This is a genomic window from Neobacillus cucumis (assembly GCF_016908975.1).
Taxonomy (GTDB): Bacteria; Bacillota; Bacilli; order Bacillales; family Cytobacillaceae; genus Neobacillus; species Neobacillus cucumis.
The window spans coordinates 115343-230685 of sequence record NZ_JAFBEX010000009.1 but is presented as its reverse complement, the minus strand read 5'-3'; the positions used below and the strand labels follow the sequence as shown (position 1 = coordinate 230685).

Here is a 115343-nt window from a genome sequence, read left to right as displayed (position 1 = left end):
GGTGAGGCTCCTATACGAACACAGGCCACTGCCCGGAAACATCGAAAGATGCCAATGGGTTGAACGGAATTGCCGGACTAAGGCTCTTCTTAACGTGGCTAAAGGACGAAGGTTCTTTTACGTCGTATAGTGCCAAAGCTCGGTTGGGGGGATTCGTTTTTTTTGCATTCCTTAATTAAGTGTGCAAAACGATGCCTTTCAGCTGTGCTGAAGGGCATTTTTATTTGTAGAGCTTGGACATTTGCAGTGACAAGTCTTTAGCAAGATGAGTAAACTATAGAGTCATAAAATTGATTCTTGAGAGGGGGGGAGCCATTCTATGAATGGTCGAAGTTCATTTGAACCGGAGCCAGAACCAGCTAGGCTTTTGGCAGTCGGATTTAATAAAAACCATATTAGAGAGTGGCTTCAGCTCCTCTCCTATGGGATAAAGTTGGATCTGACTGCCTGATAACAGGGAGGTAGTTAGAATGTCAAAAAGGTTATTATTTATAAAAAAACCGCAAGGTAAGGAAGCTGCCCAAATTCAGGGCTTTGATATTGAGTTGAATCAGGAAAATACTCGCCGGATTGATCGGCTAGTGGATAGTTATGAGAAGAGTATTCTAACCAACTTAGATGAAGCATACCAAAGAAAAACAAGCTGGTCTGATCGTTTGGCAGATCGAATCGCAGCCTTCGGTGGTAGCTGGAAATTTATTATTTATTTTGCAAGCTTCTTGTTCGTTTGGATATTATGGAACACTTTGTCGTTTACTCGATTCCATTTTGATAAACCGCCATTTATTTTACTGAATCTGTGCCTATCCTTTATAGCAGCATTCCAAGCTCCTGTAATTATGATGAGCCAAAACCGGCAGGCAGCACGGGATAAGCACGAGTCAATTATTGACTTCGCCATTAACTATAAAGCAGAGCAGGAGATTGACGATGTGCAAAAACACCTTCACCGAATGGAAGGAGAACTAATGGAAATTAAGAAGCTTCTACAAGATTCTAAACAATCGAATGAATGAATAAGATAAATGACCCTTAGGGATGGATTATTCTCTAGGGGTCATTTGAGTTTTATCGAACGGGGGAAATAGTTGAACAAAAAGGGTTGGCTCGCATCACTATTTTTGGTTCCCAATTTCCTATGTCTTCTATCTAATTTAAAAATTGGATACCAGAGCAATGAACAATAATCGTTATGGGTTTCCTAAATTATGAATTATATGTTTCTCTGTTTAGATTCACAATATCTTTATGTGAAAATCCAGCTGAAAACTTCTCCATTGCCTTATCCCGTAGGAATGGGGCTTTTTCTTTATTTGCCTTTTTCAATGTTTCCGTTAGTTCCTCTTTTGTTAGTTCTGTGCAGTATGCAGGAGTTCCTGGCTGTTGTCTCCACGAATCACTTAAAGAACCACAATCAACTGCATCGAATCCTAGCTCGTTTACTACGTCCATGATTATTTGTTTTTGTGATAGGTCATTACCAGCAATCGCCATGGCAATGCGACCACTAGTACCTTCGGGGGTTCCTTTATTTTCTAAAGTATAAGCTAATTGATTGTTTAAAGCTTTAATAATAGGTCTACCTAATTGATTTGAAACCCAAACACTTTCAACCATCCCGTTCTCAATTTCTTCAATTCTATTGTCTCTAAAAGGATAATAATTTGAAGTGTCTACAGCGATTACTTCCGCTCCAGCTTTATCTACAATGTTGCGAATGCTTGGCATTACATGAAAAGGGATAGATATTATAAGAACATCAATATTTGTTATTACATCTTCTGCACTCACAGGTGTTCCAGCAATCATTTTTCCTTCTAAATGTTCAATTCCTCTAGCATCTGCAATTTTCACATCATGTCCATTCTTAACTAATTTTTTAGAAATAATTGTCCCTATAGGTCCTGCACCTATAATTCCAAATCTCATTTTTGTTCCTCCTAATATTATTTTGTTTGATTATGATTCAATATCAGCTATAGAATTTTCCAATTGCCTCAAGCGAAATTGTCAACATTCCTCTTTTTGCAAGCATTAAGGTAATTGAGTGTTTTGCTGATGAATAATATAATAAATACATTACTTCTACTTTTAAAGTAGACAATAAAAAATGATATAGTACACTTTTTTGTACTTTATAGAAGAAAAGGGATGTAAGTATGGCTAGAATATGCAAGGATGGATTTGAAAAAGAGTTTATTAAGGAGCAAAGAGACGTTTATGGTATTGCGTATACCCAAAATATGCTTTCAGGACGCTGGAAGTATCTTATTCTTTGGTTTTTAAAAACAAAAGAACGTCGTTATAGTGAAATTAAAGCTTTTTTATGGGACATTTCACAAGGTTCTCTTACAAAACAGTTGAGAGAATTAGAAACGGATGGATTAATTAAACGAGAGGTTTTTCCTGAAGTACCTCCACGTGTAGAATATTCATTGACAACTAAAGGGCGTGAATTTATCCCAATACTTGATTTGATGGAGAATTTCGGCAAAAAATTCGGGGAGAAACCTAAGTGAAATAATAAATGATATTTTTTATTAACTGGGACGATATGGTGAAGTATTGTACTTTGATCCAAGAAGGATTGACGTTTTTTAGGTGAAGTTTTAGTAATAACGGGGAAGGTTAGCATAAGAAGAAAATAAGTACTTTATGTTGAAATTATCCCTTAAATTAAAAAGTTAATTAAAAATATACCCCTCACTAATGAGGGGTATATCTTATTTATCTTGTGCAAGTTCTTTTCTATTGGGAGCAAGTGGTGGCTGTTCTAACCATTTGTTTTCCACCATAATATCGAACCAACTTTTTGTCAATGTTAATGTTTTTAGAATTGTCTTTTCATAAACGACAGCTAGGTCTGTTCGCATGGCTCCTGCTAGACCTGTACCGTAATATACTTGTGCAGTTTGACCCAAGAAACCCATATGATACAACATTAATTTATCTGAAAAAGGAGAGTCCTGTGACGTTGTAACCTCTGATTCCCACGACATTGGAACGGGCAAATTATCCTTGTGCAAAATACTTGCAAGGGCTTGTATGTTATCATCTGCCTTTTTTCCTATTTCCTCAAAAAACTTTCTTATTTCTTCCGATTCAGCGACTTGACTGAACCCGATTGAAAGAGTTTTTGCCATAATGCTTTTTTTAATGTTAAGAGAAATACTGATTATTTCTGTAGCAGATAAAAGTCTCCCTTTTCCAAAGAATCCATCAGTAAAATCTTTGGTGGAAATATATTCAGGGTTCTCTTTAGGATAGAAATAGGGATCTCGTTGGAATTTTCCTTTTTTAAGCAATAACTCAATGGTTAAATCGTACATCCTTTTTGCATCATTATCACATGAATTGTAAAATTCCCGTAGGTCCTTTCTGACAGAAACACTTAAAGCAGTGGTATGACCCAACAAACCATGTATCGTCATTATATGTAAATAATTTAAGCAGAATGTGTCAGAAAACAATCTATCTGCACCCTTATTAAGATCGGACTCGGTAAATCCATACGGAACTGGAAAACCATCTTTCTCCATGAAGTAAACAAGCTGCTTCTTTTGCTTTTCCCATGTTTCAATGGCAATTTCAAAAACATTTTTCACCTCTTCGTCTTCCAAAATAGAAAGCATATACCTATTTACTATCTCGGTCATCGATCCGTTTACATACTCTCCCCATAGTGTTCCTATTTCGGAAGATGTAAGTTTTAAATGATTATTTTCCATTTGTACTCACCTCTTCCATATTTTTTACTGACACAGAAATAGATATGCGTTTACTTGGACTTAAACCTTTTAGATGATTATCTTTACTGGTGTATTTTCTATTGTTGGAGGAGTAATTGCTAAGGTTGTCATTAAGGATAAATAGTCAATTGGAACAAGGGATTGCAGCAGCAATCCTTTATACTAACTGGGAGTTTATTTGAATAAGAACGACCAACTTTTAATTTGATACACAAAAAAAAATTTATTTCCTTTTTGATTGAATATAGTATCATTTTTTTTGAAAGGGGAGTAAATTTTAATGATTTTTGAGCCAATTACAGAAAATTCAATAGAATTAGCATTGGAAATTGTTAATTCAAATTCAACATATAACATTTTGGAAAATGGAAATCCTTTAAGGTCGAAAGAAGAAGTAAGCAGTGAATTTCTTAACACAATAAGTGATAGTTTCTTAATAATAATGGAAAATAAGTACATTGGAATAATTGATTTTCTCAATAATAATCCTAAAGACAACCAGCCGTGGATAGGTTTACTAATGATTAAAGGTGATTTTCATTCTTTAGGATATGGAAAAAAGGCTTATGCTTCTTTTGAGGATAAGTTAAAAAAACAAAAATTTTATAAAGTTCGTATTGGTGTCTTACAAGGAAATTTGATTGCAATAAAGTTTTGGAAATCGTTAGGATTTAAGTTTTATGGTAATAGTAATTGGCGAGGTAAAACTGTTTACTGTTTTGAGAAACAATTATTGTAGCAGCATTGATTGTAGAAAAATTCACTAATCTCAAGGATCAACTAAAACAACCATTAATATGTGTGTCCTAGAGCTGCAGCAGCGGTTTAAATTTTATATGAGTCAGTTCCAATTTGAAGGAGAGATTAGTTGGGACTCGTATTAAGATTGGAGACAACGGACCCATTTTCATTTGTATATCAAAGCTCGAAAGGAAAGGGCACCGTGGCTCCATGGAAGATGTGAGTATTAAAGCAAAGGGAGCCGAGTCGGCAAAGGGGTATCGGGTGGAGAGGAATCACTGAGCTCCCTGCTTTTTGCGCTAGCACTTTTGCAAAATCTCCAAACAACACCTGGATTTATTGTACTTGATGAGTTTGACAGCGCATTGGACGAACATCGGAAAGTAAAAGTGTTTGATTTGTATGAGAGTGAACCAAAAAGGAAGCTCATAATTCTTACACCAAAATCCCCTGAAAAAACGTATTTGGACAGATTTTCGAAAGCATTCGTTGTTCTGCATGATCCAACAATTCCTCAAAGTAGAGTAGTAGGTATAGTCAAATCAATGGTTTAAGAAATAACACCTTATTTTATTAAGTTAAAAATGCTGCAGTCTTTTTGGACTGCAGCATTTTAATCGGATGTTTTTATTTAAAAGGGGGGAGAGTGAGAACCATTTATTAATATGGTACCATTGGTAGGTTTTCGGCGCAGATTAATTTCCTACTTCCGCACCACCATTATTTTGTCAACTTTTTCTTTTCATCTTCATTGTCGGTTATCACATCTTCTGTAAGCTCACGAGCTGAATTTTTAAATTCTCTTAACGTTTGTCCGAAAGCTTTCCCAACCTCAGGCAGCTTTTTTGGACCGAAAATGATTAACGCAAGCCCTAATATTAAAATTAACCCTGGTATTCCTATATTCGAAAACATTGGTATACCTCCTCTAATTATGTTATTAGTCTTATAATGTTCTAAGTATTTATATATTATTTTTTCACTTCGTATATCAAAATTGCTGATAGTTAGATAATCATTTTCAATGGTAATAAGATTTTCGTCCTCATAACGCCACACGATAATCTTATCCAGTAAGAGTGTTTGTTACTTTTTAATTAGCTACTGCAGTTTTAAATACCTTTAAAATTTCATTTGCAGCACGTTCTCCAGATTCTACTGCACCATTTAAATAGCCTTGGAAATCGAGTGAGGTGTGTTCTCCTGCAAAATGACAATTGCCTTCTGGCTCACTTTCAACACCTACAAATTTTGTATATTGTCCGACTCCGTAATAGGCGTATGAACCCAATGTATAAGCATACCCCTTCCAATTATCAACCATTGGGGCTACATTAGGATGTATCTTATTCTTTATCCCCGGCATTTATGGATCAATTTGATTGAGAAATACATTAGCTGCTTTATTCGGGTCTGCCCAATTGGTAAAATTCGCACCGATTTTCCCTCCGGTGAAATTTACAAGAATTCCGTTGTTGCCGGACTGGGCTCTAGATACCTCCCACGTATTTTGGAAGCCTCTGTCTGAAAAAGTCTCCCCATTGCAACCAAAATTTTGCCAATAACGTTCCTTGAATTGGACATGTAATTTAGTATTTGTTCCCATTTGTAATTCCTGAATAGCGATTTGCTTAACAGGCTTGTAGTTTGCTTTTGAATAATCAACACTACGTAATTTGGAAAAAGGAACGGCTATTACTACTTGGTCTGCTATTACCTCAATATAGCCCGAATCCTTCCTGAAGGTTAATGAATATGATTTGTCCGGATTAAGCTTAATGGCGGTCAATGCAGAGTTTAATTGGATCTGGCTTTGAAGTTTCTGTGATAGCAATTGTGCGATTTGGTCATTTCCTCCACGAATGTGGTACTTTTCATTTGACGGACCGAATATTCTCATTTGTCCCTGTCCTGAGAATGCCAGTAAATAGAGAAGACTTAATGCGCTTTGTTCGCTCGATTCGGCGCCGAATTCGATATTGTATGCAACGTCCAATAACTTTCCCAGATTCGAGTTTGCGCCACCCGGGACGTACATATTTATCCAATCAATGATGGACATATGATCGAGTTCCCAGCCTCGTTTTGTGTAGCTATTATAGGTTGTGGGATATCCCGCAGCAACAAAATCTTTATGAAGTTGCTGCCAAATCCCTTTTAAATCGTTCGTTGACTGTTCGAATGTGTATGGACTTTTATTAAAATAACTAAGTATTTCCGTACCGTTTTGTTCTGCCTGGTCAAGGTTATCCAGTTGTAGCCCTAGCTCCTAGGCAAGCTGCCGAACCTGTTTGTGTCCTTGGTCAATCAATTCACCGCCATGCTCTGCAATTTGTCCTTGATCGACATGATTTCTTATCGTCCAGCATCTTCCTCCAAGCCGGTTTGATGCTTCGTATATTTCCGAACTGTATCCAGCTTGCTTGAGACGATATGCACAGGTTAATCCTGCTAAACCACCACCTACAATTGCGATGCGAGAACCAGAACCAGACGACGCCATGGCCGTATGGGTATCAAAATTCCGCACAAAGGATGGTACTGTTGCCGCAGCGGTTAAAACAGCTGCTCCTTTTAGAAATTTCCTGCGACTGTAACCATTGTGTTCAAGGTTTTCTTTCTCAAAAGCTTGAACTGCTTCATTTGCCGCTCTCTTTAACATACGAAAAATAGGAGTATGTGCCATCCCTTTTCTCCTTCCGTATTTCGGAATATTCTCAAAATAATTGTATTAGAAAAGGGACAAGCTATATAGAAGTTTTTTTCATCATTTTTCTACACAAAACTAAAAGATTATACAAAATATTTTTGAACCCAAGATACTTGACGGGTAGCTTTAAAATATAAGGAACTAAATTAAAGAGTCTAAAATATGCAAGTTTTTATTCACCACTTGCGTATTTTTGGCTTTTTTTACATTCATAGAAGATCATGCCTTTACTTAATTGCCAAATACAGAATGCTATTTCTTCTTAAAACAAAAACCTACCATACAACAAAAATGTTATTTAAATTAATATATTTTTATTGTAAAACGATAAATTTTATATTAAAATCAAAATCAGAAAAATAGGTGAGGTGCTTTTTATGGAAAAAGTAACAACGTTGTTTTTAAAAATAGCTGTTATTTTTTTAGGAATCCCAGTTCTTGCTCTGTGCATCTTTTTGGTGCCTGAGATGGCGAATCTTGCAGCAAAATTGCTTCCAGAGTTTGCTTTAATAAAATATCTCGTATTCATCGTTCTTGATGCTTCGGCGATCCCTTTTTACTTTGCTTTGTATCAGGCTTTCAAACTCTTACGCTATATTGACAAAAATAATGCTTTCTCCGATTTATCTGTGAAAGCTTTAAAGAAAATCAAATACTGTGCCATCACCATCAGTATTTTACATGTTCTAGTTTGGCCACTCTTTTATATCTTTGCGGAAGTAGACGACGCACCAGGAGTTATCTTTATCGGATTGGTTGTTCCTTTCGCCTCGATGGTTATCGCAGTCTTTGCGGCTGTTCTCCAAAAACTTTTACAAGAAGCAATTGATATCAAATCAGAAAATGATTTAACGGTCTGAGGTGCATAACAATGGCAATTATTATCAATATTGACGTGATGTTAGCAAAAAGGAAAATGAGCGTAACAGAACTTTCGGAGAAGGTGGGAATCACAATGGCGAACCTTTCTATATTGAAAAATGGAAAGGCCAAAGCGATTCGATTATCCACTTTAGAGGCAATTTGTAAGGCTTTAGAATGTCAGCCTGGAGATATTTTAGAATACAAAAGTGACGAAGATAGTTAAACATTGTGGAGAAACCTTAATATTACAATGATTAGAGGAGGTATAACTATGGACAGTAATAATTTGATTATTGAACATATTGCTAACCCTCATGAGCTGGAGAGAATGTATAGAAAAGACCCGAAAGCTTTTAAAAAGTCATTCTTACACGCATGGGAAGAAAATCCTGATTCTCAAGTTCTTGGCGTTTGGTATGAAAGATTGCATTTCAAGGAGAAGGTAAATACAGAAAAATCTCCTTTCCTTCAAAAAAGTTTCCTATTCATGGGCATTTTAGCCATTCTGGCAGGGATAAGCACCAGGATCATTTTCCATTTTGTCGAACAGAAAGCTATTGCTCCCATTAACCTGGCTTTTGGGATCATTCCCTTTATTGCTGCCTATTTTCTTTACAAAAATACTCCGAAAAAAAGGGTTATTTATTCCCTTGGAGCGTTGTTCCTAATTTCCGGATTCTATCTTAATAGGCTACCATTAAATTATAAAGACAGTACTATCCTTGTTTATTTACACCTTCCCATATTCTTATGGGTATTGCTAGGGCTTGCATTTACAGGAAATGAATACTCAAAAGGCAGCACAAGATTAGCCTATATTAAATTTAATTTAGAATATTGTATTCTCTACGCCAGCATGGCCGTTAGCGGAATGGTGTTAGCAGCATTAACCATGCAGTTATTTCGCTTTATTGGCTTGAATATAGAAGACTTCTATTTTAGTAATGTCGTTTTATTTGGTGCTGCCGCTCTTGCTATTGTGGCTGCATACCTGGTATCAATGAATCTTAAACTTGCTAAGAATATTACACCCTATATAGCTAAAATTTTTAGTCCACTTGTTCTGGTCACATTGTTGGTCTATCTTATAACGGTTATATGGGTTGGAAAAAATCCATTCTTAGACCGCAATTTTCTGATAGCCTTTAACGGAATCCTTCTTGGTGTATTGGCCGTTACCATATTTTCCATTACCGAAAGCGACTCTGACGAGAAAAAGAATATTTCAGATTATATCAATTTTGCCTTAATTGTTCTTGCGCTTATCATTGACAGTGTGGCTTTGTCAGCCATCGTGTTCAGACTTTCTTCTTATGGGATTACGCCTAATAGACTAGCTGTTTTAGGAGTAAACATACTTATTTGGGCAAATCTCATTTGGATTATGCTCTCCTATATGCGTTTTCTACAAAACAAATCCGGACCTTCAACGATCCAAGATGCGGTTACAAAGTATTTGCCGGTCTACGGAATTTGGGCAGCTTTCGTTACATTTACTTTTCCTATCATTTTTAATTAAAAAGCTCTGTTAATATAACAAAAAGCTCATCTTTTATAACGAATAAAATCGTTATAGCCGAAATTATGCAACTTTTTATACAGAGTTGCATAGTTTTGGCTTATTTTCATTTCTATTTAACAAGGTTGGGGATTAACGGCAGTATATCTCATGATATAATTTTCTAAAATCTATAATACACAAGGTGGGCACTCAACAATGTCATGGGAAAAGTGTAAACACGATAATTTTAAAATTGAGGCTGATTTTTCTGCAGATCCTATTTGGTGTACTAAATGTAGCTGGAATTTTGACCTTGATGATTTTTCGTTATCTGAAGGTTTAAAGAAAGAGCTAATAAGATGGGTTTCAGCATTTGAAAAAGTTGTCGATTTAAATGGCGATTGTTTGAAGGATACAGCTTTTTATCAACGTGTAAAAAATCATAATGTCTGGGGAGAAATACTTACTGCAAAAGTTAGAGAAGAATTAGGGGACGACTATCCAATTGTGTTTAAACCATATAAAAAGGCGTGTTTTTATTGAAACGCGCCGTTTGTGGAGGCTAACGCCCCCGTTAGTATAGGTGAATTCATTCACAAATATTAAGTATTGACTAATTATAAAGCATCAAATGATTTAGCTCTACTAATTCTATCTGTAATTAAATAGATAACAATATATATTGGGAATGAATAAAGAACACTCCATTTTATTTCAGTGTAATATCCTAGCCACATAAAAAATGGTTCACCTATAAAAGCAGTTAGTGCAGAAAAAATAATTGCTTTTAAAAAGCGATTTATATGAGGTTTGAATTGGAGGCTGACCATAAGAGATACTGGAATTAAAGAATAATCCCAGGGGAAAAAGGTTGGGATGGTAGGTAATAATCTCCCTGAATAATGCCAGAGACCAAAAACAATTCCTAAAAAATCGAACCAAGTGGCAATAATTAAGCCAAACCCTCCAGCTAAAAGTAATCTTGCCTCACAACCACGTTTCCGAATTAAAACCCATATCAACCAAGGAAGAATAGTTAATGCTAACGCGACCCAAAAGTCTTTATGCCATAATGTATGCTCTTTCCAATAATTTAAATAGTCCCTTTGTACTTGATGAATTTTTTCAAAGTATTCCATAGAATTTTTGAGTTCATCTTTACTTATCAATACTGGCATATTAATTCCCCTACTCTTAAAAAGGTACTTATTTAGGTTAACGTAGAGCAAATTTGTAAAAATTATAAGTATTATGGTAACCGTTAAAGAAATTATGTATGCAATTAGGGGATTTATAATGGAGCCATAGCATCGGGAAAATAATGTAGTTAAATAATATGGGTAAATCTGTTTACAATCTTCCTATATAACAAATACAAACCACATTCCACCCGTTAATATAATAGATTTAAACTTCTTCCTGATATATCTCTAATTTTATCGGCTTTGTAATTTAAAGGTATTTATGCAGGGACGGTGCGTGTGTAAGTCTTGTACACGTATTTTACTAAACCAAACTTTATTATTATTATATTTATTGAGATATTTACAAATAATCGAGAAACTATCAAGAAATATTAAAAGAATTAGAAAAACGAATAGATGAGTTGGAAAAAAAAGTAATGTGGCCCAATCTTCTAAATTTAGAAAAGAAGGATGAATCAAAATGGGAAAAAGCAAAAAATCTAAAGAAGAGCGAAAGAGAGACAGAGATATTGTCGAGCAATATCATCAAAAACTAACCGAAGACTTACTAGAAACGTTATATAAGGACTTTTTGGATTGGAAGAAGGGCAGTCTGCCATATTATGAACTCACCGAAAATATCCATGAGTTTCACAAGAAAAACCAAAAGATTTGGTCCATGTTTAACTTAAACGGTTGGGATGATAATTTCCTAATTTTTCAGGCAAAAAAAGAATTGAATCTATTGGAAGAAAAGGATAAAGAGAAATATGCCATTTGGCTGAATGATTTCGATGGAGATAATTTTAATTCATGACTTAACAGAACACAATTCGATATACAGTGAGGAATCAAATGGCAAAACAGAAGCATAATTCAAAAAATACGCCGAAAAGAAAACGATATAATCAAAAAAATCGGCTTCAAAACGCGAAAAAGTGGATTGAACAATATGATAGAAACAATCTAGCCAAATGTTACAGTAAGTGGTTTGGAGTAGATCTGGTTTGTGCGATTACCGAGCTTGAAATGCTGGGTTATAAATTTGAACAATCATACAAGGATCAGGTGAAGAGAACACTTGAGAGCAGACATAAGCAGAAGGAAAAAAGGAAGCAAGAAAAAGAGCAGGTAAAAGATGAATGGGATAATATGTTCTATTTTGTGGCAGGGTATACCGAAAACGGGTTTCCCTTTGGTATTACGAAAGAGGAAATGGAAGAGGATAAGCAAAATATAACGAAATCAAAAAACTATACTTCTATTATGTTAGATAACGAATTACCATTTTAATATACTAAAAATAATGATCCCACAGATAATAGGATAGATAAATATAGAACTAATACTATTAATGAAAAATAATTGGATGTTGGTAATCATTTCAGTTGTACAGCCTCTACAAACTTATTTAAGATATAGATAGGCTTATTTTTCATAGAATAAGTAAATTTATAAAGGAAGTGGGACCATGAGGAGATATCGGTGGATCAAATGGCGTAAAGTAATCCTCTGGGTCGCAGCTATTGCCATTATTGGTATTGTATTGCTGACAGGCGGACAGCAAGTATCGGGTGTTGCGAGCACCATTTTGAATATTGCCCTGCAGCTGTTTTTAGGTATTTTTGCCATGATTATTCAGTTTGTTGCCCTATTCTGGTTTCTCGCAAGGGGACGAACCTACTGGATATTGCCCGGTGAAACGGGTGCGACTTGGGAGGATTACCGGGGGAACCCTGAAATTGTCGATAATGCTAAGCGAATCGTTACCCTATTAAAAGGTGTTAAAGAATTTAAGGAAATGGGGGGCGAGGCCATTCGCGGCTTATTGCTCTGTGGACCACCAGGGACAGGAAAATCCTACCTTGCGCAGGTAGTTGCGAACGAAGCACAGGTTCCATTTGCTTATGCCTCTGCACCAAGCTTTCAAAATATGTTTTTCGGTGTCGGCAATCTTAAGGTAATGGGACTTTATAAGAAGGCCCGAAAACTAGCAAAGGTTTACGGTGCCTGCATCATCTTTATTGATGAAATTGACGCAATCGGGATGAGCCGCGGGGGAGGTAGCGCTGGAGGTGGATTGGGGGGATTAATGGGCATGGGCGGTTCCGGTCTGCTTAATGAGCTCCTCTTGCAAATGGACCCACCGAACATGGACAACAATTGGTTTGCTAAGTTTCTCCGCTCTGTTGGGCTGCGGAAAAAGAAGGCAGAACGATTGGCCGTTCTGACCATCGGTGCGACCAACCTGCCGGATGTATTGGATCCAGCTTTGCTAAGGCCGGGACGCTTTGACCGGAAACTCTGGGTCGATGCTCCAGATTATGATGGCCGTGTTGACATATTCCAGTATTATCTTGAAAAAGTAACACGTGACCCGGAGCTGACTCCCGAACGTGTGGCGCTCGATACTATTGGCTACAGTCCTGCACAGATCAAACACATTGTGAATGAATCCATTGTCATTGCTCATCAACGGGGGGCATCCGTTACAAATTACGAGGATTTCCGGGCTGCGATGGAAACCTATGAATGGGGACTCAAACAGCCGCTTCGTTCCATGAGCGAGGATGAAAAGCGGAACGTGGCGTACCACGAGGCGGGACATGCGGTGGCTCAGTTCCTTTTGAAGCCGCACGAAAGGCTTTGGAAAGTAACAATCATCCGCAGGGGAGACGCCCTTGGACTTGCTGCCACCAAGCCGACTCATGAGCGGTATAACCGAAGTGATAGTGAGATGTTGGCTGAGATTCAGGTTTGTCTTGCCGCACGTGCGGTAGAAGAGGAGTTTCTTGGGAAGAAACTAAACGGAGTAACCTCCGACCTAACACAGGCCACACAGCTTGCCGGCGCCTATCTTGGGGCTGTCGGGATGGGAGAAGAATTGTTCAGCTGGCTTGCCGTTGGTTCACATGAGGAAGGACTAAAAGCACTTCGTCCCAAAATCAACGAACTATTAAACAATGAAATGAACAAAGTTAAGAAGCTGGTAACGAACCATAGTGAATTTGTCCACGCGATTGCAATGGAGCTGCTGAAGCGGGGAGACCTGACAGGTGAGGAAATAGAGGCAATCTATGTAGAACTCTATGGGGAGAAACGGCCAATAGCTCAGGATGCAGTCATCCAAAGGGAGATGTTCTCTTCCCTTTCAGAAGTAGCATCGGCGAAAGAAATGGTAGATCAAGCAGAATTGGATTCCTGAGCCTTTACCCCATCAAGAAAAGTAACAGTCCCCCAACCGAAATGTTGGGGGACTGTTGTTGTAGAAGATTGAAGGGCGAATTTGTACCTGTTTTCCTAATTACAAAGGGACAAACCAGAGTGGCAACAAAACTTATATTGGATGTTAAATGGATTTTTTATGTCGATTTTTTCCATTCATCATTCCACATTACACGGTCATTATTTGAACAATATCAGAACCACCGCTCGTTAATGATTATTCCTCTTCTCGTAACAGTAGGGCTTCCTTCGCCATAACCGCAAGTTCAATTGTTTCAAGGGTTTTGCAATAATTAGCTAAAATTTCTCCATTCAAACTGACTTCTTCATGAATATATTCCAGAACACGCCAATCCTCAAACCAATCTCCGTTCTTCGCATCTTCATGATGGGTATTATTTGGCCAGGCGTATTTTAAAGGAGGGCTGTACAGCCTTAGTGCACCCTTTCTCAACACGCAATTCTTGACCCGTCGCTTATAAAGGGATCGGGGAAAAGATTCATTTACATCATTAAACAAATCGGGCCAATAATCTTTCCGTGAGCCCGTGTGAGGGTGTTCATGCGCCCATTTCAAGACCCCCGTCAGAATATTTTCACGCTGAAAAAGAAGGGAATAGAGTTTTTTTCCAAATAAAATTCTTTCTTGGAGCGAAGTGAAATACCGTGAGGTGGCGCCTGTAAGTGAAGTTTTCTCCTCTTTTTCCCCTGCACAATAGGGGAAAAGAATGTTATTGAGGCGCAAAAAATCATACATTTTAAAGCTGACCGTACCTGTTACGGTTTTTTTGAAATGATTATTTTGAATCAATCTTTTTTCCAAATAGCTTTGTTCATTTATCACCGTCGCAATCCCCAATGTGTAGCTATCCCTACTGTGCCAAAAATAACGCCATATCGTTTCCATGAAGGTTGAAGTGTGAAAAAAAGGTAAAAGGTGGAACATTTCTTCGTTACTCCTCACACTCAGGTCATAAACCAAAAATTGAGGATACACATCTTGAAAAATCAACCAACTGCCGTGTTCCAAAAAGGAAAAAAAAGCTTTCTGATCTCTTTCAGGCAGAAGTTTTGTCAGCAATTCCCCTTTTAAATCCGTCATGTTCCATCCTACGTTTCGCGATACCATATGTCCGAGAAGGGCCCAATGGATTTCAGGGTGCTGGAGGTAAAACTGAAAATAAGCTTGCGTCCTTGTTACATTGTTTTGGTTAAGTTGCCTCGTCTGTTCTCTTATATAGTGAATACAGTGTTTATCATTTTTTGATAAACAGGGAAGAAGGCCGGAAGATTTCTTTTTCAACTTATTTTTTAATTCTTTTTTTACATCTGAGAAAGAGTCCAGCAAAAACGGCATCATCCTTTATCAAAAGACATTACTTGTGCCTCGGTCATCCCCATCCATGGAATGCATATTCATATTTCTCTCGGAATATGAATACAAAGATGAATATAGGGGGGAGGACGGGGCATATGAGGCATCGGGTATATCAGGAAATGAACAGAATCGCTAATCAGTTAGTCCAGGACCAATCAGAGGACGGGGCCTGGCATTATCCTTTCGAAACCGGGATCGCAATGGACTGTAGTATGATCATCTTATTACGGACATTGGAGATAAATGATGAGGAGTTCATAAAAGAATTGGTGAAGCGGATTGCAGGAAAACAGCAGGAAGATGGATCATGGAAGCTGTTTCATGACGAGGAAAAAGGAAATCTGACATCCACTGTGGAAGCTTATTATGCCCTTCTTTATTCTGGCTACCGGAATCGAAAAGACCCGGAAATCCAGACAGCCAGACGGTTTATTATGGCCAATGGAGGGGCCGCTGAAGTCCATATGTTTTTGAAAATCATGTTGGCCATAACAGGACAATGTGCGTGGCCGCACTTCCCCATTAATATTGAAGTGATGCTTTTACCAGACTCCTTTCCCATCAACCTTTTTGACCTTTCCGTGTACGGAAGAGCGAACATTATCCCTTTTTTGATTCTCGCCAATACGAATTTTCGTAAGAGAACGCCCCGATCGCCCAATCTATCCGATTTGTTTCAAAAAAAAGCTGTTCGTTTTTTTACAGAGGTTCAAGCAGAAGAGGCCCGCTCGGTGACCAAATGGATTAAACAGGGGATTAAGGGTCTGAAATCCCATGTAAATCTTCGCGAATTGTCATTATATCGTGCTGAAAAATATATGCTGGACCGAATCGAACCAGACGGCACCTATTTAAATTATTTCAGCACGACATCTCTCATGATTTATGCCTTACTGGCGAGGGGGTATCCAACCACCCATCCGGTGATTACTCGTGCCGTACAAGGATTAAAAGCGATGACCTGCCGGATTGATGGAGAACTTCACTGCCAGTACACGACGGCATCGGTCTGGAATACGACTTTAATCAATTATGCTCTGCAAGAATCCGGAGTTCCATATACATCCAACACTGTACAAAAGGCAAATGATTACATTCTCGCCCGTCAGCATCTCAAATACGGGGATTGGGTCATTCATGAACCGAACCTGTTACCGGGTGGTTGGGGATTTGCGGACATGAACACGATCCACCCAGATATTGACGATACAACCGTTGCACTGAGGTCAATACGTACTTTGGCCAAAAACCAAGTCGATTGCCGGCAGGCGTGGGATCGTGGAGTAAACTGGCTCATTTCCATGCAAAACAAGGATGGAGGTTGGGCGGCATTCGAAAAGAATGTGGATAAGAAACTGTTGAATTTGTTACCGATAGAGGGTGGAAAAGATTTATTGATTGATCCGTCGACGGTTGATTTAACTGGAAGGACCTTAGAGTTCTTTGGAAACTATACCCATTTGGATCTTCACCATCCCATGGTGAAAAGTGGAATTCGATGGCTGTTGCGGCATCAAAATTCAGATGGTTCCTGGGTGGGGCGATGGGGCGTGTATATTTATGGCACATGGGCGGCTGTAACGGGATTGGTTGCAGTTGGAGTTTCCCCGAATCATCCAGCTATTCAAAAGGCACTATCTTGGTTGCGAAACATTCAGAATCCTGACGGGGGTTGGGGAGAATCTTGTAAAAGTGATATCAAAAATTGTTATGTGCCGTTGGGCGAAAGTACCCGCACACATACCGCTTGGGCCCTTGACACACTCATCTCGGCTGCAACTGGAGTTACGCCTGAAATTGAAAACGGTGTTGCTTTTTTAGTGGATAAAAAGGAAAAGGATTGGACGAGGACCTACCCAAAAGGAAGGGGAATGGCAGGATCCTTTTATCTCAATTATCATTGTTATGAATATGTTTTTCCTTTGCTTTCCCTGTCCCATTATCAAAAATTAGCTGGAGGACAGCTCCTGGATGCTAAGTCACACAAGGATGTTAATTAAGGCTTTGTGTATTCAAAAATCTCTTGCGTGACCTTTGGCATATTTTTATATCCTGTCCCATAAAATGAACAAACCACAACAGACGGTCGTCTTGGGGAAAAGCGAAATCTTGCCAACTAAAAGGGGGTAAGCAATAGATGCTAGGGGCGCTCCACCAATATTTGGATCTTAACCTATTAATTTGGTTGTTTCCCATCATTTTTATTTTCCATGACTTAGAAGAGATCATCACCATTGAATCTTCCATGGCTGCACACAAAGATAAAAATTCGAAAACGAACTTCGTCGAACTAACGTTAAGAATGAGAGAAAAACTAGGTTCGACCGCTGCCCAACTTGCTATTTCGGCTACATGGATTTTACTGATTATCTCATTCACTGCAGTGATGACCGCCCATTTTTCATCTAACGGTGGGGGTTTTCTTTTATTTACAGCCATTCTTAATTTATTTGTGCTGCAGGCATTCATGCATATTGTTCAAACCATTATGTTCAGGGGCTACACCCCTGGCATCATAACGTCAATGTTTCTCCTGATCCCTTACTGCCTCGTTACATATTATTTTTTAGTCGAAGCTGGACAGATGGACTGGCCTTTGCTATTCACGAGTTTACCGGTTAGTTTGATCTTGATCCTGGTTTTCCTAGTTGGTAATCTTTTAGGCCGTTATTTTATACGATAACTGACCCCAATGGAGGTGTTTATATGCCCTTTTCCCCTAGGATTAATGGGCTTGATGACACTAGGAAGCCAGCAACCAGTAAAACCCAATTGATAAATAAGGATTTTTATCATGATATTGATTGGGGAAAGTTAGAAATTGAGCAAGTTTTAGTAAAAGAGAATCTATTGGTTAATGTTCCCTTTCCCGTTATTGAAGGAAAAAATACGGCTTTACCTGTTTGGGATTTAAGCAGATATGCTTTTTTATTAACCGAACAAACACCTGATACTGTTCATCCAAAGCTATGGGAACAAGCAAAATTAAACCTTCCATCAGGATTATATAGAATAACGGATAATATTTATCAGATAAGAGGTTTTGACATAGCAAATATAAGTTTTATTAAGGGAAAAACCGGTTGGATTGTAGTTGATTGTTTAACTAGTAAAGAAACTGCAAAGGCTGCATTACAATTGATGCAGAAATATTTCGGCGATTTCCCAGTAAGCGCCATCATTATTACACATTCTCATGCTGATCATTATGGTGGAATTTACGGCATCCTAGAAACATCTAAAGATAAATCATTAAAGGTTTATGTTCCAAAAAATTTTATGAAATACGTTATTGAAGAAAATATTACCGCAGCTGTCGCAATGAATAGGCGCGGTGTTTTTATGTTCGGGGCACTTTTAACGCACGATGATAAAGGGCACATAGATAATGGAATTGGTAAAGCTTTATCTACTGGGACGGTGACGTTAAGCCGTCATGTTCAAGAAATTTCACAACCTAATCACGTACTCTATGTTGAAAAGATCATTGATGGGGTTTTCTTACAGTTTCAACTAACGCCGGGTACCGAAGCACCTGCAGAAATGAACATTTATGTTCCAAGTGAAAAGTCTTTATGTATTGCAGAAAATTGCTCAGCGACACTTCATAATTTATATACACTAAGAGGCGCACAAGTAAGGGACCCCATTGCATGGGCATCCTATTTACAACAAGCAGTTGATTTATTTGGAGCTGACGTGAGTAGTATCTTTGGAGCACACAATTGGGCACGTTTTGGAAATACAAATTGTCTTCATTACTTAGAAAAACAAAGAGATATGTATCAATATCTAAATGATCAAACCTTACGATTGATTAACCAAGGGTATACATTGGAAGAAGTAGGACGAATGGTACAATTCCCAAAAAGCTTAAGTGACGAATGGTATACCAGTTCATTTTATGGAACCGTAAATCATAATGCAAAGGCAGTCTATCAAAAATACATGGGCTGGTATAATGGAAATCCAGTAGATTTGAATAAATTACTCCCTGAGGACTCAGCAAGGAAATACGTGGAATATATGGGGGGAGAGGTTGCGGTTCTTGAAAAGGCTAAAAGATCTTTTCAAAACGGTGAATATCAATGGGTTGCAGAAGTAACAAAGCAGGTAATTTATTTCAATCCCAACAATATAGAAGCCAAGCTTTTATGTGCAGATGCATTAGAGCAATTAGGTTATATGGCAGAATCCGGTCCCTGGAGAAATGTATATTTAATGGGAGCTCAAGAGTTGCGATTCGGTATAAAACAAATTCCCATTTCAACCATTACAAAAGAGGTATTAGATGCACTGCCACTCCAAAGTATTTTGTATTTATTAAGTATTAGAGTAGATGGGCTTTTAGCTGGGGATTTCGATTATAAAATAAACTTTGTGATTCCTGATCGAAAGGAGGTAGCTTCAACAGAAATAAAGCGCGGAATATTTAGATATCTAAAGGATGAACTTGTAAGTGGTGCTGATGTTTCAGTTACGATGTGGAAAGATGGATTTTACAAATTGGTAACCACCAATCATCAATCCAATGACTCAATCGTTATCATCCAAGGAGACAAAAATAAATGGCAATCATTCTTAGACGTGCTTGATAAAATAGATCCTAACTTCAATATTATGACCCCAAAGGACCACTAAATATCTACTTATTTGAGAAGAGGAATCCTTTTGCTAAATAATTTCCTGATAACTCTCCTTTAGCACTCGGTCTATTTTTAGTTCGTTCCATTACTTTATCTAAATCGGCTTCGTACCAATTATTCAACATTAAGAACAGGCAAAAAAGCATTGGTTTTTTCACCGATGCTTTTCAATTTTGTTTGTAAAATCTGACAAGAAATTTCAAGTTTATGTCATTTGATGTATGAGTTATAATTAGTAGTAAGGCTGACATAATCTTTACACAGTTTTCCAAATTTCTGATTTGAAAAATGTACATAGTGGTAGAAGACCAGCCTAACTTTGGGTTTTACTTATAATGGGGACTATTCAACAAAAATAAACCAAGTAGAGGAGAAGAACACATTGTCTATCGAATTGTTATCAACAAATACATCAGGTTTTTTAAGCGCTTTAATTACGCAGCCCCATTGGGATAAAGTTGAGCTGCAAGAAGAGATTCAAAAGGTTTTGTTACAAATAAGAGAAAATGCGAGTTCACAGGAAGAGTATCTCGAGGCACTCTTAGTAAATGTTACCTTTCAATATGCAAATACAAATACAGCCATCTCTTTTTTAGCACAATGTATTGAAGAAGAACAGTTTTTCTCTCAGGAAAGTTTTCAATCCATTATGGTCAATGTTCCTAGACAATTCCAAGATTCTAATTTTTTAGCAGAAAATATGCCTAAGTTTAAGGAATTAGTTTACAAAGGCTCAAGCATAGAAGAGCAAGTACTCCATGCTGAAATGTTTTTTTTCCATACCAAGCTTGTAAACGACTTGATGGTTGAATTTACAGGAGCATTCCTGCATCCAAATAATAGGGACTTTATGGTGAACTTCTTGGAATATTCTTCTCAAGTAGTCATTGATACTGTTATGCAGAATTGCCAAACCTATTCTAATCTTATTATAGAAGAGCTGAACTCGGTTACATCAACTCAATAGAAATCTGGCTTTGAGGTACGATGTGAATTTTGATGTGATTTTCAGAGAGAAGAAAAAGGGTCGTGAAAACAATTAAATAGTAAACGAAAAGAGTCTATTTGGTTAGACTCTTTTCGTTTGCTATTTTTCTGCCAAGTTCTGTTTTTTCTTATTGAGCTCTAACGGAAAGAGTAGTTAAATCTTTGAATCAGGAGTTTGGATTACCAACACTTTTTCTCTTTTTATACATTACCCGCGATATTTACGGAAATAATAAAAAAAATATGTGATGGGGTTGGAGAATTATGGTAGAACACTTACCCAAATTAACATCTGCTGAAATTTCGATGTTATGGAGTACCTATATAGGTGACACCATGTCTATTTGTGTTCTAAAACATTTTTTACAAACTTGCGAAGATCAGGACGTTAAACCTATTATTAAACTTGCTCTTAGCTATTCCTTAGACCATGTGGCTCAAATATCGGATTTATTTACAAAAGAAGGTATTCCTCTCCCTAATGGATTTGGAGACCAGGATGTTAACTTGCAAGCAAAGAAACTTTTTTCGGATGTAACTTATCTGCGTTACTTGTTTCATATGGGTAGAACGGGATTGAATTCATACAGTTTGGCTAAATCAGTTTCAGCTCGTAAAGATGTCCGTAACTTATTCAAACAGTATTCAAATCAAACTGATACGTTGTATGACCGTAATGCAGAACTGATGCAAGAAAAAGGAATTTTTATCCGAGCTCCTTATATTTCTTATCCTGATAAAGTAGAGTATGTAACAGAGAGAAAATTCCTAGGTGGTTTAGTAGGTCATCGCCGACCGCTCCTTGGAGTGGAAATTGCCCATTTAGGAATTAATATTGAAGTGGCAAATGTGGCGAAAACAATTCTTTTAGGATTTAGCCAAGTCGCTCAGTCCAAAAAACTTAGTGACTACTTTAAAGAAGGATATGACTTGGGAAAGAAAATGGTTGAAGATTTTATGATAAAACTAAAGGAAGACGATAATTCTTATCCCTCTACATGGGATTCTACCATTACAAATAGTACTGAATCACCATTTTCTGATAAATTAATGTTATTTCATACGAATGTACAAAGTGCCATTGGTATTGGAGATTTTGGACTTGCCATTGCAGCATCATTTCGAAAAGATTTAACGGTCAATTATGAAAGTTATATTCTTAGAGTTGGGACCTATGCTGTGGAAGGTGCAAAACTCTTAATTGATCATGGATGGTTTGAAAAACCTCCGCAATCAATTGATAGAGAATCCCTAAGAAATCAAAATAAATAATGATAGGGTAGAATTCACCATAACTTTTTCATGTCTTCAATTCGAATGTGAAGTATTCTTTTTAAACTATTGAGAGCAAGAATTACTGATTAGGCTGTCATTTAGGCAGCTATTCTTATTGCATTGTCTGGATAGTAGAAGAACAGATTACAATTTCTATTCCTCCTTCGAGGGCAGCTTGATTTTGTTCATTATGGAATATATAAGGATAGAGGTCCTTTTTGAATTATACATACTTATAATATTATGATCCAACTCTTTTTATTAATCAAAAGGATTAAACCAAAAAACATGGATGCCTCTGTTAAAAAACCATGTTGATATTAGCCCTCCTGTACAATTGATGTTATAATTAATTCAAATAAAATGAACATATGTACAGAGGTTTCCAGGGTACCAAAGGTTTCCGGAATCTTTTAAAATACGTTTCTACTTTTTCAATTCGTTTTAGGAATCACAATTAGGCATTTTAATTAAACAGAAAAAATGAAAAAAATACCTTTAGCTAATTTAATATCACTATTGTTTAACAATAGTGATATTAAATTTTTTTGTGTATTTTACAAATTCAATTATTACACCAAGAGGAGATGTTTACGTTGGCATCAGTGTCCCAACCAATAATCCAAGAAGAAGAACCCCTTTATAAACGAGCTGTTTTACTTTTTCCGGCACCCATTTTTTAAATGATTTAGTGACCACAGGAATGGTTCCAGCTTTAGTGATACTATATAAACATTTTTTTCATTTAAATTATACTCAGTCTACATTAATAGTTTTAATGTCGTATTTAACATCATCCATTTCACAGCCACTTTTTGGAATATTAGCAGATCGCAAACCAAGAGTTTGGTTATTTTCAGCAGGAGTATTTTGTTCCATTATGGGATTAGCCTTAACTGGTCTTACGCCATCTCTTCCATGGCTTTTACTTTTTATTTCTATTTCCGGACTTGGTTCAGGTGCTTTTCATCCCGAAGCTTCTCGCGGAACTCATCTTGCTGCAGGTTCTAAAAAGGGATTGGCTCAAGCCATTTTTCAAGTAGGCGGTAATTCTGGACAAGCTTTTGGTCCCTTATTGGTTTCCATTTATGTAACACGTTCAGGAATTCATGGACTCCTTTGGCTCATTCCTGTTGCTTTTCTTTCTATTATTTTGACTGGACAAATACTTCCCTGGTTAGGACAAAAATTGCAGTCATCCAATCATAATCGTAAAAAGGAATTAAAGGGGAGCAACCATATAGGTGGAGCAACCATCCTTTCTTGCGTGATCATTTTACGTTCATGGTGCCAAATAGGAGTGGTCATCTTTTTACCTTTTTATTTGCATAACTTATCCATTCAGCAATCGGAAATACTTAGTTTTGTCTTTGTTGGCGCAGGAGCACTTGGTACTTTCTTTGGTGGTATTTGGTCAGACAGAATAGGGATGAAACGTTTATTAGTAACCTCCATGTTGCTAGCTACGCCATTTGCCATCATTTTTCCTTATTTACATGGTGTATTTTCAATTATAGATTTATTACTTTTCGGTTTTTGCGTTCTTTCATCCTTTTCAGTGAGCGTTGTTTTCATGCAACACATGCTACCTGAAAATATCGGATTAGCTTCTGGTCTTTCCATTGGATTCGGTGTGGGAGCTGGAGGAATTGGTTCTGTATTTATGGGGGGGATTTCAGATATTTTTGGGGTTGCTACTGTTTTTATGATTCTTTCCATTCTTCCATTAGTCGGTTCCATGCTAGCTTTCTTTTTGCCTAATGATAGATCGGAAAAAAGGTTAAAAAATACCATTAGCTAATACGCTAGTGGTATTTTTATTATAAAAGAAACTAAATGGACATAAAGCTAAAATCAACACAGTTAACTAACTGAGCCTTATTAGTTGTCCTAGCATCATAATAGGTCCCTAATAACATACAAATAGAAGAGAATCAGTATGTTTCATTTTTGAAAGTAATGGAGGAATGATCTATGTTGATACCTACAATTTTAATACCAGGTATTCAAGGTACCAAACTTCTCAATACAAACACACTGAATTTCGATACGATTTGGTCAATGGTCCAAAGTAAGTATGAAACGATTTACGACCTCCTTTTAAAACAGAACAGCCGTTTTGAGGTCAATCCTAAGTCAATCATCGAACGGGGGGGAGTTGAAGATGTTGCCTATCGCGAAATCGTTCACGTACTTGAACGAAAAACCAAGCAGCCAGTTTATATTTTTGGGTATGATTGGAGGCAATCCTCACTTGATACAGCCAAACGTTTAGCTCATTTTGTTGAATATCTTAAGGAGAAACTATCTGTAAAAAAGTTTAATTTTATCGCCCATAGTATGGGGGGAGTGGTGCTTAGCAGCTATTTGAAGCTCCTTCAAGGAAATTATGATTCCATTGAACATGTCATATTTGCTGTAACTCCTTTTGGAGGTACAATCCACGCGCTAATTTCTTTAACGATGGGTGAGGGTGGAATTGGCTTTCCGATGTTTAATTCTAGTGATGAGTTCCGAAAAATTGCCCGTACGTTCCCTTCCGTTTTTGAGTTGTGTCCTACCTATCAAAAAGCGATCATATTTGAAAATGGGGCTATTTTTGATATTTTTAATCCTGATCATTGGCAATCTAACATCGGCGATGATGACAGGGGGATGTTCTTGAGCCGAATCAATCACATGAAAGCCTTTTGGGACCGTCAAAATCCAGCCATGCTGGATTTAAGGGACCTTCCACTTGAGGTGAGGAAAAAGGTCCTTATTCTATTGGGAATGGGAGTAAAAACTAAGAATAAAGTCATTGTTCAACCGGAAAATCCTGATGGAAGAGTGAAGAATTTTTTTAACTTTGATTCACTAGATTCCGAAGGTGATGGCGATGGGGTTGTTCCCTTTGAAAGTGCCTCTATTTATAAAAATGACATTTTGACACTTGCTATCAAGAAGAAAAGGACTGATATTTCCTTTCACGCACTTTTCTTGAATGATGGAAGAATTCAAACAACCATTACCCGATTTTTATTGAATCAAACTTCCGTACATTCCAATGGCTCACCATGGTGGACAGTCATTGATGACTCAGTCACCCAGATTGCAATTAACTAATAAGCAGGTAGATGTGGAACTCGAAATGATATACTTATCATGCAATAGAATAGAATTTCTCAAGGGTGTTCGGCACATTCCCAAACAGATAGGGGGTAATGCTGAATGACAATAAATGTATCAATCATGTTTGACGATTGGTTTTGAACATTTAATCGTAACGGGAGAGGTTCAAAGACAACTGGACGAATGGGTGAAAACAAAAAATGAAAATTTAGGTGATGGATAGTGGATTCCCCATTTATTTACAATATATCGAATGCTAGTTTTCAATTTATAAGTACACTATGAAAATTTTGCAATGTAAGGAGACATTTTAAGATGACAACTCGCAACAAAATTTTAAAGACTTGTACCAAAGGACATAAATATTATAAAAGTAGCGATTGTCCAACCTGTCCGAGATGTGAGCAAGAACGAAAACCTGAAGATGAATTTCTTGCATTGCTATCAGCACCAGCAAGACGAGCCTTAGAAAACAATGAAATAGTTTCTTTACAGAAGTTATCAACATATAGTGAAACAGAGATTTTGAAATTTCACGGTATGGGTCCAGCTTCTTTACCGAAACTTAGGGCTGCTTTGAAGGAAGAAGGGTTATCTTTTAGAGAGTAAAGAGTTTCAGATTCTGAGATATTAATCAGAACTCTCAACTTTTAGTTTTCATTCTGAAAATTTTGTGATTTAATGAAAACAGAAGAGTGAGAGGATGAATTCAATGTCACAATTTAATAATGTAACAATCAGTACAAAAGCAAACATTTATTTTGATGGAAAAGTAACAAGTAGAACTGTAGTATTTCCAGATGGAACACAAAAAACTTTAGGAATTATGCTTCCAGGAGAATATGAATTTTCAACAACTCTAAAAGAAGAGATGGATATTCAAGCTGGGACACTGGAATATAAAGTAAAAGGACAGGATTGGAAGTCGATTGAACATAATGGTGTATTTTATGTACCTGCAAATGAAAGCTTTTTATTAAAGGTTCATTCTGTTGTAGATTATTGTTGTTCCTACCTTCCCGAAGATAATTGATCTAATATAAATAATAGATGTTAAAATTTTTAAAGTACAACGTAATTACTAATACTATTTTGTGCAAGAGTTAAAGGATAGAGCTGTCACCCGAGGCAGCTTTTTCTTATTTTACTTGAGCACCGTAAAGTTACCTTTCCTCGTCAGGTAACTGCAGGGTTGCTTCGATTCAAAGAGATAAAACATGGATTTCATTTCACCAAAAGAAGCGGTATTAAAGGTGAAAATGTTGCCTAAAATACCATTGCGGCGGGGCGTCGTCATAACTACTTATTCTAAAATACATGAAACGGAGTGGGCGAATGAAAATTCTCATTGCTGGCGGTTCAGGATTTATTGGTCGAATCGTAACCGGTCTTCTTCTGGAAGAAGGTCATGATATCGTGATTCTAACGAGAAAGAAGAAACCATCGGAACGAAATATCAAGTATATCCAGTGGCTGGAAACTGGCATTTCTCCCGAAAATGAAATAAAAAGGGCGGATGTGGTCATAAACCTAGCGGGAGTATCCATTAATGCTGGGCGATGGACACCCAAACATCAGAAACAAATTTATGAAAGCCGGATGATTGGGACGGAAGAGTTAATCAGAATCGTTGCCGCACTGCCTGAAAAGCCTTCTGTTTTTATCAATGCAAGTGCAATTGGCATTTATCCGCCATCACTACAGGCTGTGTATACGGAAAAATCTTTGGAAGTTGCGGATGATTTTCTCGGACGAACCGTGAATGATTGGGAAAAAAAGGCTGCCACTGTAAGTTCATATGGCATACGTACCGTTTTTATGAGATTTGGGGTGGTTTTGGGTAATGAAGGCGGAGCCCTTCCTCTTATGGTCTTGCCATATAAAGTGTTTATGGGTGGTAGAATGGGTTCGGGAAAGCAGTGGGTTTCTTGGGTACACGTTAAAGATGTAGCCCGGGCCCTTCTTTTTGCCATAACAAATGACCATTTAAACGGCCCTGTAAATATTACAGCACCAAATCCCAAACAGATGGGAGAATTCGGCAGGACCATCGGTTCGGTTTTGCATCGTCCTCATTGGCTGCCTGTACCTTCCATGATGATGAAATTGGTGCTAGGGAAGAAGAGTTCACTCGTCCTTGAGGGACAACGTGTGGTACCCGAAGTTTTAATAAGTGAAGGATTTGAATTTGAGTTCCCTACTTTAGAATCTGCGCTAAGCGATTTATTAGTCTGATTAGAATTTGGGATGATTATATTTATCAGCAAGGTTAGTGAAATTTTAAACAATGCAAAAATGTAAGGAAAGATTATAATAGCGTATACTTCAAAATCTTGATAGGAAACTGTATCTTATGAAAAATCAAAAAATAGATGTAACAAAAAGTCCTTACTTTTTAATGCCGATATTACTGCTAATGTGGGGTTCTCTAGCAGCCATTAGTAAACTACTCTTAAACAATCTTGATAGTTATCAAGTGCTGTTTTATATGTATGGAATTGGAGTTGCCGCCTTTTTTATCATAGTTGTTTTCAAAGGAAAATTCAGTGCAATCCTCTCGTGGAAACGATCAGAATTTGCATTTTTATGTTTATGCGGAACACTTTCGTTCCTTTATGACTTTTTTTACTTGAAATCCCTTGAACGTATCCCAGCTGTCGAAGCATCGATGCTTAATTATTTATTTCCTATATTTATTGTTATATTTGCGATTCCTATCCATAAAGAGAAGTTAACGGTGTCCAAGTCCCTTTCAATCGTTATGGGTTTTATGGGTACGCTTCTCCTTGTTACAAAAGGTGATTTAGCAAATGTAACCTTTACGAACTTCACGGGAGATTTATTCGCGATATTGGCTGCCGTTAGTTGGGGACTCTTTACGAACCTAATAAAGAAGAACAAAAAAGACATGTTCCTTAGCACCTTTTTTATTACCTTTACAGCCTTTGTTTTATCTGTTGGATCGATGCTTCTGTCTTCTGAGTTTCTCATTCCTCAAAGGACAGACTTTTTCGGTGTTTCATGGTTGAGTATAAGCAATATTGTATTAGGATTTTTCCTGTATTTCCGGGCGCTGAAATATTCTCCCGCTTCTTTAATTGCAAGCTTTACGTTCTTTACACCTTTTGTTACGCTTGTGTTTATTGTTATATTGCTGGGTGAAAAACTGACCATTTCGGACTATTTTGCAGCATTACTTATCATTTTTAGTGTTCCGATTCAAAAGGTTGGGACTCTTGTTGGTAAGAAAAAGAGTCAACTAATAAACAAAGGTAATAATATTTAAATAATTGCTTTTGCGAGTCTATTCTAGCTAAAAGGGGCGGTTCTCCAGGTTTTTAATTGCCAGGAGAACCGTCTTTTTTTCTGCTTTATCCATTTTTGTCAAAATCTTTCAATTTTATTGACCAATAATCGGTAGCAATCTTAATCAGATCTTTAGCTACCAAACTTAGATAACTGTCTTTTTTGTAACTAGCACAAACATTCCAAACTGGTTTTTGTTTAATTAGAAAATAGGAAACGTTAGAGTTATCCTTTGCATAGCTAATTGGAAAGATGGAGCAACAGATTCCTTCAGCGACCATATGATATAAATTATGACCACTTCTGGTTTCTAAAAGAATATGATGATGGAAGTCTTCCTCGGCAATGAGATTATCATAGATTTCCCGCAGCGTGGACCCTTTCTGCATGATGGCAAAAGAATCATCTTTAAAACAATCCAAGCTAATTTCTGGAAGGGTTTCACCCATTCTTCCTCCCAAATGGGAAAGGGGATGCGCTTTAGGGACGGCTAAAATAATATCTTCTGAACAAATATGAATATACTTGTCATTTGTTTTTTGGAAATCTTGTAAGGTTACAAAACCAATATCAAGATTTCCCAGAGAGATTTCTTGTTGTTGTTGTTTTACCCTCATTTCCAAGGGTTCTATTTTTACATTAGGATATTTTTGTAAAAAATGGGATAAATCGCCGCAAACATTTCAGGTCCACGTTCCGGAGTTAATCCTATTCTTAGTAATCCTTTTTTTATCTCGATTAAATCATTAATTTGGTTATACGTATCTTTTTTAATGCGGACCATTTTTTTTGCATTCTCAATATAAATTTCCCCTGCCCGTGTTAAATGCCAATTGCTTCTGGAGCGGAAGAAAAGTTGTGTTCCCAGTTCTTTCTCTAGTCTTAAAAGTTGTTGGTTTAACGCTGATTGAGTAATAAAAAGTTTTTCGGCAGCTTTCGTGATATTCTTTTCCTCCGCAATTTTAATCATATATTCCAGCTGTTTTAACTCCATTTCCATGTTCTCCCTATTACTATTAATTTTTTTAAGAGAAGTCTAAAATTTAACACTTTTACTTTATATATGAACCAAGCGTACAATGTTTTTAAAGAGAGAACAAGTGTTAAGGAGGTAAAAATGTGGGAAATCGTTATATTAAAATAAATGAAAATGATAACGTTGCAATTACAGTAAATGCCATTTCAGCTGGCACGATGATCATGGAAGGTATTGTCGCTAATCAGGATATTCCTCAAGGACACAAAATTGCCTTATACCCTATTCCAGAAGGCGGCGCGATTGTTCGTTATGGGGTTACCTTAGGCTATGCGAAACAACCTATTGAAAAAGGCGATTGGATTAATGAACATATGTTGGAACTTCCAATTCCTCCATCTTTGGATGAAATGAAGTTTGGAACCAATTTGGTAACAGATTTACCTGAACCACCGGCAAGAACGTTTATGGGTTATCCAAACCCAGACGGAGGATATGGTGGAACAAGAAATATCTTGGGAATTGTGACAACTGTTCAATGTGTAACAGGTGTTTTAAATAACGCGGTAAAGAGAATTAAAAAAGAACTTCTACCAAAATATCCAAATGTAGATGATGTGGTAGCGATCAATCATGCCTATGGATGCGGCGTTGCCATCAATGCCCCTGAAGCCGTAATCCCGATTCGAATGCTGCAAAACATGGTCAAACATCCGAATTTCGGTGGGGAGACGATGATCATCTCTTTGGGATGTGAAAAACTAACATTAGAAATGTTGTTGGATGAAGAATATAACATTCAAGAAAATGTGGTAACGTTTCAAAACGAAATGGGCCATGTTGCGATCATGGAAGCAATTATGAATATGGCAGAAAACAAATTAAAAAAATTGAATAAAAGAGTTCGTGTTGAGCTGCCTCTTTCTCAATTATGTATTGGTTTACAGTGCGGTGGAAGTGATGCTTTCTCAGGTGTAACCGCGAATCCTTCTGCCGGATATGCTGCCGATATGTTAGTCAATGCGGGGGCAACCGTTATGTTTTCTGAAGTAACCGAGGTCCGTGATGGTGTCCATATCATTGCAGAGCGTTGTGTGAACGAAGAGGTTGGGAAAAAACTAGCGGATGAAATGAAATGGTATGATCAATACCTAAATAATGGTCAAGTCGACCGTTCAGCGAATCCGACTCCTGGTAATAAAGAAGGGGGGCTATCCAATATTGTTGAAAAAGCAATGGGTTCGATTGCTAAATCTGGTGCATCTCCAATTGTAGAAGTCCTTTCACCAGGAGAAAGACCAACGAAAAAGGGTATGATTTTTGCAGCCACTCCAGCCAGTGACTTTGTATGTGGCTCGTGCCAGTTATCCAGTGGCATGACGCTCCAAGTTTTTATGACGGGACGAGGAACGCCTTACGGATTAGAAGCAGCCCCAGTGATTAAAGTATGTTCAAGAGATGATATGATAAATATGTGGCAAGATTTGATCGATGTTAATGCAGGACCCATTGCAACAGGTGAAGCAACCATTCAAGAAATTGGAACTCTATTATTCAACGAAATTATTGATGTTGCCAGTGGAAGAAAGCACACTTTTGCAGAACAATACGAAATTTATAATGATTTTACCCTCTTTAATCCAGCACCAATAACCTGATTAAAGGATATATACATTTGTAAAAGGGGAACAACATACGCTGTTCCCCTTTGAAAAGAGGTATTGAAATGGAGAAATTATTTAGAGGCATTAACATCCCAAGTATGATTAAAATCAGACAGCGATTCCCAATAGAAACGATTGCAGATGTACCTGCGGTTGTGAGGATGAACTCGGTAAGGAAGAAATTATTGGAAGAATCAAGGATGGTGCCCGAGTTGCTATTGCTGTGGGCAGTGGAGGAATTGCCAATATGCCTTGCATCGTGAGAGAAATTGTAACGGCGGTCAAAGGCATAGGTGCTTACCCGTTTATTGTGCCAACAATGGGGAGCTATGGCGGAGCTACTGGAGAAGGACAGGCAGAAATACTTACTGAGCTTGGGATATCGGAAGAATTTACAGGAGCACCGATTGTTTCCAGCATGGAAGTTGTTCAGATTGGGGTCTCCAAAAATGGACTACCAGTTAATATCGATAAGAATACCTATACGAAAGCGGATGCTATTATTGTTACAGGTCGCATTAAGCCTCATACATCCTTTAGGGCACCCTATGAAAGCGGCTTGGCCAAAATGATCGCAGTGGGGCTAGGTAAACAAGTAGGTGCTGAAATCATTCATTCCGCTGGTGTAGAAAACATTCCGTTCAGGGTGGAAGAGATTGCAAGAGTGACTTTAGAAAAATCAAAAATCATCTTTGCGGTTGGAATGATCGAGAACGCTTATGATGAAACCTATAAAATTGTTGCCATACCAAGTGAACGGATTATGGATGAGGAACCGGGATTGCTGCAAGAAGCACACAGCCTTATGCCAAGCATCATGTTTGAAAAATGTGATGTTCTTATCGTGGATGAAATGGGGAAAAACATCTCAGGCAGCGGAATGGATCCTAATATTATTAGAAGGAATTACTCAGGTTCCTTAAAATATAATCCACTGGCACAAAGACTAGCTGTTCTGGATCTGACGAAAGAGTCTCATGGCAATGCAAACGGAATCGCTAATGGTGATATTTGCTCAAGAAGACTCTTTGATAAGATATCATTTGAGTCCACTTACCCCAACCCATTAACAAATAGATTGGCACAAAGCGTAAAAATTCCTATGGTTATGGAAAATGATAGCTTGGCGATTAGAGCTGCCATGAAAACTTGTTTTGACGTGGACTATAACCAAATGAAGTTGATCCGGATTAAAAATACGTTGGAGCTTGAACATATGTTCATCTCTGAATGCCTGATGGAAGAAGCAAAGATGAATGCGAATATTGAAATCTTAGGTGAACCAGCATATATGAGTTTTAATGAACATGGTAATCTCTTCTAAATTAAAGTATGAGAATTAATGATTTAAAATCTCTACATATACGCCAAGTAAGAATACGAACACATCAGGAAATGGAGAGAATCGAGGTAGAACCCTCTGACATGAAGACGATTCTTGAAAATCAGGACACGATTGTAAGGAAACTTCAAGAATTCGGTTACCAATATATTACGTTGGATTTAGGTGGTTATCAAAGCGGCAACATGAACAAAGTACATGTTTTCATCGTTCGTTTGTATGGATGAACCTTAAAGATTACTAAAAATGGCTTTGGGGTGTGAATCCAAAACTTTTTTTACCATAACATGATTGAAATTCTTTCGATCAGTTGCTCATACTAAAAAGAATCGCCATTTATTGTGCATTTGCCTAATGGTTTATTTGTCAGACAAATATATAATAGATTTATATAAATTTTCCCCATACAGTTGTACCACCCTGGATCATGTTAAATTCAGAGAATACTAAAATAGGAGAGTTCATTATGATGAATGTCGACAATATTAAAGGAATTATCGTTCCAATCATTACACCAATTGATCAAGAGGAAAATATCGATGAAGCAAAGTTACGTTTTATGGTAGACCATGTGATTGAAGATGGGGTCCATGGGATATTAGCTTTTGGAAGTAATGGTGAATTCTATGCGTTTGATGAGAATGAATTGCAACATGCTTTTGAAATCATCATTGAACAAGTAAAAGGGCGGGTTCCCGTTTACTATGGTATTGGGGTCATTCGAACCAAGCATGCCATTCGTCAAGCTAAAATGGCAGAAGCTTTGGGGGCAGATGGCATTTCAATCCTCCAACCAATGTTTCTAAAGCCAAATTTTGATGAATTATACGATCATTTTAAAGCAGTGTCAGAGGCCGTACCAAACACCGCAGTACTGCTATACAATAACCCAGGTCGAGCCGGCTACAACATTTCCGCTGATTTGGTAGAGAAATTAGGACGAGATGTTGATAATATTGTTGGCATAAAGGATTCAAGTGGAGATTTTACACTGCTAAGTGAATTAGTTCGCCGCACTAGGGATTTTGATTTTAAAGTAATGGCTGGTAAAGATACGCTTGTATTTCCTGGTCTGTGCATTGGCACAGTAGGGAGTGTTTGTTCAACCGCCAATATGTTTGGCCCATTAGTTACCTCTATTTACAACAAATATATGGAGGGCGATCTAGCAGGAGCATTAGAAGCACAATTTACTTTAGATCCAGTTCGACTTGCTCAAGACAAAGCCACCTTCCCTGTCGCCACTAAAGATATGGCTAATTTGATGGGATTAGAGGTTGGGGAATGTGTAAAACCAGTTCAAAGCAGTAAAGGGCAAGTATTAGAGACGCTAAAAAAATCAATGGTTGAAGCAAGGTTCATTAACAACTAATACGAACTAGATAAGATATATGAATATTGTTTCTTAACAAAACAAACGTGGGGTGGATCATTTATGAAAAAAATTGGATTTATCGGTCTAGGAATTATGGGTAAGCCCATGTGCAAAAACTTAATCAAAGCTGGATACCAGTTAATCGTAAGTGATTTTAATAAGGATGCAGCAAAAGAACTTGTACAATTAGGTGCAGAAGTTGAAACAACTCCAAAAGCGATTGCTGAAAAGGCAGATATCGTGATCACGATGCTTCCAAACTCTCCGAACGTAAAAGCTGTTGCTCTAGGAGAAAATGGACTCATTGAAGGTGCACGAGAAGGTTTAATCTTTGTAGATATGAGCTCCATCGCACCTGCTGCTTCCCAAGAAATTTATCGTGCTTTAGTAGAAAAAGGGGTTGAAATGTTAGACGCACCTGTCAGCGGCGGAGAGCCAAAAGCCATTGATGGAACCATTTCGGTTATGATTGGCGGTAACAAAGAAGCATTTGAAGAAGTAAAAGATGTATTAGCAGCGATGGCTGGATCTGTTGTACACGTGGGTGAGCTCGGTGCAGGTAACGTAACAAAGCTAGCCAACCAAGTAATTGTAGCCCTAAACATCGCAGCTGTATCTGAAGCATTTGTTTTAGCACAAAAAGCTGGTGTAAATCCAGAAGCCGTATACCAAGCGATTCGCGGCGGATTAGCGGGTAGCACGGTCCTAGATGCAAAAGCTCCAATGATGCTGGATCGTAACTTCGACCCAGGATTCCGCATCAACTTGCACATGAAAGATTTAACAAATGCACTAGAAACTAGTCATGAATATGGAGCACCAGCACCATTAACAGCTGCTGTTCTTGAAATGATGTATGCCTTAAAGGGAGATGGTCATGAGTTTGATGATCATAGCAGTCTTTTAAAATATTATGAAAAGTTGGCTAATGTTGAAGTAAGTCGATAACTACTTTAGATAAAGGAAAACGCGGGGGAGCACTGATTAATAGGGCTCCTTTTTAATTTCCGATTAGTCTATTACAATTTTGTGAAATAACCAAAAATTGCCAAAAGGATATATAATTAAAGTGATATACTCTAATTATATTCCGCGAAATCTTCTTTGGTAATTCCTACCGAGCACTTCCACTCTTAATTTATTCTATAACAGTAATTAATTAAAAAAGAAGTAATAGTAAAATAATCTTTCCAAATACCTAGTTAAACTTGTTATAATATAATAAAGTTGGAGGTAATGATTTTGAATAATGAATTAAAAGACTCATTACGCTCAGTTCTCAGAGAAGAATTACAACCTATTAATAAACGTCTGGATACAATTAATAAACGTTTGGATACTATTGAACCACGTTTTGTTACAATTGAAACACGTATGAATGTTATTGATCAGGAATTAAAAGAAATTAAAATAGGACAGGAGAAATTTCAAACAAACATGATTGAAAGTCTCGGACAATATACGGATAAAATTGCTGAACACGTTGACGTTAAAACCGAAGTTTTGAATAAATGTGTTTATGCTCTAGAAACAGAGGTCGAACGATTAACTCGACAATAATCATTTGTAATGATTTTATTGAATGACATTTGCGAGTTTAATCGTAAAAATCCTATCTTTTACCCCCAAAAAAATGCATCTACCCATGAATTAGTCAGGAACGTTTGACCGGACATGCTCCTTGCATGTTCGGTCTTTTTTAATCTTATGAACAGCATAATATAAAAAACGAGAGGGAAAACATTAATTAAAAGTTAAGATGGAAATTAAGAAAAACGCAAGAGTGTTTTTGAAAAACTTATTAAAGATTGGTTTAAATTAAAGTGCTATTTTTTATTGATGCTGGTGGTCTCCCATAGAGTTTTTCAAAATCGTTGCACTTAAAATTCTGATCCTTCGGTATAGACAGCAATTAAGACTTTGGCTGTTTCATCTCCAATATTTTTAACGAAGTGAGGGACACTTGCGCACCAGCTGAACGTGTCTCCTTCTTCTATAATATGGGAATCCTCTCCTTGTTCTGCGAGAATCTTCCCCTTGAGAACTAAATGGCATTCTTCCCCTTCATGTGCATTTTTCCCCCCGGTTGAAGCTCCTGGAGGAAATTCCACTAATCGAACGCTTAATCCACCTCTTGTAGCTAAATGCTCGACCTTTAAATTGGACTCCCCAGAAGACGTTACTTGTCGTTCGTTTTTTCGAATTATCGTCATATGTTCGTCTTTTTCTAAAAGAAGATAAGGTAAAGGAACTTTTAAGAAAGCTGCGATGGTTTGTAGGGTACTAATCGATGGAGAAGTGTTATTGTTTTCAACATTGCTGATAAAACCCTTCGATAGGCCCGTTTCCTCACACATTTGCGCAATCGTTATTTTTTTTCTATTTCTAATGGTACGTATCTTAGAACCGATATCCATTCTGTAACACCTCGAAAGTTTTGTAATAGTGAACTTAATTTCATATTAACAAAATAGCCATTGACATGCCATCATTTTTATTGGTATCGTATAGAAGAACAATAATTCATATAAGTAAACTTTTTAAAATCATCATATTTCATTATATAAATTTAAGGAGGTTGTCCTAATGGAAACTGAAATGGTTTATGAACTTCGCCGTCCTAAAACACTTGTTCCTGGGAAAAAGTATCCTGCCTTATTCGTTATGCATGGTATCGGAAGTAACGAACACAACATGCTCTCACTCGTTAATGGTCTGGAGGATTCCTTCTATATCTTTAGTGTAAGAGGACATCTGTCCCAAGGACCTGGATTCGCGTATTTTACAATTCAAGGCTATGGAAAACCACATCGAGAAGTATTCGATGAAGGAATTAACAAATTAGCTGGCTTTATTGATTACGCATCAGCGAACTATCCAATAGACCCAGAGCAAGTATACTTGATGGGCTTTAGCCAAGGGGCGATTGTTTCCATGACATTGGCACTCACCCTTGGAAACAAAATTAAAGGGTTCATAGCTCTCAGTGGTTATATTCCTCAATTTGTGAAGGAAGAATACAAGATTAACCTAGGCAAGCATTTATCAGTTTTTATATCTCATGGAGAATATGATCAGATCCTGCCATATGAATGGGGAAAAGAGAATGTAGATTATTTTACAAAGCTTGGGGTGCCTGTCACTTTTAAAACTTATCCAGAAGGGCACACCGTATCCGAAAAAAATCTTCAAGATTTTCAGGCCTGGATTTTAAATGATTTACAAAGATAAAAAAACGGGAGGATTTAAAATGTTGCCATCCTTATTTATCGCTCATGGTGCACCATTACTTGCAGTTGAGAATAACGACTATACAAATTTTATAAATCAATTGGGTCAAAACCTTCCTTGCCCGAAAGCGGTTGTGTTGTTTTCGGCACATTGGGTAAACGAGGTTCAACAGGTAAGCCGAGTCGATCAATATAGTACGATCTATGACTTTGGCGGGTTTGATCCGGAACTTTATACGATTGAGTATCCCGCTCGTGGGAATCATGAGGTTGCTGACGAAATAGAAGACCTATTCAGTAGTAATGGGATTGCCTTTAAAAATGATACAACTCGCGGTCTGGATCACGGGGCATGGGTAGTTCTTCGTATGATTTATCCGAATGCTGATATTCCGGTTATTTCTATGTCGGTGAATCCAAATCTTACTCCTAGCGAGCAATATAAAATTGGAAAAGCTTTATCAGATTTAAGAGCTAAGGATATATTAATCATCGCCAGTGGAGGGACCGTTCACAACTTAAGAGCCTTAAACTGGGATGACAATGGCGTGGTTGATTCATGGGCACTTGAATTTGATGAATGGTTAGCCAAAAAACTTGAAAAGTGGGATTTAGTATCCTTATATAACTATCATTCACTTGCTCCACATGCGACACATGCGGTACCTCCATATGGGAATGAGCACTTTATTCCACTCTTTTATGCAATGGGTGCAGCAGATAACAATCCAAAAGCAACCTTGCTTCATAGAGAGTTTCGCTATGGAAACCTTAGTCATAGTGTATGGCAATTTGGATAAGGCTGCTAAGGAAGAAGTGCTAATTGGTTCTTGATTTACAGTCAAAAAGGCTTAGAGATGCAAATATCTCTAAGCCTTTTTTTCACTAAGTACCTTTAATTTGTACAAGTTCATTAGTCGCTAAAGCGAGTTTGATCAATAAGCGGAAAAATTTCTCTTAATTAGGAAATAGCACTGAAAATTGCTTAAATAGACGGAAAAATTCCGCTTATTGACTGGAAAAAGCTGAAATTAGCTAATTTTGCTTCGCTTAAACGGAAAAACTCCGCTTATATACCCCGAACCGAGCTCTATTCTGTAGTCTAACCGAAAAATCTCCGCTTATTTTAAATATCACTGGTTACTCAATTAAGATTTTCCAAAATGTTGATAAATCAATAAATTTGGAAATGGTCAAGAACAATTAATATCTAGACAACAAGAGATAAAAGATATTATTAAACACAATCTACGCTAATGACTGAAAATTTAACAACTATAAGAAGAGATCTGAAAGCATTGAAATTTGATGTCAATTCAGATGTAGAGCTTTTATTTAAAGAGACGGCAGAAGTAAAAAGAAAAGTCAATAAATTGGAACAGAAATAATTACAAAACGATTCCCTGAAAAAATAACTGACCTTTTCATTGAAAAAGGTAAAGAAAGCGATAGTAGGATTACTTTTGCAAGTACTGTCCTAAATGTGCTGTCATTTAAATCAAAAAAATAATCCACCCTTGAGTTCGCAGGCTCAGGTGGATTATTCCTTCCTAGCCGATTGCCCTTAGAGGGAACCGTCTATTGCTAGACCGGACATGTAGCTGCATGTCTGGTCTTTTTTAATTTATTCATTAATAGTTTTATTATAACTGATTTTTATACTATACTGAATCCTCACCCCATTGAAATAGGGTGGTTCTAAAGATAGACCTTCTTTGAATGAAGGACGCATGTACTTTTCCATTTCCTTACTAAACAAGTAGATGGTTCTTGTCGTTTAGACTCGTGAGTTTTCCATGCGACATTCGCGAATGAACAGCTCTTCCACGCATAAGAAATACAGTCTTAGACATGGCGGAAACCAGTCGATTTCCAGTCGCCGTTTAGTATTCGCATCCGGCTTTAACCTGCCAAACAAGAGTTAGCTAAAACTCACGTCTTAGCGTTCCTATTCTTCCGTGGGATTCAACACGGCAAAGGTTTGCATTATACAATATTAAAACCCGATACTAGCTATAAACTTTTTATTTAATGATCGAAGAGTATCTTCGGTCTTTTTGTAGTTTTCAAAAAATGATAAATAATCGGTTAAACACTTCTCTCGATTTACTTTATTTTTCGTTTCACTTACGTTTTTAATTAACCAGGCAGAATAACAATCTCTCTGTATTTTTGTCCCGTCTGGGAGCACATGAAACCTTTGAGATAACTTTTTCTTTTGATACTCATTTAAAATATGGCAATATTGACTGGCTTTTACCGTCCATGTATTAACATATTCAATCTTCTTTCCTTGATAAGATAGTTTTGTATTTACGATTCTTAAGAACATACTCGGTGCTTTATATCCAATCCTCTTGCCGAATTTCGTTTTCTGAAGACCCTTATAATTCATCTTTTCGCAAAATACCTTGTTACCCATCTTAAGGATAGTATTAGCTAGTTTATTGTGCATGATTTTCCGAACAGTGGCGATCTTACGGCAGATTTCTTTTAAGTAAAATAATAGTTTCCAATAACGCTTAGAACGTATCCATTTATCTCTGTTCCCTTTTTTTATAGTGCCGTTTTCATGGTACTTATTAGGATTGGTCGCTCTTCTAGATCTATCCATTTTCCTCAGAATAAGTCGTTTTTCTTTATCTAACATATCTAAACTTTCACAAAATTCCTCAATCATCACTTCTTTATTGGACACAGCAGCCACGGTTGAGAAGCCAATATCGATACCGACTTCTCCATCACAAGGTTCTTGCTTTTGTGGAGGGATCCCTTTTAGAATTAACTGCAAATAATAGTTGATTTTTCCTCTAATCGTCTTACGAACTAAACGGCAATAGGCAATTTCGTCTTGAAATGCCTTTTGGATGTATGTATCCTTCAATGGAATATGCACTTTCATTATTAAACCATTCCAATACAAAATTCCGTTTTCATAAGTTAATCCAGCACGATTATTCTTTCCTTCAACCGAATCGAATTGTCCATACTTTTTAAAATGAACCTTTTTACCTTTACCAAAAAGATAGTCAGAAATAGATTTCCAAACTTGAAGGGCAATTTTCTGTACGACATGTGAATCTAAATGAACTTTTTGTTTATGTATTGTATTCTTTGGCTTCTTTTGTTTAAAATGTTTACCCATTGCTTTGACGATTCGCTCAGCCCCGGTTTGAGAGACATCAAATTTTTCCCTGATTTTCCTAAGTGCAATTGACCGTTCTTCGGATTTTTTTTCCCTCAACCAAGATTGATACTCCTCATCTGCTCTCATATGAGTAATATTTTCTAGCATTTTCCCTTTGCAAGCATTGTAGATATGACGAGCAATTTCAAATCTAGTTTCTAATATATGAAGTTGAAATGTCTCTATATGCAAATCGAGTTCCACTATATAACGTGATTTTTTCTCTTTCTCCATTTTAACAACTCCGAACAAATGTTCTATATTATTGATTATATGGATAATTATAGAAATAATCAATCAATAAGACTCAAGATGGCAAAAAAAAAAAGGCATTCATCACCTCATTAAAATAAGGTGCGTTCTGCCTGTGGAATCGTAAAACTTACACTAAACGCTGTCAAAAAGAGATCTTGCTGAATTCTATTAAAAAAGATATATAACCCATTATTCAAAAAGGGTGTGAAAGGCAAGTATAATAATTCCAAATTTAAAGGAATATGAATAAAGTAGATTCTAATGGTAAACGTTTTGATTATTTTTACTGAAGTATAAGGGGAAATCACTATGGTAATCTTAACAGGCTTTCTGCCCAGCTCTTCCGGTTTTAAATTTGGAAACCACTTTCCGCATGTTCCAATGAAAATAAAAGTTTTGGGTCGACAGATTACAATTGGAAATGCATCGTATGGTCTTTGTGGCGGGATGATTTTTGCTGCCGTGGATTACTTTGAGGCAAGAATACCAATCCCGTCCAATCCGATAGCCCCTTCCTCTGGCCCATTGTTCGAATATATCGTGAAACGGCAGATTAAAAGCTTTCATTTGCCATTCGGTCTTATGAGATATATGGTTTTCATGAATCCTGTCTTCTCTGATAAGCAAACAAAGTTAAGAATGATTAAAAAAGAATGGCCCAGGATCAAAAATGATCTTGATAACGGAAAGCTTTCACCCATAGGTCTAGTCCGAGTAAAATCCCTTAATCCTTTTGAGATCAGAAGAAATCATCAAGTTCTTGCGTATGGGTATGACTTGAATGATAACGAACTTTCCATTTATATTTATGATCCTAATTTTCCAAAAGATGATCAAGTAACTTTATCCTTAAATATTGGAAATCCTGAGTCCTTAACAAACGTTTTTCATTCAAAATCATCTGAAACGATTTATAGTTTTTTCAGAACACATTACAAGTTTATAAGTCCATTAGCTATTAACTGATTCTAAACGAATCATTTGCTTTCAAGGTTAACCCCCAAACCATTGAGTAAAGGAGAACTTGGAATAATAGACTTTGAAAATACAAAGTCTAGACTCGATATTAATTAGCATTAAAATTAGAAAGCTAAACACTAAAAGCGTGGATATAAATTGCCACGCTTTTAATTTTTTAAAGGATAATTGGATTTTTATGTTAAAATTTAATTAATGTCCAAATAAATAAAGGAGAAATCAATGATAAATTTAAAAGACGTTATTTCACTTGATTTTGCATATTTAGAGACCTTTACTAAACGAATAGATACGTCCTGGGGTTCCATTTTTTGCAATGAAAATCAACCCAATTATTATACAGCAAATCACGCTCATATTAGTGATACTATTGATAATCCAAAGTTAATCATTGATGAAGTAAAAAATTTTTTTAATTCTAGAAAAATTATACCTAGATTTTATATTTATAATTTAGATGACCAAAAGGAATTGGTAGACCAATTAATATTGGAACATTTCGGATTCGAAGAGCTAATCGGTCCTGTTCAATTGTGGGATCAAAAAGTTTTGAAAAAGGAAAAACGCAAGGAAATCTCTATAGAATTGGTGACAAAAGAGAATTATTCCGAAGCATTAAATATTGAATGCAGTATTACAGAATTCGGAGGTAAAGCAGTTAGGGAAAAGGCTTTTGAGGTAGAATTTAATCATCCTAGCTTTATATATTATTTACTTCGGTGTGATGGTGTTGCCTGTGCAACAGCCTGTATTTTTATCCATGACTATCAGGCACGGATGGAAAGTGTGGCCACTCTAGGGCAATATAGGGGACGAGGATTAATTGGTGAATTGATTCATTATATTCAAGGAGAAGTTGATAAAAAGGGGCTAAAAAACCTTTGGGTGTTTCCGATTAATGAAAAAATAGAGAAAGTCTATCAAAAATATGGATTTAAGACCGTTGCAAAATTAAAAATGGGACACGCCTTTTTAGGGGGAAGGAGCATAAAAGAAATACAGGGAGATAGTTAGGTTTGAATTGGATGGTGAGGGCATATGAAGGAAACAAAAAAGCTGCAAGAGATGGATTTATATAAACCAATTCAGACTTTTTTTGTAAAAGAAGGCTATGAGGTATACGGTGAAGTAAAGGATTGTGATATCGTTGCTGTTAAAGGTGAGGAGTTAATTATCATTGAATTAAAACTTACATTAAGTGTTGATTTGCTCATACAGGCGGCAAAACGACAGCGCATATCAGATCAAGTATATATTGCAATCCCCAAACCAAAGTTTCGTTTAAATTCTAGACGATGGGCAGATAAATGCCATTTAATTAAAAGGCTTGAATTGGGTTTAATTGTCGTTTCGAACCCAACGAAACGAGCGAAGACCGAGGTCCTGTTCCACCCAACACCTTTTAATCGTGGTAAAAGCAGGGGGCAAAGCAGGTTAAAGAGAGATGCTGTTTTGAAGGAAATCAATGGGCGAAGTGCGGATTTTAATGTTGGCGGAAGCAGTAGGGTTAAAATAATGACAGCTTATAAGGAGAATTCCATCCAAATTGCTTGTTACCTAAGCCATTTTGGCCCCTTATCCCCGAAAAAATTAATTCAGTTGGGAACCGGAGACAAAACTTCCTCCATTCTTGTTAAAAACTATTATAGCTGGTTTGAAAGAATCAAAAGAGGTACCTATTGTCTCACTGAGAAGGGACAAGAAGAAATAAAGGAATTTCCTGATCTTTATAATTATTATTTAAATGGAATAAGTAAGCACGAAGTCAATCTAGATTGAATTCTTTGCAGTTCCATTCATATAGATTACAACGGTGAAAAATGATCAGGAGAAATTTTTGAAAAAATATGAAAAGTGTTATCCAAAAAAGGCGGGTTTTAAAAATGAGTAAAATCGTTGTTATCGGAAGCATGAATATGGATATTGTGAATCATGTTGAAAACCATCCAAAACCGGGGGAGACCATCAAGGGATGGGGGACAGCCTATCATCCAGGTGGTAAAGGTGCCAATCAAGCAGTTGCTGCTGCCCGTTCAGGTGGACAAGTGATGATGGCCGGAGCGGTTGGAACTGATACATTTGCCGGAAAACTTGTAAGCTCGCTCCAGAATGAAGGCATCAACACGGATTCTATCTTGGAAAAGGACGTTACATCTGGGATTGCTTTCATAACTGTTGATTCTTCCGGGGAGAATACCATTATTTTATCAGAGGGATCGAACGGGAAATTCATGCCTGAAGATCTGGATCCGATTTTCCGGAGGATGAAAAGTGGCGATATCATTTTGCTTCAAAATGAAATACCTTGGCCTACAACGGAATATGCAATTCGAACAGCACACAGAAAAGGAGTGCGCGTGTTCTTGAATCCTGCTCCAGCAGTTAAAGTGCCAAAGGGACTGTTTCCATTACTTGATATGCTGATTTTAAATGAAACTGAAGTGGAAGCGATCACGGATACACCGGTCAAAGATATCAAACACGCGCGAATAGCAGGAAGCCTACTAAACGAATGGGGGTTAAAAGAGGTAATTATTACGCTCGGAAAAAATGGGTCCCTTTATCGGAATCAGGAGGGATGTGAAATTATTACTCCTTCTTTTTCGGTAAATGCGATTGATACGACCGCAGCTGGTGATACTTTTATTGGTGCTTTTGCTGCAGAAAACGTTTTGGGACATCCTATCCAAGATTGCCTCCAATATGCTACTGCTGCCGCCGCTTTGTCGGTAACAATCCAAGGTGCCCAAAGCTCAATCCCCACACGGGAAAAGATTTTAACATTTTTAAAATCAATGGGAGAGTAGGCAGGAGGGTTATTAGCGGTAGAATCAAAGGAGTATGAAAATATCAAGAACCTTTATTTCGAAGTGAGGGTAGATTATGATGACAAAAAAATATATGACCCTCAAACGAACCTCAACGAGATTATGGGACCAGACATGTTGCATTTTGTCCGGTCCTCATATTTTCCTAAATTCACTAAAACAATTGCATTTGCTCATTCGTATCAATTTGTTTATTTTCCTCAGAAACATAACCCATCGATTTATATCCGTTTAGACGCTTTTCGAACATAGCTTTTAGTGTGGGTACGTGAACATCAACGTAATCATATACTTTAACTTCCTGTTTATCAGCATGTATTCGGTGCAAGCGTCCAACATATTGCTGAAGTGTACCTTTCCATGAAATTGGCATAGCTAAAAACAAAGTATCTAAGCGCGGATCATCAAATCCTTCACCAATGTATTTTCCTATTGCAATAACCAATCGTTCTTCGTTATCTGGAATTTTTGCAAGACGAGTCAATTCATTTCTTTGTTCTTTTTTCGTCATGTTTCCTGATAGGACGATAATATTCTTGGCAAATCTATTAAAAAGGTTTCGAAGATTTTCCAAATGTTCAATTCTCTCCGTTAGAATGATAGGAGAACGTCCTTTATCTAGCTCATTTAATACATCATCAAACAGCAATTGGTTTCGATACTCATTGGTGGAAAGTAACCGATAAATTTCATTAATGTCAGTTGAATCAGATTTTAAATTTGTATAACGTGGTATCAATTTATGGTTAAACGGTCGGATTTTCGCTTGGGATTTAGCATTTGTTTTGTAGCGGATCTGCCCACACTGCATAAAAATAATAGGATGAAGCCCATCCTTTCGAATCGGGGTTGCAGTAAGTCCATAAACATACTTAGCTCGAACTTGTTTTAATACCTTTTCAAAACTAAATGCAGAGATATGATGACATTCGTCCACAATAATTTGCCCATATTGAGTTATAAATGATTTTAATTTACCTTTAAAATTAAGACTTTGAATTGTAGCTACATCTATTTGCCCAGTAATTTTTGATTTACCGCCGCCAATTTGACCAATTCCTTTCTCTGGGACTTGGAGAAAGGTGGATAAACTCTCAATCCATTGCTGAAGTAGTTGAGTACGGTTCACAATAATTAGCGTATTGGTTTTCCTTTTGGCTATGAGGGAGGCGGCAGTAACGGTTTTTCCGAAGCCTGTGGCTGCGACAAGTGTACCATTTTTATGCTTTAATAACTCAGTGAGAGCTTCCTGTTGCTGAGAAGTTAATTGCCCGCTAAAGTTTACTTGAATGTTCTCTCCATCATAGGACTCATCTGCTATGTCTATTTCTATTGAATGTTCTGTTAATAGCTTTTGTAATTCCTCAAAACATCCCCGTGGTAGGATAAGATATTCGGAATCTTCTTCAAAGCTACTGATGGACCGTTGCATCCCATATGTTGACATTCTTTTTGCTTGTGCTTTGTAAAATTCGGGGTTTTTAAATGTTGCAAGTGACATTATTTTCGAAAATATAAATGAAGGAATTCCTTGCTTTTTGATAAATATCCCATTTTTCATATAAACTTTTATTTTCTCTGGAATAGGCATGGGCATTAGATCTTCTTTTACCTGTGTTTGGTTAGGTGTATCTATAACAGATAAAATGTCCAGTTTACTTATTTTCGCAATTGAAGACAGGAATAACCACTGATCAGGATACGGAATAAAGTGCTCATCTACAAACACGCTGTTACCATTATTTTTGGAATGAAGTTGAAGAGGCAAAGCTATTAGGTTACCGAAGCCTCCTCGAGGAAGTGTATCCTGATTCGGAAACATTCGATCAAATGAGTCCATTCCAATTTGATGCCGCTTTTCAAGTGATTTTGTTAAGAGATATGTTCCAAGTTTTCTGGCTAACGCTGCTGGGATTTTCTCAGAAAAGAAGATCCATACATGTGCCCCGTTACCTGATCTAGAACGTTCCACATAGGCAGGAACTTTTGAACACTTACATTCATTAACAAATGCCAAGACGTCTTGTTTCCAATTTTGCTTATCAAAATCCACTGCTATAAAAAAACAAGTTTCATCCTGAAGGAGGGGATAAAGTCCAACTGTTTTTGCTCCACTGAGGTGATTGAAAAGCTCTTGATTAGTTAGAGGTGAAAGTTTCCGATGTACGCATTCCGAACATTTAATCTTCGGTTTTTGACATATTGGTTTTTGCCATTCTAAATCACAGGAAGGTGTGTATCCGCTTCTTCCATCCTTGGACTCCCATCGATTAGCAAACACATCTGAGCGGCCTTTAAATAAACTTTTAAACAGCTGTATTTTTTCTTTCGGCAATGACCGATTGCTTATCTTTTTTTCTTTTTCAAAAAGTTCTATCTTTTCATCCCGCTGATGCATCATATTAGATAACAAGTGTTTTAAATAGTCATTTTCTTTTCTTAAATGCTCCAATTCTTTTAAAAGACGTTCAAATTCCACAATAGATCCCTCGAATTTATTTTATTATACAATTGTACCTTAATTTTTGTTGTATATTCAAAGGTTGGAGAATTTTGGAGGAGAGTATACAAAACAAATTTCAGATTAAGTGAACTTCTAAAAGAAAATGAGTAAAATTCAAATTTAAAAGTGTTTAATGCATTTAATTACAGAAATAAGGAGTTTGAACCTATACGTTTGGCTAGAACTATGGGTGGAAGCATGGGGACGGTTCTTCTGCTTGATCCTCCTTTTTTTTCGAGACAAAATGCATTTATTTAATACCGAATTTTACTTGTTTATCTAGAATTGAATTTTTGATTTAAATAAGAAAGGGAGAACAACTTAACAACTTTACTTGAAAACTACAAGAGAAGCAAGAACACCGATGAGGCACGTTCTGGAAAACGAATCTAAATACAGCGGAAATCAATTTTTAGTGATTATTAGTACAGATTTAGCTACTATGACTTTCTTTCAAAAGTAGGACAAGAGGTGAAACGATTGGTTTTAACACACTCTACTGATTATGAAGTATACCTTTTTCACGAAGGGGAGTTTGTTTAAGTCTACAAAGTATTTGGCGCTCATGTTGAATCACAAAAAGGAATTGGAGAAAGACTTGACGTTTTTTTGCGAAAGCACAGAAATAAGCTTAATCGGAATTGTCAATGGAATAGACGATACTGTATATAATCCAAAAGAAGACCGTGATATTACTGTTTCATAGGATATGGATACGTTTGAGGGTAAAGTAAAAAATAAGCAAGTATTACAGCGCTATTTCGGATTACCAGAAAAGATAAGCACACCCATTATCGCGAGGGTCACACGGTTAACCAATCAAAAAGGCTTAGATTTAGTGCTTCATGTTTTTTGGGACATGATTAGGGAGGATCTTCAATTCATCATTCTAGGTTCAGGTGACTATCATTATGAAAACTTTTTTAAACCAAATGGAAAAAGACTTTCCTGATAAGGCAGGGGTTTATATCGATTTTAGTGAATCATTAGCACATCAAATTTATGCAGGGGCAGATATGTTTTAATGCCTTGTCAATTTAAGCCATGTGGATTAGGGCAACTGATTGCATTACAGTACGGAGCGATACCCATTGTCAGAGAAAGAGGTGGCTTGAACGATACGGTTCAATCATATGATGAGTTTACAGGTAACGGGAATTGTTTCACATTTAAAAATTTCAATGCTCATGATATGCTGCATACAGTTACAAGAGGCATTTCTTTTTTCAGCAAATGAAACTTGGAGCCGCTTAGTACAAAAAGCGATAAGGCAAGATTATAGTTGGTTGTAATCCGCAAAGAAATACAACGATATATTTAGGGAGCTTTGACCTGAATTAGAATGAGTAAGCATGAGAAGGAGGGACCCTTTCTAGCAAAAAAGAAACAGCTTTTTACGCGCATTCAATACCTTTAAATCGGCTGGTAAACCAATATAGAGTGCAGAGTTAACATCTGATGTATGGTGATGACAGAGTATTGATATATAAAGTGGGTACCTTAATAAGGTATCCACTTTTTTAATAGACGATATCAATCCTCCACAAAGATTATTCTTTGATAGTCTTAAGATACTAAAAGGTTTGGCAATAAATGTATTTGCCCCCAAATCTTTGCTATATTTTATATCTTCATCGGTACATTTAGCAGAAAGAATAATCACAGGTGTCTTTTTTATCTTTCTAACTTCTTTAAGTACCTGGTATCCGTCTATTTCAGGCATCAATACATCTAAAATAATTAAGTTATAATCTTCCTTTAATGCACATTCTAATCCAGTTTTCCCGTTATCGACCACATCAACTTGGAACATTTCACGTTGTAAATAGATCCGTAATAAATTACTTATGCGAATTTCGTCTTCAACAATAAGAATTCTAAATTACCCCTTAACCCCCTGAAAACATTTACATATTACTAATTCTACCACATGAATAAGTATTATCCTATACTAGATATCAGATCTAAGAAACTATCAAGGTATTACTATTTTACTTAAAACACTTCAAAATATTAATTACAGTAATATAAAGGTTTGAAGTGTAAATGTAAATTTTTTACATTCAAAACAAAAAGTTTTATAATAATAGGTGAAAGAACTAAGCAAAGAAAAGAGAGGGAGGAATGAACCATGACTACTTTACGTCCATTCAAAAGAAGAGGAAGGATGGGAAGTGATTTATGGGATGTATTTTCAGAATTCTACAATGATAGTTTCTTTGCACCTTTCAAAATCGATACCCATCACTTCCGCACAGATATTAAAGATGTTGGGGACCAATATCTAATTGAGGCTGAATTACCAGGGCTTGAAAAAGAAGACATCCATGTTGAGTATCAAAATAATTATTTGATTATAACAGCAAAAAGGGAATCAGATATGAAAGTTGAGAAGGAAAACTTTATCCGTCAAGAAAGATTTTATGGTAATTTTGCACGACGTTTCTATGTGGAAGATATTAATGAGGATGCCATTGATGCTACATTTAATAACGGTATTCTAACCTTGAAATGTCCAAAAATCCAGATTACCAATTCGGATAAAAAACTAATTGAAATTCATTGAACTTAAGGTTTATAGAAACCTAGAAAAGCCGTAATTCAGAATCTTGATTACGGCTTTTTGTCAAGTTTGGACTCAAATAGAAGTCATACATTCCTTGAGAAGGATGGGATATATAATGTTTATTGTCAAGTTACAGCTCCCCAAGTAATGATGATTGCCACTCCTTTTTTCAATAGTTTATAAGGAAAGGAGCAATCTCTATGATTTTTGTTGGATTAATCATCCTTTTAATAGGTTCTGTTTCGTTTATTTCCCAGGTATATACTTATCAGGAATTTCATGACAAAGACCTAAAGATCACTAGTAAACTTGTTTCATTTTTGGGAATACTAGATATATATCTTTTATCATCTATTGCTATTTTATTAGGTTTTAAACTTACAATTAAAGCATTATTTCAATAAGAGGTTATTCAATGGTCATTGAGAATGTAAAGTATTTAATTTTAAAATGAAATTTGTTAAAAAGTAAACAAAATCTCCATATTCTCAATCTGATTTCTGGAAATAAAGGTATATAATGTAAATGAGGACAAAAATATTTTAGAAGGAGAGGTCTAAAATGTTAACTATTTGTTCAAAAATAGTGGTTCCTTATGATCATTCAGAATCAAGTAAAAAGGCATTAAAAATGGCAATGAATCTGGCAAAGCAGAATGAAGAAATTGAATTGAACGTTGTTATGGTAATCCAACCACAATATCCCTATGGTTTACCATATGCTTATGCTTTTTCTTATGAAGAACGGGTTGAGCTAGGAAAATCCCAATTCGAAACAAGTCAGCACATACTTGATGAGGTTATGGAAGAGCTACAGTTCCTTCCGAATAAAACAAAGACTTTTTTATTGGAAGGAAGTCCTGCTGAGGTTATTGTAGAATTTATCAAGGAAAACGATGTTGATTTTGTAGTAATGGGAAGCAGGGGATTAAATGGAGTAAAGGAAATGTTTTTAGGTAGTGTCAGTCATCATGTTGTACAAAAGGCAACATGCCCAATCTTAATTGTAAAATAAAGGCTTCTAAACAAAATAATAGCCTTTCCACTTGCGATATAATTAATGGGAGATCATAATATGTAATAGCCATCCAGCCGATGGCTATTTTTATTTTAATGAAAGAAATGTATTCCTTTTAATAATATGAAAGTATCTGTTATGATTTTAGATGAAATGATAACTTGTGAATGCCTCAGTTGATTCAACAAGATAACACAATAGAAAGGATGGGGTGTGATGAAAAAATTTACCGGATTCATTATGAGCCTTTTATTGATTGTGATGGCAGGCTGCAGTTCAAATAACTTTGAAATCAAGCTATCGACACCTAAATCGTTTACACCTGGTCAATCAACTCCAATTCAAGTTAAAATTCTGGATCCAGACGGTAAACCAGTAAAAGGTGCGAAGGTTAGTACCAAATTGGATATGCAAGGGATGAGTCATGGGGATATTTCCATGAATATGCAGGAAAAAGGAAATGGTGTGTATGTTGGACAAGCTAACATTGAAATGGAAGGGGATTATATTGCAACCATTAAAGTAGATGACAACGGAGAAAAATGGCTGGGAGAAAAACGTTTTTCAATTGTATCCAACAATTCTCAATAGTCTAGGATATGGGAAGAAATAAAGGTTCATGCTTAATACTAAATAGAAATAATTTTAGAGTTAACCTTGAGTTTGTGTTCGTTTTAATAAGTATAGTATAGTAGAGTTGGTGACACTTGAAATGGAAGGTGGGAAAATGAACCCATGTTAGCGATTCAAGAACAGCAAAATACCACTCGAAAACACCTACTGTCTTTACTTGATGGAATCAGCGATACTCAATTGAACTGGAAACCCAACGAACACACCTGGAGCATTGCGCAAGTTGTGCAGCATATTGCATCTGTGCAAGGCGGCGCAGCGAAAATCATCCAACTAGGACTTGCTCAGGAACCAACCTTTGTACCTAGAGACATTCCTCTTGATGAGATGATTCTAGACCGTTCAAAGAAATTCAATGCGCCGGAACGTTTACATCCTTCAGCAGAACCGAAAACGCTCGAGCAGTTACAAGAAATTTTACATAATAGCCAGGAGCAATTCATCGGTGCGCTCGGCAGCATAGAGGACGAGTCCTTGCTTGATAAAACCGCTCCACCCATGCCTCACCCAGCCTTTGGGCATCTGAGTACAAACCAATGGATTATGGCAGCACCTCTCCACGAACAACGACACATCAAACAAATTGAAGAAATAAAGGAACAGTTGCAGTTAAGTTAATCTCAAGCTATACGTAAGCAAAACCAAACGGGCTTCCCTTATCCAATTTCATCTCCCTATGATTTGGGGGGAAGCCCTTTTTGGGAGAGGGTGTTTCTTTTTTCTCATTTTTTCACCTTAAATAGAGATAAGAAAAATAATTCCTAATATATTATTACTATTAGTCAATATAAAGGGGATGAAAGGGGAGGAATCGAATGACAGTTCACGTTGTACGTACTGGTGAGGATTTGTGGTCTATTTCCAAGCAGTATAACGTTTCTCTTTCTTCAATTGTTCATGCAAACGGATTATCCTCTACCACATCCATTATTCCTGATCTTGCTCTCTATATCCCGGATAATACGCTGCCAGTTCGTGCTTATCGTATAAAAGCTGGCGATTACCCTTGGATATTAGCCCAACAATTTAACTCGAGCCTTTCTTTAATCAATACTGCTAATCCGGATATCGATTTAAATCACCTTCAAATTGGTCAGGTTATAAATATTCCATCATCCATAAAATTAGACATGAGGACCCTTGGTTTTTTAGTTCCTTCGGCAGAGGCCACAACACTTTCTATCATAGAATCGATCGCCAGCCAATTAAGCTATTTAGCGATTGTAAACTATTCTTTCACAAATGAAGGTTTTGCCTATATGGTAACAGACGATTCCACCCTTATTGCTAAATGTAATCAAGTAAACTTAACCCCATTATTGATGATCCGCAACTTTACAAACCAAGGTTTTAGTGCGGAGTTGGCAGGAGGGGTCCTTGGAAACTCAACCTATCGGGGTAATTTAATCGCAAGCATCGTCAATCTAACAACACAAAGAGGCTATAGGGGTGTTAGCCTTGACTTTGAATTTATTCCTCCAGGAAACCGACAAGATTTTAATGTGTTCTTAAGAGAATTAAAGGACCAATTAGGCGAACTCCTATTACATGTCAACGTTCACGCGAAAACAGAAGATTTACCGACAAATCGAATTGTAGGAGCATATGATTATGCGGCAATTGGAAGTACGGCTGATCTGGTGGCGGTAATGACGATTGATTATGGTTATCCTGGCGGTCCTCCTGCTCCGATATCACCAATTGAATGGGTAGAAAAAGTTATTGTCTACGCACTATCTAAACTTAATCCTGAAAAACTGTTAATCGCGATGGCATTGTATGGATATGATAAGGTGGTCAATACGAATGAAACGCAAGGATTATCAGTACTTGCTGCACAAAATCAAGCCATTTTAAATCGAGTTTCTATTCAATATGATGATTCTGCAAAATCACCATGGTATCGTTATATGAGTGGAATAACAGAGCATGTTGTCTGGTTTGAAGACATTCGAAGCTATATCGAAAAATATAAACTGATCGACATTTACCATTTAGTTGGAACAACGTTTTGGCAAATCAGTTTGCCAGCACCCCAGAATTGGGCGTATGTAAGTCAGTATGCATCGATTGTAAAAAATATAGATTGATTTAATTTCCAGTTAAAAGAGGTAAGAAACAAAATTAAAAACCTACTTAATGAAACTTCTGAGCATAAGAAAGAGGGGCGGATCTTTAATCCGGCCCTCTTGTTTGTTATATGGCGAAAAATGAAAGCGCTACCGCAAAATTTATATGTTTACCCTTTTACAAGGTTCAGGTTATAATAAAAATTATTAATTTAGGTTATCGAAATAAATGCAACATAGAAAAAAACTACATATTTAGAAAGGCGATGAACTTTGAATACAACTAGTGGAAAAAAACGAATACAGCTGGCGATACTTTTAGGCTCACTTGGACTTTTAGGACCTTTTACAATCGATACCTATTTGCCATCCTTTCCAACGATTGTAAAAGATTTTCACACTACGGCATCACTTGTACAAATTAGTTTAACCTCCTGTTTATTAGGTCTGGGATTAGGGCAATTAATCATTGGTCCAATGAGTGATGTGAAAGGCCGTAGGCAACCCTTAATCATTTTTATCATTTTGTACTTACTTGCTTCAATCACATGTTCGTTTGCGCCCAATATTTATTTCCTCATCTTTGCACGTTTAGTCCAGGGCTTTGCAGCAGCAGGTGGTCTGGTCATTTCTAGAGCGATTGTCCGAGATCTCTTTAGTGGAAGGGAACTAACCAAGTTCTTTACGATGATGGTGTTAGTAGGGAATCTCGGCCCGATTGTTGCACCAATTGCTGGAGGGGGGATTCTTGCTTTTACCAACTGGCATGGAGTATTTGTGGCTTTGGCATGTGTGGGTGCGATCTTACTCATTACTGTTTCCTTAAAATTAGAAGAAACGCTTCCAAAAGAAAAGCGTGTTCCGAGCAATTTACCACAAATCATGAATAACTTTGGTTCATTATTCAAGGATCGAACATTCATGGGCTACGCACTAACGCAAGGCTTTACGACTGCTGGAATTTTTGCCTATGTATCTGGGGTTCCCTTTGTCTATCAAAATATTTATGGGGTAACACCACAACAATTTAGTTTATTATTTGGAACAAATGGATTAGCGTTAATTATTGGAAGTCAATTGGTAGGTCGCTTAGCAGACCGAGTTTCTGAACAGACTTTCCTAAAGATTGGATTAGGATTGTCTAATTTGGCAGGTGCCTGTATCCTCCTTGCCCTATTTTTACATGCGCCGCTTTTTGCCGTGGCGATCCCGATTTTCTTTTTTATCGCTTCCATCAGTATGATTGGAACCACATCTTTTGCTTTAGCGATTGAAACTCAAGGTCATATTGCAGGAAGTGCTTCTGCATTATTAGGTTTATTGCCATTTGTCCTTGGCTCATTAACAGCTCCACTTGTTGGGATTGCAGGAGCGTACTCAGGAGTTCCGATGGGCGCGATCATCTTTGGCTCAAGTTTTCTGGCGTTCCTTTCCTATTTTGTTTTAGTAAGAAAATCTTCACTCGGGATTCAATTATCAAACGAACAATGCACCATAAAGAAAACAAGTATTTAATATAAAAAAAGGAGAACACATTTCTTTCACAGGGATGTGTTCTCCTTTTATTGATCGATTATTAATCTTAATAAAAACATAAAGGTTAGAAAGTTCCTTTCTATTAGTTTATTAAAGATTAATCCGTATAAACAACACCTTTAAACATTAAATCTACATTTAGATGCGAACTTTGAACCAGATTATTTCGAAATTCTTTGGCTTTTTTAAACGCTTCCATCATCCCTGATGCGAGAATCTTAATTTCTCTCGTTCCTACTGATTCTTTTAGAAGAAAAATATACTCTTTCATTTTATGTCACCCTTCAATGTTGTAATTTTAATATAATTATATACGAGTTTGAAAGCGATTACCACTATAATTTGTGAACGTTTTCAAAACTTTTTCAAATATGTTGTAAAAAGATTGACAATTTTAATTGAAATTCATCTTGTTTAATGAATATAAGGATAAAAATAAGCATGGCGTTATTAACAAAAGATGGAATGGGAATGTATGGAAAATGATTTTTTATTATTATATTAATATATTAAAATGTTTTGTGATTCCAATTGCTAATACACATGAAAAGAAAATATCATTACCAAATCAACATTGTTGATTCAATAACTGTAGCATTTCCTCATAAGTTGCATTTTTATAAAACAATAATAAGATAGAAAAAAGAGGAAGAGCGCCATTGTTATTCTTTTAAAAAAGCTTTTATATATATAACTTTTTATGATAAACTATCTTAGTTAACAATACCAATGTATGTTTATACGACTCTATTTATCATTATAAATTCTTATAACCTTAAGGCTCATACATAAATATAAGACCTTTTAATCAATTGTTATTTTTTGAATTTTTGATTTTTTTCATCAGCATTCTTCATCATTCTAACTAAATTGTCTTTACAACGTTTTTTTGTTAAAACCTAGATTTTTTTCGAAATTCATTAATCGGGAGAATGAAGTTTATATGAAATTTAGAACGAAGCTTTATGGCGGATTAGTCATTGTATTACTTTTTAATATTATTTTTCTAGTCATTTTAATGAAGATCATCAATCAACAGACGGTTACTATGAATTCACTGGTTTCTACTTTAGATGATAGGAAACAGATGGCTTCGACGATTGAGTTTGAAGTAAGTAACATGGGCAGGGAGCTAAGTGAGATAGCATCCATTCCACCAAGTGATGTACTTCCTCAAGTGGTGAACGAATGGGAGCAATCAAGGTTAAATATTCGTTCCTCATTAGATAGACTTGGAAAGATGGATAACCGGAAAGAAACACATGATTTAATTACCAAATTTAATACGATTTACAAAACATATGAAGATGTCGGTAATCAAATTATCATTTTACAAAAAACAGAGAGAAACGCTAATTTCGATAAGCTGCTATGGGGAGATGTAAAGCAAGATCGGGCACGTCTCCAACAGATTACCGATTTGTTATATAACCTGCAGGAACAGGAAATGAAAGATCAACTATTAAGAACAAAGCAAGCCTATAATCTTGAGTTAAACATGATTTATATCGTTGTTACGATTGGTTTTCTCATCGGCCTGATCGCTGCGATTTGGATCATTAGAAGTTTAACTAAAAATTTGCAGCGGGTTACTTCCGTCATGAGCAATGTGACTCTTTATCATGGAGAAAAGTTTCCACGAATTGGTGTAGCTTCTAAAGACGAAATAGGAGCGATCTCTATAGCTTATAATAAAATGGCTCAAACATTGGAAGAAAAAGCGGTGCATGAAAAAGCATTAATCGAAAAAGCAGAGGAGCATGGCTGGCTTAAGTCTAAAGTAGCACAGATTACTTCCATGTATACTTCCGTTGAAGATTTTAAGGCTTTGTCTCATGTGTTTATTCAGAATATCACACCAATGGTGGATGCCCATTATGGCGTCTTTTATCTAAAAGAAGGAGTGGGCGATAATCAACGTCTAGTGAGTATGGCTTCTTATGCCTTTAACCATGATCCGGCAAAGTCTAGAATTTTCCATCTTGGTGAGGGACTGGTTGGTCAATGTGCGACAGAACAGAAACCCATTATGATTTCAGAAGTTCCCGACAATTATGTGAAAATTGCTTCCGGGATTGGTGAAGCAGCTCCCAAAACTATATTTATTCTACCGGCTGAATATGAAGGAGAGGTACTGGCTGTTCTTGAGGTAGCTTCTTTTCAACCATTCAATGACGTTCAACAAGCCCTACTTCAAGAAGTTATGGCCGATATCGGTATAACCATCAATAGTATTGGAAATCGCATGCAGGTCAAAAAATTATTACAAGATTCACAGGCCTTAACAGAAGAGCTGCAAAGCCAATCTGAAGAGCTTCAACAGCAACAAGAGGAACTACGATTAATTAACGAAGAGCTCGAAGTACAATATAAAAATTCGGAGCAGAAAAATGAAGAATTGGAGAAAATCAGTATTGCCCTTGAGGAGAAGGCACAGGAACTGTCTCTTACCTCCCAATATAAATCTGAATTTCTTGCAAATATGTCTCATGAACTTCGAACTCCGCTAAATAGTTTATTAATCCTTGCGCAAATGCTAATGGAAAAAAAATATGAAAATTTAACAGAAAAACAATTGGAGTATATTCAAACAATTTATTCATCTGGACATGATTTGCTGCATTTGATTAATGAAATTTTGGATTTAGCAAAAGTTGAGGCAGGAAAAATTGAGGTTATTAACGGAGAAGTTCCATTCGAAAGAATTACTACCTTTGCAGAAAGATATTTTTCTCCTTTAGCTCGTCAAAAAAATTTGGAGTTTACGATTAATTTAGATAATGATTTACCGAATTTCATTTACACTGATGAGCATCGACTAAATCAAATTTTGAGAAATCTTCTATCAAACGCCTTTAAATTCACAGAAAAAGGCTGTGTTTCATTTATAATTAAAAAGGTTGTTCCAAATGAAACGAACAAGCACTTATTTGCCAATCAGACAGAATCATTGATCAGTTTTACTATTGCTGATACAGGAATTGGCATTTCAAAAGATAAGCAGAAATTAATTTTTAATTCATTTATTCAAGCTGATGGAACCACTAGCCGAAAATATGGAGGGACAGGCTTAGGTTTATCGATTAGCCGTGAGTTTTCTCACTTACTCGGGGGCTTTATTGATTTAAAAAGTGACGAAGGGGCTGGAAGTTCCTTCACTCTATACTTGCCTATTCATCATTTTGAAAAAAGTGAAAATCACTTTATTCAACTTTCGGAAACGGCTGTTGCACTTGATGAAGAGGATCTTTCTCCAAGTGGCGAACAGGAATTCCAACCGAATGCAAACATTATCGAAGATACCACAATGGATTACTCGTTAATGAATGGCAAGAAAATTCTTATTGTAGATGATGATATGCGGAATATATATGCTTTATCCTCTGCTCTAGAGGAATATGAAATAGGCGTACTTTTTGCAGAAAACGGCAGAGAAGGAATTGAAGTTTTAGAAGAAAATCCAGATGTTGATCTCATTTTAATGGATATTATGATGCCAGAAATGGATGGATTTGAGGCAATCAAATATATTCGTTCCAAATCAGGATTTCAGGATTTACCTATTGTCGCTTTAACAGCAAAGGCGATGAAACATAACCGCGAGGAATGTATTGAGGCTGGTGCTTCAGATTACATTAGTAAACCAATTGACTTAGATCAGTTATACTCATTGATCCAAGTTTGGCTATATAGATGATAGGTGGGGAAGGACCATGACCAATATCGATCAAAAACAGAACGTTCAGCAGCTGCAGACCATTGAAATTGAGTTATTACTAGAAGCCATTTATCGTCATTATGAATATGATTTTCGAAACTATGCCGCTCCTTTCCTTCAAAGAAGAATTTTGAATCGCATGGCTGCGGAAAAACTTAAGACTGTATCAGGATTACAGGAAAAGATACTACATGATCCCCTTGCGATGGAGAGGTTGTTTCATGACTTCTCCATTAACGTAACAGAAATGTTTCGGGATCCTTCTTTTTTTAAGATTCTGAGGAAGAAGGTCATCCCCTTAGTAAGAGAATATCCAGCCATTCGAATATGGCATGTTGGATGCGGTTCGGGAGAAGAAGTCTATTCGATGGCTATTTTGTTGCATGAGGAAGGTATTTATGAAAAAACCAAGATTTATGCTACCGATATCAATAAAGTCAATTTAGATAAAGCAAAACAAGGTTCTTTTCCTTTAGAAAAAATGAAACGTTATACAACTAACTACATTCAATCTGGTGGGGAAAAGGCCTTTTCAGAGTATTATTCAGTAAAAAATGAACTAGCAGCGTTTCATTCGTTCTTAAAAAAGAATATGGTCTTTTTTCAGCACAATTTGGTTACCGATCAATCATTTAACGAGTTTCATATTATTATTTGCCGAAATGTGATGATTTATTTTAATAAAAAATTGCAAAATCATGTGCATCAGTTATTATATGAAAGTCTTTTTTCTTCAGGTTTTTTAGGTCTTGGAAATAGAGAGGAGGTCCGATTTACCGATTATGCAGGGCACTATGAAGTACTCCATTCAGAACAAAAACTTTATCGAAAAAACAAATAATCCAGACTCGGAAGTCATTAATATTTTAATGGTAGACGATCTTAAGGAAAATTTAGTCGCATTGGAAGCGGTTCTCTCATCCACCAGCTATCGTTTAGTTACGGCTAGGTCGGGAGAGGAAGCGTTAAAGTGCATTTTAAAACAGGATTTTGCCGTCATTTTGCTAGATGTTCAAATGCCTGGCCTAAATGGTTTTGAAACGGCAAAGCTTATTAAAGCCAGAAAAAAGTCAAAAAATATTCCTATTATTTTTATTACCGCTATCAGTCAAGATATGGAACACGTTCTCCATGGTTATGCTGTTGGGGCTATCGATTATATTTTTAAACCGTTTAATCCTGAGACCTTAAAACAAAAAGTAGCACAATTTGTTAAAATTTATAAAAGTCATACGGAGAGCTTAAAACGAACAGAATGGAAAAAATCGATTGAACTTGAGGAAGTTAATCATAAATTGAATCGGACAACCGTTGATTTATATAAAACGGAGACTCTTTCAAAAGTGATTGGCGAAACCTTGCTGGACACAATTGTTACCTTTGATGAATCTGGTATCATTCTATCAGTCAATCCGATTGTCCGAAAAATGTTTGGCTATAAAAGTGAGGAATTAGTTGGGAAACATTTAGCCGTTATTCTCCCTGTCATCAAACAGGATAGTGATCTGATGATTTCCTTATCGATTCATTCCATTACAAAGTCTTCCATAGGAAAAATACTAGAAGGTGTGGCACTTCGGAAAGATCAAAACCGTTTTCCCGTGGATATTCAAATTGGCAAAGCAACAATCGAAAATAGTCCTCTATTTGTTTGCACCATTCGTGATGTGACGGAACGGAAAGAAATAGAGAAAATTAAAAATCAACAATTTAATTTCCTTAAAAAAGTAGTAGAAGAGCGGACACTAGACTTGTTGTCTACAAATGAGAAGCTTAAAGCGGAAATTAAGGAGCGTAAAAAAGTAGCAGATGACCTTTTCGTTTCACATGAACGGACTAAAAAAATATTTGATGCCAGCCCATGTTTAATGGCGATTCGTTCCGTAAGTAGCGGCAGATTTATCGATGTTAACAAGGCTTGGCTGAAGTCTACTGCATATGAATATGAAAATGTTAAGGATCAAGTTTTTGACTGGGGTCTTTTTACGTGTAATGAGGGGAAAAAGGTCGAATTCGCTGATCTCGAATCAAATGAAACATTGAGCAATTTAAAGGTTACATACCAGTCAAAAGACGGGGAAATCCGTTGTGGCTTATTATCAACGGAATTCATTGATATCCAAGGCGAGGCGTGTTCTCTTATCTTGGTAAATGATATTACAGAAAGAGAGAATTTAGAGAAAGAAATGTTGCGTTTAGACCGATTAAATCTAATTGGCGAAATGGCAGCTGGAATTGCTCATGAAATCCGAAACCCCATGACAACTGTGCATGGATTTTTGCAAATGTGGAAAATCAACGACCAAAGTCTATCCCTTGAAATTGTTAATATTATGCTTGATGAACTAAACAGAGCTAATAGTATCATTAAAGAGTTTTTAACACTTGCTAAGAACAAAGCAACTGATAAAACCGAACAATCTTTAAATGGTATCATTGAACCCATTCTTCCCCTGTTAAATGCAGAAGCGAATCTTGCTGGGAAAAGTGTACAGCATCATTTTGAGCCATGTCCTGAACTGCTATTAGATGAAAAAGAAATTCGGCAGCTTTTCTTGAATCTTGCTTTAAATGGTCTTGAAGCAATGGACCACGGCGGGACACTTACCGTAAAAACATACAGTGAAGAAAAAAAGGTTATTTTAGAGGTAAGAGATTGTGGGAAAGGAATCAAACCAGATATTCTTGATAAAATTGGTACTCCTTTTTTTACAACGAAAGAGAATGGGACCGGGTTGGGACTAGCGGTTTGTTATAGTATTGCGGATCGTCATCAAGCAAAAATCAAGGTGCAGACAGGGAACGAAGGAACTTCTTTTTCCATTTATTTTAATTGTGATTCAGATAAAAAACAGTGCTTGAATGGTGAGAAACAGTGAAGAAAAAAAGGTTAATCCTTGTTGTTTCGTTAGTTTTTTTCTGTGGTTTATTGGGGTATTTTTACAAAGTATTTGCGGCAGAAAAGCCGACAGTGGCTGTTGTTATAAAAGATTCAAAAACGGAGTATTGGAAGATTATGATCTCTGGAATTGAAAAGGGATTTGCAAGTTTTGGAGCAAAGGGAAAAATATATGCTCCTGACCAAAATAATGGAGACCAACTGGCTATTTTGAAAAGGGTATTAAAAGAAAAACCGGACGCCCTTATTTTGTCTCCACAAGACCCGGCTGCATCTGTACCAATATTAGAGGAATTTAAAAAGAAACACATTCCGGTGCTGCTTGTTGATACGGGGATAAAATGGTCTGGTCAAACTTCCTTTATTGGAACGGATAACCCCTCATTAGGTGAAAAAGCAGGGGAGCTATTATCCTCGATGCTGCAGCCTGGTGACAAAGTAGCACTTGTTGGTGTGATTACAAAGGACCCCGTCAGTGGGGATCGGATTCAAGGAGCAAAAAAGGCTTTAAATACAGTTGGCATTGAGACGGTTGGCAGCAATATCTTGTATAATGATTACACCACCAAAGTTACTCCCGTTTTCGCTAAAATGCTAAAGAATAATCCTGATATCAAAGGTGTTTTTGCATCAAATGACATTATGGCTTTACAAGTAATCAAGTACTTAAAAGAAAAAGGATTGAACATACCAGTTGTAGGAGCAGACGGCATTATTGATATGCTGAAATATGTCAAAAATGGAACTTCGAAGGGCTCCGTAGCACAGAATCCTTATGATATGGGCTATATTAGTGTGGAAAATGCCTTAAAGGCTATAAAAGGGGAAAGAGTAGAAAAGAAGATTGATAGTGATGTCGACATTATTACAGCGGATAATGCTAAAAGCAAGCTTGAGTTTTTAGAAGCTTTAAAAGACTAGGCGGTTAAACGCATTCTATTAAAAGTTTCATTTCCATGCAGATTATGCAAACTAAAAACTCCTCCACTGAGAAAAACTAGTCATTTGTTTTATCTCAGTGGAGGCTTTTTGTCATTTAAATAAGGCATTAAACATTTTTTATTGATTTATATTTCCCTCAAATAATACTTCTTTTAATGGCTTTCTAGTGCTTGACTTCTCGCGATCTCGCAAACCCTCAGAAAGAGTTTCTTTATTGCCGCGATAACCAATGCTTATGACTACATGAAGATCAAAATCATCAGGGACATTTAGTAAGCTTCTGGCTTTTTCCTCATCAAATCCCCCTATAGCATGTGTGCTCAATCCTAGCAATGTGGCTTGAAGTGATAAATGGCCCCAAGCTGCACCAGCATCAAACGTATGTGCACCGTTAGGGTCACCATTCTCTCTCTTTTTGTCTGAAGCTAACAGAACCAGTACTGGTGCAGATTTGGCCCAAGTAAGGTTAAAGGGATTTAAGAATTCATGAAAGGTTTTCAGTTGATTTTCAGTTTTGGCTACAAAAAATCGCCAAGGTTGATCATTGAAAGATGATGGGGCCCATGTAGCCGCTTCTAGTATTTTATACAATTCCTCATCGGAAATTTTTTGCTCAGAATATGCCCGAGGGGACCAACGATTTAAAAATAAAGGATTGATCGAGTATTCAGATTGACGATTTTCCTCCACTTCACTGGCAAGCTGTTGAGTAGGATTAATAGATAAACTCATGGTTATACACCGCTTTCTAAAAGAATTGTGTTGTGATAAATGAAAATATTTTTTTGCTGTTATTTGATTGATGATGATTAGTTATAACCTGCTAAAGATGAATTGATACATTGAAATCACTTAACCTCCTTTTTTAAGACCGATAGTGCTACAAATAACAAAGGAGGCCAGAGCATAGCTCTGGCCTCCACGTTTATGGTCGGCTTCATTTTTATAAAGTTGTTAATCAGGTAATCCTATCTGTTTTGTCGACATTTTAGAACATACTGGAAATCCTGTCAAGAGAAAAGCACCTTCAAGATATTTCAGCGAGTAAATTCTTTTATTTGGACTAGGATGAAGCTCCTCACAAGGAAGACGATTATACTCCAAAAAAGAAAGCGGCTGTTGCGTTCGCGATGCCTTACAATTAAGTTTTGGAAAAAAGGGATTGAAAGAGATTATAATCGGCGCCAAAGGAATTAATAACTGATCTATTGGTAAAGCCATTATTCCGGTTTCTTCAAGCAGTTTAATAATGGATATAATTTTATTACTTAATGATAAAAAAGAATTTCGACTTCGATAATTGTCCAGTTCAGCGCCTAGCCCCTCGAGGTCATAGAAAGCTCCAAAATGAAGGCAAAAAGTGCCTTCCTTTTGGGGGAGCTTCTTATGCTTGTCGGGGTTGACCAAGGCGCTTGCGCTTTTCTTACTGCCGTATTCCTGCTGATAATGGGACAGCAAATTGTTGTGGAGCGGATAAACCAAGTAATGAACTTCCTACAGTCGTATAGGCAATATTAGGGGCTCGATGAACTTGACCAGATCCACAACCAATTTGCAGAACTCCGGCATTGACCATATTACCTATTTTTAAAAAACGGATATCAAATGTTTGTTGAAGATGTTTATCCATTTTCATCACCTCTAATTAACTATATGTTCTAGAGTTAGGTTGAATTCAGGATTATGATCATGCCGAAGTTTTTCCCATTACAAAAACATGCCTGTTATTTTTTGAATCGGAATGGTACGGTTGAAACGATCACATTTTTTTGATAAATGAGGTAGAGACGTAACAAAAGGCTTGATTGGTTATGCAAAATATCGTGCCATCTCTTCTTGGTAATAAATTGAGGAATCAAGACGGTAAGTGAGTACTTTTGTTCATTCGCCTTTTCCTCCACTATTTCGATAAAGCGTGCAATCGGTCGTAATAAACTTCTATAAGAGGTATACAACGTCACAAGACGTATATCTGGCTGCCATTCCTTCCATTGATCCTCCATTTGTTTTTCACTCTCACGGTCAAAAGCAACATAGACTGCAATGACAGAGTCACCAATTAACTTCGCATAGTTTAATGAGTTTTCTACAACCTTAGAAATCCCAGCAACCGGGACAATGACAATGTTACCATCTAACGGAAGAGACTCATTTTCTGTTGTAATCCTCATTTGTTCACCAACGGCATCATAATGCCTTTTAATTCGATGGCACATAAAGACGATCAGCGGTAAGAAGATGAGAATATACCAGACTTGAGAAAATTTTGTGATAAAGAAAATGAGTACAACCGTTAAAGTAATCAGTGCGCCAATTAAATTAATGGTCATTTTCGGTAGCCAACCAGAAGGTTTTTCTCTAATCCATTTCACAATCATACCTGTTTGTGACAGTGTGAAGGGGATAAACACACCTACTGCGTAAAGGGGAATCAGTGCTTCTGTTGCACCTCTAAAGATGATAATCAATAGAATGGATGCGACACTAAGAGTAATGATTCCATTTGAATAGCCAAGTCGATCGCCGCGATTTAGGAACATTCTCGGTATATACTTATCGCTGGCGAAGTTTACCGCTAACATCGGGAAAGCAGAGAAGCCTGTGTTCGCAGCAAGGACCAAAATCAGAGCCGTTGTTCCCTGGATAAAATAATAAAGGAAGTTTCTTCCAAAAATATGAGAAGCCATTTGGGAAACAACCGTTTCCTCTGCTTTAGGAGAGATGCCCAGCCAATATGCTAAAAACATCGTTCCCGAGAAAAGCACAGCTAAAATGCATCCCATGATCATTAAAGTATGGACTGCATTTTTAGCTTCAGGTTCCTTGAAATTCGGAACAGCATTTGAAACGGCTTCCACTCCTGTAAGAGCCGAGCAGCCTGATGAAAAGGCACGTAATAGAAAAAATAGACCAATACCAGGAACAGCCGTTCCTATTGGGGTATGTAGATGGAAAGGAATCTGTCCGCTAACCATTTGCCATAGTCCCACTCCAATTAGAAGAAGTAACGCCAAGACAAATAAGTAAACCGGATAGGCAAGAACATTAGCTGATTCCGTAATTCCTCTGAGATTCAAAATCGTAATCAAAATAACTAAAAAGCAAGCGATTACGATATTATAGGGATGTAAGAACGGAAATGCGGATGTAATCGCATCGGTTCCGGCTGAAACACTTACGGCTACTGTTAAGATATAATCGACTAATAACGAACCGCCTGCTACAAGCCCTGCATTTTTCCCTAAGTTACTTTTCGAGACAACATAGGCGCCCCCGCCATGAGGATAAGCGTAGATAATTTGGCGATAGGATAAAATTAAGGCAGCTAACAGGATGAGGACACCCACACCAATCGGTATTGAATACCAGAGAGCAATAAATCCTAAAGTGGATAACACAATGATAACTTGTTCAGGGCCGTATGCCACAGAAGAAAGGGCATCCGATGACAGAATGGCAAGTGCTTTTAATTTACCTAAGCGCTGTTCGCCTAATTCACTTGTTTTCAGCGGTTTCCCAATTAAGGCTCGTTTAAATATTGAATAACGCATAAAGTCCCCCCGTAGCATTAAGCAATTGAACTGCTTTTATTAACCATAGGATTATATTACCCTCTAATACCTTTTGAAAACCATTGAACAATGCAAAATGCCAAATCGAACATTTGTGTAAAATTTACATGATGCCAAATTCATCGAATCAGGATTCAATACTTATCTAAGAATTTATTAAGGACTTTGATTCTATATGTTATTCAATTTACTTTGAAGACCTTGCTCGGATAAGAAAAAGATTCACGAATTAAGGATTGGCTTTAATATTTCAATCATGAATGCTAAAAAACAATACTTTTGGATTATGTTGTGATAAAACTGAAATAGGGTAAGAGAAATTTTTAACCGTTCCGTATTCAAGTACCAACATTAATAGTGTCAGTGGATTTATGGAATAATTGAAGTTGAGTGTGAGAACTAAGTATAAAAAAATTGGTGGAGGTTAATTAGGAATGTCTGAGAATACTGCAAGTAAAATGCACTTTATGCTGAAGTCTACTCCTCCGAGAGCAACTTTCCAACAGGACATGACAGAAGAAGAACGAAATATCATGGGAAAACATATTGCCTATTGGACGGACAAGCAAAAGCAAGGGATTGCTCTAGTCTTCGGTCCTGTCCGAAATCCATCAGAACCGCACGGACTTGCCATAATTGAAGTTGAAAATGAAGCTCAAGTCCCAAAACTAATAGCAGAAGATCCAGCTGTCATGGCTGGGATCATGACAACTGAATTTCACCCGATGTTTGCGGTACTGCCGAACCAACACGCTTGAACAGTTTGCCAGTGTTAGTTGAAAAGAGACTTGAAAAGACAAAAGTAAAAGGCTCAGGATGGGACTGAGCCTTTTGCTTTTTAGTTATTCATTTTGTGCAACGCTGTTTCCGTCTAAAAACTGATTTAGGGCTGAGATATTCTTATCGAAGTCCACGTCTAAAACCGCACCCAGTCCGTCCACACGTTTATTTTCAAAACTTCCATTTTCAGGAAGGCGGAATGTTTCTAAATTTCCACTTTTCTTCGTTATAATGTCTTTTCCAATAGTCAAAATCGTGGAACTATCTAGGTTGGTATCTACGTATTTATTCATAATACTTAATAGCTTAGGGAGTTTTACCACACTTTGAAAGCTAACGGCTTGGTCTTTTAATTTTGAAATCACTTCTTGCTGTCTTTGTATTCGTCCAAAGTCACTTAAACGATCGTGACGGAAACGGACATATCCTAACAACTCTTTCCCATGCAGGGTTTGTTTGCCTTCTTCTAACTTGGTTTCGATACCATAGGACATCTCATAGGGAATATCTACTTCAATTCCATTTGGAGCAATGAGATCGACCGCTTTTTCAAATCCCTTAAAGTCTACCATCGCATAATAATGGATATCCAGATTAAAATTTTCTTTAATGGTTTCTCTTAGTAATTCAGGACCTCCAAACGAAAAAGCTGCATTTAATTTTTGCTGGCCATGTCCTGGTACAGAGACCAACATATCTCGCATCAAAGAAATCAGTCTGATTTTATGGGTTTGTGGATCATAATGTGCCACCATTATGGTATCCGTTCGCGCTTGTTTTTCACCCCGTGAGTCACTACCTAATAAAAGAACATTGATTTCATTTAGTTTATTTTTTTTCGCTCCTTTAAATGGTTGAGTTCCTTCGGTCTTTTTCAGTGGTTGGTTGACCGTTTTTATTGCGTCTTCTATGTATTGGAATATAGTAAAAAGACCAACTAGAAATATACTTACTAGAAGAAGGGCACCAAACACTCTCCTCCATTTTATTCTTTTTCGATTCTCTTTTGACCGTAACAAATCTTGCATCACCTCATTATAAAAACCCCTTGAAGTAATGATTATCCCATAAGAATTTTTCATCTTTTTTAATAAAAGATTACATTTTATTAAATTTCTGATTACACTTCCAAATTTTTCTGTCATGAATCTGTGTAAATTCAAAAAAAGTAATGACGTTATTTTTAGAAGATTCGTGGCAAAATATATTCAAGAATGGGTTTCCAAAGTTGGATAAATTCGCTTTAATATAAAGAAAGGTTTTTTTTCGGAGGTGAAATTTATGGCAGTTATTTCAACACAGCAGCGTGATAAAGTGAGTTCCTATCAAAGTCTTCGTTCCTTATATGAACGAAACATTACAGTGAATAGTATTGCAGAGCATTTAGATACTTGTCATCTTCATGATGATGCGAACCAAATTAAACACGTGATGATTACAAAAGATTATGATGTTTTAGGCGTGGAAAATAACGGAATTGTTATTGGTTATGTGGTAAGAGAGGACATGATGGAAGGAATTTGTCAAGAGTACTACCGCAGCTTTAGTCCAACCGAGCTTGTTTCGGAATCCACGCCACTTTTACAAACTCTTTTTATTTTAAAAGAAATCGATCGAATATTTATCCTAGAAGGGAACAGAATTACCAAAGTGGTCACATTGGCAGATCTTCAGAAACCGCCAATTCGAATGTTATTATTTGGTTTGATTTCTTTATTAGAGATGCATCTTTATCGGATTATTAATGAATACTTTCCTAATGATACCTGGAAACAGCATTTAAACCCGAAGCGGATTCAATTCGCGGAAGATTTATTTTCACTTAGAAAATCCAAGAATGAAGCCATTCAATTAAGTGATTGTTTGCAGATTTGTGATAAAAGAGACATTGTCTTAAATGAGGAAGCATTGCGAGAACGGCTGGGGATTGAAACCAAGACGAAGGGGAAACAGTTTTTTAAAAAATTAGAAGAACTTCGTAACAATTTAGCCCATTCCCAGAATATCAATACGGAAGACTCTTGGAATGAAATGTTCTCCTTAATTGAACAGACGGAGAAACTGTTAGAGGAATGTGAAAAGATCAAATAACCTCTAGAGTTGGTGCTTGATTATAAGGCACCAACTTATTCTTTTTAGTTACGGTGGAGCAACAGAGTTGCTCTGCTTTTTTATTATCGGGAGAAGGTTATAGTTGGATAAAAATGGTAAAAAATCCAATGTTGACGAAAAATGAGCCAATAATGGAGAATTTTCGGCCAATCCCTATTAAAAATGAGCCAAAAGCTCCGAAAAATGAGCCAAACTCCCCAGAAAATCAGCTAATTGAATTTAAAATGGTAAAAAAAAGAAGGCAATATACCTTCTACATTCTGAATTCCACTGTTTTAAGTTCGTTGAATCGTCGAGAGGGAGAAGTTTTTTACCATTTTTTGTAGATTACGATGGCCCTCTCTTAATTTGATCGTTTCTTCAATGATTTTTTGGAATCCTTCTATATCTCGATCAGTTGCATTTAATAAAGACTTCGGCAGGCCTTCGACGAGTTGTTGTAGGGTTAGTTCACTCAAGAATAATACCACCTTTCAACTTTTTCGTAGAACTCAATTCCTTTTCTTTAATATTTTGTATAGTGTTGTGTTTTTCCTGCCATCACGTTATAAAACTTATCTACATGAATCTCCAAATATGAAAAGGAAAAGAAAAATTACTCCTTTTTCTTACATATTCAGACGGTAAATCTATTATTTTTTCTGGCAATTGTAGAAAAATATTAGGAATATTTTATATCCAATCTGTCTCTTACAGTTATTTTTATATAAATAAAAGTTGCAAGGGTACTATTGCATAAAAATAGGAGAAACGAATGGGAACAAATGTACGTAAAAAGTAACTGTTTTAATAGATTCATAATTGTTAAACTATTGGTAACAACAAGGTTTGACTTCTCTGGAATCTGTCAGGAGGGATATAATGGAGCGAATAGTACGCTTGATTCCGTACAAATTGATTGCGAAGTTAGAAGCAGTAACCGAGGTGCCAAAAGGGGTCGAAATGATACAGGCCCCCAAAATCTGGGGAAAAACAAAAGGGTTGGGAACCACGATTGCAATCCTTGATACCGGCTGTGATCTGGCACATCCTGACTTAAAGGATCGGATTATCGGGGGACGGAATTTTACCAATGACGATAAGGGTAATCTAGAGGTTTTTCGGGATTATAATGGTCATGGCACCCATGTCGCCGGGACCATTGCAGCTACGCAAAATCAAAAAGGGGTAGTGGGTGTTGCTCCTGAAGCTAATCTTTTAATTGTCAAAGTCCTTGATAAAAATGGTTCCGGACAATATGACTGGATTATCAATGGCATCCACTATGCGATTGAACAAAAGGTTGATATCATTTCGATGAGCCTTGGCGGCCCAGAAGATGTTCCGGAGTTACACGAAGCCATTCAAAAGGCAGTTGATAATAATATTCTGGTTGTATGTGCTGCTGGTAATGAAGGGGATGGTCAGGATACCACCAATGAATTTGATTATCCTGGATCTTATAATGAAGTCATTAGTGTTGGAGCGGTCAGCCTAGACCGACGAATTTCCGATTTTAGTAATTCAAATAATGAGGTAGATCTCGTCGCTCCTGGGGAAACGATTCTTTCAACCTACCTGAACGGAAAATATGCGAAACTCAGTGGAACATCAATGGCCACTCCACATGTATCCGGAGCCTTAGCCCTTGTCAAAATCCTTTCGAATCGAGCCTTCGAGAGGGAACTGACAGTACCTGAACTCTACGCGCAATTAGTCAAACGAACCGTTCCTCTAGGGTTTTCGCCAAAGTTAGAAGGAAATGGGATGGTGTTTCTGACTGCGATTGATTATTTAACAGACGTTTTTAACCATGATCTAAAATTAAATTTCATAAAGAATCATAAATAGTTTACTAGTTAATCAAACAGTGCCGTAGTAATTCTTCGGCACTGTTTGATTTTTTCGAGCAATTTATGTATGAAATGTGAGGACCAGTTATGATAGATGAAGAGGTTCTACAATTTGTTCACCATTTATCCCCACATATACAGAATTTTTTTCAGTAATACTTACCATATAAGTTATAATTCCAGCGTTAGCCATTTCTCTTAGAAAATCTAAAAAGGGGAGTGCTATGTTTGCGATTACTTGTAATGCCTGATTTCGATTAAATTGATTTGAAATGACAAAGTTAACTTGAGGTTCTGTTTTTAACTCAGCGTGCTCGCCCTTATATGTAGCTTGACCTGTGGCCACATCAATATGGTATTTAAAAACCCCAATTTTCGATAATTCTTCTAAAAATTCACCAAAGCTTGTCTTTCCTGTGCTTCTACTTTCAATAATCATATGTAATTCATTTTCTGTTAGTTTGGAATCCATGGTTCATCCTCCAATTATTCCTTGAAAATACTTTTGAACGACCCTTTTTCTATTAAACATTTCGACATTTTTCTGCATCCTCTGAAATGTTCCAACATACATGTAAGATTCAAATTATAAAGAAGTTTGTTGATTTTACTGACTTTACCAGTTGTTAGTGGTGTTAGTGTGGATATTTATTTTTGGTAAAGGTGGGATTTTGTCAAATCTTGACCTATTTTTTTGCTTTCAACACTTCCATTTTATTTGTAAAATATAAAAAAACTATTAGATATATAACAAATGTTATTGGATTTATTAGTAAGCAGAATAAACTAACATTCAAAATTATTATAATGATATAAAGGAGATTGAACAAAATGTACAAGTACACCATCTATGTAACCTACAAAGGAAAAGTTTATCAAACCAACGTATTAGCTGACAAAAACCAACCAGAAGATGAAGTTTACCGTATAGCAAAAGAGCAAGTTGAAAAACAATGGGCAAATTAAAATACATAAATATGGAATTTTTATAAAACTTCGTTTACCTGAGTATCTAGCCGCCTATGGCGGCTTTTTATAATTGAAATGATATTTGTGATTGGACCCAGATAACTACAATTTAAATTTAAGTTCGTTATTAAGATTTGATTTCTTTTCTAATTTACAAACCCACTTATAATATCCAACCAGTATTAAGAGAAGAATTGGGTTAATAATAAGGGAATGCCAAATGGTCCACCAACCGTAATAGAAAAAACCCCATGGTTCTGGTAATAATGCGATTGACTCGTAGAGTAATAAAAGAATCTCCCACACGGCAATATAGAGAATTTTTTTATATAATTCCTTTTTATAGGGAAAGAAATTTAAAAAAATGACATTCACAGGTGGGACTAAAAAAATATGAGCAATGAATGATTGCCAATCTACATTTTTTGTGAAATACCAATATCCATGATATTTAAAATCAACATAAACATCAAAGATCGATTGAAATGCAATAGTAAACATCCAGATATGATACATTTGGTTTGGAGTTAATCGTTTTTTTATTTTTAGAGCGCAGGAGTTAAAAATAACAATTGCGATGATAAGACCAATCATAAATACACCTTTTCCCAGTTACTTTCTATGAGTTATTATTTCCAAATAATTACATTCGATACTTAAAGATGAGGCTTTAAAACTAAAGTAATATTGTTAAGGGTAGTCAAAAATAGTACTGCTTTTTTGTTATTGTCCTTAGCCAGCTATTTGTTAATATTATCCGATCATTTGTTTATATCCATTTAATTTGTTCATATCATCGAAGTGAATGGGACTTTTGGACTACCAAATTTTACAGCTTTCTTCCATTCGAGTGAGATGATATAGTTAATTTGTAAGTTGCTTCGGCATTTACGAGAAGGTTTTCTACAGAGAAGTACTCAAGAGGTTGAAGAGGCGCCCCTGCTAAGGGTGTAGGTCGGGTAACCGGCGCGAGGGTTCAAATCCCTTCTTCTCTGCCATTATTTATTATGGGAATGTCCTGGTATCGACAGGGATAGCTTGAGCTTGTATGGCGAGTCGAGGGAATCGTCCTCGTTAAAACGATAAAGCCTAATAACTGGCAAACAAAACAACAACTTCGCTTTCGCTGCCTAAAAACAGCTAATAGCGGTTCCACTCTCCATCGTCCATGTGGCAGGGTAGGGACTCATTTTAAGTGGACTACGCTGAAATCCACCGTCTGAGGAAATCGGAAGAGAATAACCAGACTAGCTGCTTCCATGCCTGTCAGTAGGCTAAAGAAGTGAGTGAATCTTAATCTACTGACTACACTCGTAGAAGTATAAGTGCCAATATCTTTGCACACGGGTTCAACTCCCGTCATTTCCACTAGAACTTTTAAAAAAACAAAGTATCCCATTTTTCCGCAGTAGCTCAGTGGTAGAGCTATCGGCTGCTAACCGGCCGGTCGTAGGTTCGAGTCCTACCTACGGAGTCATAACCCAACAAGGACACTAGGAATCAGGTCAGGGCGGGAACGCAGCAGCCTTAACTAGTGAAATTGTGTGGGTTATTACATAGAACAAAAGTGAAAAAGCGCAAAACTCTCAGTGAGTTTTGTGCTTTTTTTGTTAATATCCTGAAATTTGTTCATATCTATTCAAATTTTGTTAATGTAATCAATTTTTTGTTTATATCCACTCGAAATTTGTAATATATTCAAGTTTTTGTTAGTAAAGCAATAAAAGTATGTAAAAAATCGCTAAATCCTCTTTTGAATTTGTACGTTCAGATTGTGACGTAGAATTCACGAACGTTCGTGTTTTGCTATTATTAACTTTAAATGAATATAATTGTTAGCGTAAACAAAATAGCGATAGTATTGTAATTTGTCTAATAATTACTTATAATGATATTTGTTAATGTTTTTTGTAATATCCAATAAAAACGAACATTTATTACCTAATTGAATAATTTGTTCGTGTTATTAATCCAACAAAGGAAAAGAAGTGGGAAAAGTTATTTTAATGGCTTTGTTAAATGGATGTAAATCTAATACTTCTCAGGGGGACTATCTATGAAAAATCTAATCAAAAAATGGAATCAAATCAGTCTGGTTAAACAAATCATTGTCGGTTTGGTTGTTGGAATTATATTAGCAGTAACGATTCCAGAAACCGCTAAGCCCGTGGTCATTTTGGGTTCTTTATTTGTAGGTGCGTTAAAAGCCATCGCTCCTGTTCTGGTTCTATTCTTGGTTATGTCGGCCATTGCTCAACACAAAAAAGGGCACCAAACAAATATGAAATCTATTATCATCTTATACCTTTTAGGAACCTTTTTAGCCGGGCTAATGGCTGTTATTGTAAGCTTTGTTTTTCCTGTCAGTATATCCCTTACAAAAAGTGCGGAGGGCGTGTCGGCGCCAGGCGGAGTGGTAGAAGTGCTTAAGTCCTTATGCCTGAGTGTTGTCGAAAACCCAGTTAAAGCAATCTATAATGCCAACTATATTGGGATTTTAGCGTGGGCAACCCTTCTTGGTATGGCCTTAAAAAATGCTTCAGACACAACAAAAACTGTGATTTCGAACTTCTCAGATGCTGTTTCTAAAATGGTTGGTTGGATCATCAAGTTTGCTCCTTTTGGAATTATGGGGTTAGTGATTGATTCGATTACAACGAATGGAATCAACTCTTTACTAAGCTATGGTAAATTACTTGCTGTTTTGGTTGGATGCATGCTTCTAGTTGCTCTTGTACTCAATCCAATCATCGTGTTCATTAATATCCGTCAGAACCCATATCCCCTCGTTTTAAAGTGTTTAAGGGAAAGTGGAATTACAGCATTCTTCACGCGCAGTTCGGCTGCAAACATTCCTGTAAATATGAGATTATGTGAAGATTTACAGTTAAATAAAGATTCTTATTCTGTATCTATTCCTCTAGGAGCTACCATTAATATGGCAGGAGCAGCCGTCACCATTTCAGTTTTAACACTTGCAGCAGTCCATACATTGGGCATCCATGTGGACATCCTTACAGCAATCATCCTAAGCTTATTATCCGCTGTATGTGCTTGCGGCACTTCTGGCGTTGCTGGTGGATCACTTTTACTAATCCCTTTAGCCTGCAGCATATTTGGGATTCCGTCTGATGTTTCTATGCAGGTAGTGGGGGTAGGCTTTATCATCGGTGTTTTACAGGATTCATTTGAAACAGCCATAAATTCTTCGACGGATGTACTTTTTACTGCAACTGCTGAATTTAAGGAGAGGCGCAAAAAGGAAAGAACGATTCAAATTCAAAAAGTATCATAAAAAAAAAGAAACGCAGTGTGTTCATTGAATCGTACTGCGTTTCTTTTTTTATCTTGAAATGACATTTGTGGGAGTTTGCTAAACTTGAGTGGATTTCCAAGAATGAATAAAGAGGAAATAGAAAGGCAGACTATTTCTATATACTGGTTACTTTTTTAAGGCATTTCTGTTTAAAAAAAACTACTTCTACAAAGGAACCACATATAGGGAGATGTCGCATGTTTTTTTTATTAAATGTACTAGGAGTTATCGTTGTTTTTGGTCTCGTATTCCTTTGTTCTCCTAATAAGAATAAGGTAAAGTGGCGTTCTGTTATAAGTTTAATTGTAGTAGAACTGCTAATAACCTGGTTTATGCTTGCAACAAAAATTGGTACTTGGATTATCAATCAGATTGCATCGTTTTTTACCTTTCTCATTACCTGTGCTGACCAGGGAATCTCTTTTGTATTCCCATCTGCCATGGCGAATCCGTCGGTTGATTTCTTTTTTAGTGCCTTAATGCCCATTATTTTTATTATTACTTTCTTTGACATCCTTACCTATTTCGGAATCTTAATTTTTATTATTGATAAAGTTGGCTGGGTTATTTCCAAAATTTCTGGATTGCCTAAGCTCGAAAGTTTCTTTTCACTACAAATGATGTTCCTCGGAAATACAGAGGCATTGGCAGTTATTCGGCAACAACTTTTAGTATTAAACGAATATCGTCTTCTTACGTTTGGTATTATGAGTATGAGCAGCATAAGCGGGTCCATCATCGGTGCTTACTTGAGTATGGTTCCAGGAACCTATGTATTTGCTGCCATTCCGTTAAACTGTTTAAATGCTTTATTGCTGGCAAGTGTGTTAAATCCAATAGATGTTCGTAAAGAAGAAGATATTGTTTATGTTCCTTCTAAGAATGAACGAAAAGATTTTTTCTCTACCATTTCCAATAGCATGCTTGTTGGAATTCGAATGGTCATTGTGATTATGGCCATGGTGGTAGGGTACGTAGCGTTAACTGCTTGTGTTAATGGCATATTAGGATTTTTTGTACATGGACTTACTGTCCAAAAGATTTTTTCCGTGATTTTCAGTCCATTTGCATTCCTTCTTGGTTTGTCAGGTCATGATGCTATGTACGTCGCCCAGCTAATGGGGATTAAACTTGCTACAAACGAATTTGTGGCAATGATGGATCTTAAGAAGCATATTCATTCTTTACCACCACATACCGTAGCTGTGATTACAACGTTTTTAACCTCTTTTGCTAACTTTAGTACGGTGGGAATGATATATGGAGCGATTACTTCTATTATGGGTGATGAAAAGTCTCGTATCATTGGAAAAAATGTCTGGAAGCTTTTAGTGAACGGAATTTCCGTTTCACTTCTAAGTGCCATGTTCGTTGGGCTGTTTATCTGGTGAAAATGATAGAGCCTATTATTAGTTGGGCTCTTTTATATTGGGGTTCAAAAAAAAGTAGGTCTTTTGAACTACCAAAATTTACAGCTTTCTTCCCCTCAAGAGAGATGATATATTTAGTTTGTAAGTTGCTTCGGCATTTACGAGCAAGTTTTACTTACAGAGAAGTACTCAAGAGGCTGAAGAGGCGCCCCTGCTAAGGGTGTAGGTCGGGTAACCGGCGCGAGGGTTCAAATCCCTTCTTCTCTGCCATTATATTTTGGGAATGTCTTGGTATCGACAGGGATAGTTTGAGCTTGTATGGCGAGTCGAGGGATTCGTCCTCGTAAAAACGATAAAGCCTTATAACTGGCAAACAAGACAACAACTTCGCTTTCGCTGCCTAAAAACAGCTAATAGCGGTTCCGCTCTCCATCGTCCATGTGGAAGGGTAGGGACTCATTTTAAGTGGACTACGCCGCAATCCACCGTCTGAGGAAAACGGAAGAGAATAACCAGACTAGCTGCTTCCATGCCTGTCAGTAGGCTAAAGAAGTGAGTGAATCTCAATCTACTGACTACACTCGTAGAAGTATAAGTGGCAATATCTTTGCACACGGGTTCAACTCCCGTCATTTCCACTAGAACTTTTAAAAAAACAAAGTATCCCATTTTTCCGCAGTAGCTCAGTGGTAGAGCTATCGGCTGTTAACCGATCGGTCGTAGGTTCGAGTCCTACCTGCGGAGTCATAATCCAACAAGGACACCAGGAATTAGGTCAGGGCGGGAACGCAGCAGCCTTAACTAGTGAAATTGTGTGGGTTATTACATAGGACGAAAGAGAAAAAAGCACAGAACTCAAAGTGAGTTTTGTGCTTTTTGTGTTAATATTCCTGAAATTTGTTAATATCCACCCAAATTTTGTATGCTATGGTGTAAAATATTAGAAAAATACATACTTAAGAAATGATAGGTTCATTCACATACCTCATTTTCTATGACTCCTGTGTGACAAAAATCAATCTTATTTACCTATCTTTTGAAACAATCCTCCCTTTCATCGACTAGTTCCTAAGTTTCATTTTGCGTATGTCTAGTAGCGTTTTCAATTCACTCCGTAATCGCTGCCAAATCCCGTACTAAAAGGAAAACAGCATATTCTCGATCTGCTTTACTACTAAATAGCCCATGTTGACGACATTATTAAATAGAATTAGATTTAATAAAAGAGTAATAGGATCTTTTTCTACATTAAATAATGGGATTTCATCAACAAAAGGAGCATCACACAATGAAAAGCATTCAAAGCCGCTTATTTCTAATGCTTTTAATTTTTATCATTCTTCCGTATTTTTTGACCGTTTTCTTTATATATGGTTATACCAAGAAACTCGTGGAACAGCATGAGCTAGAAGTCAGCCGCAATCAAATGGAGAAAGCATCAAATGAACTAGAACAATACTTTGAAGATTTAGTCGGCCTCCCATATGTGACATACCGTAATCCTGATTTGTTCCGGATCTTTGAAAATGGGTTTCAAGATTCCATTTATTTCAACCCCATTACAGTTAAAAACAGTATCGAAACGTTTTATCTCATGCGTAAAGAAATCCGGCAGATTCGATTTTATATTAATAAAAGTAAAGAATCATTTACTGTTTATAATGCTATGGTCAGTACCCGTAAAGCTCAGCCGGATTTAGTAAAGGAAAGTTCGATTAAAAAGCTTTTTCACTCTCATTCAATGTATTTAATTGAGCCCCCTCATCCGATTGAGAACTATAATGATGCAGCTATAGTTCCTCAATCTGATAACACAGTAGTATTAACGATACACCATAAAGTAATGGACGTACTTTCGAACAAATTTCTGGGTATTATTACGCTTGATATTGATTTAAAAACCTATGCCCGCTTATGTAACAGTCTTGTACAGAATGAAAAGGAATCCGTACTACTTGTAAATTCGGATAACCAAGTGATGTACGCTAGTGACCGACACCTGATAGGAAAACCGGTTCCATCCAATTTGATAACATCTATTCAGCAGACTGGCGTCAAAATGGGCAAAGAGATTATCTTGTCCAGATCGTTGTCAGGGCCATTGCGTCAATGGAAATTAATAAAGATTACACCTGAACAAGTAATATTTCACAATGTTAGACAGACTGCTTATATAAACATCCTTGTGGGGATAGGGGTCGGATTTTTAGGACTTATCATGATCGGGATTATTTCTTACATGATCACTAGACCCATAAAACTACTCAGCAGAAAAGTGCAGAGCATTGAGGCAGGGAATATGAATGTTCCTTTTAATGACAAGGGACACGATGAAATAGGGCACCTGGAAAAACACATAAAGGATATGATGAATCGGATCAATCTTCATATTGCTCGCGAGTACAAACTGGAAATCGAAAATAGAAACAATCAATTAAGGGCATTGAAGTCCCAAGTTAATCCGCATTTTTTATTTAACGCCCTTCAAACGATAGGTGCAGTTGCACTAAGATCCCATTCGCCAAACGTCTACGGATTAATCACCTCTTTATCCAAAATGATGCGATATTCCATTCGGGCCAATCAATGGGTTTTAGTCCGAGAAGAAGTGGATTATATTAAAACCTACCTTTCTCTACAAATGGAGCGTTTTAGGAACGAATGGACCTATACGATCCATCTGGACGAATCGATTCTTAATCTAACCATTCCAAGTATGACAGTCCAGCCGCTCGTTGAAAACTTCTTCAAACACTGCTATGAGGAGGGGTTCTACGATGCACATATGAACATAAATGGAGAAATTCAAGGAGAATTACTCTGCCTGGTAGTAGAAAATAATGGACCCAGTATGACATCTGAAGAATTGCAAATCCTTCGGAAAAATATTTATACCAAACCAATTGAAGGATCTTATTCAGCGGAGCATATTGGTTTAAAAAATATTCATGACCGTTTGGTCTTAAATTATGGGATAAAGGCAGGACTAGAAATAGATACCAATCAAGGACAGGGGTTTATTGTTCGATTAATGATTCCTGTAGAATCAAAATTTGCCAATCACAAACTTGAAACAATCTAAAAATCACCAGCAAGGAGATGAATATGGGAATGAAAACTCTCATTGTAGATGATGAGTTCAACGTCCGTTATGTCATACGCCAATTGGGCCAGTGGGAGAGTAATGGTATTACAGAGCTTTTGGAAGCAAGAAACGGGGTTGAAGCAAAAAATATCATACAGAAGGAGAAACCAGAGATTATTCTTACAGATGTCAAAATGCCTGGCATGAACGGGATTGAAATGATTGAATGGCTTGATAGCATTTCTTATCCCGGCAAAATCATTTTCATAACAGGATTTGACGATTATTCCTTTATGAGAAAAGCCATTAAGCACAACAGCTTCGATTATTTACTAAAACCAATTGAAGCGGAGCCTTTTAATCACACCTTAGCGGAGGCGGTAAAATCATGGGCAAATGAAGAAACAGACCGTAAATACAAAGAAGCGGGCGTATATGACGATGTGAAAAGACTCCGTCTCAATCAAATGGTCACAGAGGTTTGCCTAGGGGAGTATTTCGACCCCGCCGAAGTTGCTTCTTCTCTGCCAACGGCTGATGAATTTGATCTTACCCTTATTTCTTTTTACCAAATGCATCATTCGGCCCCATATATCCAGCTGTTAGCCGAGGAGCTCGAACATCAAGAATGGGGAAATGCCTTTGAACTTCAGAATGATCATAGTCTTTGTTTGGTGATTACTGTAAAAGGAATCTGGTTATCTGTTGAAGAATGGATCAGCCAGCAGTTTGAAATTCCTGTTCGTCTTGTAGAAGGTGAATCTTTGAAGTCATTGGAGGGTTTACCAATTTCCTATAAAGCTTTGCAATTGAAGTTGGAAGATCAACAGTTCAGAGCGATTCACCGTTTAAACGATTTAGATAATGCCTGCCGGATGCGGAATATTGTTCAATATGTAGAAACCTATTACATGGAAGAGTTGAACCTCGAAAAGCTTTCAAGCCGTTTTTTCTTAAGTCGTGAACATATTTCCAGAAAGTTCAAACAAGAAACAGGCATGACTCTGTCCAAATACATGACGAAACTACGTATTGATCAGGCAAAATCAAGGTTAAGAGAATCGGATGAAAGTATCCTTTCTATATCACTGATGCTCGGATACCAGGATGAGAAATACTTCTCAAAACTATTCAAAAAAATCACGGGTTTCACCCCTTTTGAATACCGAAACGATATAAAAAAGCAACAAACCGGGGGCTTCTGATACGTGGCTACATTTTCCAATTATTATATAAATGGGGGATAGGAATGAAAAGGATTTTACGATTACACATGGTTTGTTTAACCATCTTGAGTCTTTCTCTCTCAGTATGTGGAACGACTAGTGTGAAAGAGCCGAAGCCAAAAGAAGCCAAAAACCCAATACATAAGCTTACGCTGCATATTCGGAATCCAAAAGTAGAAATTTCTAAGCAGTTTGAACAAATGGCAGCCGTTTATGAAAAGGAAAATCCAAAGATAGAAATCAAGATTCAAACGGTTGGCGGTGCTGCAGACGATTTAAGCGATCTGATGGCACAGATTTCTTCAGGCAATGGTCCTGATATTTTTACGAATACCGGGTATCAAAATGCGATCCTTTGGAAGAACTACTTGGAGGATCTATCTGATCAGCCATGGATTAAATATGCCTATCCAGCAGCTTTAAAACCAATGTATTTTAATCGAAAAATTTACGGAATGCCGCTAAACCTGGAGGGATATGGTTTCATTTATAATAAGGATTTATTTAAAAAGGCAGGTATTATATCCGTTCCTAAAACGTTGACTGAATTAATAGCAGTAGCCAAACAATTGCAGAAAGCAGGCATAACGCCTTTCGCAACCGGCTATTACGAGGAGTGGAAACTGGGTGTCCATTTGTTGAATATTGCCTTTGCACGGCAGGAAGAACCACCCGCTTTTATAGCAGCCTTAAATAACGGAACAGAAAAGATTACTAACAATCAAACATTTAAAGATACCATCCACCTTCTGGACATTACATTAAAATATGGAAGTACCAATCCGCTCTCCACGGATTACAATATGGAAGTCAATTTATTTGCCACAGGAAAAGCAGCAATGATTCAGCAGGGAAACTGGGTGCAGCCTATGCTTGACCAGATTTCGCCAAATATGAATATCGGATTTCTGCCCATGTCCATTAATGATGAAAGCAAGAATGACGCCTTAGTCGTCAGTGTACCGAACTATTGGGTGGTCAACAAACAAACCACACCCGAGAAGAAGAGGGAAGCTAAGAAATTCTTAAACTGGATGGTTTCCTCTAAGCAAGGGAAAAGTTTTATGACCAATGAGTTCAAATTTATTCCTGCGTTTAAAAATATAAAAGTGGACCATTTAGGACCGCTGGCTCGTGATGTAATTGCCTACTACCAAGCTGGGAAAATACTAGATTCCAATTGGCCGGACTTCCCGGTAGGTGTAAGAGAAGAGTTCGGACTGGCGATGCAGATGTACGTAAGAAAACAGCTTACTCGTGAGCAATTACTAGAAGAATTTCAAAAATCCTGGGATAAGGCCAGGTCCACTTTGAAATAAATTCATTTGCCTCCGTTTGGGGGCTTTATTTATTTGGTAGCATCCCTATATCAATTTAAGACGAAATTCTAATCAATCCATGCCATCCCCAAACCTTTCTTCCTCCTCTATAATTTTCATTAATAAGAAACGATTACAAGCTTTCTTATCCAATTCATACATATCCAGGGAGGAAGACAATGAACTTCAAAAGATTGACGAAAAAAGCAGCTGCTGTAACCTTCAGTACTGCGATATTAGTAGGAGCAGGCGGACCGAAGATTTTTGCACAGGAAATGAACAGCGGGGATTACAAGGAAGACTTTGGTTTTGCCCATATTACGCGAGCTGACATGCTAAAAATCCCAGGACAACAAAACAGTCCTCAATTTAAAGTGCCTCAATTCAATGCATCAGCAATCAAAAACATTAATTCGGCAAAAGGGTATGATAAGTCAGGGAACTTAATCGATTTAGATGTATGGGATAGCTGGCCACTGCAAAATGCTGATGGTACTGCGGCAAATTATCATGGATACCATATCGTTTTCGCTTTAGCAGGTGACCCAAAAGACAGTAATGATACTTCTATTTATTTATTCTATCAAAAGATCGGTGATACATCGATTGATAGCTGGAAAAATGCGGGAAGAGTATTTAAAGATAGTGATAAATTTGTTCCCAATGACCCATATCTAAAATATCAAACACAGGAGTGGTCAGGTTCTGCTACCTTAACTAAAGATGGCAAAGTCCGTTTATTCTATACAGATTACTCAGGTTCTCCTGAAGATGGTGGAACTGGCGCTGGTAACCAGATTATATCAACTGCTCAAGTTAATTTATCTCAGCCGGATGCAGTCACTCTGAAAGTTGATGGAGTTTCTGATCATAAATCTGTCTTTGATGGCGGAGACGGTACAGTTTATCAAAATATTCAGCAATTTATCGATGAAGGCAAATGGGTTTCAGGTGATAACCATACCTTAAGAGATCCTCACTATGTTGAAGATAATGGTCATAAATATCTTGTCTTTGAAGCCAATACTGGAACCTCAGATGGTTATCAAGGTGATCAATCTTTCAATAATAAAGCATATTATGGCGGCAGTAACGTCTTTTTCCAAAATGAAAAAAATAATCTGTTACAAAGTCCTAAAAAACAAGTTGCTTCTTTAGCGAATGGTGCATTAGGCATTGTGGAATTAAATGATGACTATACAGTGAAAAGTGTTATGAAACCATTAATTGCGTCAAACACAGTAACAGATGAAATCGAACGTGCCAATATATTTAAAATGAACAATAAATGGTATCTATTCACAGATTCAAGAGGTTCCAAAATGACGATTGATGGAATTAACGACAAAGATGTTTATATGCTAGGGTTCGTAGCCGATTCCTTAAATGGTCCATTTAAACCGTTAAATGAAACTGGACTTGTATTGAATATGAATCTTGATCCTGCTGATCTCACATTTACTTACTCTCATTTTGCTATACCGCAACCTGAAGGTAATAATGTGGTAATCACAAGTTATATGACGAATAGAGGCTTCTATCCAGACAAGCATTCTACTTTTGCTCCAAGCTTTTTACTTAACATTAAAGGTTCTAACACATCTGTTGTACAAAATAGCATTCTTGAACAAGGTCAATTAACCATTAACCATTAACCAATAAACCAAGCAAATAAAAAAGAAAATGTCACTGTTTTAGCAGGCATTTTCTTTTTTTCTATCAAGTGGTGATAAATGATGAAAAAAAGAAAGTTCGCTTTGTTAATTTATAGTCTGTTCCTAGCCATTGTAACTGTTCTACTAATTGACCAACACAACAAAGCAATAAAGATGAAAATAGAACATCCTAAAAGTAAACTGTACCGTTTATCAATGCCCGCCAAAGGGAATGGATACCGGCCCCAATACCACTTTTCCGTTCCAGACAAATGGAAAAATGATCCGCAAAGACCCATCTTTTTTGGAGGGAAGTATCATTACTATTACCTTTATAACAAAGACTATCCAGATGGAAATGGTACCGAATGGCGGCATGCAACATCCGAAGATTTACTACACTGGACAGATAAAGGGATTGCCATCCCGAAGTATACCAATAAAAATGGAGATCCGTGGTCGGGGTCTGCTGTTGTAGACTGGGAAAATACCGCGGGATTTGGCCGTGGCGCGATTGTTGCGATTGTCACGCAGCCTTCTGCCAACGGCGGAAAGCAGGAACAATTTCTTTGGTACAGCAAAGACAACGGAATGACGTTTAACTCTTATAGTGATACCCCGATAATGGCCAATCCGGGTACAAAGGATTTTAGAGATCCGAAAATCATCTGGGACAGTCGTGATCATAAATGGGTAATGGTTCTGGCAGAAGGAGGAAAAATAGGGTTTTATGAGTCACGCAACTTAATATCCTGGCACTATCTTAGCAGCTTCTTAACGGAAAAGATCGGAACCCTGGAATGCCCTGATTTCTACTTAATGCAAGCAAATGACGGAACATTCAAATGGGTACTTGGCGCTAGCGCTAACGGAAAAGCAATCGACAAGCCAAACACATATGGCTATTGGACAGGAAGTTTTAATGGAGTGGAATTCTTCCCTGATCAATTCGAACCTAAATGGTTAGATTATGGTTTTGACTGGTACGGAGGTGTGACCTTTGAAGAAGAAAAAAAGAGCAATCCATTGAAAAAGCGCTATGCTCTCGCATGGATGAATAAATGGGATTACGCCAACCATACCCCCACGTTGAAAGAAGGTTTTAACGGCATGGATTCGATTGTTCGAGAAATTCAACTAAAATCTACTGGCAGAAACAATTATGTGTTAACTTCTAAGCCAATAGAAGCGATAAATAATCTGGCGAAATCAAAAGATTATATTAAACAATTGAAAGTAAAAGGCACTAAAACACTCCACATTACAGGGGATGTCTATCTGCTTGAAACAGATATTTCTTGGACTGACCTCAAAAATGCTGGGATAAGGCTTAGAGAATCTGCCGACAAACGCCGGCACGTCGATGTCGGTATTTTTGTCGAGCAACATTATTCATACGTCAATCGGGCGTTTACAGGTCAACCTGATCCAAGCAAGCAGTACTTGGAGAGTAAGGCGCCATTTGATGTCAGCAAAAAGAATGTACATTTAAAGATTCTTATCGATCGATCAAGTATAGAAGTTTTCGTGGATGAAGGAATGGTTGTTCATTCTAATTTAATTTTCCCTAAGGCAACTGATCAAGCTATCACGCTTTTTTCTGAAGGAGGGACAGCAGTATTTAAAAATATCGTTGTAAAACATCTAAAGTTGTAATAGATTAGACTGATTCCAAGTCCCAGAATTTAAAATCATAACCGGAGTACGGGGCCGGGGAGACCCCGCAGTCGCTTTCATCGCCAAGGTCGCTCCCCGGCACGCCCCCGGAAAGCGAAGCCGCCCTTCGCTGCAATAAACATTTAAAATTAACACAGCCTTTTTAAAAAAAATGTTGTAAATCGCTCAGGAATTGTGTAAAATATAATCATAATTTGAAGAAAATAATTTGCCGGTTTAGCTCAATTGGTAGAGCAACTGACTTGTAATCAGTAGGTTGGGGGTTCAAGTCCTCTAGCCGGCACCAGAGTTTTTTTGCGATAGCAAAACAACTAATTATTCCGCAGTAGCTCAGTGGTAGAGCTATCGGCTGTTAACCGATCGGTCGTAGGTTCGAGTCCTACCTGCGGAGTCATAGTTCAACAAGGACACTAGGAACTAGGTCAGGGCGGGAACGCAGCAGCCTTAACTAGTGAAATTGTGTGAACTATTACATAGGACGAAAACAAAACGCTAAATTCTAATTAAATAGAATTTAGCGTTTTGTTTTTTTCATTCAGTTATGTTTTTATGAGTTGGAAAAAGTAGTAGGAGTTGTTAAAATAAAAATGACTTATACATACCTTTCTGGAGGAAAGAATGATGCCCCAACTCATTTTTAAAGGAATCTCGGTCGATCAAGTGAAAAAAATCAGTACACTTTTAGTAGAAGAACTTGCAGAGCTATGTCAGTGTGAAACCGACAATTTTACCCTAGAAATCGTCCAATCTACTTTTGTATTTAATGATAGGGAAGTCCAAGGATTTCCATTTATAGAGGTAAAGTGGTTTGATCGAGGCCAGGAAATAAAAGACCAATTTGCAAACATCATCACAAAACATCTTCAATCACAAGGCATTGCAGAACTCGAAGTGGCCTTTAGTGTATTTTTGGCATCCGCATATTACTTAAATGGCCATTCTTTCGAATAATGGGTCGTCTATCAGGCGATCTTTTTAATTTTAACAAGCTATAATATCAATTGTGAAATTTTGAACAATGTTTGAAAGGCTCAATAATTCAAAAAAATTAGTGATAAATCTCATACAGTTTTCCATGATTTAACTGTTAGTATTGATTTTGGGAACAAAACTTACAACAGTTGGAGGAATGGTTTCATGATACAAGATTATGACAAACTTTTTACACCGTTTAACATTGGGAAAATGGAAGTAAAGAATCGAATTGTTATGTCGCCGATGGGAACGAACTCTGCTTCGCCTGATGGAAGAATCTCTGTAGATGAAATTGATTATTTTGAAGCACGCGCTCGTGGAGGAGCGGGTATGATTATTATGGGCTGCCAATTCTTAACCGAAGATTTAGCCCAGGGATCACTTGAAGGAATTCTAGAAAAAGACTATGTCATACCATTGTTAACAGATGTATGCGAAGCTGTTCAAAAATATGGAACCAAAATTGTAGCACAACTTAGTTGTGGAACAGGGAGAAATGCTTTTCCAAATATGTTTGGGGAACCACCAGTTTCGGCTTCAGCCATCCCATCCACCTTTAATCCAGATATGCTCTGTCGTCCCTTAAGCGTAGATGATATCCAAGTTATTTTAAAACAATTTGCCGATTCAGCAAAACGGGTCAAGGCTGCTGGTTTTGATGCAATCGAAATCCATGGACATGCAGGTTACCTGATTGATCAGTTTATGTCTCCTATTTGGAATAAACGGGAAGATGAATATGGCGGGACCTTGGAAAAACGGATGCGCTTCCCAACAGAAATAGTTCAATCAATTCGTGGGGCAGTAGGACCTCATATGCCAATCCTATTTAGGATATCCTGTGACCATCGTTTTAATGGCGGCAGAACCATCGATGAAAGTATGGAAATGTTAAAAATGCTTGAAGCAGCTGGAGTAGATGCAGTTGATATCGATGCAGGCTCCTATGAGACGATTGATTATATTTTTCCACCGGCTTATTTAGGTGATGCGTGTATGGATTATGTCTGTGCACCAGCCCGTCAAGCTGTTTCAATCCCTATTTTGAACTCAGGTAATCATACTCCTGAAACAGCCTTAAACTTAATCGAATCAGGGGATGCTGATTTTGTCATGTTTGGTCGCCCACTCATTGCTGATCCTGACTTGCCTCATAAGTTAATCGAAGGCAGACGTGAAGATGTACGTCCATGTATTCGCTGTAATGAAGAGTGTATTGGCAGAATAGCCGGCAGATTAACCAAGCTGAGCTGTTCGGTTAATATTCAAGCTTGTAATGAAAAAAGATTTGCGATAGAAAAAACAGCTTCACCTAAACAAATTGTGGTAATCGGAGGGGGACCAGCTGGATTAGAAGCTGCCAGAGTGGCTGCACTTCAAGGACATTCGGTTACCTTATTTGAGAAGGAATCCGTGTTAGGCGGTCAGATTGCAAGTGCGGCTACACCACCATTCAAAAATAAACTTCGTGAATTAATTCGTTGGTACGACAATCAACTAACTCAACTAGGTGTAACAGTTAAATTAAATTCGCTAGTGACAGTTGATAATCCAGCGCTAGAACTTTGTGATCAAATTATTGTAGGTACTGGAGCCGTACCGGTTATTCCGTCAATTCCTGGGATAGATAGGGAAAATGTGATTGGAGCGATTAATGCTCATTTGAAAAGAGAATTAGTTAAAGGTGATGAGATCGTTATAACGGGTGGCGGTTTAACTGGCTGTGATCTTGCCCTAGAGTTGGCAATGGAGGGCAAAAAGGTAAGCATTGTGGAAATGCAGAATACGCTAGCACCAGAGGTTTTTTTCATTAACTCCGCTTCTTTAATGCCCATGCTCAGCAAATATCAAGTTCAGGCTTTAACTGGACATCGTGTTCTTTCTTTTGAGAAAAATGGCTTGTGTGCAATGAAAGAAGATGGTACAGAGGTCTTCATCAAAGCAGATACCATCATTAATGCTTTTGGTATGAAACCAAATGCTGAATTATCACATCTAATCCGAGCCAAATATCCGAATAAAACTAGATTAGTTGGTGATGTTGTTTGTATCGGAAAGGTAGGTAACGCAGTAAGGGCTGGTTTCTTTGCCGCTCTTTCCATCGATTCAACCAAATCGAATCAACGTGAAATGCAGTTCAATTAATCAGTGAGCTTCCCTATTTAGTATAGGGGGCTTTTTTATGTTTAAATAGGATAATTTTAGTAGAAATTGAAAAAATTAAATAAGGGTAATTTTTAATGTTGTTACGATTTGTATAATCTTGAAAAAGGAATGGAGTTTGTCATTATTATGAAGATCATAAACTTAACTGTTGAACTCATCGTTGGTTTTTTCTATCTGTTTTTAATCGTTAAGTTTGTCGGAAAAAAACTTATTAATCAAATTTCTCCATTCACTTTTATCGCTTCTATTGTTTTCGGTGAATTGCTTGGAAATGCCTTATACGATCATAAAGCTGGTGTCTTCTATATTTTTTATTCGATGACAATATGGGGAGCATTACTTTTGGCAGTTGAATCTCTTAGTCAAAAATTTCTTAAGTTTAGAGGAATTGTGGAAGGGAAACCATCTGCTCTTATCAAAAATGGAGTCGTAGACCGTGAAGCATTGCGGAAAAATAGAATGAATATTAATCAATTGCAAAGTTTACTTCGACAGAGTGAAACTTTTTCAATCCGCGAGGTAGCTTTTTGCTATTTGGAGGCAAACGGGTCCATCAGTATCCTAAAAAAATCGAAATACCAAAAAACCACTCAAGAAGACTTCCATATGCCTTCTCAGGCAGTTGCAGTTCCCGTAACCATCATAAGAGATGGTGAAGTTCTATGGGATGAACTTCATGAATTGGGCTTAAAAGAAACTTGGTTAAAATCGGAATTAAGCACTCGTCATATTACAGACTATAAAGATGTTTTTATTGCTGAATGGCTTGAAGGGGACGGTTTATTTGTACAGTCTTATTAAAATTGGTTTGGATTATTTACATTTTTCATTTGCCTTCTAACCTCTAACTTATTTTTTATAGAAGATTTCTTTTAAACTAAGACTTTTGATGTATTCAAATTTCTGGTTAAAAAAGTTATTATTTTACGTTGTACGGTATGAAAAACTGGCGTTTTGGGCATCCGGTTTTTCTACCAAATTATCATTTTTCTAAAGTTTTTTTAAAAAGAGGGAAGGTAGATTCATGTTTTTAGATTCATTTGTTTTGGGTTTTTCTACATCGGCTATAAATTATGACATGTTAATAAATCTAGGAATTTCTATAGGGATTTTGTTTTTATTTATCCTTTTTCGAAATTTATTTACAAAATATGTGTTTCAGTTAATTTTAAAGTTATCTAGAAAAACACCCACAGATTTTTTTGAACAAATCTGTTTAAGCTTTGAACGTCCTTTAGGCTGGTTCTTTATTATTGTAGGTTTGTACGTAGCCATGGATTATTTTCCATTCATTGAACAGCACAATGCCTTATTTTTAAAATTTTTGCGCTCAATGATCATTGTTTTAATTACTTGGGGTTTGTTTAATTTGTCCTCTCCAACCTCGGGGTTATTAATCAGTTTTAATCAAAAAATCAACAATAAAATTGATTTAATCCTTATTCCGTTTATTGCCAGAATCATCCGTGTCATCATGATTGCGATTAGTATCAGTATAATCGGGCAGGAATTTAATTATGATGTGAATGGATTGGTGGCAGGTCTGGGAATAGGGGGACTTGCAATTGCTTTAGCTGCTAAAGAAGCAGTTGGGAATTTAATTGGTGGAGTGGTCATTGTAACCGAAAAACCATTTTCCATTGGTGATTGGATCTTAACTCCTAGTGTTGAAGGAGTCGTTGAAGATATCAATTTTAGAAGTACGAAAGTTCGTACGTTTAGTCAGGCTCTAGTAACGGTTCCGAATGCGACACTTGCAAACGAGGCAATCACAAACTGGAGTCGTATGGGGAAAAGAAAGATTGATTTTCACCTCGGACTTAACTATCAAACGACCAAAGAAGGAATTCAACGAGTTGTGGCTAGGATCGAACAGTTATTGAGGACTCATGATGAGATCCATCCGGATACGATTATGGTCGCATTCGATCATTATAATGAGAGCAGTCTCGATATTCTTGTCTACTTTTTCACGAATTCTACTGTTTGGGCAGAACATGTGAAAATTAAACATGAAATTAATTTAGAAATAATGGGAATCTTAGAGGAAGAAAGAGTCGAAATCGCATTCCCAAGCCGAACCATTTATGTGTCTCCGCAATCAAATGAATTATATCAAACCATGGGATCATTTGATTGATTTTAGTTTTAATATGTTTATATTAGGTATACTTGTGCTATAGTTACAAAAAAATGGGCTGCATCTGTAGTCCTTTTTTATTTATATACTTTTTAAATTATATAATGAAGTCAAGGTATAACTAATAAAAAGAGGAACAATCTATTACTGTTGAATTTGAACGACAGTGAGGGATGAAATAATGTACAGTAAAACTGACAAAATGGGAAGCCACTATCATTCAATACAAAATGACTTATGGCTACATCATGATCTTTTTAGCCTTGGATGGTGGGGAATTGTCATTGTAAATGTCTTATTTCTGATTTTGTTCATCTTTTTAATTGACCGTTACAGAATGTTGTTAATTTCTTTTGCTTTTGTCGTTCATTTTGTCATTGTGGGTGTTGGAAATGAAATAGGTTCTTATTTTGATTTTTGGAGTTATCCTCATCAGTTAGTTGTTTTTACTCACCGGTTTAATGCGGTAGATTTTGCGGTAGTTCCAGTCATCATGACTTTAACGTATCAATTTTTCAGTAAGTGGAAGGCTTTTTTTCTGGCCACAATTTTCATATCAGCTATCATATGTTTCATTGGGGTTCCTATTTTTGTTCATTTCGATTTATATAAATTAGATCATTGGAATTACTTCTATTCCTTTTTAGTAACCATATTAATGCTTGTTGTGGCCAAAATTATTATTGATTTTGTAAAGAATAAATCAAAACAATATACATCATAACTTTACCTAAAACGCCAGGGAGCTGTGCACCATCCTCTGTATATTACATACTTCCTTTATTCTAAATAACATGGACCATTGATAAGAATCAAAAATAAATTTAAAGTTAACAAAGGGCCGCCAATGACGGCCCTGTTTTTTGTTATTTTTCTTGCTGAAGTGGTAATGTAATTAAAAGTTCAATGATTTGACTCTGATAATCCACATGAATGGTACCATGATGCAGCTCTACGATACTTTTGGTTATAGCCAATCCTAATCCGGCTCCGGACTTGTTAGAGGATCGGGATGTATCGACTCGATAAAACCGATCAAATAATCTTGTCACCTCATCTTTAGATAATGCTTCACAGGGATTGGCAACAGAAATTTGAACGGATTGATCACTCTTTGCCATTTTAACAACAATGTTTCCAGGTGGCGTACTATATTTGATGGCATTTGTTAGGATATTTTCCAATGCCCGAACCATTTGATTTGGATCGACTTCCATTAAGATTGGTTCTTTTGGCAGATGGGTATCAAACATAACCTGATGATCTTTAGCAATCGGATCTAGTTCGCCAATCAGCTGTCTAAGCATTTGATTTAAACTTACTTTTTCTTTTTTGAGTGGGGTACCTTCATATGTTAATCGTGTAAAATCAAACAGATCTTCGATTAATTTTTTTAATTGCTCCGATTTTCCGTAGGCAATATCCACGTATTCATCTAATTGATTTTGCTTTTTGTATTGATGGTCTTTGACTAATCTCAAATAGCCCATAATAGATGTTAGTGGTGTTCGTAAATCGTGAGAAACATTCGTAATTAACTCATCTTTTAGTTTTTCATTTTCTCTTTGTCTTTCAATCATTTCGTCTAATTCTGAAGCCATATAGTTTATATTGGTCGCTAGAGAGCCTAATTCATCTTGACTTTTCTCCCGAATCCGATATTTTAAGTTTCCTTTCGCTATCTCCATTAATCCTAAAGCAATCTCCTCAATTTCCCGCATTTTTCGTTTGGTGATTAAATAAAAACAGAGAATGAATGTTAGAACTCCAAGAACATAGGGAGTAACACCTGTTTCTTTCATATAAACCGTCGTTGATTTCGGAACGCCACTTACGATGATATAGTGCTTTTCACCTTCCAGGGTGATTTGATAAATCCTTGTCACCGTGGGAGATTTATTATGCTCTTTTCCAACCAGGGTTTGTTGGGATTTTGATATTTCAGTTTGGATATCAACTACTGTTTCACTAACCCCTTGGGACTTATATAGAACTTTTCCATCTGAATTTGTAAGTAGTGCAAAAAGATTGGTTTGCTGTTTAGGTTTATTGATTACATATTGAATTAGTTCATTCTTAGTTATTCGATAGACGGAGTTCCCTTCGTAAGGGACTGTAAGCAATGGTTGTGAGCCTTTAGTATTTGTTTGAACGCGGTTTAGATATTGCCTTTTAAAAGCAGGATCTTGATCTCCTAGTTCTATAACCAGTCCGTTTAGATCTTGATTCATTTCGTTGAATTGTCGGATTAAATCTCGAGCACTTTCATCGATGGTGACAACGCCTTCTGTAAAATCAAGTCTGCGATCCTCATTAAAAAAGAAGGGGCTTGCTGCCAAACCAACAAGCGTTGAAATAGCAATACAAAGAACAAAACCGATTATCACCTGAATTCGGATGCTTGTCTTGACTAATTGGACCAGTTTATCCAAGTAGCCGCCACTTCTAAGGAAGGGGAGAATCGTTTTATTATTGTTCAATTTTATAGCCGACCCCCCAAACGGTTTTTATATACTTGGGTGTTCGCGGGTTATGCTCCAGTTTCTCACGCAAATTACGAATATGAACCATGACGGTGTTTTCGGATTCATAAAATGGTTCATTCCATACCCGTTCATAAATTTTTTCGGTACTAAATACTACACCTGGGTTCCGAGCCAATAACTCCAAAATGGCAAATTCCCTTGGAGTTAATTTGATTTCTTTTCCATCAACTGTCACTTCGTGTGTCGAGACATTGATTAATAAGTCATCTATTGAAATGACATCCATTTGTTGAGGTGTAGTGGGCTGCTGGGCTCCATCCATGTGATTCAAACGAAGATAACGACGGAGCTGTGATTTAATCCTCGCTACTAATTCCAATGGTTGAAACGGTTTTGTGACATAATCATCTGCTCCGGTTGTTAATCCCATAATCTTGTCCATATCCTGCGATTTTGCTGATAACATGATAATAGGAACATTTCGGCTCTCTCTTATTTTCAAACAGGCTTGGATTCCGTCTAAACGAGGCATCATGATGTCTAAAACGACTAAATGAACATTGTTTTCCTCCAGGAATTGCAAGCCTTCCAATCCGTCTGCTGCTTTCAATACGTTATATCCTTCATTGTTTAAATAAATCCCGATTAAATCACGTATTTCTTTTTCATCATCAATAATTAGAATGGTTTCTTGTGACATGCAAAACTCTCCTTTCTAATGCCTAAAGTGTACTCTATTCCTCTTAAGAAAAGACAATAGAATTTCTGAAGAATTTCTGAAGATTTTCATTTACTTTTAAGAAAATCTTCAGAAGGAACGGTATGTTTCCTTAAGAAGTTTTTTGTAACATACATACAGATACACGAGGAGGAAACAAAGATGAATAAAAAATGGAAAATCGTTGGGATGCTTTGTTTTCTGATGAGTATCCCAGCCATGATGTTGGTTTATCCCTATTTAAATACACCCACTCGCGGAGTTCATACGCTTATTACAAGTTTAGATAAAGCCATACCGGTAGTGAAATGGTTTGTGATTCCCTATGTTGCCTGGGTTGGTTACTTAACCATAACGTTAATTTACTTATGTTTCAAAGATTCTACACTTGCATTTAAAACGATTCTTGTTTTTGATTTGGGATTATTAGCTTGTTTTATCATTTATTATTTTTATCAAACAGTAGGTCCAGTACGTCCTGAGATTACAGGAAATGATTTAATTTCACAATTATTGAAGTATATTTATCAAATTGATCAACCTTATAATTGTTTTCCAAGCATTCATGTCATGAGCAGCTATTTAATGATACGATCCATTCGGAATTGTTCATGGAGAAATGGCTGGATCAAGTGGGGCATTAGAGGTTTTTCAACCTCCATCATCCTTGCCACCTTGTTTATCAAACAACATGTGCTGATGGATGTGTTTGCCGCCATTATATTGGTTGAATGTTTATTTAAAATGGTCGACGTTGTTTATGGTTGGTTGTTAGTACCAAAACAAACCATAAAGCCAGTTGCCAAAAAGTCCTTTTCAGTCTAGACATGTAACTATTTAGATACCCACCGGTAAATGTGTACTTACGTTCTGATAAAGAAACAGTCATATTAACATTTAAGGGGAGTGGAGAGAAATGAAATTAGTTAATAAAGAGAAAGTATTAATCCTTACCGGAAACTATGGAGATGGACATATTCAGGTTGCCCAAGCTCTTGATGAAGCAATACAAATCCGTTTTCCTGAATTAGAACCCGTTATTTTTGATTTTATGGAGTGGGTTCATCCTTATTCAAATCAAGTAAGCCGTTTTCTATATATGCAAGGAGTGAAAAAATTCCCTCAAGTATACGGCTATATTTATCAAAAAACGAGAAGAGTCAACAAATTATCAAATATGATGAAGAATGTATTTTCTTCAGGTCTTGGACGGATGTTGAAATTGATTGAAGAGGTGCATCCTTCGGTCGTTGTTAGTACGTTTCCCTTGGCAGCTGCAGTGATGTCAAAATTGAAATCTTTAGGTTTAACTGATATTCCAACGGTTACCACAATTACCGACCATACGGACCATAGCTTGTGGATTTATCCTCTTACCGATCAATATATTGTTGGCTCAAGGATTGTCCGTGAATCTCTCATTCAATTAGGCGTTGAAGAGGAACGCATTGCGAATACAGGGATTCCGATTCGCCAACAATTTGCTAAAGTATTTCAACGAGAGGAAATTTTCAAGAAACATGGTTTAGATCCACATATGAAAACCGTCTTAGTAATGGGAGGCGGCTGTGGCTTAATTGGTGATGGCAGTTCAACTTTGCAAGAGTTTGAGGTATTACCTGAGCCGGTCCAACTAATCATTGTTTGTGGACATAATGAAAAACTTCGAATGCAATTAAAGGAAAAACTAAAAGATTCTAAACATAAAATCCATCTTACTGGTTATATCAATTATGTTCATGAGTTAATGGCCATTTCTGATATAATGATTACAAAACCAGGTGGAGTGACAACTTTTGAAGCAATTGCCATGGAATTACCAATGCTTCTTTATAAACCGATTCCGGGTCAAGAAGAGGATAATGCTAAATTCCTAGTCCGTTCAGGAGTGGCTGTTCAAGCCAATTCAGATCAGGATTTAACGGAACAATTATCAACTTTATTAAGCAATGTAGCATTACTTCAACAGATGAGGGAGAATTCCAAACAATTTCACCCTAAAGAATCTTCGTTTGCATCAGTAGAGGTAATCTTTCAAATAAAAGAAACGAATAATAGCTTAAATGAATTCGGGTATTCCTTTGGTTTGTAAGTCCAAATAAGAAGGTGAATAAGAACATTCTATGGTAGATTCTTACAAGAAAAAGCAATCATTCATATCTCGCTCACTTTCCATTGGTAGTTTTCTTATTTTCTTACTTTTTATTGGACTATATATATACTGTCTTCATTCAGGAACAGCAAAAATATGGTTTGAATCCATTCGTAATCTAGGTGTTATTGGAATTTTAATCGGGATTCTCATTCAAGCGCTAGTAAATGTAATTCCAGTCCCGGGCGAATTTATTTCTCTTTTTCTTATCGGCATATATGGTCCGGTAGAGGGCGGATTTTATTCTTGGACGGGCGGGATATTAGGCGCCGTGCTTGCTTATTATTTGTCTAATTGGATTGCCCGTCCGATTATTGAACCTTTGGCAAAACCATATATGGATAAAATAAATCGTTGGCTTTCGAAACAGGGGAATATCGGGCTTTTACTTATCCGTTTTGTCCCATTGGTTCCTTACCATTTCATTAATTATAGTGCTGGTTTATTGCGAGTAAATATATGGGCGTTTATTTGGACAACCGCTTTAGGTATCTTGCCCTATACCATAACAGTGAGCAGTTTGTTTGCAGGCGTGCGACATGGAAGGTTGATACCTATTATGATTGGGGGCGGACTCTTTATCCTATCAAGTGTTTTCAGTGTTGTTATGAAGAAAAGAATGAATGAACGATAAAAAAGGGGAGTGCAGGAAATGTTAATCTACTTAGTACTTGTATTGTTCTTACTTGCACTTTACTGGCTGGTTCCATTTATTCTGACTGCCGGTGCAGGGATTGGGGTTTTAAAAAGGAATGCATCATCTGAAAAAATTGCGTTTACGTTTGATGATGGTCCCAACCCTCTTTATACACCACAGCTGTTGGATTTGCTAAAAATAAATAATATAAAAGCAACTTTCTTTGTTGTGGGGTCTAAAGCGGAAAAATATCCTGAGTTGATTGCAAGAATGCATGCTGAAGGGCATTTAATCGGAATGCATAATTATGTGCACAAATCTAACTGGGTTTTATCTCCTTGGACCATTCGTCGGCATTTGAATAAGAGTGCAGATAGTATTGAAAAAATTACCGGGGAGCGTCCGGTTTATTATCGTCCGCCATGGGGTCTCTTAAACTTACTTGATTTTTTACTTATGAAGAAGTACAAGATTGTCCATTGGTCAGTCATGGCAGAGGATTGGCGCAGTAGAGGTGGAAGTGAAAAAATTAAAAACAGACTGTTGATGGATATCAAAAATGGAGATGTGATTCTCTTGCATGATTGCGGACTAACCCCTGGAGCAGATGAAGATGCTCCGATGAATACCATTCATGCTTTAATAGATGTTTTGAGAGAACTATCAAACCGCGGGATGGCTTGTGTAAGATTAGATGAATTATAGAGTTAAAGAGTAGAGAATCATGGGGACGGTTCTTCTGATTCCGAATCAGAAGAACCGTCCCCATGATTCTAAAATTTTAAATGGTGAATGGTGTTTGTCCATGCCAATCTTTAGCAAAAATAATATATATATAGGGTATTCCAAATATTATCAATGCTAAAGGGGGGAATTTGATGCAATTGGATTATGAACGTGCCCGTCGTTTAGAAGGCAAAATGATTCAGTTTAGAAATGCGGAAGGCGAATGGTCCATTGGTAAAGTAGTTAAGGTTAGAAAAGATGGGCTTGAAATTGAAGAATTAAGTTCGTCCGGTTCTAGTAATGGATACGGATTCGGTTTTTTTGGGCCAAGACCTTGTTTCTTTAGACCACCTGTTGTCGTTCCATTTGTTGGTTTTGCTTTTTTCCCATTTTTCTTTTAATCCCATGCGTAGGTGGAGCATGAGATGAAAGACAAAATAGCTGTCATCTGAGACAGCTATTTTGTCATTTGTATCTAACTGATAGTGGGATATATATTTATTTCGTTAATTGAATTCGATCCTCAATTTGAGGAGGTTCTTCCATCCAGCCATTTTTAATCATAAGTTTTCCGCCATCTTGAGCAAAGGTGAAAATATCTGCTGCAAGGCGCGCCATTTTGATCGGTAAATCACTTCGTAAACTAAATGCACCGCCTAAAGCATTGCTACCGAGTCCAAAGGATGCTAGCAAACCGGTGTTATACATCATTAATTTGTCAGAAAAGGGTGCTATTTTTGACGTAGTTGCTTTACCTGCATGTGTAGCCGGAGGTTCAATAAAACTTTGCCGTAAAAATTCTCCTAAATCCATTTCGATTTTTTTGGACAATTTCATTCCTTGGACAAGATAGTCTTGTACCTCATTATTTGAAGCCACTTGAGCAAATCCAATCATTAATTGCATTCCGACAAGGTTCGTTTCAATCGCATGATGAATCAGCGAGACTTCGACTGTATTTAGGGACCTTAGGTCTCCGAATAAATGGAACCCACTGCGGTAGTCCTTATCTTGTACAAAATGTACCTCTTTAGGCATCGTTACAAGGGCTGGACGTACCAACACGCCTTTTTCTAAAAGGAATTGTGTAGCTTGTAAGTTCATTTCTTCTGCTTCTGCGGTCAACTTGATAAAAAAATTATTAATGTCTTTGCGATAGGACATGCCGCAAAAGAGGGAATAAAGGCTCATTTCCACTTTCGTCATTAAGTGCAAATACATAATATCATAAAAGAAATCATATAACTTTGGAACACCTTTATGTATATCTTTTTCAGTAAAACCAATCGGGATGACCGCACCTTCTTGTTGGAGAATTCCCGTAATGGTCTCAATGGCATATAAAGCCCCATTATAATGTGACTGTAGAAGTTCTTTTTCTTCATTTTCCGCATGTTCCATAAAATGCTCTACTATCCTGAGGATCATCGTTTTTTCTTGAAAAGCCATCCACAAATTTGCCAATTCTGATGAAGTGATCGGAACTGCACTAGAAGTCATTCATTCATCCCTCCTGTTTCCTATAATTTAACCTTAAACATCCCATTTTAATGCTTCCTAAATATAAATTTACACTTCATTAAATGACTTTCGTCTACTGAGAAAATAAGCAATTAAAAAAATACAATAATTAATTGGAAAGGAATAGAGAGAATCCCATTTAATTGGTTTGTAAAATCCGAAATGGCGAAACAAGGGTTCTCCAATAAATGAAGCAATTATGCTGAATAATAGGGCTTTCACAAATGGATTTACACTTGGTTTAATTTGAATTAAAGACATAATAAGTACAGGAATTAGGGTAATATCCCAAGGTGAAAACGAAGGGATGAATGGCATTAAGTCATAATAATATAACCAAAATCCAAGTTTTGTACCTATGAAATCAAATAGTATTGAAACAATCATGGAGAAAAAGCCAGCAAATAACAAGCGGCTTGAACTATCCTTTTTACGAAAAAAAAACCATAAGATCCAAGGGACGATCGTTAAGAAAACTGTAATCCACCAATGAGCAGTAAAAACTACATGATCATTCCATATATCAAACTTTATCTCCTGAGCCTTATTGTTCATTTCCGTGAGTTTTTCTAATTCATCTTGATAAATCTTCGGAGGTTTCATCAAAAATTCCGCCTTATGTTAAACGTCAATTTACTCCTTATTCTTAACTATTTAGGTTAAATCATTCTTCGAATCAAGGGGACGGTTCTTCTGATTCCAAATCAGAAGAACCGTCCCCTTGATTCTAAAGTAACAAATCATTACCATCATGATATTTTGGATATATTTCAGGATGTAGAAGATATCCCATTTTAGCCATTCCGTTTAACAGCCGAGGGGACGGTCTGCAAAAAAGCGGTTCGTCTAGAATGTAGAGGTGATTATTTTTAATTGCTTTTATATCTTCCCACCCTGGACGCTTTAGGATTACTTGTGGATTAACCTTGTTTTTCTGTACACCCACCCATACCACGCAGATGATGTCAGGATTTCGGAGTCTTACGTCTTCCCAATCCGTTTGAACGCTTGCTTCCATTCTATCTTCAAATATGTTTCTTCCACCTGCAAGCTTACTTAGTTCTGTTAACCAGCTCCCCGCACCTGGAGTAAAGATAGGCTTTGCCCACCATTCCCAATAAAGAGTTTTACGTGTATCTACCTGATTACTTAGTGAGTCAAAATTCTCCAAAATGCCAATGAATTTTTCATACACTTGTTTTGCTTTATCCTCAGTTTTCGTTGCTTTTCCAACAAATAAAAGACAGTCTCCGACTTCCTGTAAAGTTTGAGGATTAGGTACAATCACATACGGTATATTTCGTTTTTCCAGTTCCATAATATTCCGTTCCATGCCTGGAACAGATAGAGACGCTAACACCAAGTCAGGGTGCAATTTTTCCACTTTGTCCATATCTATTTCCAAATCTGGTCCAAGCTTTGGAAGCTGTTTGATTTCTTCAGGCCAATCGGAAAAATTGTCCACTGCAATTAATGAAGTAGTTAACCCTAAATACGCTATTAATTCCGTATTGCTCGGACATATTGAAACTAATTTCAACTAAATGCCCCCCTTAAAATTTTCTCTTACTAATATCATAATGCATTACTTGAAGGATAACAGTATATAGATTTTAAAAAGATGTAATACATAAGGGGGGAAACTAAAAAGAAGGCAATAGAAAAATTAATGGAAAAGCATATCAGAATGGTAAGTATTCAGCAAATTCCGATAGATAACTGCGGCAGGTGGTACCGGCGGGGGCGGAATAATGGGAGGAAATATCGGTCCATGCCAAGGATTGTAATGAATGTGATGATGGTAGGGATGTAAAATGATGTAATAATACATAATATCAGCCTTTCGTGTATGGTTACAGGTAAAGTATGAGCATTTACCTAATTATGATTGGATGAAGGCCTAAGTTAATTATTTATCAAGGAGTGACTGCTGTGGCGGTCCCTGATTTTTTTGTGTATTTGTAGTAAAAATGGAACAAAATATAACGGATAATCAGCTGGAGTAACCAATGAAAAAGGGTCGTAAAACGGGGGGAAAGCATGGTAAACATCAAGAAACTCGTAGTAAGTACCATTTTAGTCCTTTTGATTTTAAATGGATCGTTATTAAAGAAGGTGAGTAAAGCGGAAATCGACACGCCTTCCATAGCAGGAGAGTTCGGAGTCGCGATCAATGCCGTGACAGGCGAGATTCTCTATAACAAAAATGCTCATGCAAGAGCGTATCCGGCAAGTATGACGAAGGTATTAACGGCCACAATTTTGGATGAACAAATGAAAGATGGGGAAATTTTAACGGTTAGTCGTCATGCGGCTAATCAAGAATGCATATGTTTTGGACTAACTGCAGGAGAAAGAATTTCTAAACTAGACGCGATGAAGGCCTTATTATTATTGAGTGCAAATGATGTAGCGGTTGTGATAGCGGAAAACGTGGCTGGCAGTGAAACAGGGTTCGCAGACCTTATGAATCAAAGGGTCAAACAATGGGGTCTTCAAAACACCCATTTCGTAACAGCAAATGGCCTCCATCACTTCAACCATTATACAACACCCTATGATATGGCTCTAATTACTAGAGAAGCGATTAAACATCGCAATGTACTGGATGTTATGACTACCCGAACCACCCAAATTAAGACAAGCAGACAAGAAAAAAACATCCGAAATTTATTTCACTTTTATAACAATCCCCACGCCATTGCTGGAAAACCTGGTTTTACGGATGCAGCACAACATACGCTAGTTGAATATTTAAAAAAGGGCGACCAGGAAGTCATTTCTGTCGTCATGAAGTCGAATAAGCGATCAAAATACAACGATATTCAAACGATGGCAAACTATACATTTGCGCATATGAGCGCGTATTCAAATTAAAATCGATTTTTATACTTGTCCTACTGCAATTGTTATATCTATACTTATAGAGAATGATTACTAATTCATCGTTGGAGGAAACATGTCTATTCAAGTTCAAGATTTAAATAAGTCTTTTCGTGTCCATGTCAGACAGGAGGGATGGTCAGAAGCATTACGCAGTTTATTCAAACGGGAATACCAAACCGTTGATGCGGTAAAGGATGTATCCTTTTCCATTAATACAGGTGAAATCGTGGGTTTCTTAGGACCCAATGGGGCTGGTAAAACAACAACGATTAAAATGTTAGCCGGCCTGTTGCATCCCTCTTCTGGAAAAATTGAAGTGAACGGTTTTAAACCACAGGAACAGAAGAATGAATATAAAAAAATCATGAGTTTGGTCATGGGGCAGAAAAGTCAATTGATTTGGGATATCCCGCCGATGGAAACCTTTCTAGTTAATAAAAGTGTCTATGAAATAGATGAAAAAGTGTTTAGGCAGACCCTAGACGAACTGGTTGAATTGCTAGAATTAGAACCATTACTTGGAAAACCTGTTCGGAACCTTAGCCTTGGTCAGCGAATGAAATGTGAATTGGCTGCCTCGTTATTACATCGTCCATCAATTCTTTTCTTAGATGAACCGACGATTGGCTTGGATGTGGATACGCAAGAAAAGGTGCGTCAATTTATTGCCAAGTATAATCGTGAATATAAAACTACTATTCTGCTAACCTCTCATTATATGGGAGATGTAACCGCCCTTTGTGAGCGAGTATTAATTATAAATCATGGGAAACTACTTTACGATGGAGAGTTACAAGTTTTAACGGAAAGATTAACTCCATATAAATTGTTAGAGGTTCGACTTCCTTCTGGGTCACACGGTCGATGGGAGTCCTTCGGGGATGTTGTTTCATTTGAAGATGGAAGACTGACACTTCGAGTCGCTCGAGACCGTGTACCGATTGTTTCATCTGAACTGCTTGCTAATTTTGAAATTAATGACCTCAATATCCAAGACCCGCCGATGGAAGAAGTGATTACCTTAGCTTTTCAGGAGGAATCACATGATTACTAAATATCGAGCCATTTTACGGATGAAGTATGTTGAGATGTTTTCTTATCAACTCTCGACGATGGTATGGATGTTTGGAACCATGGTCCAGCCTTTAATTACCATGATGGTCTGGATTAATATTTATCCAGATCAGGGAGATACTTTTATTTTGTACTTTATTTCCTTAATCATGGTAGAACGCTTAACGAGTGCTTGGGACATTTGGGAAATGGATCGACAAATACGGGAAGGAACGTTTTCCTATCAAATCGTTCGACCTTTTCATCCGATTCATTGGGCGATTGCTGAAAATATTGTTTATAAAGGTTTGTTTTTAGTTATTTTGGTACCATGTTGGCTCATTTTATCAATTTTTATTCCTTCTCTTCAATTACATTTATCATTCAGCCAATGGGGATTATTTTTAGCAGCGCTGGTGCTTGGTGCGATTATTCGATTTGCTTTTAGTTTTATGTTTGGCATTTTGGGTTTTTGGATGACCAAAGTGACCGCTGTCTATGCAACGTTCGAAACCGTTTCATTATTTATTTCGGGCCGTATCGCCCCATTTTCTCTGTTACCACCGATTGTGAAACAAATCAGTACCTTCTTACCTTACCGTTATATGATCGGCTTTCCTTTAGAAATTCTCACCAAATCCGCCGATCAGCAAACCTTAATGGTTGGATTTATCGGTTCTTTCATTTGGACTGTACTTCTCATTGGAGCCATCGGGTGGCTATGGAAGGCTGGATTAAAGAAAAATCAGGCGGTTGGTGGATAACATGGGTCGTTATTGGCGGATATTTAAAGAATTTTTTCGAACATGTCTAGTAGAAGAGCTAGAATATCGAAGCGAGTTTATTGGCAATCTCTTTTCAAGCATATTTGGTATCATTGTTTCGGTTTTAATGGTTCAAATTTTCTTTTATCAGACGGATCAATTAGGTGGTTGGGTATACGCAGATGTTTTAATCCTGCTTGGTATTTATAATACCTTGCAAGGATTGATTGATTTCGCTCTTCGCCCGAATATGCCGAGACTACTTTTGCATATTCGATTGGGAACATTAGATTATGTCCTGACAAAACCAGTGGATAGTATGTTTTTTGTCAGTCTGCGGCACCTGGTATTCTGGCGTTTGATTGATGTTGTTTTAGGGATTGGCTTAATGATCTATGGTCTCTTTCAAAAACATTTCATCCCGTCTTTACTGGATGTAGGGTTCTTTGTAATTAGCATTTTTGCTGCGTTATTGATCATTTATTCATTATGGATGTTATTAATGACCACAGCTTTTTGGGTGATTCGAATGGATGATTTATCCTTCTTATTCAACTCCTTTTTTGAAACAACCCGGTTTCCTATCACGATGTATAAAGGGTGGATGCGCATGGCATTAACGTATGTCTTACCTGCTGCGTTTCTTACCTTTACCCCGGCAAGTTCTTTAATTGGAAAGTGGGATGGTGGAACAACCGTTGCGTCGCTTATTGTCGCAGTTGTGTTCTTTTGGCTGGCTCGTCGATTCTGGAAGTTTGCTCTTGCGAATTATACTAGTGCGAGTAGTTAAAATCTAAATAATGTTGGATGTTTATTTTTTAAAAATTTGGAGGTAAATAATGTGGATGCTAATGAGTTAAGAAAACTTTGTGCCAAGGAAGCAATGAAATATATTCACCATGATTTTATTATCGGATTAGGTGCTGGTAGAAATATTGAATGCTTAATAGAATTATTGGATGAAGAAATCAAAAATGGATTAAAGGTAAAAGTGGTAACCCCATCTTATGATACAAAAAGGCGTTGTGTGGAAAAGGGTATAGAAGTGCTGGAAACCTATTTTGTAGATGAGGTGGATGTTGCCTTTGATGGATGTGGAGAGGTAGACAAAAACTTTTATGCTTCAAAAAGCGGGGGCGGCGTCCATACAAAAGAGAAATTAATTGCTGCCATGGCTAAAGAGTATATCTTGCTCATAGATGAAGAAAAGTACTCAGATACATTAAGCTGTAAATATCCTATCGCACTGGAAGTTATAAAAGATTCCTTAAGCTATGTAATAAAAAATGTAAAAAAAATCGGTGGGGAGCCTACTGTTAGAAGAAGCAGTATAAAGGATGGTTACACCATAACGGACGACGGTAATTTCTTGATCGACGTCCAATTTCAATCCGTAAATGATTTTAATGAGCTTAATGATTATTTAAACAATATTGATGGAGTTATCGGAACCGGTCTATTTACAAAGGAAGTTACAAAGCTCATTATTGCAGAGAAAAACGATGTTAGAGTGATTTCAAAAGTTGAATCGCCAATGGTATAAACCGGAGTTAAAAACCTAAAGTAAAAGAGCAAGCAATTAAGCTTGCCTTTTTACTTTGAATCTAGAAATAGATAAACGACATTATTAATAAATTTGTTCATTAATCAACAGATTTTACTCATTTACCAATTGTAATGATTTTGTTTCAGTTTATAATTAGAAGCGGATGTTATTTATAGTGAGAAATGTTAAAAGTGCACCATGGATATAGACAAGGGGGATACTTCAAGATGAACAAAAAGGAGAGCGGCTACAGATGGGTCGTATTTGGAACCGTTTTATTTGCTTACTTTTTAATCGTAAGTCAACGAACGGCTCCTGGACTTATCACCGATCAATTAATGAAAGAATTTCATGTTTCAGCTGCCACAATAGGTATTATGAGTGGAATTCAATTTTTAGCGTATGCAGGGCTTCAAATTCCTGTGGGATTGTTAGCAGACCGGTATGGTCCCAACCGACTTCTTATTTTTGGTACACTACTTAATGGAATCGGAAGCCTGACCTACAGTCTTTCCCCCAATGAATATGTGTTAATTTTCTCACGGCTGATTGTAGGAATGGGAGATGCAACGATTTTTGTGAACTTGGTTTTAATTTTAAATCAATGGTTTAAGGCACAGGAATTTGTAAAATTAATGGGGATGATTTCATTAGTGGCGGGATTGGGCTCTTTATCAGCCACTATACCGTTTTCCATGTGGATTTCAATCGCCGGCTGGAGAATACCATTCCTTAGTATTGGAATGATTTTAGCGGGGGTATCCTATCTACTTTATACTGTTTTAGTAGTTAAACCGAAAAAACTATTTATAGATGCTTCTGAAGTGAAAAAAGGTTCTGATCGAAACATGGAAGGTGTCTGGAAAATCCTCCGCCGTGTGTTTTCCACTCGTCAAGCATGGGCAACGTTTCTTTGCCACTTTGGAGTAGTAGGTACCTATGTAGGATTTATCGGTTCGTGGGGAGTACCATACGGGATCCATGTATTTGGGTTAACACGGTCAGAGGCAAGCCAGCTTATTATGTATGGACTTTTTGGAGCCATGATTGGCGGCCCATTAGTTAGCTGGATTACAAGCAGACTAGATTCTATTAAAAAAATATATACTTTGATGCATGTGGTTGTGTTGTTTAGTTGGATTGGGTTGTTTTTATTAGGCGTGAATCCTCCCTTTATGATGGTTGTGATTTTACTTTTTATCATCGGTTTTGGAAATGGAGCAAGCTCGTTAACTTTCAGTGTTGTACGAGGATCATTTCCTGTAAAAGAAGTAGGGGTTGTATCTGGGTTTGCCAATATGGGCGGCTTCTTAAGCGCCGTTTTATTGCCTAGTTTTTTCGGAAATGTACTCGATTTATTCCCTCCACATTCTATCAATGTTGGTTATCATTATGGATTCATTATTCCTGTCTTATTTTCTTTCATAGGATTGATAGGTGTTAGTTTAATAAAAGAAGCAAAAAAAGAGGCAAAATCCGTTTTGAGTGTTTCTTAATATCAGCAATTTACCTCATACATTTAGATTGATAGCTGCGGTTATCAATCTTTTATATTTTACACGAACTTTACAATTGGTAGCTTGATAGGTATAAATACTTTCTCATACCACTGTCTTCCCTTGCCCTTACTAACTTAAAACGAGCAATCATTCTTTAAAGATACAGTAAGGTTAATGAGAAGGTTGGCTTTCATAGCCCACTCGAAACACGACATCAACAACATCTGTTGAGTCGGTTAATAACATAGATGTGAATGGATTAGGCAAAGATTTGATACAAATGGGATAACGGTTCCTTATTAATTTGTTGCATAATTTGGATATAAAGACCAAAAAAATGAAATTTTTAATGTTCATTTTAAATTTTATTTTTTTAAGGCAAATCAAAAGGAGTTGGTGAACAATGATTGAAAAACAATATAAAATTATAGCGAGTACTGGATTCGCCCGTCCAGCAAATTTGATCGTAAGTGTTGCCGATAAATTTACATCAAACCTATGTCTTGAATTTCAAGGGACTACTGTTGAACTAAATTACACGGTTGAGTCCATAATGGATATTATGTCCTTGAGAATTATTCCAGGTGCTCCATTTCAAATCAGGGCTGAAGGAATTGACGAGCAACAGGCATTGGAATCTATAGAAGAGCATTTGAGAAATAGGAGATTCATTCATTGAGATAAATAGGCAAAAACTTGATACGAATAGGATAACGGTTTCTTTTTCATTTGATGCATAATAAGGAGTACATAGATCACACCAATACTGTCTAATAAATGAAAGTGAGGAATCATCAAATGGAATATATGAAACTTGGAAATACTGGATTGGACGTTTCTAGGCTCTGTCTAGGCTGTATGAGCTTTGGTGAAGCGGAGAAATGGATTCATCAGTGGGTACTGAATGAGGAGCAGAGTCGCCCTATTATTAAAAAAGCGCTTGATCTTGGCCTCAATTTTTTTGATACGGCAAATGTGTATTCAATGGGAACAAGTGAGGAAATTCTTGGACGAGCTCTAAAGGATTATGCCAATCGTGATGAAATTGTCCTCGCAACAAAGGTACATGGACGTATGCATGAAGGGCCAAATGGTGCCGGTCTTTCAAGAAAAGCTATCATGAGCGAAATTGATAAGAGCCTTAAGAGATTGGGAACTGATTATGTCGATCTTTTTATTATCCACCGCTGGGATTACCATACCCCACTTGAAGAAACGATGGAAGCATTACATGATGTGGTAAAAGCGGGGAAGGCCAGGTATATTGGTGCTTCCGCGATGTACGCATGGCAATTCCAAAAGGCTTTACATGTAGCAGAAAAAAATGGATGGACTCGCTTTGTGTCAATGCAAAATCACTTAAATCTTATTTACCGTGAAGAGGAGCGGGAAATGTTACCTCTTTGTAAGGAAGAAGGAATCGGAGTGACTCCATATAGCCCGCTTGCTTCAGGAAGATTGACACGTGATTGGTCGGAAACAACGCATCGATCTGAAACGGATCAAATTCAAAAATCAAAATACGATGCCACTGCAGATGCCGATCGATTGGTCGTGGAGCGGGTAGCTGCTATGGCAGAAAAATATGGTGTTCCGCGGATTCATATTGCCCTTGCATGGTTGCTACAGAAAGAACCGGTACCCGCTCCTATTATCGGTGCTACTAAAATATCTCATCTTGAAGATGCTGTAGGGGCGCTATCGGTTAAGCTCACCACTGAAGAAATTGCTTTCTTAGAAGAACCGTATGTTCCGCACCCAATAGTGGGTCATAATTAATTGTAGTGTTTGCTACATGTTCTGTAAGAGAAACAATTTAGTTCTAACGGAAAAGTGTCTTTCAACGAGGCGATGAAAGACAAATCGGGTGAGGTTCACCGAAAAAGTGTCTTTCATCCAGATGATTAAAGACAATGTACAATCATTCTAATGCGCAAGCGTCCTTCATTATGGAGGACAAACAATATTTAAAAATAGAACTAAAATCAAAAGCAACGAAATGAGGAAAGAACATTCAATATTCTTCCTATTTCGTTGCTTTTTTCAACCGAAAAAATTCCACTTGATTTACTTAAAAGGTAGAATATTCTATTCTGCCGAGATAATCAGTAGAGCTATCCATTAACGCTTTGATCAGATCCCATTCTCAGGCGCTTAATATCTTCTCTGGGAGGAAAACCAAACATGCGCGAATATTCACGACTGAATTGCGAAGGGCTTTCATAGCCTACCCGGAATGCAACATCGGTTGCGTCTGTAGAATCGGATAACAATAGACGGCGGGCTTCTTGCAGTCTCAGTTGTTTTTGGAACTGTATGGGGCTCATTGCGGTTACCTCTTTAAAGTGCCGATGAAGTGTAGATTCACTCATATTGGCTATTTCCGCTAGCTCCTCAATGCGAATCGACTTTTCATAGTTTTTCATGATGTAATCGATCACGTCTCTTACTTGATTGGTCGAACTTCCTGCGATTGCCGTTTGTTTGAGCACACTTCCATGATGACCCTGTAGAACCCTATAGAGAATTTCTTTCGTAAATAGAGGAGCAAGTACTGGAATATCCTGTGGTTTGTCTAACAAACTAGCTAGTCTAATTACTGCATCCAGCAATGGTGCCTCAATCCGGCTGACAAACATCCCTCGTTTAGCATTTTCCTTAGGACCAGCCTGAATGATGGATTCCCTTAAAACTTCTAAAATTTGATCGGGAGTAAATTCAAGTTTGAGAGCTAAATAAGGAACATCCGAAGAGGCTTCCATGATTTGTCCTGTAACCGGCAAATCAACGGATGTAACAAGGTAATCCGAAGGACCGTACCTAAACCGCTCCTGCCCCAGCAAATTCTCTTTCGCCCCTTGAACGACAATGCATAAGGAAGGTTTATACACTTTGTGTCTTGGTCCGATATCATTCGATTGACGAATGAAAAATAGTGACGGAATAGTGGTCACATGAACACCATCACTTCCAATATGACGATCCATGAGTTTCGCGAGTTCATTCTGCTTCTTAAAAATTGGCTCCGACATATGTTCCTCCTCAAATCCTCCATCTGTTTGTTCCATTATAATGCACATTTCTTTCAAACGTAAATGACTGCGAGAGGAATAGGCAATCTTTTAGGAGGATTAGGATAACGGTAGGGTTATGACTTGATGCATAATAAGAGAGTAGTTTAAACGTTAACAATTAAATGACAACCATATAATAGAAAGGAAGTTGTTTTATGCAAAAACGTCAATTAGGACAAAGCGGCTTAGAAGTTTCGGTTATCGGACTTGGTTGTATGGGAATGAGTCATGGGTATGGTCCGGCATCAGATAAGAAGGAAATGATAGCGCTCATCCATAAGGCCATTGACCGAGGTGTTACTTTTTTTGACACCGCCGAAGTATATGGTCCGTACGTGAACGAGGAGCTAGTTGGTGAAGCCCTCGCTCCATTTAGGGATAAGGTAGTCATTGCTGCTAAATTTGGTATTCAAATGGCAAATGGAAAGCAGGTACTTGACAGTAAGCCGGAACGAATTCGTCAATCAGTGGAAGGGTCGCTCAAACGACTTAACATTGAAACCATTGATTTATACTATCAGCATCGTGTGGATCCGAATGTGCCGATCGAGGAAGTGGCGGGTGTGATCCTAGACCTAATCAAGGAAGGAAAAATCAAGCATTGGGGACTTTCTGAAGCAGGCGTGGCAACCATTCGCCGTGCACACGCGGTCCAGCCGCTTACGGCTATTCAAAGTGAATACTCGATGATGTGGAGAAAACCGGAAGAAGAACTGCTTCCTACACTTGATGAGCTAGGAATCGGCTTCGTTCCGTTCAGTCCGTTGGGAAAGGGCTTCCTTACCGGAAAAATTGATAAGAATGCCACATTTGTTAGCACCGACTTCCGTAGCATTGTTCCACGATTCACACTAGAAAATATTGAAGCTAATCAGATTTTGGTCGAATTAATAAAGAAGATTGCGGTAGGGAAAGATGCAACACCAGCTCAAATCGCATTAGCTTGGGTACTTGCCCAGAAACCTTGGATTGTTCCGATTCCTGGTACACGTAGATTGGAGCGACTGGAAGAAAATCTTGGCGCAGTGAGAGTTGAACTAACACACGTTGAACTACGTGATTTGAACGAAGCACTTTCAAAGATTGAGATTTCAGGGGATCGTTATCCAGCAGAATATGCAAATCGAGTGGGGAAATAATGGTCTATTTTTTAAATACAACATCTTGAGAATCTTTTTTGACTTAGATTTATAGATAATGAACAATTTTGGCTAATTTATTTAATAATGAACAAATAGTGGTGAGTTAAGCATTGTAAGAATCTTTGTTGTGTTTATAATATAGGTATAGAATTAATTAAAGCGGATTCAGGATTGTTACTGTTGTACACAGGCAAAACCTAATTGGATTGTTACTTGTCATCAGGCAAAACCTAAATCGCTAAAATAGTAGACTTGTTAAGTCTTCTATTTTAGTGATTTAGGTTTTTATTTATAAAAAATAGAATGATTAAAGGGAGAACAGCGGAGATGAAACTGATTGCACTTGATTTAGACGGAACAACATTAAACTCTAAAAAAGAAATTAGTGAAGAAACCTTACAAGCGATTAAAAAGGCTCAACAAGAAGGACATATTGTGATGGCATTATCTGGACGTTCAGAAAAATCCATTAATGGACAGCTAACTAAGTACGGATTAAACTGTCCTGTAGGGGCGAGTAACGGAACTGCATTGTATGCGGATGGAAAACTTTTGGAGCTAACCTCTTTATCCCTATCTCAAACTAAAAAAATAGCATTAGAGATCGAAAAAGAATCTGTACCATTTAATATGGCTACTAACAAAGGTCATTTTGCTCCGAGAAATTGGGATCAACGTTTACAAGATGTTCTTTCATCAGGACGTGTCCCTGAAGAATATTATGAGAATCAATATTTCAAAATGTTCACCACTTCTCCTCTTGTTCATGGACACTCGCTTTTTAATCAAATTGAAGAAATCATTGATAATAGCGAATATTTGATCCAAAAATTCTTGATTGTGGGATTAGACCCTGAACAAAAAACACGGTTGCAAACGAAGTTGGAAGCGGTTGAAGAAATCACGATTGCCTCATCTTCTCCATTTAATCTAGGAGTGACGCATATCAATGGACATAAAGGAACCGGGCTAAAAATAATGGCAGACTATTTTAATATTCCAATAGAAGATACCGTAGCAATTGGTGATGAGAGAAACGACATTCCCATGCTGAAAGCAGCAGGATTATCGATTGCAATGGGAAATGCCGAAGAAGAAGTGAAACAGCATAGTGATATCGTTACGTTAAGCAATGATGAACATGGAGTGGCTTATGCGATTGAAAAATACATTTTAACAGAGAAATAGAGGTGTATTTACATTTTAACAATATGCACCAAGGGGGGGACTAAGCGTTGCTTATACGATTAAAAAATTTGTTTGCGATTAAAGGGTATAGTTTATTTGTCCTTTGTTTGCTACTGGTCGGGATCGGCATTTCGATTACAATGCCTTACTTATCCTTATATTCGACCGAAGAATTAGGAATGAGTACGGGGGCATTTGGCGTGTTCATGGCGGTGAGTTCCTTAAGCGGTGTTGTGGTGAACTCGTTCATTGCGAAACGTTCGGACAACGGACTGGATCGGAAATGGATTATCATTGTCGCCATGCTTTCTTCGGCTTTGGGATATGGTTCGTATTTAGTTTTTCATAATTTCTATATTTTGCTTATAGTTGTAACGATTTTTAATGGGTTGGGTGCTGCGGCCATGCCGCAAATTTATGCCTCCGCACAGGAATCAGCTAATGAAAGCAAAACAGATGATAAGACTTTTGCGATGTCTACCTTGCGTTCACTTGTATCTCTTGGATTCTTAATAGGACCATTAGGTGGTACAATTATTTTAGGAGCATTTGGATATAAGGGACTGTTTCTAGGTACATCAGCGATTTTTCTTATCATTGCATCACTTGTATTCCTGTTTCTGCAAAACCGCAAAATGGTTCAAAGCAATAATAGGAAAAGACAAGGTGCCGATATTTCATTATTTAAAACCAGGCAGATCCGGCAGCCGTTTAATGCCTTTATTTTTCTGTTTGCAGTGAATGCTATTAACGCGATTAATACTCCTTTGTTTATTGTAAAGGTGCTTCATGGTACCCATACTGATGTGGGATTGGTCGTTAGTATTTGTGCTGGTTTAGAAATCCCTATTATGCTTGCGCTAGGTGGAATGGGCAAAAAAATATCAAACCATGCCTTGATGATGATTGGCTGCGTTATCGGTGTTATCTATTTTACCGTGTTAAGTGTATCGACCGATTCCTGGCAGATAATCGCTGCACAGCTTCTGCAGGCCATCTATGTTGCGATTGTCATGGGTAATGGACTCAGCTATTTCACGGAGCTTCTGCCGAACTCACCGGGGATGTCTGCCACCATTTATTCCAATGGGTCCACACTTGGAAGATTAGTTGGTAATCTCGGCGGTGGCATTATAGCTCAGTTTATCGGGTTTCGTTATGTTAACTGGGTATGTCTGGTCCTTGTGACATTATCATTCGTTATCCTATGGCGATCAAGACCACAGGAGGAAATGGAAGTGACTACAGGACAGACGAGGTCAGTGTAGTAAAACAGGGAAAATAAGCAATATCTGATAAGTAGTCCATATTGGGCTGCTTTTTTTTTGAGAATCGTAGAGATTTTTACTAATCATTAGATTAATATGTTAAAATTTAACAATTGGGGGGTGCTAAATGGGAGAGGACCAAAAACCATTTAATGATGTTATAGACCATTTTAATAAAGTAGAAGGCAACGCTTCAAATCTTGGAAAAGCTAGTTTAAAAAAATTTCCAAGAAGATTAAAGTACTTTGGGTTTTTTATAGTAGTTTTCTTTTCTATTACTATAATATTAATGATAATATTAAATTTATTAAACTGAAATTCAATAAAAATTAGCCATATATACAAGAGGCATACAATTTTGTATATATGGCTTAAAATGATTTTTTAGTTAAAAGTAGAATTTTTTCTTTGTGAAATTTGAAGTTCAGATTTAACCGTATCCGCTGAATGACTGTGACCGGGACCGAAGAGGTTTATTATGACTACTCCAGTAATTATCAATAGAATCCCAATAACACTACCAATGGTTATTTTTTCTTTCCATATCAACACCGAGATTAAAACGGTCGCTACTGTACCTAACCCAGACCAAATAGCATAGGCCATGTTTAGGGGAATGGTTTTAAGTGATAAGGATAAAAAGAAAAAGGAAAAAGCAAAACTTGTTATAACCCCTAGTATAGGAAATAGTTTCGTAAAACCATCAGATGCTTTAACCATTGATGTACCAACAAGTTCACCCATAATAGAAAACAACAAATACATATAGGCCATTAGTTTTTTTCCTCCTTTGTCCACGAAACAAGCTGATTAAAAATACGTTCTTTAAGCTCGTTATCTAATGGGGCTAAGCCAAATATTTCTGCAAACCATAAACCGTCTGCAGCAAGGCGAGCAATTGTAGCAAGCACGGGATCTGTCTTATCGTTTTCAATGTTTTTCTGCCAATTGACATATTGCGTTTTAAGCTTTTCTAGCAATTCTGGATTCGTAAAGGCAGCTGCTAATAAGCCAGAACTCATTTTCAACCCGTCATCAAGTTCTGTAAAAGTAGCCTCCACATAAGCCCTGCTCCATTTCCCATTTGGGTAATTGTCAACGTTTACTTTTTCCTGAATCTCATTCGCATAATTATTTGTAAGCTCATCAATCATCCCACTGATTAAGGCTTCTTTATTAGGAAAATGATAAAGCAGTCCACCTTTACTGACACCAGCATTCTTAGCTACCGCTTCTAAGGTTAGCTGAGCCACACCTTCATTTTTGACAATGTTAGACGCAGCATCTAATAATAGACGTCGTTTATTACTACTCACAAACCTCAACTCCTCCTAATCATCTTATTTTTACTATACCGTCCAGACGGTATTTTATCAATTCTTTAATTAATGTACTCAACAGACAAAATGATTGTGGCTCGTTCGAAAGTGAACAAGGAAATGGAAGGGAAGACCTGTTCCAACCATGTTTAGAACCCTTTAGGTTATAAAACAGGGGAAGTGACACAACTCTCGTTCTCAAGGAAGAATGAGATTAGGGATCCCCAAGTTTTTGGTTCTTATCTTTCTTGGTTTCGTAAAAAGGAAAAGGACTTTTATAGGGATGTATGAATGAAGAAGGATGGTTTGAATGGACAAGGACAAGTGTGGCTTGAGAATGTTGATTCTGCACCAGTGTTTTTACAAAAGGACTGTCCGTATGGCAGCCTCATTCGGACAAGGATTGTTCCAATAAGAGCAGGAGCTGTCCGAATCCGGGTCTTATTCGGACAAGAACTGTTTCAAAAGAGTAGGAGCTGTCCGAATCCACCCTCTATTCGGACAAGGAAAGCCCAAAAGTTCAGAGGATTGTCCGAATCTCCCGGTCATTCGGACAAGGACCGTTCCAAAAGATTCGAAGCTGTCCGAATCCCAGTCTCATTCGGACAAAGAAGACCCAAAAGAGGAGAGGACTGTCCGAACCACCCTCCATTCGGATAAGAAAAGCCCAAAAGAGCAGAGGAGTGTCCGAATCTCCTCGTCATTCGGACAAGAACCGTTTCAAAAGAACCGGAGCTGTCCAAAACAACACTCCATTCGGACAAGAAAAGCCCAA

General features: G+C 37.1%; 112 protein-coding genes, 6 tRNA genes, 5 other RNA genes, 2 pseudogenes and 1 riboswitch (2 of these 126 running past the window's edge). Of the genes and pseudogenes, 96 read left to right on the top strand and 29 right to left on the bottom strand.

The window, feature by feature from the left end:
• Positions 1 to 157: riboswitch (M-box (ykoK) riboswitch) on the top strand; it begins 14 nt to the left of the window's first position.
• Positions 158 to 319: 162 nt separating this feature from the next.
• Positions 320 to 451, top strand: coding sequence for a hypothetical protein (locus JOC76_RS30510; protein WP_275591365.1), 132 nt, complete (start codon positions 320 to 322; stop codon positions 449 to 451).
• Positions 452 to 470: 19 nt separating this feature from the next.
• Positions 471 to 1016, top strand: a complete 546-nt coding sequence (locus tag JOC76_RS14280; RefSeq protein ID WP_205178536.1) for a DUF1003 domain-containing protein — start codon at positions 471 to 473, stop codon at positions 1014 to 1016.
• 190 nt (positions 1017 to 1206) lie between these two features.
• Here JOC76_RS14280 and JOC76_RS14275 read toward each other — a convergent pair whose 3' ends face one another.
• A complete protein-coding gene (locus JOC76_RS14275) occupies positions 1207 to 1929 on the bottom strand; it encodes an NADPH-dependent F420 reductase (RefSeq protein ID WP_205178535.1) in 723 nt (240 codons plus the stop codon).
• 230 nt (positions 1930 to 2159) lie between these two features.
• On the opposite strand from JOC76_RS14275, the gene JOC76_RS14270 reads away from it, so the two are divergent.
• A complete protein-coding gene (locus JOC76_RS14270; RefSeq protein ID WP_205178534.1) occupies positions 2160 to 2519 on the top strand; it encodes a winged helix-turn-helix transcriptional regulator in 360 nt (119 codons plus the stop codon).
• 204 nt (positions 2520 to 2723) lie between these two features.
• Here the strand turns inward: JOC76_RS14270 and JOC76_RS14265 are convergent, their stop codons facing one another.
• On the bottom strand, positions 2724 to 3728 hold the full coding sequence (locus tag JOC76_RS14265; RefSeq protein WP_205178533.1) for a DUF3231 family protein: 1005 nt from the start codon (positions 3726 to 3728) through the stop codon (positions 2724 to 2726).
• Positions 3729 to 4029: 301 nt separating this feature from the next.
• On the opposite strand from JOC76_RS14265, the gene JOC76_RS14260 reads away from it, so the two are divergent.
• Complete coding sequence (locus tag JOC76_RS14260) at positions 4030 to 4488, top strand: GNAT family N-acetyltransferase (protein WP_205178531.1); 459 nt, start codon at positions 4030 to 4032, stop codon at positions 4486 to 4488.
• A gap of 310 nt (positions 4489 to 4798) precedes the next feature.
• Entirely contained in the window at positions 4799 to 5044 is a 246-nt protein-coding gene (locus JOC76_RS30880) for a hypothetical protein (RefSeq protein WP_372441953.1), read from the top strand.
• A gap of 166 nt (positions 5045 to 5210) precedes the next feature.
• Here JOC76_RS30880 and tatA read toward each other — a convergent pair whose 3' ends face one another.
• The 3 genes and pseudogenes from tatA to JOC76_RS30005 all read right to left on the bottom strand — a co-directional run bounded on the left by tatA (position 5211) and on the right by JOC76_RS30005 (position 7152).
• On the bottom strand, positions 5211 to 5405 hold the full coding sequence (tatA, locus tag JOC76_RS14250; RefSeq protein WP_205178529.1) for a twin-arginine translocase TatA/TatE family subunit: 195 nt from the start codon (positions 5403 to 5405) through the stop codon (positions 5211 to 5213).
• A 178-nt stretch (positions 5406 to 5583) separates the two neighbouring features.
• Positions 5584 to 6528, bottom strand: a pseudogene (locus JOC76_RS30010) (flavin monoamine oxidase family protein).
• Positions 6529 to 6759: 231 nt separating this feature from the next.
• Positions 6760 to 7152 (bottom strand): NAD(P)-binding protein, encoded by a 393-nt coding sequence (locus tag JOC76_RS30005; RefSeq protein WP_239557728.1) that lies wholly within the window; start codon positions 7150 to 7152, stop codon positions 6760 to 6762.
• Positions 7153 to 7577: 425 nt separating this feature from the next.
• On the opposite strand from JOC76_RS30005, the gene JOC76_RS14240 reads away from it, so the two are divergent.
• The 4 genes from JOC76_RS14240 to JOC76_RS14225 all read left to right on the top strand — a co-directional run bounded on the left by JOC76_RS14240 (position 7578) and on the right by JOC76_RS14225 (position 10108).
• On the top strand, positions 7578 to 8060 hold the full coding sequence (locus JOC76_RS14240) for a DUF2975 domain-containing protein (RefSeq protein ID WP_205178527.1): 483 nt from the start codon (positions 7578 to 7580) through the stop codon (positions 8058 to 8060).
• 11 nt (positions 8061 to 8071) lie between these two features.
• Entirely contained in the window at positions 8072 to 8287 is a 216-nt protein-coding gene (locus JOC76_RS14235; RefSeq protein ID WP_017153334.1) for a helix-turn-helix domain-containing protein, read from the top strand.
• A 48-nt stretch (positions 8288 to 8335) separates the two neighbouring features.
• Complete coding sequence (locus JOC76_RS14230; protein ID WP_205178525.1) at positions 8336 to 9583, top strand: DUF4153 domain-containing protein; 1248 nt, start codon at positions 8336 to 8338, stop codon at positions 9581 to 9583.
• 198 nt (positions 9584 to 9781) lie between these two features.
• Positions 9782 to 10108, top strand: coding sequence for an immunity protein CdiI family protein (locus JOC76_RS14225; RefSeq protein ID WP_205178523.1), 327 nt, complete (start codon positions 9782 to 9784; stop codon positions 10106 to 10108).
• Between the two features lie 74 nt (positions 10109 to 10182).
• On the opposite strand, the gene JOC76_RS14220 is transcribed toward JOC76_RS14225, so the two are convergent.
• Entirely contained in the window at positions 10183 to 10743 is a 561-nt protein-coding gene (locus JOC76_RS14220; protein ID WP_205178521.1) for a CBO0543 family protein, read from the bottom strand.
• Between the two features lie 487 nt (positions 10744 to 11230).
• On the opposite strand from JOC76_RS14220, the gene JOC76_RS14215 reads away from it, so the two are divergent.
• The 3 genes from JOC76_RS14215 to JOC76_RS14205 all read left to right on the top strand — a co-directional run bounded on the left by JOC76_RS14215 (position 11231) and on the right by JOC76_RS14205 (position 13954).
• Positions 11231 to 11566 (top strand): hypothetical protein, encoded by a 336-nt coding sequence (locus JOC76_RS14215; RefSeq protein WP_205178520.1) that lies wholly within the window; start codon positions 11231 to 11233, stop codon positions 11564 to 11566.
• Between the two features lie 38 nt (positions 11567 to 11604).
• On the top strand, positions 11605 to 12042 hold the full coding sequence (locus JOC76_RS14210; RefSeq protein WP_205178519.1) for a hypothetical protein: 438 nt from the start codon (positions 11605 to 11607) through the stop codon (positions 12040 to 12042).
• 178 nt (positions 12043 to 12220) lie between these two features.
• The gene (locus JOC76_RS14205) at positions 12221 to 13954 is read left to right on the top strand and encodes an AAA family ATPase (RefSeq protein ID WP_205178518.1); all 1734 of its coding nucleotides are present in this window, start codon (positions 12221 to 12223) and stop codon (positions 13952 to 13954) included.
• Positions 13955 to 14191: 237 nt separating this feature from the next.
• Here JOC76_RS14205 and JOC76_RS14200 read toward each other — a convergent pair whose 3' ends face one another.
• Positions 14192 to 15331 (bottom strand): DUF2515 family protein, encoded by a 1140-nt coding sequence (locus JOC76_RS14200; protein ID WP_205178517.1) that lies wholly within the window; start codon positions 15329 to 15331, stop codon positions 14192 to 14194.
• 116 nt (positions 15332 to 15447) lie between these two features.
• Between JOC76_RS14200 and shc the strand changes: the two genes are divergently transcribed.
• The 11 genes from shc (at position 15448) to JOC76_RS14145 (ending at position 28657) form a co-directional block, all read left to right on the top strand.
• Entirely contained in the window at positions 15448 to 17352 is a 1905-nt protein-coding gene (shc, locus tag JOC76_RS14195) for a squalene--hopene cyclase (protein WP_205178516.1), read from the top strand.
• 137 nt (positions 17353 to 17489) lie between these two features.
• Entirely contained in the window at positions 17490 to 18035 is a 546-nt protein-coding gene (locus JOC76_RS14190; RefSeq protein ID WP_205178515.1) for an HXXEE domain-containing protein, read from the top strand.
• A gap of 23 nt (positions 18036 to 18058) precedes the next feature.
• Entirely contained in the window at positions 18059 to 19993 is a 1935-nt protein-coding gene (locus JOC76_RS14185) for an alkyl/aryl-sulfatase (RefSeq protein WP_205178513.1), read from the top strand.
• Between the two features lie 387 nt (positions 19994 to 20380).
• Positions 20381 to 20965 carry a hypothetical protein gene (locus tag JOC76_RS14180; protein WP_205178511.1) on the top strand — a complete coding sequence of 195 codons (585 nt, stop codon included), beginning with the start codon at positions 20381 to 20383 and terminating at the stop codon, positions 20963 to 20965.
• A 284-nt stretch (positions 20966 to 21249) separates the two neighbouring features.
• Positions 21250 to 22257 (top strand): DUF3231 family protein, encoded by a 1008-nt coding sequence (locus JOC76_RS14175; RefSeq protein WP_205178509.1) that lies wholly within the window; start codon positions 21250 to 21252, stop codon positions 22255 to 22257.
• A 706-nt stretch (positions 22258 to 22963) separates the two neighbouring features.
• Positions 22964 to 24061: an MFS transporter gene (locus JOC76_RS14170; protein WP_205178507.1), complete on the top strand. Its 1098-nt coding sequence runs from the start codon at positions 22964 to 22966 to the stop codon at positions 24059 to 24061.
• A gap of 173 nt (positions 24062 to 24234) precedes the next feature.
• Positions 24235 to 25365: a lipase/acyltransferase domain-containing protein gene (locus JOC76_RS14165; RefSeq protein ID WP_205178505.1), complete on the top strand. Its 1131-nt coding sequence runs from the start codon at positions 24235 to 24237 to the stop codon at positions 25363 to 25365.
• Positions 25366 to 25686: 321 nt separating this feature from the next.
• Positions 25687 to 25980, top strand: coding sequence for an RNA polymerase alpha subunit C-terminal domain-containing protein (locus tag JOC76_RS14160; RefSeq protein ID WP_205178503.1), 294 nt, complete (start codon positions 25687 to 25689; stop codon positions 25978 to 25980).
• A gap of 103 nt (positions 25981 to 26083) precedes the next feature.
• Complete coding sequence (gene ppnP / locus JOC76_RS14155) at positions 26084 to 26404, top strand: pyrimidine/purine nucleoside phosphorylase (RefSeq protein WP_205178623.1); 321 nt, start codon at positions 26084 to 26086, stop codon at positions 26402 to 26404.
• A gap of 302 nt (positions 26405 to 26706) precedes the next feature.
• Positions 26707 to 27606 carry a TIGR01777 family oxidoreductase gene (locus JOC76_RS14150; RefSeq protein WP_205178502.1) on the top strand — a complete coding sequence of 300 codons (900 nt, stop codon included), beginning with the start codon at positions 26707 to 26709 and terminating at the stop codon, positions 27604 to 27606.
• 118 nt (positions 27607 to 27724) lie between these two features.
• Positions 27725 to 28657, top strand: coding sequence for a DMT family transporter (locus tag JOC76_RS14145; protein ID WP_205178501.1), 933 nt, complete (start codon positions 27725 to 27727; stop codon positions 28655 to 28657).
• Positions 28658 to 28742: 85 nt separating this feature from the next.
• On the opposite strand, the gene JOC76_RS14140 is transcribed toward JOC76_RS14145, so the two are convergent.
• Positions 28743 to 29294 carry a LysR family transcriptional regulator substrate-binding protein gene (locus JOC76_RS14140; protein WP_239557727.1) on the bottom strand — a complete coding sequence of 184 codons (552 nt, stop codon included), beginning with the start codon at positions 29292 to 29294 and terminating at the stop codon, positions 28743 to 28745.
• A 17-nt stretch (positions 29295 to 29311) separates the two neighbouring features.
• A complete protein-coding gene (locus JOC76_RS14135) occupies positions 29312 to 29671 on the bottom strand; it encodes a LysR family transcriptional regulator (RefSeq protein WP_205178500.1) in 360 nt (119 codons plus the stop codon).
• A 125-nt stretch (positions 29672 to 29796) separates the two neighbouring features.
• Here JOC76_RS14135 and garD point away from each other — a divergent pair, with 125 nt between their 5' ends.
• The 7 genes from garD (at position 29797) to JOC76_RS14105 (ending at position 35594) form a co-directional block, all read left to right on the top strand.
• Positions 29797 to 31311 (top strand): galactarate dehydratase, encoded by a 1515-nt coding sequence (gene garD, locus JOC76_RS14130; protein ID WP_205178499.1) that lies wholly within the window; start codon positions 29797 to 29799, stop codon positions 31309 to 31311.
• 50 nt (positions 31312 to 31361) lie between these two features.
• The gene (locus tag JOC76_RS30000; protein WP_504739417.1) at positions 31362 to 31580 is read left to right on the top strand and encodes a hypothetical protein; all 219 of its coding nucleotides are present in this window, start codon (positions 31362 to 31364) and stop codon (positions 31578 to 31580) included.
• Positions 31541 to 32641: a nickel pincer cofactor-dependent isomerase, group 22 gene (locus tag JOC76_RS14125; protein WP_455566066.1), complete on the top strand. Its 1101-nt coding sequence runs from the start codon at positions 31541 to 31543 to the stop codon at positions 32639 to 32641. Before JOC76_RS30000 ends, JOC76_RS14125 begins: the two co-directional genes overlap by 40 nt.
• A 71-nt stretch (positions 32642 to 32712) precedes the next feature.
• Positions 32713 to 32886: a hypothetical protein gene (locus JOC76_RS14120; protein ID WP_205178498.1), complete on the top strand. Its 174-nt coding sequence runs from the start codon at positions 32713 to 32715 to the stop codon at positions 32884 to 32886.
• A 239-nt stretch (positions 32887 to 33125) separates the two neighbouring features.
• Entirely contained in the window at positions 33126 to 34031 is a 906-nt protein-coding gene (locus JOC76_RS14115; RefSeq protein ID WP_205178497.1) for a dihydrodipicolinate synthase family protein, read from the top strand.
• Positions 34032 to 34094: 63 nt separating this feature from the next.
• Positions 34095 to 34982: a 2-hydroxy-3-oxopropionate reductase gene (garR, locus tag JOC76_RS14110; RefSeq protein ID WP_205178496.1), complete on the top strand. Its 888-nt coding sequence runs from the start codon at positions 34095 to 34097 to the stop codon at positions 34980 to 34982.
• A gap of 294 nt (positions 34983 to 35276) precedes the next feature.
• A complete protein-coding gene (locus JOC76_RS14105; protein WP_205178494.1) occupies positions 35277 to 35594 on the top strand; it encodes a hypothetical protein in 318 nt (105 codons plus the stop codon).
• A 320-nt stretch (positions 35595 to 35914) separates the two neighbouring features.
• On the opposite strand, the gene JOC76_RS14100 is transcribed toward JOC76_RS14105, so the two are convergent.
• Entirely contained in the window at positions 35915 to 36451 is a 537-nt protein-coding gene (locus tag JOC76_RS14100) for a helix-turn-helix domain-containing protein (protein WP_205178492.1), read from the bottom strand.
• Between the two features lie 169 nt (positions 36452 to 36620).
• Between JOC76_RS14100 and JOC76_RS14095 the strand changes: the two genes are divergently transcribed.
• The 3 genes from JOC76_RS14095 (at position 36621) to JOC76_RS30505 (ending at position 38652) form a co-directional block, all read left to right on the top strand.
• Positions 36621 to 37265, top strand: coding sequence for an alpha/beta hydrolase (locus tag JOC76_RS14095; RefSeq protein WP_205178490.1), 645 nt, complete (start codon positions 36621 to 36623; stop codon positions 37263 to 37265).
• Positions 37266 to 37284: 19 nt separating this feature from the next.
• Complete coding sequence (locus tag JOC76_RS14090) at positions 37285 to 38064, top strand: DODA-type extradiol aromatic ring-opening family dioxygenase (protein ID WP_205178488.1); 780 nt, start codon at positions 37285 to 37287, stop codon at positions 38062 to 38064.
• Between the two features lie 456 nt (positions 38065 to 38520).
• The gene (locus JOC76_RS30505; RefSeq protein ID WP_275591364.1) at positions 38521 to 38652 is read left to right on the top strand and encodes a hypothetical protein; all 132 of its coding nucleotides are present in this window, start codon (positions 38521 to 38523) and stop codon (positions 38650 to 38652) included.
• A 608-nt stretch (positions 38653 to 39260) separates the two neighbouring features.
• On the opposite strand, the gene JOC76_RS14085 is transcribed toward JOC76_RS30505, so the two are convergent.
• Positions 39261 to 40685 (bottom strand): transposase, encoded by a 1425-nt coding sequence (locus tag JOC76_RS14085; protein ID WP_205178486.1) that lies wholly within the window; start codon positions 40683 to 40685, stop codon positions 39261 to 39263.
• A gap of 330 nt (positions 40686 to 41015) precedes the next feature.
• On the opposite strand from JOC76_RS14085, the gene JOC76_RS14080 reads away from it, so the two are divergent.
• From JOC76_RS14080 to rbsK, 4 genes are all read left to right on the top strand, one after another.
• On the top strand, positions 41016 to 41672 hold the full coding sequence (locus JOC76_RS14080; protein ID WP_205178485.1) for a hypothetical protein: 657 nt from the start codon (positions 41016 to 41018) through the stop codon (positions 41670 to 41672).
• A gap of 234 nt (positions 41673 to 41906) precedes the next feature.
• Positions 41907 to 42698 carry a GNAT family N-acetyltransferase gene (locus tag JOC76_RS14075; protein ID WP_205178484.1) on the top strand — a complete coding sequence of 264 codons (792 nt, stop codon included), beginning with the start codon at positions 41907 to 41909 and terminating at the stop codon, positions 42696 to 42698.
• Positions 42699 to 42722: 24 nt separating this feature from the next.
• Positions 42723 to 43463: a DUF2161 domain-containing phosphodiesterase gene (locus JOC76_RS14070; RefSeq protein WP_205178483.1), complete on the top strand. Its 741-nt coding sequence runs from the start codon at positions 42723 to 42725 to the stop codon at positions 43461 to 43463.
• 104 nt (positions 43464 to 43567) lie between these two features.
• Positions 43568 to 44491 carry a ribokinase gene (gene rbsK, locus JOC76_RS14065; protein ID WP_205178482.1) on the top strand — a complete coding sequence of 308 codons (924 nt, stop codon included), beginning with the start codon at positions 43568 to 43570 and terminating at the stop codon, positions 44489 to 44491.
• 175 nt (positions 44492 to 44666) lie between these two features.
• On the opposite strand, the gene JOC76_RS14060 is transcribed toward rbsK, so the two are convergent.
• Positions 44667 to 46991: a TOTE conflict system archaeo-eukaryotic primase domain-containing protein gene (locus JOC76_RS14060; RefSeq protein WP_307784723.1), complete on the bottom strand. Its 2325-nt coding sequence runs from the start codon at positions 46989 to 46991 to the stop codon at positions 44667 to 44669.
• A 358-nt stretch (positions 46992 to 47349) separates the two neighbouring features.
• Here JOC76_RS14060 and JOC76_RS30500 point away from each other — a divergent pair, with 358 nt between their 5' ends.
• Together JOC76_RS30500 and JOC76_RS30875 are read left to right on the top strand one after the other, a co-directional pair.
• Positions 47350 to 47478 (top strand): hypothetical protein, encoded by a 129-nt coding sequence (locus JOC76_RS30500; RefSeq protein WP_275591363.1) that lies wholly within the window; start codon positions 47350 to 47352, stop codon positions 47476 to 47478.
• A 125-nt stretch (positions 47479 to 47603) separates the two neighbouring features.
• Positions 47604 to 48307: pseudogene (locus tag JOC76_RS30875) on the top strand (glycogen synthase); the annotation flags it as partial.
• A gap of 80 nt (positions 48308 to 48387) precedes the next feature.
• Here JOC76_RS30875 and JOC76_RS14040 read toward each other — a convergent pair.
• On the bottom strand, positions 48388 to 48885 hold the full coding sequence (locus JOC76_RS14040; protein ID WP_307784729.1) for a response regulator: 498 nt from the start codon (positions 48883 to 48885) through the stop codon (positions 48388 to 48390).
• A 261-nt stretch (positions 48886 to 49146) separates the two neighbouring features.
• Here JOC76_RS14040 and JOC76_RS14035 point away from each other — a divergent pair, with 261 nt between their 5' ends.
• From JOC76_RS14035 to JOC76_RS14010, 6 genes are all read left to right on the top strand, one after another.
• Entirely contained in the window at positions 49147 to 49581 is a 435-nt protein-coding gene (locus JOC76_RS14035) for an Hsp20/alpha crystallin family protein (RefSeq protein ID WP_205178476.1), read from the top strand.
• Positions 49582 to 50142: 561 nt separating this feature from the next.
• Positions 50143 to 50595 (top strand): universal stress protein, encoded by a 453-nt coding sequence (locus JOC76_RS14030; protein WP_205178474.1) that lies wholly within the window; start codon positions 50143 to 50145, stop codon positions 50593 to 50595.
• A gap of 219 nt (positions 50596 to 50814) precedes the next feature.
• Positions 50815 to 51189, top strand: coding sequence for a FixH family protein (locus JOC76_RS14025; protein WP_205178472.1), 375 nt, complete (start codon positions 50815 to 50817; stop codon positions 51187 to 51189).
• A 144-nt stretch (positions 51190 to 51333) separates the two neighbouring features.
• Positions 51334 to 51849, top strand: a complete 516-nt coding sequence (locus tag JOC76_RS14020) for a DinB family protein (RefSeq protein WP_205178470.1) — start codon at positions 51334 to 51336, stop codon at positions 51847 to 51849.
• 197 nt (positions 51850 to 52046) lie between these two features.
• Complete coding sequence (locus tag JOC76_RS14015; protein WP_205178468.1) at positions 52047 to 53321, top strand: LysM peptidoglycan-binding domain-containing protein; 1275 nt, start codon at positions 52047 to 52049, stop codon at positions 53319 to 53321.
• Between the two features lie 252 nt (positions 53322 to 53573).
• Positions 53574 to 54815: a Bcr/CflA family multidrug efflux MFS transporter gene (locus JOC76_RS14010; protein WP_205178467.1), complete on the top strand. Its 1242-nt coding sequence runs from the start codon at positions 53574 to 53576 to the stop codon at positions 54813 to 54815.
• A 118-nt stretch (positions 54816 to 54933) separates the two neighbouring features.
• Here JOC76_RS14010 and JOC76_RS14005 read toward each other — a convergent pair whose 3' ends face one another.
• Positions 54934 to 55107 (bottom strand): hypothetical protein, encoded by a 174-nt coding sequence (locus JOC76_RS14005; RefSeq protein WP_205178466.1) that lies wholly within the window; start codon positions 55105 to 55107, stop codon positions 54934 to 54936.
• A 672-nt stretch (positions 55108 to 55779) separates the two neighbouring features.
• Between JOC76_RS14005 and JOC76_RS14000 the strand changes: the two genes are divergently transcribed.
• The 4 genes from JOC76_RS14000 to JOC76_RS13985 are packed head-to-tail and all read left to right on the top strand — an operon-like array spanning position 55780 to position 62374.
• Entirely contained in the window at positions 55780 to 58533 is a 2754-nt protein-coding gene (locus JOC76_RS14000; RefSeq protein WP_205178465.1) for a response regulator, read from the top strand.
• A gap of 16 nt (positions 58534 to 58549) precedes the next feature.
• On the top strand, positions 58550 to 59395 hold the full coding sequence (locus JOC76_RS13995) for a CheR family methyltransferase (RefSeq protein WP_205178464.1): 846 nt from the start codon (positions 58550 to 58552) through the stop codon (positions 59393 to 59395).
• Positions 59337 to 61433 (top strand): PAS domain S-box protein, encoded by a 2097-nt coding sequence (locus JOC76_RS13990; RefSeq protein WP_239557725.1) that lies wholly within the window; start codon positions 59337 to 59339, stop codon positions 61431 to 61433. The genes JOC76_RS13995 and JOC76_RS13990 overlap by 59 nt, the downstream gene beginning before the upstream one ends.
• Positions 61430 to 62374: a sugar ABC transporter substrate-binding protein gene (locus tag JOC76_RS13985; protein WP_205178463.1), complete on the top strand. Its 945-nt coding sequence runs from the start codon at positions 61430 to 61432 to the stop codon at positions 62372 to 62374. Before JOC76_RS13990 ends, JOC76_RS13985 begins: the two co-directional genes overlap by 4 nt.
• Before the next feature lie 138 nt (positions 62375 to 62512).
• Here the strand turns inward: JOC76_RS13985 and JOC76_RS13980 are convergent, their stop codons facing one another.
• The 3 genes from JOC76_RS13980 to kimA all read right to left on the bottom strand — a co-directional run bounded on the left by JOC76_RS13980 (position 62513) and on the right by kimA (position 65946).
• A complete protein-coding gene (locus JOC76_RS13980) occupies positions 62513 to 63127 on the bottom strand; it encodes a nitroreductase family protein (RefSeq protein WP_205178462.1) in 615 nt (204 codons plus the stop codon).
• 691 nt (positions 63128 to 63818) lie between these two features.
• Complete coding sequence (locus JOC76_RS13975) at positions 63819 to 64025, bottom strand: hypothetical protein (RefSeq protein ID WP_205178461.1); 207 nt, start codon at positions 64023 to 64025, stop codon at positions 63819 to 63821.
• Between the two features lie 94 nt (positions 64026 to 64119).
• Positions 64120 to 65946: a potassium transporter KimA gene (gene kimA, locus JOC76_RS13970; protein ID WP_205178459.1), complete on the bottom strand. Its 1827-nt coding sequence runs from the start codon at positions 65944 to 65946 to the stop codon at positions 64120 to 64122.
• Positions 65947 to 66401: 455 nt separating this feature from the next.
• On the opposite strand from kimA, the gene JOC76_RS13965 reads away from it, so the two are divergent.
• On the top strand, positions 66402 to 66725 hold the full coding sequence (locus tag JOC76_RS13965; protein WP_205178457.1) for a YciI family protein: 324 nt from the start codon (positions 66402 to 66404) through the stop codon (positions 66723 to 66725).
• Positions 66726 to 66809: 84 nt separating this feature from the next.
• On the opposite strand, the gene JOC76_RS13960 is transcribed toward JOC76_RS13965, so the two are convergent.
• Positions 66810 to 67775, bottom strand: a complete 966-nt coding sequence (locus JOC76_RS13960) for an LCP family protein (protein WP_205178612.1) — start codon at positions 67773 to 67775, stop codon at positions 66810 to 66812.
• 253 nt (positions 67776 to 68028) lie between these two features.
• Here JOC76_RS13960 and JOC76_RS13955 point away from each other — a divergent pair, with 253 nt between their 5' ends.
• A complete protein-coding gene (locus JOC76_RS13955; RefSeq protein WP_205178455.1) occupies positions 68029 to 68838 on the top strand; it encodes a hypothetical protein in 810 nt (269 codons plus the stop codon).
• A 296-nt stretch (positions 68839 to 69134) separates the two neighbouring features.
• On the opposite strand, the gene JOC76_RS13950 is transcribed toward JOC76_RS13955, so the two are convergent.
• On the bottom strand, positions 69135 to 69317 hold the full coding sequence (locus JOC76_RS13950) for a hypothetical protein (protein WP_205178453.1): 183 nt from the start codon (positions 69315 to 69317) through the stop codon (positions 69135 to 69137).
• 403 nt (positions 69318 to 69720) lie between these two features.
• On the opposite strand from JOC76_RS13950, the gene JOC76_RS13945 reads away from it, so the two are divergent.
• Positions 69721 to 70689: a S8 family peptidase gene (locus JOC76_RS13945; protein WP_205178451.1), complete on the top strand. Its 969-nt coding sequence runs from the start codon at positions 69721 to 69723 to the stop codon at positions 70687 to 70689.
• A gap of 87 nt (positions 70690 to 70776) precedes the next feature.
• Here JOC76_RS13945 and JOC76_RS13940 read toward each other — a convergent pair whose 3' ends face one another.
• Entirely contained in the window at positions 70777 to 71163 is a 387-nt protein-coding gene (locus JOC76_RS13940; protein ID WP_205178449.1) for a DUF1398 family protein, read from the bottom strand.
• A gap of 359 nt (positions 71164 to 71522) precedes the next feature.
• Between JOC76_RS13940 and JOC76_RS13935 the strand changes: the two genes are divergently transcribed.
• Positions 71523 to 71657, top strand: a complete 135-nt coding sequence (locus JOC76_RS13935; protein ID WP_205178447.1) for a BA3454 family stress response protein — start codon at positions 71523 to 71525, stop codon at positions 71655 to 71657.
• Positions 71658 to 71762: 105 nt separating this feature from the next.
• Here the strand turns inward: JOC76_RS13935 and JOC76_RS13930 are convergent, their stop codons facing one another.
• Positions 71763 to 72254 (bottom strand): CBO0543 family protein, encoded by a 492-nt coding sequence (locus JOC76_RS13930; RefSeq protein ID WP_205178445.1) that lies wholly within the window; start codon positions 72252 to 72254, stop codon positions 71763 to 71765.
• A 313-nt stretch (positions 72255 to 72567) separates the two neighbouring features.
• Between JOC76_RS13930 and JOC76_RS13925 the strand changes: the two genes are divergently transcribed.
• The 23 genes from JOC76_RS13925 to JOC76_RS13815 all read left to right on the top strand — a co-directional run bounded on the left by JOC76_RS13925 (position 72568) and on the right by JOC76_RS13815 (position 91313).
• Positions 72568 to 72658 (top strand) — tRNA-Ser (locus JOC76_RS13925).
• An 11-nt stretch (positions 72659 to 72669) separates the two neighbouring features.
• Positions 72670 to 73031: a transfer-messenger RNA gene (ssrA, locus tag JOC76_RS13920) on the top strand.
• A 31-nt stretch (positions 73032 to 73062) separates the two neighbouring features.
• Positions 73063 to 73134 (top strand) — tRNA-Ser (locus tag JOC76_RS13915).
• Positions 73134 to 73219: signal recognition particle sRNA small type (gene ffs, locus JOC76_RS13910), an RNA gene on the top strand. The genes JOC76_RS13915 and ffs (JOC76_RS13910) overlap by 1 nt, the downstream gene beginning before the upstream one ends.
• Positions 73220 to 73716: 497 nt before the next feature.
• Complete coding sequence (sstT, locus tag JOC76_RS13905; protein WP_205178443.1) at positions 73717 to 74955, top strand: serine/threonine transporter SstT; 1239 nt, start codon at positions 73717 to 73719, stop codon at positions 74953 to 74955.
• A 218-nt stretch (positions 74956 to 75173) separates the two neighbouring features.
• Positions 75174 to 76367: a nucleoside transporter C-terminal domain-containing protein gene (locus JOC76_RS13900; protein ID WP_205178441.1), complete on the top strand. Its 1194-nt coding sequence runs from the start codon at positions 75174 to 75176 to the stop codon at positions 76365 to 76367.
• Positions 76368 to 76525: 158 nt separating this feature from the next.
• A tRNA-Ser gene (locus JOC76_RS13895) sits at positions 76526 to 76616 on the top strand.
• 9 nt (positions 76617 to 76625) lie between these two features.
• Positions 76626 to 76987: a transfer-messenger RNA gene (ssrA, locus tag JOC76_RS13890) on the top strand.
• 31 nt (positions 76988 to 77018) lie between these two features.
• A tRNA-Asn gene (locus tag JOC76_RS13885) sits at positions 77019 to 77090 on the top strand.
• An RNA gene (ffs, locus tag JOC76_RS13880) (signal recognition particle sRNA small type) lies at positions 77090 to 77175 on the top strand. Before JOC76_RS13885 ends, ffs (JOC76_RS13880) begins: the two co-directional genes overlap by 1 nt.
• A gap of 459 nt (positions 77176 to 77634) precedes the next feature.
• Positions 77635 to 79428, top strand: coding sequence for a cache domain-containing sensor histidine kinase (locus tag JOC76_RS13875; RefSeq protein WP_205178439.1), 1794 nt, complete (start codon positions 77635 to 77637; stop codon positions 79426 to 79428).
• A gap of 23 nt (positions 79429 to 79451) precedes the next feature.
• A complete protein-coding gene (locus JOC76_RS13870) occupies positions 79452 to 80636 on the top strand; it encodes a response regulator transcription factor (protein ID WP_239557724.1) in 1185 nt (394 codons plus the stop codon).
• 44 nt (positions 80637 to 80680) lie between these two features.
• Positions 80681 to 81976, top strand: coding sequence for an ABC transporter substrate-binding protein (locus JOC76_RS13865; RefSeq protein ID WP_205178437.1), 1296 nt, complete (start codon positions 80681 to 80683; stop codon positions 81974 to 81976).
• 179 nt (positions 81977 to 82155) lie between these two features.
• Entirely contained in the window at positions 82156 to 83631 is a 1476-nt protein-coding gene (sacB, locus tag JOC76_RS13860) for a levansucrase (RefSeq protein ID WP_205178436.1), read from the top strand.
• Between the two features lie 78 nt (positions 83632 to 83709).
• Positions 83710 to 85287: a 2,6-beta-fructan 6-levanbiohydrolase gene (levB, locus tag JOC76_RS13855; protein ID WP_372441952.1), complete on the top strand. Its 1578-nt coding sequence runs from the start codon at positions 83710 to 83712 to the stop codon at positions 85285 to 85287.
• 231 nt (positions 85288 to 85518) lie between these two features.
• A tRNA-Thr gene (locus JOC76_RS13850) sits at positions 85519 to 85594 on the top strand.
• Between the two features lie 33 nt (positions 85595 to 85627).
• Positions 85628 to 85699, top strand: a tRNA-Asn gene (locus tag JOC76_RS13845).
• An RNA gene (gene ffs / locus JOC76_RS13840) (signal recognition particle sRNA small type) lies at positions 85699 to 85784 on the top strand. Before JOC76_RS13845 ends, ffs (JOC76_RS13840) begins: the two co-directional genes overlap by 1 nt.
• A 145-nt stretch (positions 85785 to 85929) precedes the next feature.
• On the top strand, positions 85930 to 86259 hold the full coding sequence (locus JOC76_RS13835; RefSeq protein WP_205178434.1) for a DUF1904 family protein: 330 nt from the start codon (positions 85930 to 85932) through the stop codon (positions 86257 to 86259).
• Between the two features lie 186 nt (positions 86260 to 86445).
• Positions 86446 to 88428, top strand: a complete 1983-nt coding sequence (locus JOC76_RS13830) for an NAD(P)/FAD-dependent oxidoreductase (RefSeq protein WP_205178432.1) — start codon at positions 86446 to 86448, stop codon at positions 88426 to 88428.
• 147 nt (positions 88429 to 88575) lie between these two features.
• On the top strand, positions 88576 to 89250 hold the full coding sequence (locus tag JOC76_RS13825; RefSeq protein ID WP_205178606.1) for a DUF421 domain-containing protein: 675 nt from the start codon (positions 88576 to 88578) through the stop codon (positions 89248 to 89250).
• 223 nt (positions 89251 to 89473) lie between these two features.
• Positions 89474 to 90589: a mechanosensitive ion channel family protein gene (locus tag JOC76_RS13820; protein WP_205178431.1), complete on the top strand. Its 1116-nt coding sequence runs from the start codon at positions 89474 to 89476 to the stop codon at positions 90587 to 90589.
• Positions 90590 to 90770: 181 nt separating this feature from the next.
• Positions 90771 to 91313, top strand: a complete 543-nt coding sequence (locus tag JOC76_RS13815; protein WP_205178430.1) for a CBO0543 family protein — start codon at positions 90771 to 90773, stop codon at positions 91311 to 91313.
• A 142-nt stretch (positions 91314 to 91455) separates the two neighbouring features.
• Here JOC76_RS13815 and JOC76_RS13810 read toward each other — a convergent pair whose 3' ends face one another.
• Positions 91456 to 93069, bottom strand: coding sequence for a HAMP domain-containing sensor histidine kinase (locus JOC76_RS13810; RefSeq protein WP_205178429.1), 1614 nt, complete (start codon positions 93067 to 93069; stop codon positions 91456 to 91458).
• Positions 93059 to 93775: a response regulator transcription factor gene (locus JOC76_RS13805; RefSeq protein WP_205178428.1), complete on the bottom strand. Its 717-nt coding sequence runs from the start codon at positions 93773 to 93775 to the stop codon at positions 93059 to 93061. The genes JOC76_RS13810 and JOC76_RS13805 overlap by 11 nt, the downstream gene beginning before the upstream one ends.
• 180 nt (positions 93776 to 93955) lie before the next feature.
• On the opposite strand from JOC76_RS13805, the gene JOC76_RS13800 reads away from it, so the two are divergent.
• The 5 genes from JOC76_RS13800 (at position 93956) to JOC76_RS13780 (ending at position 97709) form a co-directional block, all read left to right on the top strand.
• Positions 93956 to 94618, top strand: a complete 663-nt coding sequence (locus tag JOC76_RS13800; protein ID WP_205178427.1) for a phosphatase PAP2 family protein — start codon at positions 93956 to 93958, stop codon at positions 94616 to 94618.
• A gap of 91 nt (positions 94619 to 94709) precedes the next feature.
• Entirely contained in the window at positions 94710 to 95885 is a 1176-nt protein-coding gene (locus JOC76_RS13795) for an MGDG synthase family glycosyltransferase (RefSeq protein WP_205178426.1), read from the top strand.
• 31 nt (positions 95886 to 95916) lie between these two features.
• Positions 95917 to 96579: a TVP38/TMEM64 family protein gene (locus JOC76_RS13790; protein WP_205178425.1), complete on the top strand. Its 663-nt coding sequence runs from the start codon at positions 95917 to 95919 to the stop codon at positions 96577 to 96579.
• Between the two features lie 18 nt (positions 96580 to 96597).
• Positions 96598 to 97287 carry a polysaccharide deacetylase family protein gene (locus JOC76_RS13785; RefSeq protein ID WP_205178423.1) on the top strand — a complete coding sequence of 230 codons (690 nt, stop codon included), beginning with the start codon at positions 96598 to 96600 and terminating at the stop codon, positions 97285 to 97287.
• Positions 97288 to 97460: 173 nt separating this feature from the next.
• Positions 97461 to 97709, top strand: a complete 249-nt coding sequence (locus tag JOC76_RS13780) for a hypothetical protein (protein WP_205178421.1) — start codon at positions 97461 to 97463, stop codon at positions 97707 to 97709.
• A 97-nt stretch (positions 97710 to 97806) separates the two neighbouring features.
• Here JOC76_RS13780 and JOC76_RS13775 read toward each other — a convergent pair whose 3' ends face one another.
• From JOC76_RS13775 to JOC76_RS13765, 3 genes are all read right to left on the bottom strand, one after another.
• On the bottom strand, positions 97807 to 98808 hold the full coding sequence (locus JOC76_RS13775; protein WP_205178419.1) for a DUF3231 family protein: 1002 nt from the start codon (positions 98806 to 98808) through the stop codon (positions 97807 to 97809).
• Between the two features lie 69 nt (positions 98809 to 98877).
• Complete coding sequence (locus JOC76_RS13770) at positions 98878 to 99432, bottom strand: CBO0543 family protein (RefSeq protein ID WP_205178417.1); 555 nt, start codon at positions 99430 to 99432, stop codon at positions 98878 to 98880.
• 124 nt (positions 99433 to 99556) lie between these two features.
• Positions 99557 to 100369: a cobalamin-binding protein gene (locus JOC76_RS13765; protein WP_205178415.1), complete on the bottom strand. Its 813-nt coding sequence runs from the start codon at positions 100367 to 100369 to the stop codon at positions 99557 to 99559.
• Positions 100370 to 100498: 129 nt separating this feature from the next.
• Between JOC76_RS13765 and JOC76_RS13760 the strand changes: the two genes are divergently transcribed.
• From JOC76_RS13760 to JOC76_RS13720, 9 genes are all read left to right on the top strand, one after another.
• Positions 100499 to 100642 carry a hypothetical protein gene (locus JOC76_RS13760; RefSeq protein WP_205178413.1) on the top strand — a complete coding sequence of 48 codons (144 nt, stop codon included), beginning with the start codon at positions 100499 to 100501 and terminating at the stop codon, positions 100640 to 100642.
• A gap of 227 nt (positions 100643 to 100869) precedes the next feature.
• Positions 100870 to 101706 carry a D-alanyl-D-alanine carboxypeptidase family protein gene (locus JOC76_RS13755; protein ID WP_205178412.1) on the top strand — a complete coding sequence of 279 codons (837 nt, stop codon included), beginning with the start codon at positions 100870 to 100872 and terminating at the stop codon, positions 101704 to 101706.
• Between the two features lie 82 nt (positions 101707 to 101788).
• The gene (locus JOC76_RS13750) at positions 101789 to 102769 is read left to right on the top strand and encodes an ABC transporter ATP-binding protein (RefSeq protein WP_205178411.1); all 981 of its coding nucleotides are present in this window, start codon (positions 101789 to 101791) and stop codon (positions 102767 to 102769) included.
• Positions 102759 to 103532: an ABC transporter permease gene (locus JOC76_RS13745; RefSeq protein WP_205178410.1), complete on the top strand. Its 774-nt coding sequence runs from the start codon at positions 102759 to 102761 to the stop codon at positions 103530 to 103532. Before JOC76_RS13750 ends, JOC76_RS13745 begins: the two co-directional genes overlap by 11 nt.
• Position 103533: 1 nt before the next feature.
• Positions 103534 to 104322 carry an ABC transporter permease gene (locus JOC76_RS13740; protein WP_205178604.1) on the top strand — a complete coding sequence of 263 codons (789 nt, stop codon included), beginning with the start codon at positions 103534 to 103536 and terminating at the stop codon, positions 104320 to 104322.
• A 51-nt stretch (positions 104323 to 104373) separates the two neighbouring features.
• Complete coding sequence (gene rpiA / locus JOC76_RS13735; RefSeq protein ID WP_205178408.1) at positions 104374 to 105075, top strand: ribose 5-phosphate isomerase A; 702 nt, start codon at positions 104374 to 104376, stop codon at positions 105073 to 105075.
• 230 nt (positions 105076 to 105305) lie between these two features.
• Positions 105306 to 106574 (top strand): MFS transporter, encoded by a 1269-nt coding sequence (locus JOC76_RS13730; protein WP_205178406.1) that lies wholly within the window; start codon positions 105306 to 105308, stop codon positions 106572 to 106574.
• Positions 106575 to 106980: 406 nt separating this feature from the next.
• Positions 106981 to 107256, top strand: coding sequence for an HPr family phosphocarrier protein (locus JOC76_RS13725; protein ID WP_205178403.1), 276 nt, complete (start codon positions 106981 to 106983; stop codon positions 107254 to 107256).
• Between the two features lie 119 nt (positions 107257 to 107375).
• Complete coding sequence (locus JOC76_RS13720) at positions 107376 to 108356, top strand: aldo/keto reductase (RefSeq protein ID WP_205178401.1); 981 nt, start codon at positions 107376 to 107378, stop codon at positions 108354 to 108356.
• Positions 108357 to 108691: 335 nt separating this feature from the next.
• Here JOC76_RS13720 and JOC76_RS13715 read toward each other — a convergent pair whose 3' ends face one another.
• Positions 108692 to 109609 carry an AraC family transcriptional regulator gene (locus JOC76_RS13715; protein WP_205178400.1) on the bottom strand — a complete coding sequence of 306 codons (918 nt, stop codon included), beginning with the start codon at positions 109607 to 109609 and terminating at the stop codon, positions 108692 to 108694.
• Between the two features lie 197 nt (positions 109610 to 109806).
• Between JOC76_RS13715 and JOC76_RS13710 the strand changes: the two genes are divergently transcribed.
• The 4 genes from JOC76_RS13710 (at position 109807) to JOC76_RS13695 (ending at position 113565) form a co-directional block, all read left to right on the top strand.
• Positions 109807 to 110790, top strand: a complete 984-nt coding sequence (locus JOC76_RS13710; RefSeq protein WP_205178399.1) for an aldo/keto reductase — start codon at positions 109807 to 109809, stop codon at positions 110788 to 110790.
• A 330-nt stretch (positions 110791 to 111120) separates the two neighbouring features.
• Positions 111121 to 111981: a Cof-type HAD-IIB family hydrolase gene (locus JOC76_RS13705; protein WP_205178398.1), complete on the top strand. Its 861-nt coding sequence runs from the start codon at positions 111121 to 111123 to the stop codon at positions 111979 to 111981.
• A gap of 47 nt (positions 111982 to 112028) precedes the next feature.
• A complete protein-coding gene (locus JOC76_RS13700) occupies positions 112029 to 113249 on the top strand; it encodes a sugar efflux transporter (RefSeq protein ID WP_205178397.1) in 1221 nt (406 codons plus the stop codon).
• Positions 113250 to 113376: 127 nt separating this feature from the next.
• Complete coding sequence (locus tag JOC76_RS13695) at positions 113377 to 113565, top strand: hypothetical protein (RefSeq protein ID WP_205178396.1); 189 nt, start codon at positions 113377 to 113379, stop codon at positions 113563 to 113565.
• A gap of 68 nt (positions 113566 to 113633) precedes the next feature.
• Here the strand turns inward: JOC76_RS13695 and JOC76_RS13690 are convergent, their stop codons facing one another.
• Both JOC76_RS13690 and JOC76_RS13685 read right to left on the bottom strand, forming a co-directional pair.
• Complete coding sequence (locus JOC76_RS13690; RefSeq protein ID WP_205178395.1) at positions 113634 to 114023, bottom strand: DMT family transporter; 390 nt, start codon at positions 114021 to 114023, stop codon at positions 113634 to 113636.
• A complete protein-coding gene (locus tag JOC76_RS13685; protein ID WP_205178392.1) occupies positions 114023 to 114565 on the bottom strand; it encodes a TetR/AcrR family transcriptional regulator in 543 nt (180 codons plus the stop codon). Before JOC76_RS13685 ends, JOC76_RS13690 begins: the two co-directional genes overlap by 1 nt.
• A 294-nt stretch (positions 114566 to 114859) precedes the next feature.
• Here JOC76_RS13685 and JOC76_RS13680 point away from each other — a divergent pair, with 294 nt between their 5' ends.
• Both JOC76_RS13680 and JOC76_RS13675 read left to right on the top strand, forming a co-directional pair.
• Positions 114860 to 115228, top strand: a complete 369-nt coding sequence (locus tag JOC76_RS13680) for a hypothetical protein (RefSeq protein WP_205178390.1) — start codon at positions 114860 to 114862, stop codon at positions 115226 to 115228.
• Positions 115229 to 115251: 23 nt separating this feature from the next.
• Positions 115252 to 115343, top strand: the 5' end (the start) of a protein-coding gene (locus tag JOC76_RS13675; protein ID WP_205178388.1) for a hypothetical protein. Its footprint extends 409 nt past the window's final position; 92 of the gene's 501 nt are visible here — the first part of the coding sequence; its start codon is at positions 115252 to 115254; its stop codon lies beyond the right edge, outside the window.

Coding starts and splice junctions, on each gene's coding strand:
- JOC76_RS30510 (WP_275591365.1), top strand. CDS start 320: ATGAATGGTCGAAGTTCATTTGAACCGGAGCCAGAACCAGCTAGGCTT.
- JOC76_RS14280 (WP_205178536.1), top strand. CDS start 471: ATGTCAAAAAGGTTATTATTTATAAAAAAACCGCAAGGTAAGGAAGCT.
- JOC76_RS14275 (WP_205178535.1), bottom strand. CDS start 1,929: ATGAGATTTGGAATTATAGGTGCAGGACCTATAGGGACAATTATTTCT.
- JOC76_RS14270 (WP_205178534.1), top strand. CDS start 2,160: ATGGCTAGAATATGCAAGGATGGATTTGAAAAAGAGTTTATTAAGGAG.
- JOC76_RS14265 (WP_205178533.1), bottom strand. CDS start 3,728: ATGGAAAATAATCATTTAAAACTTACATCTTCCGAAATAGGAACACTA.
- JOC76_RS14260 (WP_205178531.1), top strand. CDS start 4,030: ATGATTTTTGAGCCAATTACAGAAAATTCAATAGAATTAGCATTGGAA.
- tatA (WP_205178529.1), bottom strand. CDS start 5,405: ATGTTTTCGAATATAGGAATACCAGGGTTAATTTTAATATTAGGGCTT.
- JOC76_RS30005 (WP_239557728.1), bottom strand. CDS start 7,152: ATGTTAAAGAGAGCGGCAAATGAAGCAGTTCAAGCTTTTGAGAAAGAA.
- JOC76_RS14240 (WP_205178527.1), top strand. CDS start 7,578: ATGGAAAAAGTAACAACGTTGTTTTTAAAAATAGCTGTTATTTTTTTA.
- JOC76_RS14235 (WP_017153334.1), top strand. CDS start 8,072: ATGGCAATTATTATCAATATTGACGTGATGTTAGCAAAAAGGAAAATG.
- JOC76_RS14230 (WP_205178525.1), top strand. CDS start 8,336: ATGGACAGTAATAATTTGATTATTGAACATATTGCTAACCCTCATGAG.
- JOC76_RS14225 (WP_205178523.1), top strand. CDS start 9,782: ATGTCATGGGAAAAGTGTAAACACGATAATTTTAAAATTGAGGCTGAT.
- JOC76_RS14220 (WP_205178521.1), bottom strand. CDS start 10,743: ATGCCAGTATTGATAAGTAAAGATGAACTCAAAAATTCTATGGAATAC.
- JOC76_RS14215 (WP_205178520.1), top strand. CDS start 11,231: ATGGGAAAAAGCAAAAAATCTAAAGAAGAGCGAAAGAGAGACAGAGAT.
- JOC76_RS14210 (WP_205178519.1), top strand. CDS start 11,605: ATGGCAAAACAGAAGCATAATTCAAAAAATACGCCGAAAAGAAAACGA.
- JOC76_RS14205 (WP_205178518.1), top strand. CDS start 12,221: ATGAGGAGATATCGGTGGATCAAATGGCGTAAAGTAATCCTCTGGGTC.
- JOC76_RS14200 (WP_205178517.1), bottom strand. CDS start 15,331: ATGCCGTTTTTGCTGGACTCTTTCTCAGATGTAAAAAAAGAATTAAAA.
- shc (WP_205178516.1), top strand. CDS start 15,448: ATGAGGCATCGGGTATATCAGGAAATGAACAGAATCGCTAATCAGTTA.
- JOC76_RS14190 (WP_205178515.1), top strand. CDS start 17,490: ATGCTAGGGGCGCTCCACCAATATTTGGATCTTAACCTATTAATTTGG.
- JOC76_RS14185 (WP_205178513.1), top strand. CDS start 18,059: ATGCCCTTTTCCCCTAGGATTAATGGGCTTGATGACACTAGGAAGCCA.
- JOC76_RS14175 (WP_205178509.1), top strand. CDS start 21,250: ATGGTAGAACACTTACCCAAATTAACATCTGCTGAAATTTCGATGTTA.
- JOC76_RS14170 (WP_205178507.1), top strand. CDS start 22,964: ATGGTTCCAGCTTTAGTGATACTATATAAACATTTTTTTCATTTAAAT.
- JOC76_RS14165 (WP_205178505.1), top strand. CDS start 24,235: ATGTTGATACCTACAATTTTAATACCAGGTATTCAAGGTACCAAACTT.
- JOC76_RS14160 (WP_205178503.1), top strand. CDS start 25,687: ATGACAACTCGCAACAAAATTTTAAAGACTTGTACCAAAGGACATAAA.
- ppnP (WP_205178623.1), top strand. CDS start 26,084: ATGTCACAATTTAATAATGTAACAATCAGTACAAAAGCAAACATTTAT.
- JOC76_RS14150 (WP_205178502.1), top strand. CDS start 26,707: ATGAAAATTCTCATTGCTGGCGGTTCAGGATTTATTGGTCGAATCGTA.
- JOC76_RS14145 (WP_205178501.1), top strand. CDS start 27,725: ATGAAAAATCAAAAAATAGATGTAACAAAAAGTCCTTACTTTTTAATG.
- JOC76_RS14140 (WP_239557727.1), bottom strand. CDS start 29,294: ATGAGGGTAAAACAACAACAACAAGAAATCTCTCTGGGAAATCTTGAT.
- JOC76_RS14135 (WP_205178500.1), bottom strand. CDS start 29,671: ATGGAGTTAAAACAGCTGGAATATATGATTAAAATTGCGGAGGAAAAG.
- JOC76_RS14120 (WP_205178498.1), top strand. CDS start 32,713: ATGGAGAGAATCGAGGTAGAACCCTCTGACATGAAGACGATTCTTGAA.
- JOC76_RS14115 (WP_205178497.1), top strand. CDS start 33,126: ATGATGAATGTCGACAATATTAAAGGAATTATCGTTCCAATCATTACA.
- garR (WP_205178496.1), top strand. CDS start 34,095: ATGAAAAAAATTGGATTTATCGGTCTAGGAATTATGGGTAAGCCCATG.
- JOC76_RS14100 (WP_205178492.1), bottom strand. CDS start 36,451: ATGGATATCGGTTCTAAGATACGTACCATTAGAAATAGAAAAAAAATA.
- JOC76_RS14095 (WP_205178490.1), top strand. CDS start 36,621: ATGGAAACTGAAATGGTTTATGAACTTCGCCGTCCTAAAACACTTGTT.
- JOC76_RS14090 (WP_205178488.1), top strand. CDS start 37,285: ATGTTGCCATCCTTATTTATCGCTCATGGTGCACCATTACTTGCAGTT.
- JOC76_RS30505 (WP_275591364.1), top strand. CDS start 38,521: ATGACTGAAAATTTAACAACTATAAGAAGAGATCTGAAAGCATTGAAA.
- JOC76_RS14085 (WP_205178486.1), bottom strand. CDS start 40,685: ATGGAGAAAGAGAAAAAATCACGTTATATAGTGGAACTCGATTTGCAT.
- JOC76_RS14080 (WP_205178485.1), top strand. CDS start 41,016: ATGGTAATCTTAACAGGCTTTCTGCCCAGCTCTTCCGGTTTTAAATTT.
- JOC76_RS14075 (WP_205178484.1), top strand. CDS start 41,907: ATGATAAATTTAAAAGACGTTATTTCACTTGATTTTGCATATTTAGAG.
- JOC76_RS14070 (WP_205178483.1), top strand. CDS start 42,723: ATGAAGGAAACAAAAAAGCTGCAAGAGATGGATTTATATAAACCAATT.
- rbsK (WP_205178482.1), top strand. CDS start 43,568: ATGAGTAAAATCGTTGTTATCGGAAGCATGAATATGGATATTGTGAAT.
- JOC76_RS14035 (WP_205178476.1), top strand. CDS start 49,147: ATGACTACTTTACGTCCATTCAAAAGAAGAGGAAGGATGGGAAGTGAT.
- JOC76_RS14030 (WP_205178474.1), top strand. CDS start 50,143: ATGTTAACTATTTGTTCAAAAATAGTGGTTCCTTATGATCATTCAGAA.
- JOC76_RS14025 (WP_205178472.1), top strand. CDS start 50,815: ATGAAAAAATTTACCGGATTCATTATGAGCCTTTTATTGATTGTGATG.
- JOC76_RS14020 (WP_205178470.1), top strand. CDS start 51,334: ATGTTAGCGATTCAAGAACAGCAAAATACCACTCGAAAACACCTACTG.
- JOC76_RS14015 (WP_205178468.1), top strand. CDS start 52,047: ATGACAGTTCACGTTGTACGTACTGGTGAGGATTTGTGGTCTATTTCC.
- JOC76_RS14005 (WP_205178466.1), bottom strand. CDS start 55,107: ATGAAAGAGTATATTTTTCTTCTAAAAGAATCAGTAGGAACGAGAGAA.
- JOC76_RS14000 (WP_205178465.1), top strand. CDS start 55,780: ATGAAATTTAGAACGAAGCTTTATGGCGGATTAGTCATTGTATTACTT.
- JOC76_RS13995 (WP_205178464.1), top strand. CDS start 58,550: ATGACCAATATCGATCAAAAACAGAACGTTCAGCAGCTGCAGACCATT.
- JOC76_RS13990 (WP_239557725.1), top strand. CDS start 59,337: ATGCAGGGCACTATGAAGTACTCCATTCAGAACAAAAACTTTATCGAA.
- JOC76_RS13980 (WP_205178462.1), bottom strand. CDS start 63,127: ATGAGTTTATCTATTAATCCTACTCAACAGCTTGCCAGTGAAGTGGAG.
- JOC76_RS13975 (WP_205178461.1), bottom strand. CDS start 64,025: ATGGATAAACATCTTCAACAAACATTTGATATCCGTTTTTTAAAAATA.
- kimA (WP_205178459.1), bottom strand. CDS start 65,946: ATGCGTTATTCAATATTTAAACGAGCCTTAATTGGGAAACCGCTGAAA.
- JOC76_RS13965 (WP_205178457.1), top strand. CDS start 66,402: ATGTCTGAGAATACTGCAAGTAAAATGCACTTTATGCTGAAGTCTACT.
- JOC76_RS13960 (WP_205178612.1), bottom strand. CDS start 67,775: ATGCAAGATTTGTTACGGTCAAAAGAGAATCGAAAAAGAATAAAATGG.
- JOC76_RS13955 (WP_205178455.1), top strand. CDS start 68,029: ATGGCAGTTATTTCAACACAGCAGCGTGATAAAGTGAGTTCCTATCAA.
- JOC76_RS13945 (WP_205178451.1), top strand. CDS start 69,721: ATGGAGCGAATAGTACGCTTGATTCCGTACAAATTGATTGCGAAGTTA.
- JOC76_RS13940 (WP_205178449.1), bottom strand. CDS start 71,163: ATGGATTCCAAACTAACAGAAAATGAATTACATATGATTATTGAAAGT.
- JOC76_RS13935 (WP_205178447.1), top strand. CDS start 71,523: ATGTACAAGTACACCATCTATGTAACCTACAAAGGAAAAGTTTATCAA.
- JOC76_RS13930 (WP_205178445.1), bottom strand. CDS start 72,254: ATGATTGGTCTTATCATCGCAATTGTTATTTTTAACTCCTGCGCTCTA.
- sstT (WP_205178443.1), top strand. CDS start 73,717: ATGAAAAATCTAATCAAAAAATGGAATCAAATCAGTCTGGTTAAACAA.
- JOC76_RS13900 (WP_205178441.1), top strand. CDS start 75,174: ATGTTTTTTTTATTAAATGTACTAGGAGTTATCGTTGTTTTTGGTCTC.
- JOC76_RS13875 (WP_205178439.1), top strand. CDS start 77,635: ATGAAAAGCATTCAAAGCCGCTTATTTCTAATGCTTTTAATTTTTATC.
- JOC76_RS13870 (WP_239557724.1), top strand. CDS start 79,452: ATGGGAATGAAAACTCTCATTGTAGATGATGAGTTCAACGTCCGTTAT.
- JOC76_RS13865 (WP_205178437.1), top strand. CDS start 80,681: ATGAAAAGGATTTTACGATTACACATGGTTTGTTTAACCATCTTGAGT.
- sacB (WP_205178436.1), top strand. CDS start 82,156: ATGAACTTCAAAAGATTGACGAAAAAAGCAGCTGCTGTAACCTTCAGT.
- levB (WP_372441952.1), top strand. CDS start 83,710: ATGATGAAAAAAAGAAAGTTCGCTTTGTTAATTTATAGTCTGTTCCTA.
- JOC76_RS13835 (WP_205178434.1), top strand. CDS start 85,930: ATGCCCCAACTCATTTTTAAAGGAATCTCGGTCGATCAAGTGAAAAAA.
- JOC76_RS13830 (WP_205178432.1), top strand. CDS start 86,446: ATGATACAAGATTATGACAAACTTTTTACACCGTTTAACATTGGGAAA.
- JOC76_RS13825 (WP_205178606.1), top strand. CDS start 88,576: ATGAAGATCATAAACTTAACTGTTGAACTCATCGTTGGTTTTTTCTAT.
- JOC76_RS13820 (WP_205178431.1), top strand. CDS start 89,474: ATGTTTTTAGATTCATTTGTTTTGGGTTTTTCTACATCGGCTATAAAT.
- JOC76_RS13815 (WP_205178430.1), top strand. CDS start 90,771: ATGTACAGTAAAACTGACAAAATGGGAAGCCACTATCATTCAATACAA.
- JOC76_RS13805 (WP_205178428.1), bottom strand. CDS start 93,775: ATGTCACAAGAAACCATTCTAATTATTGATGATGAAAAAGAAATACGT.
- JOC76_RS13800 (WP_205178427.1), top strand. CDS start 93,956: ATGAATAAAAAATGGAAAATCGTTGGGATGCTTTGTTTTCTGATGAGT.
- JOC76_RS13795 (WP_205178426.1), top strand. CDS start 94,710: ATGAAATTAGTTAATAAAGAGAAAGTATTAATCCTTACCGGAAACTAT.
- JOC76_RS13790 (WP_205178425.1), top strand. CDS start 95,917: ATGGTAGATTCTTACAAGAAAAAGCAATCATTCATATCTCGCTCACTT.
- JOC76_RS13785 (WP_205178423.1), top strand. CDS start 96,598: ATGTTAATCTACTTAGTACTTGTATTGTTCTTACTTGCACTTTACTGG.
- JOC76_RS13780 (WP_205178421.1), top strand. CDS start 97,461: ATGCAATTGGATTATGAACGTGCCCGTCGTTTAGAAGGCAAAATGATT.
- JOC76_RS13775 (WP_205178419.1), bottom strand. CDS start 98,808: ATGACTTCTAGTGCAGTTCCGATCACTTCATCAGAATTGGCAAATTTG.
- JOC76_RS13770 (WP_205178417.1), bottom strand. CDS start 99,432: ATGAAACCTCCGAAGATTTATCAAGATGAATTAGAAAAACTCACGGAA.
- JOC76_RS13760 (WP_205178413.1), top strand. CDS start 100,499: ATGGAAAAGCATATCAGAATGGTAAGTATTCAGCAAATTCCGATAGAT.
- JOC76_RS13755 (WP_205178412.1), top strand. CDS start 100,870: ATGGTAAACATCAAGAAACTCGTAGTAAGTACCATTTTAGTCCTTTTG.
- JOC76_RS13750 (WP_205178411.1), top strand. CDS start 101,789: ATGTCTATTCAAGTTCAAGATTTAAATAAGTCTTTTCGTGTCCATGTC.
- JOC76_RS13745 (WP_205178410.1), top strand. CDS start 102,759: ATGATTACTAAATATCGAGCCATTTTACGGATGAAGTATGTTGAGATG.
- JOC76_RS13740 (WP_205178604.1), top strand. CDS start 103,534: ATGGGTCGTTATTGGCGGATATTTAAAGAATTTTTTCGAACATGTCTA.
- JOC76_RS13730 (WP_205178406.1), top strand. CDS start 105,306: ATGAACAAAAAGGAGAGCGGCTACAGATGGGTCGTATTTGGAACCGTT.
- JOC76_RS13725 (WP_205178403.1), top strand. CDS start 106,981: ATGATTGAAAAACAATATAAAATTATAGCGAGTACTGGATTCGCCCGT.
- JOC76_RS13720 (WP_205178401.1), top strand. CDS start 107,376: ATGGAATATATGAAACTTGGAAATACTGGATTGGACGTTTCTAGGCTC.
- JOC76_RS13715 (WP_205178400.1), bottom strand. CDS start 109,609: ATGTCGGAGCCAATTTTTAAGAAGCAGAATGAACTCGCGAAACTCATG.
- JOC76_RS13710 (WP_205178399.1), top strand. CDS start 109,807: ATGCAAAAACGTCAATTAGGACAAAGCGGCTTAGAAGTTTCGGTTATC.
- JOC76_RS13705 (WP_205178398.1), top strand. CDS start 111,121: ATGAAACTGATTGCACTTGATTTAGACGGAACAACATTAAACTCTAAA.
- JOC76_RS13695 (WP_205178396.1), top strand. CDS start 113,377: ATGGGAGAGGACCAAAAACCATTTAATGATGTTATAGACCATTTTAAT.
- JOC76_RS13690 (WP_205178395.1), bottom strand. CDS start 114,023: ATGGCCTATATGTATTTGTTGTTTTCTATTATGGGTGAACTTGTTGGT.
- JOC76_RS13680 (WP_205178390.1), top strand. CDS start 114,860: ATGAAGAAGGATGGTTTGAATGGACAAGGACAAGTGTGGCTTGAGAAT.